Source organism: Pseudomonas sp. H3(2019) (assembly GCF_007713465.1).
GTDB lineage: Bacteria > Pseudomonadota > Gammaproteobacteria > Pseudomonadales > Pseudomonadaceae > Aquipseudomonas.
In genome coordinates, this window is sequence record NZ_VMSG01000003.1 from 172,403 (window position 1) to 287,745 (window position 115,343).

General features: G+C 59.4%; 102 protein-coding genes and 1 pseudogene (2 of these 103 running past the window's edge). 50 read left to right on the forward strand and 53 right to left on the reverse strand.

The features are described from left to right. Nucleotides 1–1,049, reverse strand: partial view of an amino acid permease gene (locus FPT12_RS04925; protein ID WP_103315581.1) — the 5' portion only. It extends 373 nt beyond the left edge of the window; the window shows 1,049 of its 1,422 coding nt (coding positions 1–1,049); its start codon is at nucleotides 1,047–1,049; the stop codon falls past the left edge of the window. A gap of 950 nt (nucleotides 1,050–1,999) precedes the next feature. On the opposite strand from FPT12_RS04925, the gene FPT12_RS27595 reads away from it, so the two are divergent. Together FPT12_RS27595 and FPT12_RS04930 are read left to right on the forward strand one after the other, a co-directional pair. Beyond that, nucleotides 2,000–2,137 (forward strand): hypothetical protein, encoded by a 138-nt coding sequence (locus tag FPT12_RS27595; protein WP_054596264.1) that lies wholly within the window; start codon nucleotides 2,000–2,002, stop codon nucleotides 2,135–2,137. A gap of 67 nt (nucleotides 2,138–2,204) precedes the next feature. Then, nucleotides 2,205–3,167, forward strand: coding sequence for a leucyl aminopeptidase (locus FPT12_RS04930; RefSeq protein ID WP_145014904.1), 963 nt, complete (start codon nucleotides 2,205–2,207; stop codon nucleotides 3,165–3,167). Nucleotides 3,168–3,257: 90 nt separating this feature from the next. On the opposite strand, the gene rluB is transcribed toward FPT12_RS04930, so the two are convergent. From rluB to FPT12_RS04955, 5 genes are all read right to left on the reverse strand, one after another. Continuing rightward, the gene (gene rluB, locus FPT12_RS04935) at nucleotides 3,258–4,541 is read right to left on the reverse strand and encodes a 23S rRNA pseudouridine(2605) synthase RluB (protein ID WP_054596262.1); all 1,284 of its coding nucleotides are present in this window, start codon (nucleotides 4,539–4,541) and stop codon (nucleotides 3,258–3,260) included. Between the two features lie 223 nt (nucleotides 4,542–4,764). Continuing rightward, entirely contained in the window at nucleotides 4,765–5,757 is a 993-nt protein-coding gene (gene scpB / locus FPT12_RS04940; protein ID WP_145014905.1) for an SMC-Scp complex subunit ScpB, read from the reverse strand. Between the two features lie 12 nt (nucleotides 5,758–5,769). Then, on the reverse strand, nucleotides 5,770–6,468 hold the full coding sequence (locus tag FPT12_RS04945) for a ScpA family protein (protein WP_178098621.1): 699 nt from the start codon (nucleotides 6,466–6,468) through the stop codon (nucleotides 5,770–5,772). A gap of 120 nt (nucleotides 6,469–6,588) precedes the next feature. Next, complete coding sequence (locus FPT12_RS04950; RefSeq protein WP_054598268.1) at nucleotides 6,589–7,218, reverse strand: L-threonylcarbamoyladenylate synthase; 630 nt, start codon at nucleotides 7,216–7,218, stop codon at nucleotides 6,589–6,591. A 13-nt stretch (nucleotides 7,219–7,231) separates the two neighbouring features. Beyond that, entirely contained in the window at nucleotides 7,232–8,095 is an 864-nt protein-coding gene (locus FPT12_RS04955) for a PHP domain-containing protein (protein WP_145014907.1), read from the reverse strand. Between the two features lie 87 nt (nucleotides 8,096–8,182). Here FPT12_RS04955 and FPT12_RS04960 point away from each other — a divergent pair, with 87 nt between their 5' ends. From FPT12_RS04960 to FPT12_RS04985, 6 genes are all read left to right on the forward strand, one after another. Next, nucleotides 8,183–8,779, forward strand: a complete 597-nt coding sequence (locus FPT12_RS04960; RefSeq protein WP_145014908.1) for a septation protein A — start codon at nucleotides 8,183–8,185, stop codon at nucleotides 8,777–8,779. Between the two features lies 1 nt (nucleotide 8,780). Beyond that, nucleotides 8,781–9,080, forward strand: a complete 300-nt coding sequence (locus FPT12_RS04965; protein WP_054596257.1) for a YciI family protein — start codon at nucleotides 8,781–8,783, stop codon at nucleotides 9,078–9,080. Nucleotides 9,081–9,188: 108 nt separating this feature from the next. Then, the gene (locus FPT12_RS04970; protein ID WP_145014909.1) at nucleotides 9,189–9,599 is read left to right on the forward strand and encodes a translation initiation factor 2; all 411 of its coding nucleotides are present in this window, start codon (nucleotides 9,189–9,191) and stop codon (nucleotides 9,597–9,599) included. Nucleotides 9,600–9,606: 7 nt separating this feature from the next. Beyond that, the gene (locus tag FPT12_RS04975; RefSeq protein WP_145014910.1) at nucleotides 9,607–10,284 is read left to right on the forward strand and encodes a response regulator transcription factor; all 678 of its coding nucleotides are present in this window, start codon (nucleotides 9,607–9,609) and stop codon (nucleotides 10,282–10,284) included. Between the two features lie 104 nt (nucleotides 10,285–10,388). Next, nucleotides 10,389–10,829: a Spy/CpxP family protein refolding chaperone gene (locus FPT12_RS04980; RefSeq protein WP_145014911.1), complete on the forward strand. Its 441-nt coding sequence runs from the start codon at nucleotides 10,389–10,391 to the stop codon at nucleotides 10,827–10,829. A 67-nt stretch (nucleotides 10,830–10,896) separates the two neighbouring features. Beyond that, the gene (locus FPT12_RS04985) at nucleotides 10,897–12,243 is read left to right on the forward strand and encodes a HAMP domain-containing sensor histidine kinase (RefSeq protein ID WP_145014912.1); all 1,347 of its coding nucleotides are present in this window, start codon (nucleotides 10,897–10,899) and stop codon (nucleotides 12,241–12,243) included. A 42-nt stretch (nucleotides 12,244–12,285) separates the two neighbouring features. On the opposite strand, the gene FPT12_RS04990 is transcribed toward FPT12_RS04985, so the two are convergent. Continuing rightward, complete coding sequence (locus FPT12_RS04990; protein ID WP_145014913.1) at nucleotides 12,286–12,852, reverse strand: nitroreductase family protein; 567 nt, start codon at nucleotides 12,850–12,852, stop codon at nucleotides 12,286–12,288. Between the two features lie 120 nt (nucleotides 12,853–12,972). Between FPT12_RS04990 and FPT12_RS04995 the strand changes: the two genes are divergently transcribed. Then, entirely contained in the window at nucleotides 12,973–14,427 is a 1,455-nt protein-coding gene (locus FPT12_RS04995) for a TrkH family potassium uptake protein (RefSeq protein ID WP_145014914.1), read from the forward strand. Here FPT12_RS04995 and FPT12_RS05000 read toward each other — a convergent pair. Continuing rightward, nucleotides 14,384–15,445 carry an AraC family transcriptional regulator gene (locus FPT12_RS05000; RefSeq protein ID WP_145014915.1) on the reverse strand — a complete coding sequence of 354 codons (1,062 nt, stop codon included), beginning with the start codon at nucleotides 15,443–15,445 and terminating at the stop codon, nucleotides 14,384–14,386. The two genes, FPT12_RS04995 and FPT12_RS05000, sit on opposite strands and share 44 nt — an antisense overlap. A 160-nt stretch (nucleotides 15,446–15,605) precedes the next feature. Between FPT12_RS05000 and FPT12_RS05005 the strand changes: the two genes are divergently transcribed. Next, complete coding sequence (locus FPT12_RS05005; protein ID WP_145014916.1) at nucleotides 15,606–15,917, forward strand: DUF962 domain-containing protein; 312 nt, start codon at nucleotides 15,606–15,608, stop codon at nucleotides 15,915–15,917. 99 nt (nucleotides 15,918–16,016) lie between these two features. Beyond that, nucleotides 16,017–16,607 (forward strand): HD domain-containing protein, encoded by a 591-nt coding sequence (locus tag FPT12_RS05010; protein ID WP_145014917.1) that lies wholly within the window; start codon nucleotides 16,017–16,019, stop codon nucleotides 16,605–16,607. Between the two features lie 33 nt (nucleotides 16,608–16,640). On the opposite strand, the gene FPT12_RS05015 is transcribed toward FPT12_RS05010, so the two are convergent. Further along, nucleotides 16,641–17,462, reverse strand: coding sequence for a UDP-2,3-diacylglucosamine diphosphatase (locus tag FPT12_RS05015; protein WP_145014918.1), 822 nt, complete (start codon nucleotides 17,460–17,462; stop codon nucleotides 16,641–16,643). Between the two features lie 134 nt (nucleotides 17,463–17,596). Between FPT12_RS05015 and FPT12_RS05020 the strand changes: the two genes are divergently transcribed. After that, on the forward strand, nucleotides 17,597–18,355 hold the full coding sequence (locus FPT12_RS05020; protein ID WP_145014919.1) for an AraC family transcriptional regulator: 759 nt from the start codon (nucleotides 17,597–17,599) through the stop codon (nucleotides 18,353–18,355). A 91-nt stretch (nucleotides 18,356–18,446) separates the two neighbouring features. Continuing rightward, complete coding sequence (locus FPT12_RS05025) at nucleotides 18,447–19,340, forward strand: DMT family transporter (protein ID WP_145014920.1); 894 nt, start codon at nucleotides 18,447–18,449, stop codon at nucleotides 19,338–19,340. Here the strand turns inward: FPT12_RS05025 and FPT12_RS05030 are convergent. From FPT12_RS05030 to recQ, 4 genes are all read right to left on the reverse strand, one after another. Continuing rightward, nucleotides 19,334–19,621 carry a SelT/SelW/SelH family protein gene (locus tag FPT12_RS05030; RefSeq protein WP_103315567.1) on the reverse strand — a complete coding sequence of 96 codons (288 nt, stop codon included), beginning with the start codon at nucleotides 19,619–19,621 and terminating at the stop codon, nucleotides 19,334–19,336. The genes FPT12_RS05025 and FPT12_RS05030 overlap by 7 nt on opposite strands. 133 nt (nucleotides 19,622–19,754) lie before the next feature. Continuing rightward, nucleotides 19,755–21,410 carry a FimV/HubP family polar landmark protein gene (locus FPT12_RS05035; protein WP_145014921.1) on the reverse strand — a complete coding sequence of 552 codons (1,656 nt, stop codon included), beginning with the start codon at nucleotides 21,408–21,410 and terminating at the stop codon, nucleotides 19,755–19,757. Nucleotides 21,411–21,801: 391 nt separating this feature from the next. Next, on the reverse strand, nucleotides 21,802–22,236 hold the full coding sequence (locus tag FPT12_RS05040) for a MarR family transcriptional regulator (RefSeq protein WP_054596242.1): 435 nt from the start codon (nucleotides 22,234–22,236) through the stop codon (nucleotides 21,802–21,804). Nucleotides 22,237–22,354: 118 nt separating this feature from the next. Then, nucleotides 22,355–24,484, reverse strand: coding sequence for a DNA helicase RecQ (gene recQ / locus FPT12_RS05045; protein ID WP_054596241.1), 2,130 nt, complete (start codon nucleotides 24,482–24,484; stop codon nucleotides 22,355–22,357). Between the two features lie 248 nt (nucleotides 24,485–24,732). On the opposite strand from recQ, the gene FPT12_RS05050 reads away from it, so the two are divergent. The 3 genes from FPT12_RS05050 (at nucleotide 24,733) to lapD (ending at nucleotide 27,816) form a co-directional block, all read left to right on the forward strand. Next, nucleotides 24,733–25,320 (forward strand): YecA family protein, encoded by a 588-nt coding sequence (locus FPT12_RS05050; protein WP_145014922.1) that lies wholly within the window; start codon nucleotides 24,733–24,735, stop codon nucleotides 25,318–25,320. Between the two features lie 10 nt (nucleotides 25,321–25,330). Then, a complete protein-coding gene (locus FPT12_RS05055; RefSeq protein WP_145014923.1) occupies nucleotides 25,331–25,726 on the forward strand; it encodes a YbaN family protein in 396 nt (131 codons plus the stop codon). A gap of 149 nt (nucleotides 25,727–25,875) precedes the next feature. Then, nucleotides 25,876–27,816 carry a cyclic di-GMP receptor LapD gene (gene lapD / locus FPT12_RS05060; RefSeq protein WP_145014924.1) on the forward strand — a complete coding sequence of 647 codons (1,941 nt, stop codon included), beginning with the start codon at nucleotides 25,876–25,878 and terminating at the stop codon, nucleotides 27,814–27,816. Nucleotides 27,817–27,846: 30 nt separating this feature from the next. Here the strand turns inward: lapD and FPT12_RS05065 are convergent, their stop codons facing one another. Together FPT12_RS05065 and FPT12_RS05070 are read right to left on the reverse strand one after the other, a co-directional pair. Next, nucleotides 27,847–28,440, reverse strand: a complete 594-nt coding sequence (locus FPT12_RS05065; RefSeq protein ID WP_145014925.1) for a tRNA-uridine aminocarboxypropyltransferase — start codon at nucleotides 28,438–28,440, stop codon at nucleotides 27,847–27,849. 14 nt (nucleotides 28,441–28,454) lie between these two features. Next, on the reverse strand, nucleotides 28,455–29,348 hold the full coding sequence (locus FPT12_RS05070; RefSeq protein ID WP_103315561.1) for a LysR family transcriptional regulator: 894 nt from the start codon (nucleotides 29,346–29,348) through the stop codon (nucleotides 28,455–28,457). Nucleotides 29,349–29,600: 252 nt separating this feature from the next. On the opposite strand from FPT12_RS05070, the gene speB reads away from it, so the two are divergent. Together speB and FPT12_RS05080 are read left to right on the forward strand one after the other, a co-directional pair. Continuing rightward, nucleotides 29,601–30,551 (forward strand): agmatinase, encoded by a 951-nt coding sequence (gene speB / locus FPT12_RS05075; protein ID WP_054596236.1) that lies wholly within the window; start codon nucleotides 29,601–29,603, stop codon nucleotides 30,549–30,551. A 177-nt stretch (nucleotides 30,552–30,728) separates the two neighbouring features. Beyond that, nucleotides 30,729–32,108: a sodium:solute symporter gene (locus FPT12_RS05080; protein ID WP_145014926.1), complete on the forward strand. Its 1,380-nt coding sequence runs from the start codon at nucleotides 30,729–30,731 to the stop codon at nucleotides 32,106–32,108. A gap of 169 nt (nucleotides 32,109–32,277) precedes the next feature. Here FPT12_RS05080 and FPT12_RS28200 read toward each other — a convergent pair whose 3' ends face one another. Both FPT12_RS28200 and FPT12_RS05085 read right to left on the reverse strand, forming a co-directional pair. After that, a complete protein-coding gene (locus FPT12_RS28200; RefSeq protein WP_259740122.1) occupies nucleotides 32,278–32,406 on the reverse strand; it encodes a PA1414 family protein in 129 nt (42 codons plus the stop codon). Nucleotides 32,407–32,478: 72 nt separating this feature from the next. Then, complete coding sequence (locus FPT12_RS05085; protein ID WP_256676608.1) at nucleotides 32,479–33,414, reverse strand: LysR family transcriptional regulator; 936 nt, start codon at nucleotides 33,412–33,414, stop codon at nucleotides 32,479–32,481. Between the two features lie 103 nt (nucleotides 33,415–33,517). On the opposite strand from FPT12_RS05085, the gene FPT12_RS05090 reads away from it, so the two are divergent. After that, complete coding sequence (locus FPT12_RS05090; protein WP_145014927.1) at nucleotides 33,518–34,696, forward strand: MFS transporter; 1,179 nt, start codon at nucleotides 33,518–33,520, stop codon at nucleotides 34,694–34,696. Here FPT12_RS05090 and FPT12_RS05095 read toward each other — a convergent pair. Together FPT12_RS05095 and FPT12_RS05100 are read right to left on the reverse strand one after the other, a co-directional pair. Then, nucleotides 34,644–35,573 carry a DMT family transporter gene (locus FPT12_RS05095; RefSeq protein ID WP_145014928.1) on the reverse strand — a complete coding sequence of 310 codons (930 nt, stop codon included), beginning with the start codon at nucleotides 35,571–35,573 and terminating at the stop codon, nucleotides 34,644–34,646. The genes FPT12_RS05090 and FPT12_RS05095 overlap by 53 nt on opposite strands. 97 nt (nucleotides 35,574–35,670) lie before the next feature. Further along, nucleotides 35,671–36,507 carry a S1 RNA-binding domain-containing protein gene (locus FPT12_RS05100; RefSeq protein WP_145014929.1) on the reverse strand — a complete coding sequence of 279 codons (837 nt, stop codon included), beginning with the start codon at nucleotides 36,505–36,507 and terminating at the stop codon, nucleotides 35,671–35,673. A 351-nt stretch (nucleotides 36,508–36,858) separates the two neighbouring features. Here FPT12_RS05100 and FPT12_RS05105 point away from each other — a divergent pair, with 351 nt between their 5' ends. Continuing rightward, on the forward strand, nucleotides 36,859–37,047 hold the full coding sequence (locus tag FPT12_RS05105) for a hypothetical protein (RefSeq protein WP_017337097.1): 189 nt from the start codon (nucleotides 36,859–36,861) through the stop codon (nucleotides 37,045–37,047). A 176-nt stretch (nucleotides 37,048–37,223) separates the two neighbouring features. Beyond that, on the forward strand, nucleotides 37,224–38,093 hold the full coding sequence (locus FPT12_RS05110; protein ID WP_145014930.1) for a DUF6279 family lipoprotein: 870 nt from the start codon (nucleotides 37,224–37,226) through the stop codon (nucleotides 38,091–38,093). Here FPT12_RS05110 and FPT12_RS05115 read toward each other — a convergent pair. Continuing rightward, on the reverse strand, nucleotides 38,090–38,482 hold the full coding sequence (locus FPT12_RS05115; RefSeq protein WP_145014931.1) for a transcriptional regulator: 393 nt from the start codon (nucleotides 38,480–38,482) through the stop codon (nucleotides 38,090–38,092). The two genes, FPT12_RS05110 and FPT12_RS05115, sit on opposite strands and share 4 nt — an antisense overlap. A 191-nt stretch (nucleotides 38,483–38,673) precedes the next feature. On the opposite strand from FPT12_RS05115, the gene FPT12_RS05120 reads away from it, so the two are divergent. After that, nucleotides 38,674–39,408, forward strand: a complete 735-nt coding sequence (locus tag FPT12_RS05120; RefSeq protein WP_145014932.1) for a thioredoxin family protein — start codon at nucleotides 38,674–38,676, stop codon at nucleotides 39,406–39,408. 82 nt (nucleotides 39,409–39,490) lie between these two features. Continuing rightward, nucleotides 39,491–39,961, forward strand: a complete 471-nt coding sequence (locus FPT12_RS05125) for a GyrI-like domain-containing protein (protein WP_145014933.1) — start codon at nucleotides 39,491–39,493, stop codon at nucleotides 39,959–39,961. Between the two features lie 182 nt (nucleotides 39,962–40,143). Here FPT12_RS05125 and FPT12_RS05130 read toward each other — a convergent pair whose 3' ends face one another. From FPT12_RS05130 to FPT12_RS28285, 4 genes and pseudogenes are all read right to left on the reverse strand, one after another. Beyond that, nucleotides 40,144–40,587, reverse strand: a complete 444-nt coding sequence (locus tag FPT12_RS05130) for an RDD family protein (RefSeq protein WP_145014934.1) — start codon at nucleotides 40,585–40,587, stop codon at nucleotides 40,144–40,146. A 175-nt stretch (nucleotides 40,588–40,762) separates the two neighbouring features. Further along, nucleotides 40,763–41,008, reverse strand: a complete 246-nt coding sequence (locus FPT12_RS05135) for a hypothetical protein (RefSeq protein ID WP_145014935.1) — start codon at nucleotides 41,006–41,008, stop codon at nucleotides 40,763–40,765. A gap of 103 nt (nucleotides 41,009–41,111) precedes the next feature. Continuing rightward, nucleotides 41,112–41,795, reverse strand: coding sequence for a hypothetical protein (locus FPT12_RS05140; protein WP_256676609.1), 684 nt, complete (start codon nucleotides 41,793–41,795; stop codon nucleotides 41,112–41,114). A gap of 218 nt (nucleotides 41,796–42,013) precedes the next feature. Next, nucleotides 42,014–42,097, reverse strand: a pseudogene (locus tag FPT12_RS28285) (hypothetical protein); the annotation flags it as partial. A gap of 549 nt (nucleotides 42,098–42,646) precedes the next feature. Here FPT12_RS28285 and FPT12_RS05150 point away from each other — a divergent pair. Beyond that, a complete protein-coding gene (locus FPT12_RS05150; RefSeq protein ID WP_145014936.1) occupies nucleotides 42,647–42,931 on the forward strand; it encodes a DUF3077 domain-containing protein in 285 nt (94 codons plus the stop codon). Next, nucleotides 42,928–43,194, forward strand: coding sequence for a short-chain dehydrogenase (locus FPT12_RS05155; RefSeq protein WP_145014937.1), 267 nt, complete (start codon nucleotides 42,928–42,930; stop codon nucleotides 43,192–43,194). Before FPT12_RS05150 ends, FPT12_RS05155 begins: the two co-directional genes overlap by 4 nt. Nucleotides 43,195–43,352: 158 nt before the next feature. Here the strand turns inward: FPT12_RS05155 and FPT12_RS05160 are convergent, their stop codons facing one another. Continuing rightward, complete coding sequence (locus FPT12_RS05160; RefSeq protein WP_145014938.1) at nucleotides 43,353–43,976, reverse strand: glutathione S-transferase family protein; 624 nt, start codon at nucleotides 43,974–43,976, stop codon at nucleotides 43,353–43,355. A 269-nt stretch (nucleotides 43,977–44,245) separates the two neighbouring features. Between FPT12_RS05160 and FPT12_RS05165 the strand changes: the two genes are divergently transcribed. Next, nucleotides 44,246–44,959 carry a YafY family protein gene (locus FPT12_RS05165; RefSeq protein WP_145014939.1) on the forward strand — a complete coding sequence of 238 codons (714 nt, stop codon included), beginning with the start codon at nucleotides 44,246–44,248 and terminating at the stop codon, nucleotides 44,957–44,959. A gap of 85 nt (nucleotides 44,960–45,044) precedes the next feature. On the opposite strand, the gene FPT12_RS05170 is transcribed toward FPT12_RS05165, so the two are convergent. From FPT12_RS05170 to FPT12_RS05190, 5 genes are all read right to left on the reverse strand, one after another. Beyond that, nucleotides 45,045–45,626 carry a hypothetical protein gene (locus tag FPT12_RS05170; RefSeq protein ID WP_145014940.1) on the reverse strand — a complete coding sequence of 194 codons (582 nt, stop codon included), beginning with the start codon at nucleotides 45,624–45,626 and terminating at the stop codon, nucleotides 45,045–45,047. Between the two features lie 292 nt (nucleotides 45,627–45,918). Further along, entirely contained in the window at nucleotides 45,919–46,152 is a 234-nt protein-coding gene (locus tag FPT12_RS05175) for a hypothetical protein (protein ID WP_145014941.1), read from the reverse strand. Then, nucleotides 46,149–61,823, reverse strand: a complete 15,675-nt coding sequence (locus FPT12_RS05180) for a hemagglutinin repeat-containing protein (protein ID WP_145014942.1) — start codon at nucleotides 61,821–61,823, stop codon at nucleotides 46,149–46,151. The genes FPT12_RS05175 and FPT12_RS05180 overlap by 4 nt, the downstream gene beginning before the upstream one ends. A gap of 25 nt (nucleotides 61,824–61,848) precedes the next feature. Then, entirely contained in the window at nucleotides 61,849–63,567 is a 1,719-nt protein-coding gene (locus FPT12_RS05185) for a ShlB/FhaC/HecB family hemolysin secretion/activation protein (RefSeq protein ID WP_145014943.1), read from the reverse strand. A gap of 264 nt (nucleotides 63,568–63,831) precedes the next feature. Further along, nucleotides 63,832–65,178, reverse strand: coding sequence for a DEAD/DEAH box helicase (locus tag FPT12_RS05190; protein WP_145014944.1), 1,347 nt, complete (start codon nucleotides 65,176–65,178; stop codon nucleotides 63,832–63,834). A gap of 193 nt (nucleotides 65,179–65,371) precedes the next feature. Here FPT12_RS05190 and FPT12_RS05195 point away from each other — a divergent pair, with 193 nt between their 5' ends. Further along, nucleotides 65,372–66,670 (forward strand): mechanosensitive ion channel family protein, encoded by a 1,299-nt coding sequence (locus FPT12_RS05195; RefSeq protein WP_145014945.1) that lies wholly within the window; start codon nucleotides 65,372–65,374, stop codon nucleotides 66,668–66,670. A gap of 108 nt (nucleotides 66,671–66,778) precedes the next feature. Here FPT12_RS05195 and FPT12_RS05205 read toward each other — a convergent pair whose 3' ends face one another. From FPT12_RS05205 to FPT12_RS05215, 3 genes are all read right to left on the reverse strand, one after another. Continuing rightward, nucleotides 66,779–67,645: a carboxylate/amino acid/amine transporter gene (locus FPT12_RS05205; protein WP_145014946.1), complete on the reverse strand. Its 867-nt coding sequence runs from the start codon at nucleotides 67,643–67,645 to the stop codon at nucleotides 66,779–66,781. A 230-nt stretch (nucleotides 67,646–67,875) separates the two neighbouring features. Further along, nucleotides 67,876–68,475 (reverse strand): FMN-dependent NADH-azoreductase, encoded by a 600-nt coding sequence (locus tag FPT12_RS05210; protein ID WP_145014947.1) that lies wholly within the window; start codon nucleotides 68,473–68,475, stop codon nucleotides 67,876–67,878. Nucleotides 68,476–68,624: 149 nt separating this feature from the next. Then, nucleotides 68,625–68,939 carry a 3-phosphoglycerate kinase gene (locus FPT12_RS05215; protein WP_145014948.1) on the reverse strand — a complete coding sequence of 105 codons (315 nt, stop codon included), beginning with the start codon at nucleotides 68,937–68,939 and terminating at the stop codon, nucleotides 68,625–68,627. A 49-nt stretch (nucleotides 68,940–68,988) separates the two neighbouring features. Here FPT12_RS05215 and FPT12_RS05220 point away from each other — a divergent pair, with 49 nt between their 5' ends. From FPT12_RS05220 to FPT12_RS05235, 4 genes are all read left to right on the forward strand, one after another. Then, nucleotides 68,989–69,912: a LysR family transcriptional regulator gene (locus FPT12_RS05220; protein ID WP_145014949.1), complete on the forward strand. Its 924-nt coding sequence runs from the start codon at nucleotides 68,989–68,991 to the stop codon at nucleotides 69,910–69,912. 14 nt (nucleotides 69,913–69,926) lie between these two features. Beyond that, nucleotides 69,927–70,730, forward strand: coding sequence for an alpha/beta fold hydrolase (locus tag FPT12_RS05225; protein ID WP_145014950.1), 804 nt, complete (start codon nucleotides 69,927–69,929; stop codon nucleotides 70,728–70,730). Between the two features lie 3 nt (nucleotides 70,731–70,733). Beyond that, entirely contained in the window at nucleotides 70,734–71,288 is a 555-nt protein-coding gene (locus FPT12_RS05230; protein ID WP_145014951.1) for a peptidylprolyl isomerase, read from the forward strand. Between the two features lie 87 nt (nucleotides 71,289–71,375). Next, on the forward strand, nucleotides 71,376–73,208 hold the full coding sequence (locus FPT12_RS05235; RefSeq protein ID WP_145014952.1) for an ABC transporter ATP-binding protein: 1,833 nt from the start codon (nucleotides 71,376–71,378) through the stop codon (nucleotides 73,206–73,208). A gap of 18 nt (nucleotides 73,209–73,226) precedes the next feature. Here FPT12_RS05235 and FPT12_RS05240 read toward each other — a convergent pair whose 3' ends face one another. The 6 genes from FPT12_RS05240 to aceK all read right to left on the reverse strand — a co-directional run bounded on the left by FPT12_RS05240 (nucleotide 73,227) and on the right by aceK (nucleotide 82,503). Continuing rightward, nucleotides 73,227–74,351 (reverse strand): GNAT family N-acetyltransferase, encoded by a 1,125-nt coding sequence (locus FPT12_RS05240; RefSeq protein ID WP_145014953.1) that lies wholly within the window; start codon nucleotides 74,349–74,351, stop codon nucleotides 73,227–73,229. 122 nt (nucleotides 74,352–74,473) lie between these two features. After that, entirely contained in the window at nucleotides 74,474–74,710 is a 237-nt protein-coding gene (locus FPT12_RS05245) for an anti-sigma factor (protein ID WP_145014954.1), read from the reverse strand. Continuing rightward, the gene (locus tag FPT12_RS05250) at nucleotides 74,704–75,318 is read right to left on the reverse strand and encodes an RNA polymerase sigma factor (RefSeq protein WP_145014955.1); all 615 of its coding nucleotides are present in this window, start codon (nucleotides 75,316–75,318) and stop codon (nucleotides 74,704–74,706) included. Before FPT12_RS05250 ends, FPT12_RS05245 begins: the two co-directional genes overlap by 7 nt. Before the next feature lie 26 nt (nucleotides 75,319–75,344). Next, the gene (locus FPT12_RS05255) at nucleotides 75,345–76,466 is read right to left on the reverse strand and encodes a beta-ketoacyl-ACP synthase III (protein ID WP_145014956.1); all 1,122 of its coding nucleotides are present in this window, start codon (nucleotides 76,464–76,466) and stop codon (nucleotides 75,345–75,347) included. A 217-nt stretch (nucleotides 76,467–76,683) separates the two neighbouring features. Further along, nucleotides 76,684–80,595 (reverse strand): ATP-dependent RNA helicase HrpA, encoded by a 3,912-nt coding sequence (gene hrpA / locus FPT12_RS05260; protein WP_145014957.1) that lies wholly within the window; start codon nucleotides 80,593–80,595, stop codon nucleotides 76,684–76,686. Between the two features lie 186 nt (nucleotides 80,596–80,781). Beyond that, nucleotides 80,782–82,503: a bifunctional isocitrate dehydrogenase kinase/phosphatase gene (gene aceK / locus FPT12_RS05265; protein ID WP_145014958.1), complete on the reverse strand. Its 1,722-nt coding sequence runs from the start codon at nucleotides 82,501–82,503 to the stop codon at nucleotides 80,782–80,784. 130 nt (nucleotides 82,504–82,633) lie between these two features. Here aceK and FPT12_RS05270 point away from each other — a divergent pair, with 130 nt between their 5' ends. Continuing rightward, entirely contained in the window at nucleotides 82,634–83,542 is a 909-nt protein-coding gene (locus FPT12_RS05270) for a DMT family transporter (RefSeq protein ID WP_145014959.1), read from the forward strand. On the opposite strand, the gene FPT12_RS05275 is transcribed toward FPT12_RS05270, so the two are convergent. Both FPT12_RS05275 and FPT12_RS27605 read right to left on the reverse strand, forming a co-directional pair. Further along, entirely contained in the window at nucleotides 83,539–84,402 is an 864-nt protein-coding gene (locus FPT12_RS05275) for a DMT family transporter (RefSeq protein ID WP_145014960.1), read from the reverse strand. The two genes, FPT12_RS05270 and FPT12_RS05275, sit on opposite strands and share 4 nt — an antisense overlap. A gap of 96 nt (nucleotides 84,403–84,498) precedes the next feature. Next, nucleotides 84,499–84,663 carry a hypothetical protein gene (locus FPT12_RS27605; protein WP_178098613.1) on the reverse strand — a complete coding sequence of 55 codons (165 nt, stop codon included), beginning with the start codon at nucleotides 84,661–84,663 and terminating at the stop codon, nucleotides 84,499–84,501. An 88-nt stretch (nucleotides 84,664–84,751) separates the two neighbouring features. Here FPT12_RS27605 and FPT12_RS05280 point away from each other — a divergent pair, with 88 nt between their 5' ends. Beyond that, nucleotides 84,752–85,390, forward strand: a complete 639-nt coding sequence (locus tag FPT12_RS05280; protein WP_306108832.1) for a hypothetical protein — start codon at nucleotides 84,752–84,754, stop codon at nucleotides 85,388–85,390. A 43-nt stretch (nucleotides 85,391–85,433) separates the two neighbouring features. Continuing rightward, nucleotides 85,434–85,592: a hypothetical protein gene (locus FPT12_RS27610; RefSeq protein ID WP_178098615.1), complete on the forward strand. Its 159-nt coding sequence runs from the start codon at nucleotides 85,434–85,436 to the stop codon at nucleotides 85,590–85,592. A 56-nt stretch (nucleotides 85,593–85,648) separates the two neighbouring features. Here FPT12_RS27610 and FPT12_RS05285 read toward each other — a convergent pair whose 3' ends face one another. Both FPT12_RS05285 and cysK read right to left on the reverse strand, forming a co-directional pair. Further along, on the reverse strand, nucleotides 85,649–86,587 hold the full coding sequence (locus FPT12_RS05285; RefSeq protein ID WP_145014961.1) for an aspartyl/asparaginyl beta-hydroxylase domain-containing protein: 939 nt from the start codon (nucleotides 86,585–86,587) through the stop codon (nucleotides 85,649–85,651). A 260-nt stretch (nucleotides 86,588–86,847) separates the two neighbouring features. Further along, complete coding sequence (gene cysK / locus FPT12_RS05290; protein ID WP_145014962.1) at nucleotides 86,848–87,822, reverse strand: cysteine synthase A; 975 nt, start codon at nucleotides 87,820–87,822, stop codon at nucleotides 86,848–86,850. Nucleotides 87,823–88,077: 255 nt separating this feature from the next. On the opposite strand from cysK, the gene FPT12_RS05295 reads away from it, so the two are divergent. Together FPT12_RS05295 and FPT12_RS05300 are read left to right on the forward strand one after the other, a co-directional pair. Further along, the gene (locus tag FPT12_RS05295; RefSeq protein ID WP_123427952.1) at nucleotides 88,078–88,923 is read left to right on the forward strand and encodes a MoxR family ATPase; all 846 of its coding nucleotides are present in this window, start codon (nucleotides 88,078–88,080) and stop codon (nucleotides 88,921–88,923) included. 31 nt (nucleotides 88,924–88,954) lie between these two features. Continuing rightward, entirely contained in the window at nucleotides 88,955–90,133 is a 1,179-nt protein-coding gene (locus FPT12_RS05300; protein WP_145014963.1) for a VWA domain-containing protein, read from the forward strand. 72 nt (nucleotides 90,134–90,205) lie between these two features. Here the strand turns inward: FPT12_RS05300 and FPT12_RS05305 are convergent, their stop codons facing one another. From FPT12_RS05305 to FPT12_RS05315, 3 genes are read right to left on the reverse strand one after another with little or no spacing between them, the layout of a single operon-like run. Further along, on the reverse strand, nucleotides 90,206–91,123 hold the full coding sequence (locus FPT12_RS05305) for a biotin-dependent carboxyltransferase family protein (protein ID WP_145014964.1): 918 nt from the start codon (nucleotides 91,121–91,123) through the stop codon (nucleotides 90,206–90,208). Then, a complete protein-coding gene (locus FPT12_RS05310; protein ID WP_145014965.1) occupies nucleotides 91,120–91,824 on the reverse strand; it encodes an allophanate hydrolase subunit 1 in 705 nt (234 codons plus the stop codon). Before FPT12_RS05310 ends, FPT12_RS05305 begins: the two co-directional genes overlap by 4 nt. Further along, entirely contained in the window at nucleotides 91,821–92,573 is a 753-nt protein-coding gene (locus FPT12_RS05315) for a 5-oxoprolinase subunit PxpA (RefSeq protein WP_145014966.1), read from the reverse strand. Before FPT12_RS05315 ends, FPT12_RS05310 begins: the two co-directional genes overlap by 4 nt. Before the next feature lie 255 nt (nucleotides 92,574–92,828). Between FPT12_RS05315 and FPT12_RS05320 the strand changes: the two genes are divergently transcribed. Genes FPT12_RS05320 through FPT12_RS05330 form a run of 3 tightly spaced genes read left to right on the forward strand, consistent with a single transcriptional unit; the run spans nucleotide 92,829 to nucleotide 98,078 of the window. Next, nucleotides 92,829–94,751, forward strand: coding sequence for an IucA/IucC family siderophore biosynthesis protein (locus FPT12_RS05320; protein ID WP_145014967.1), 1,923 nt, complete (start codon nucleotides 92,829–92,831; stop codon nucleotides 94,749–94,751). Next, nucleotides 94,741–95,952 carry an MFS transporter gene (locus FPT12_RS05325; protein WP_145014968.1) on the forward strand — a complete coding sequence of 404 codons (1,212 nt, stop codon included), beginning with the start codon at nucleotides 94,741–94,743 and terminating at the stop codon, nucleotides 95,950–95,952. The genes FPT12_RS05320 and FPT12_RS05325 overlap by 11 nt, the downstream gene beginning before the upstream one ends. A gap of 14 nt (nucleotides 95,953–95,966) precedes the next feature. After that, on the forward strand, nucleotides 95,967–98,078 hold the full coding sequence (locus FPT12_RS05330) for a TonB-dependent receptor (RefSeq protein WP_145014969.1): 2,112 nt from the start codon (nucleotides 95,967–95,969) through the stop codon (nucleotides 98,076–98,078). A gap of 45 nt (nucleotides 98,079–98,123) precedes the next feature. Here FPT12_RS05330 and FPT12_RS05335 read toward each other — a convergent pair whose 3' ends face one another. Genes FPT12_RS05335 through FPT12_RS05345 form a run of 3 tightly spaced genes read right to left on the reverse strand, consistent with a single transcriptional unit; the run spans nucleotide 98,124 to nucleotide 99,986 of the window. Further along, nucleotides 98,124–98,666, reverse strand: a complete 543-nt coding sequence (locus FPT12_RS05335; protein WP_019692484.1) for a DUF2937 family protein — start codon at nucleotides 98,664–98,666, stop codon at nucleotides 98,124–98,126. Nucleotides 98,667–98,679: 13 nt separating this feature from the next. After that, nucleotides 98,680–99,456, reverse strand: coding sequence for a class II glutamine amidotransferase (locus FPT12_RS05340; protein ID WP_145014970.1), 777 nt, complete (start codon nucleotides 99,454–99,456; stop codon nucleotides 98,680–98,682). A gap of 32 nt (nucleotides 99,457–99,488) precedes the next feature. Further along, nucleotides 99,489–99,986 (reverse strand): MFS transporter, encoded by a 498-nt coding sequence (locus tag FPT12_RS05345; RefSeq protein WP_145015007.1) that lies wholly within the window; start codon nucleotides 99,984–99,986, stop codon nucleotides 99,489–99,491. 100 nt (nucleotides 99,987–100,086) lie between these two features. Between FPT12_RS05345 and FPT12_RS05350 the strand changes: the two genes are divergently transcribed. Next, on the forward strand, nucleotides 100,087–102,141 hold the full coding sequence (locus FPT12_RS05350) for a S9 family peptidase (protein ID WP_145014971.1): 2,055 nt from the start codon (nucleotides 100,087–100,089) through the stop codon (nucleotides 102,139–102,141). A gap of 86 nt (nucleotides 102,142–102,227) precedes the next feature. Beyond that, nucleotides 102,228–102,701, forward strand: a complete 474-nt coding sequence (locus FPT12_RS05355) for a cyclic nucleotide-binding domain-containing protein (protein ID WP_054598263.1) — start codon at nucleotides 102,228–102,230, stop codon at nucleotides 102,699–102,701. On the opposite strand, the gene FPT12_RS05360 is transcribed toward FPT12_RS05355, so the two are convergent. Next, nucleotides 102,698–102,988, reverse strand: a complete 291-nt coding sequence (locus FPT12_RS05360) for a hypothetical protein (RefSeq protein WP_145014972.1) — start codon at nucleotides 102,986–102,988, stop codon at nucleotides 102,698–102,700. The genes FPT12_RS05355 and FPT12_RS05360 overlap by 4 nt on opposite strands. A gap of 117 nt (nucleotides 102,989–103,105) precedes the next feature. On the opposite strand from FPT12_RS05360, the gene FPT12_RS05365 reads away from it, so the two are divergent. From FPT12_RS05365 to FPT12_RS05380, 4 genes are all read left to right on the forward strand, one after another. Further along, nucleotides 103,106–103,792, forward strand: coding sequence for a spermidine synthase (locus tag FPT12_RS05365; protein WP_145014973.1), 687 nt, complete (start codon nucleotides 103,106–103,108; stop codon nucleotides 103,790–103,792). A 49-nt stretch (nucleotides 103,793–103,841) separates the two neighbouring features. Then, nucleotides 103,842–104,216, forward strand: a complete 375-nt coding sequence (locus FPT12_RS05370; RefSeq protein WP_054596159.1) for a YajD family HNH nuclease — start codon at nucleotides 103,842–103,844, stop codon at nucleotides 104,214–104,216. A 151-nt stretch (nucleotides 104,217–104,367) separates the two neighbouring features. Next, entirely contained in the window at nucleotides 104,368–105,051 is a 684-nt protein-coding gene (locus tag FPT12_RS05375; RefSeq protein WP_123582215.1) for a response regulator transcription factor, read from the forward strand. Beyond that, entirely contained in the window at nucleotides 105,029–106,399 is a 1,371-nt protein-coding gene (locus FPT12_RS05380) for a HAMP domain-containing sensor histidine kinase (RefSeq protein WP_145014974.1), read from the forward strand. Before FPT12_RS05375 ends, FPT12_RS05380 begins: the two co-directional genes overlap by 23 nt. An 82-nt stretch (nucleotides 106,400–106,481) precedes the next feature. On the opposite strand, the gene FPT12_RS05385 is transcribed toward FPT12_RS05380, so the two are convergent. Together FPT12_RS05385 and FPT12_RS05390 are read right to left on the reverse strand one after the other, a co-directional pair. Continuing rightward, nucleotides 106,482–106,892, reverse strand: a complete 411-nt coding sequence (locus tag FPT12_RS05385) for a hypothetical protein (protein WP_054596156.1) — start codon at nucleotides 106,890–106,892, stop codon at nucleotides 106,482–106,484. A 77-nt stretch (nucleotides 106,893–106,969) separates the two neighbouring features. After that, nucleotides 106,970–107,374: a hypothetical protein gene (locus FPT12_RS05390; protein ID WP_145014975.1), complete on the reverse strand. Its 405-nt coding sequence runs from the start codon at nucleotides 107,372–107,374 to the stop codon at nucleotides 106,970–106,972. A gap of 225 nt (nucleotides 107,375–107,599) precedes the next feature. Between FPT12_RS05390 and FPT12_RS05395 the strand changes: the two genes are divergently transcribed. From FPT12_RS05395 to FPT12_RS05415, 5 genes are all read left to right on the forward strand, one after another. After that, on the forward strand, nucleotides 107,600–110,833 hold the full coding sequence (locus FPT12_RS05395) for an efflux RND transporter permease subunit (protein ID WP_145014976.1): 3,234 nt from the start codon (nucleotides 107,600–107,602) through the stop codon (nucleotides 110,831–110,833). Further along, entirely contained in the window at nucleotides 110,823–111,989 is a 1,167-nt protein-coding gene (locus FPT12_RS05400; RefSeq protein ID WP_145014977.1) for an efflux RND transporter periplasmic adaptor subunit, read from the forward strand. The genes FPT12_RS05395 and FPT12_RS05400 overlap by 11 nt, the downstream gene beginning before the upstream one ends. After that, nucleotides 111,973–113,397, forward strand: coding sequence for an efflux transporter outer membrane subunit (locus tag FPT12_RS05405; protein ID WP_145014978.1), 1,425 nt, complete (start codon nucleotides 111,973–111,975; stop codon nucleotides 113,395–113,397). The genes FPT12_RS05400 and FPT12_RS05405 overlap by 17 nt, the downstream gene beginning before the upstream one ends. A 146-nt stretch (nucleotides 113,398–113,543) precedes the next feature. Further along, entirely contained in the window at nucleotides 113,544–114,014 is a 471-nt protein-coding gene (locus FPT12_RS05410; protein WP_019692493.1) for an RNA methyltransferase, read from the forward strand. A gap of 77 nt (nucleotides 114,015–114,091) precedes the next feature. After that, entirely contained in the window at nucleotides 114,092–114,400 is a 309-nt protein-coding gene (locus FPT12_RS05415) for a DUF2892 domain-containing protein (RefSeq protein WP_145014979.1), read from the forward strand. Between the two features lie 49 nt (nucleotides 114,401–114,449). Here FPT12_RS05415 and FPT12_RS05420 read toward each other — a convergent pair whose 3' ends face one another. Continuing rightward, nucleotides 114,450–115,343 carry the 3' portion of a hypothetical protein gene (locus tag FPT12_RS05420; protein WP_145014980.1) on the reverse strand. 336 nt of this gene lie beyond the right edge of the window, so only the last 894 of its 1,230 coding nucleotides appear in the window; its start codon lies beyond the right edge, outside the window; the stop codon is at nucleotides 114,450–114,452.

The window sequence follows — 115,343 nt, forward strand, 5'->3', positions numbered from 1 at the left end:
GCCGAGGCCAGGATCGAACGCACCGGCACGCCGCGCTTGTCGATCTTCGCCAGACCTTTCGGGGCATCGCCCTGTTCAGCCATGCCCAGCAACATGCGGCTGTTGCAGTAGGTGCCGCTGTTGTACACCGACAGCGCAGCAGTGAGCACCACGAAGTTGAGGATGTGCGCCGCGGTCTTGCTGCCCAGCATCGAGAACACCTGAACGAACGGGCTGCCACTATAGGCATCGCCGGAGGCATTCAGGCTCACCAGCAAGCTGTCCCACGGAGTCAGCGACAGCAGAACCACCAGTGCGCCGATGTAGAAAATCAGGATCCGGTAGATCACCTGATTAATGGCTTTCGGGATCACGGTTTTCGGCTTGTCGGCTTCCGCTGCGGTGAAACCGAGCATCTCCAGGCCGCCGAAGGAAAACATGATGATCGCCATGGCCATCACCAGACCGCTGACGCCATTCGGGAAGAACCCACCGTGTTCCCACAGGTTGCTCACCGAGGCTTGCGGGCCGCCATGGCCGCTGACCAGCAGGTAGCTGCCCAGGGCAATCATGCCGACGATCGCCACGACCTTGATGATCGCGAACCAGAACTCTGCTTCGCCAAAGACTTTGACGTTAGCCAGGTTGATCGCATTGATCATCACGAAGAACACTGCAGCCGAGGCCCAGGTCGGGACATCCGGCCACCAGTAGTGCACGTATTTGCCGACTGCAGTCAGCTCCGACATGCCCACCAGAATGTACAGAATCCAGCAGTTCCAGCCCGACAGGAAACCGGCGAAACCGCCCCAGTACTTATGCGCAAAGTGGCTGAACGAGCCGGCCACCGGCTCTTCAACGATCATTTCGCCCAGTTGGCGCATGATCATGAAAGCGATGAAGCCACAGATTGCGTAACCGAGAATCATCGACGGGCCGGCCGATTTCAGCACACCGGCAGAGCCCAGGAACAATCCGGTACCAATCGCGCCACCGAGGGCGATCAGTTGAATATGGCGATTTTTCAGGCCGCGTTTAAGCTCGCCTGAATGCGAGTTTTGTCCACTCATTAAAAGGGTCTCACGCAAGGTTTGATAATGTTCGTTAAGACGTTGCCGCTCGGATCAGGATCAAGCAGCGCGGATCAAACCCCAGCGCAGGCACCAGGAGTTCAGCGTTTTTTTACCGGTCATGCGTCACCTGTTTGTTTTTATCTGTGACGAAATCGAACCCGACACGCTTGTGGCGCGGCGGAGTTAACAAAGCGGATAGCCTTGAGTTTGCGCAGTTGCGCAGGGAGGTCACAGTTAAAACGCGGCGCATTGTACACCTGTAACCCCCTGCTGCCAGACACCGCTTAATCAGCGCGTCGTTTGCCGGGATTGCCTGTGTCCACCTCGAGTGGCTCGGGCGGCTGCAAAAAAAAGCTCAGACCTTTGCGGGTCGTTGACGGGGGCGATGGAAAAACCGCCCCTCGAAGAGAAATGGAGATGACTCACGGCGTTCATTGCGCCTCCTTATTGTTATGCACCTGCACGACAGGCATGAGCGCATCTCACCGCTGAAACCGTCTTGAAACAAGCGGACCAGAGCCCTGCAAACCACACTACCAAGCGCCAATCGGAAGCTTTTCCTTACAACTCTCACATCAACCCGAATCCATGGCGCAGAACGCGGCTTTTCGTAAAACCTCCTTTACAAGGCGTAACGTATTTTTTCCACAACAGATCTTTCTGAAGGTCGCCTGAAAATTGACGACAGCCCCATTCCCACGGATGAGACTGCGTTAGCGTTTTGTTTTTAATTGGAAAAACAGACACCAAAAAACGGAATAAAAATTTCACATATGCTGAATTTAAATTTTAAATTGTATTTTAAAAAGTACTGGACTAGGTTTCCAACCACTTGCCAGACCGTGAAGATCTGCAAGTAAGCGGCAACTTTTTTCAGTCGCAATGATTTATTCCCGCACTGAAAACAGCACCGCCATTCAACCTTAAAGCCATCTGGGAGATTCACTATGCAAGCAATGAATAAAGACTTGGAAACCGAACTGCAACTGGACGAGTGGTTTGAAGCGCCGACTCATGACGCTGCTGTTGAAATGATGCAAGCCGACGCGGTCGTTCCGTTCGGCACCGCGATGTGGCCTTTGTAAGACATTCAGGCAGGTACGAGCCGGCCGGTCGTACTTGCCACTATTCGCTGACTGTCAGGGAGGATTCATGGATAGACTCCGCGCCATTTCGCATTTCCTTTACTACCTCGAACACCACCCTGCCCTCGTTGGCGTACGCCCGGCCAAGGTCTTGCTTGGGCATACGCAACCTTACGAGGCGTTGACCGGCGCGATCATCGAGCAAGCGCCCAACGAGCCACTTCACTTCAGCGCCATGCGCCTGGACCTCGAATCGACCCAAACCCTGAGACAGGCGATTGCCGACTGCGATCTGTACATTTTCTTCTATGACTCGTCGACCCTGCCCAACCCGCGTCCGGACGGCCCCGACTTTGTTCGCGCCCTGCAAAGCGTCATGACCGAGCACTGGAAGAAGTCGCTGCTGTTCAAGGATTACGGCGATTACTTCTACGACACCTTCAGCGTCACACCGCAACGTATCGCCGGGCTCAACAGCCATCTGATCCAGCGCATGTCCCAGGCCACCACCCTGAGCTTCAGTGATCAGCACGGCTCTTACTTCGAAACGCCGCTGAGCAGCATCAAGAAGTGGACCAATATCAACGGCGTCGGCAACTTCGACCTCGCGCCCGGCGAGATCGCCACCCACAGCGAAGCCATCAATGGCCAGGTAAAGTTCGTCGGCACCTTCCTCGGCACCATTCCCTTCGCCCGCAAATATGGCGTGCTCGAATCGCCGCTGGAGTTGTGGATCGAGAACTCGACCATCAGCCGAATCGCCACACAAGTGCCGGGGCTGGAACATGACTTCAACAAATACCTGGATGCCAACCCGTCCAACCGACGCATCGAAGAGTTGGGGATCGGCACCAATGAGGGCGTCAAGGACCTGTATGCGCGCAACGCCGGCTTCGAAGAGCGTCATTGCGGCCTCCATCTGGGTTTAGGCGGTGGCGCCAAGGGCAGCCATCACCTGGACCTGATCTTCGCCAGCGGCGTGTTGGCGCTGGATGACAAGCCGGTGTTTGATGGGCGGTTTGTCTTTTAGTTGATCGTTCCCACGCGGAGCGTGGGAATGCTCTGAGGCAAAAAAAACGCCAACCCCTAGGGTTGGCGTTTTTTATGGAGCGCTTACCGATTATTCCGGCTTGCGACGACCAAAGCCAGGACGCTGACCAGAACCGGCCGGTGCGCCACGACGCTTGCCCGATGGCGCATCACGGTCGACCAGGACGATGCCCGGACGCTTTTTCGGCGCAGGCTTGGCCGGGCGCTTGGTGTCGGACGGACGGTCTGCCACTGGCGTACCGCGACCCGACTCACCACGACCTGCCGGCGCACCGCGATCGCTGCGACCACCGGACGGAGCACCGCGGCCTTCGCCACGTTCAGTCCGACCGTTGGCCGGACGCGGAGTGCGTGGACCGCGCTCACCGTCCTGACGTGGTGCCGGCTTGCGAGCCGGACGCTCGCCTTCGATCTGCGGCTCGCGCGCTGGACGCGGGCCAGCAGCCGCTGGAGCACCAGTCGCTGGACGCAGGGTCCGCACGCGCTCGCTCTTGCCGACCGGGCGCGACGACTTGCGCTGCATACGCTCCAGCTTGTCTTTGCTCTTGGCGTTCATTTGCGGCATGGCCACCGGGGTCAAACCGACTTCAGCGCTCAGTACGTCGACTTCGTACTGGCTCATTTCGCGCCAGCGGCCCATCGGCAGGTCAGAGTTGAGGAACACCGGACCGAAACGCACGCGCTTCAGACGGCTGACCACCAGCCCCTGGGATTCCCACAGACGTCGAACTTCACGGTTACGACCTTCCATCACCACGCAGTGGTACCAGTGGTTGAAACCTTCGCCACCTGGAGCCTGTTTGATGTCGGTGAACTTCGCCGGGCCGTCTTCGAGAACGACGCCAGCCTTCAGGCGCTCGATCATTTCGTCGTCGACTTCACCACGCACACGTACCGCGTACTCGCGGTCCATTTCGTAGGATGGGTGCATCAGCCGGTTGGCCAGTTCACCGTCGGTGGTGAACATCAGCAAACCGGTGGTGTTGATGTCCAGACGACCGATGTTGATCCAGCGGCCTTCTTTTGGTTTCGGCATTTTGTCGAACACGGTCGGACGGCCTTCAGGGTCGTCACGGGTGCAGATTTCGCCGTCGGGTTTGTTGTACATGATCACGCGGCGGACCGATTCGGCCGCTTCTTCACGCTTGATCACCTTGCCATCGATGGTGATGGCGTCGTGCAGGTCGACTCGCAGGCCAAGGGTGGCATCTTTGCCGTTGACCTTGATCCGGCCATGACTGATCCAGGCTTCTACGTCGCGGCGCGAGCCGACGCCGATACGGGCGAGGACTTTCTGCAGTTTTTCGCCTGCTGGGCCGATTTCCTGGTCGTCTTTCTGGTCGTTGATACTCATCTGGGCACCTCCCGGTGTGGTCTGTTCAGGCCTGGCCTGAAGAGTTGAAATCTGGTCTTTGGGCGAAAGGATCGCCGAAGGGTCGCGAATCATACGCGCATGACGCCGCTCGCGCATCAGAGACTAGCGGATAAACGGTCAGTTAGTTGTTTTTCCGCCGACCGGTGTAGACACAGCCCTGTGGTTCCTCGTTCCCACGCTCTGCGTGGGAACGATCACTGCGTCAGTCGTCAAACTGGCGGCGTTCGTTCTCGATCGCTTCGGCGAGGGCCAGGGCTTCGGCTTCTTCATCGCTCAGCTCGGGTTCTGGTTTGGGTTGTTCCAGAGCAGCGACGGCGGCGAGCAGTTTCTCGCGAGCTTCGGCAACGCCGAGGATGTCATCTTCAGCCTCCTCCTCAACTTCTTCAGTTTCGGCCTCGGCTTCGACTTGAAGCCCGGTTTCTACCGCCACCTCGACGGGCGCATCAACGGGCGACGGAGGCTTGCTGTCGCTGTCCGCGCCATCCCGCAGCAAGTCGTCGAAGTCGGTCTTGATCCCCTCTTCCATCGAGTCCAGTTCGAGCAACAAGGTATGGAAACTGGTCTCGTCTTTCGGTTCTTCCGGCTCGGCGCTGGCATCGGCCAGTTCTTGCAGGCTCTGCGGCACCGGCGCGTCGTCGAACTCGAGCATCGGCTCGGGCTCCAGTTCGCGCAGTTCGGCCAGCGGTGGCAGGTCGTCGAGGTTCTTCAGGTTGAAATGATCGAGAAACGCCTTGGTGGTGGCGAACATCGCCGGCTTGCCCGGTACGTCGCGATAACCGACGATCCTGATCCACTCACGCTCCAGCAGGGTCTTGACGATGTGGCTGTTGACCGCCACACCGCGCACATCCTCGATCTCGCCACGGGTGATCGGCTGACGATAGGCGATCAACGCCATGGTCTCCAGCATCGCTCGGGAATAGCGTTGCGGACGTTCTTCCCACAGACGTCCGACCCAGGGCGCAAACTTCTCGCGAATTTGCAGACGGTAGCCCGAGGCGACTTCCTTCAGCTCAAAAGCCCGACCGTCGCAGGATTTCGCGAGAATCGCCAAGGCCTTCTTGAAGACTGGCGGCTCCGGGCGCTCGCCCTCCTCGAAGAGTTCGAACAGGCGCTCCATCGACTGCGGCTTTCCCGAGGCCAACAGAAAGGCTTCAAGCAGTGGCGCCAGCTCGCGGGGTTCACTCAGATTCATTGATTTTGCTCGTTATTCGGCTCGCGCCCGCACATGGATAGCCGCAAACGGCTCATTCTGCACCAGCTCGACCAAGGATTCCTTGACCAGTTCGAGGATCGCCATAAAGGTCACGACTACACCCAAGCGTCCTTCTTCGGCGGTGAACAGCTCGACAAAAGGCACAAAACCGCCACCCTTGAGCCGTTCCAGCACATCGCTCATGCGCTCGCGCGTCGACAACGCCTCGCGGCTGACCTGATGGCTTTCGAACATATCGCCACGGCGCAGCACCTCGGCCATGGACATCAGCAATTCATCCAGACTCACGTCCGGCAGCAACTTGCGCGCACGCGCCTCCGGGGCATCGAGCTTGGGCACCACCACATCGCGGCCGACCCGGCTCAGACCGTCGATGCCTTCGGCGGCCGCCTTGAAGCGTTCGTACTCCTGCAAGCGACGGATCAGCTCGGCACGCGGATCGTCTTCTTCCTCTTCGATCTCGGCCGAACGCGGCAACAGCATCCGCGACTTGATCTCGGCGAGCATCGCTGCCATCACCAGGTACTCGGCGGCCAGTTCCAGGCGCACCGACTGCATCAACTCGACATAGCCCATGTACTGCCGGGTAATTTCCGCCACCGGAATGTCGAGGATATTGATGTTCTGCTTGCGGATCAGGTACAGCAGCAAGTCGAGCGGGCCTTCGAAGGCCTCAAGGAAGACTTCCAGCGCGTCCGGCGGAATGTACAGGTCCAGCGGCATTTCCATGACCGCCTGGCCATAGACCATGGCGAACGGCAGCTCTTGCTGTGCCCCGGCCTGGCTATCGACGGGCTCTACTGCGGACATCTAGGCCTCAACCGTAAACGGCGCGGGGTCACCGCAACCGACGCGAATCACTTCTGGCTCGCCATCCGCCAGGTTGATCACCGTAGAAGCTTTGATACCACCAAAACCGCCGTCGATGATCAGGTCGACCTGATGCTCAAGCAACTGACGCATTTCATACGGATCACTCAACGGGTCGGTGTCGCCGGGCATGATCAGGGTCACGCTCATCAGCGGCTCGCCCAGCTCTTCGAGCAACGCCAGGGCAATCGGATGGCTCGGCACCCGCAGTCCGATGGTGCGCTTCTTCGGGTGCAGCAGCAGACGCGGCACTTCGCGGGTGGCGTTGAGAATAAACGTGTACGGCCCCGGCAAGTGGGCCTTGAGCAAGCGGAAGGTGCCGGTGTCGATCTTGGCGAACAGCCCCAGCTGTGACAGGTCGCTGCAAATCAGCGCGAAATTGTGCTTTTCATCCAGCTGACGTAGCCGACGTACGCGCTCCACGGCATTCTTGTCACCGATCTGGCAACCAATGGCGTAGGACGAGTCAGTGGGATAAATCACCACCCCGCCATTGCGGATGATCTCGACAGCCTGTTTGATCAGGCGCGCTTGCGGGTTTTCCGGATGAATCTGGAAAAATTGACTCACATTGTCTACCTGTTCAGACGGCAATAACGGCTGGGTCATGTTTGAACCGACACCAAAGGGGTGGCAGGTCCTCCGGGAGTGGGCGGTACTCGCCGATCTCGGACCAGCCTCCGGGTCCATGGAAATCACTGCCGGCACTGACCAGCAGACCGAACTCACGCGCAAGAATAGCCAGGCTGCCAACCTGCTCGGCCGGCTGATGGCCATTGACCACCTCGATTGCGTGGCCGCCTGCTTGAATATAGTCGGCAATCAGACGACGGCGTTTGCTGCGGGTGAAATCATAGTGCCAAGGATGCGCCAGGCTCACCCATGCCCCTGCAGCGCGCAGGGTTTCGACGGTTTCTTCCAGGGTCGGCCAGTGCTGCTTGACGTCCCCCAGCTTGCCGGCGCCCAGCCACTTGCGGAAGGCTTCGGCACGGTCCTTGACGAAGCCTGCACGGACCAGATAATCGGCAAAGTGCGGTCGGGCCGGCGCATTGCCGCTGTCACCGAGCTCCTGCTGGATCGCCCGCGCGCCTTCCAGCGCGCCCGGCATGCCCTTGAGTTCGAGCTTGCGGCTGATTTCTTCGGACCTCAGCCAGCGCCCGTCACGCAATTTGGCAATCGCCTCGACCAGTGCCGGGGCATTGACGTCGAACCCGTAACCGAGCACATGAATGGTCGCGCCCCCCCAGGTGCAGGACAATTCGACGCCGTTGACCAGTTGCATCCCCAGCGCAACCGCAGCGCTGCGGGCCTCGTCGAGGCCTTCAAGGGTGTCGTGATCGGTCAAGGCCAGGACTCGCACGCCTTTCTCGAACGCACGCGCAACCAGTACCGCAGGCGCCAGGGCGCCATCGGAGGCCGTGCTATGGCAGTGCAAATCAACATTCACAGGACTGTGTAACCTCAAATCAGCTGGCGCTTTCGCGACTCAATATGTTTGTTATTATGCCGCCACATCCTGCTTCTGGCTGCCACTGTGAAACAATTCATCGACTTCATCCCGCTTCTGCTGTTTTTCATCGTCTTCAAAATCGATCCACGGGTCGTCGACATCGCCGGTCATCCACTGACGGTAGGCGGCATTTACAGCGCCACTGCGATGCTGATCACCAGCTCCCTGGTGGTCTACGGCACGCTGTTCATCAAGCAGCGCAAGCTGGAAAAGAGCCAGTGGCTGACCCTGATCGCCTGCCTGGTCTTCGGTAGCCTGACCCTGGCGTTCCACAGCGAAACCTTCCTTAAATGGAAAGCGCCGGTGGTCAACTGGCTGTTCGCCCTGGCCTTTATCGGCAGCCACTTCATCGGCGAGCAGTTGCTGATCAAACGCATCATGGGCCACGCGCTGACCCTGCCGGACACGGTCTGGACCCGTTTGAACATCGCCTGGATCGGCTTTTTCCTGTTTTGTGGCGCGGCCAACCTGTTCGTTGCGTTCACCTTCCAGGACTATTGGGTCGATTTCAAAGTCTTCGGCAGCCTGGGCATGACCCTGCTGTTCCTGGTCGGCCAGGGCATTTACCTGTCCCGCCACCTGCACGACGCCGACACTTCTACGCCAAAAACCGAGGACTGACATGCTTTACGCAATCATTGCTACAGACGTCGCCAACTCCCTGGAAAACCGCCTGGCTGCGCGCCCTGCCCACATCGAGCGGCTGCAACAGCTCAAGGCCGAGGGCCGCGTGGTTCTGGCAGGCCCGCACCCTGCCATCGATAGCAATGATCCGGGCGCAGCAGGTTTCACCGGCAGCCTGATCGTTGCCGAGTTCGCCTCCCTCGAAGCCGCCAAGGCCTGGGCCGATGCGGATCCGTATATCGCCGCAGGCGTCTACGCCAACGTTCTGGTCAAACCGTTCAAGCAAGTCCTGCCATAACCCGGCCTCTGCGCGATGAACCTTCGGTTCATCGCGTGTTCAATGGCTCATTATTCTCGTTCCACGGCCGACAACCTGCCCAACACTCGATTGGAATCAGGAGTTTCGATGCGCCAAGGTCCGCTGTGTCTGCTGTTGGTCATGTTATCGATCGGGGCCTTCGCCCATGCCGAAGAGCACTCGGACTCAGGCTATTCAACGCCTCTGTCGTTAAGCGCCGGAAGCCAGATCACCGAATTGCAGCAGCGCTTGAAAGAGAGCGAGCGGCAACGAGAAGAGCTGAACAAACAACTGCAAAATGCCGATAACGAACGCGAAAGCGCCTTGCTGGGCCGGTTACGCCAAGAGAATCAGCGCCTCAAGCTGCAACTCAAGGAAGCCCAGGCAAACCCGCTGCCGCGCCTGCTGACCGATCAACAGCAGTGGTTCGTCACTGGCGCCGGAGTAGCGCTATTGGCCCTGCTCTGCGGTATCTTCGCCAGTGGTGGACGTAGAACACGTCGGCAATGGCTAAATTGAGTGAGTCATGAGCGAGCTGTTACTAATTGATGATGACCAGGAGCTGTGTGAGCTCCTGAGCAGTTGGCTGAGCCAGGAAGGTTTTGTCGTGCGCGCTTGCCACGACGGTCTGAGTGCGCGCCGCGCCTTGGCCGAGTCTGCGCCGGCAGCAGTGGTGCTGGATGTGATGCTGCCCGACGGCAGCGGTCTGGAGCTGCTCAAGCAGTTGCGCAACGACCACCCGGACCTGCCGGTGGTGATGCTCTCGGCCCGTGGCGAGCCGCTGGACAGGATCCTCGGGCTGGAACTGGGTGCCGACGATTACCTGGCCAAGCCTTGTGACCCCCGTGAGCTGACCGCGCGCCTGCGTGCGGTGCTGCGGCGCAGTCATCCGGCGGCGGTGTCCAGCCAGATGGAATTCGGCGACCTGTGCTTCAGCCCGGTCCGTGGCGTGGTCAGCATCGACGAACAGGAATTCACCCTGACCGTCTCTGAAAGTCGCCTGCTCGAAGCCCTGCTCAAGCAACCCGGCCAACCGCTGGACAAGCAGGAACTGGCGCAGATCGCCCTTGGACGCAAGCTGACCCTGTACGACCGAAGCCTGGACATGCACGTCAGCAACCTGCGCAAAAAGATCGGCCCACACCCCGACGGCCGCCCGCGCATCGTTGCCCTGCGCAGCCGTGGTTATTACTACAGCCTCTGAACCGTCTTTACCCAAGCTTTACGCTCTGCTGACCGCCGCTGACCTTGATCTCCGTATTCTGTACTCATCCGGAACACACCGGGAACGAGACAAGGAGACACACCATGCGCAAGACCCTTATCGCTTTGATGTTCGCCGCTGCACTGCCAACCATTGCCATGGCTGCACCAGAAGGCCAAGGCCCGATGGGCCCAATGGAAGGCCACGGATACAGCGAGCACATGCACGGCGGCAAAGGCATGTACAGAGAGTTGAACCTCAGCCACGAACAACGCGAGCAGATTCGCAAATTGATCGGTGAGCAGATGCATGCACGCAAAGAGTTGGTCGAGCAGTACCTGCAAAAACTCTCGCCAGCCGATCAGCAGGCCATGAAAGACCAAATGGCGGCCGGCCGCCAGAAAACCGAGAAGGACATTCGTGCCCTTCTCAAGCCGGACCAACAGCAGAAGTTCGATGCGATCCAAAAGAAGCAGGCCGAACGCAAAGCCGAATGGGAGCAGTTCCAGGCCTGGAAAGCTCAACAACCGCAAAAAACGCAATAATGCTCTAGCGTTTCTCCCCAGCCCAATGGTCAATCGCCATTGGGCTTTCTTTGTTTGAGGACTTACCGTGCGTTCATTGTTCTGGCGCATCCTTGCCAGTTTCTGGCTGGCCATCGCTCTGGTTGCAGGGCTGTCGATCCTGCTCGGGCACATGTTGAACCAGGACGCCTGGATTCTCAGTCGCCACCCGGGCCTCAATACCCTGGCGCAAGAGTGGACGCAGCTCTACGAAGAAAAAGGCGAGGACGCGGCGCAAGCCTTGCTCGAACAACGCAAACGGCGTTACCACATCGATGTTCAGGTACTGAACGAAGGTGGTGACCCGGTGGTGCGCGGGACCTTTCCTCGCCGTGCGGCAGCCCTGGAAGCACGGCAGAACGACAACCCCGACGACAGCGGCCGCCACCTGCCCTGGCGGCGTCTGACCGTTGAGTACACCAGCCCGAAAACCGCTGAAACCTACTTGCTGATCTACCGTATTCCGCATCCAGAGCTCAACGCCTGGCACCGCAACAGCCTGCTTTGGCCCTTCAGTGCGCTGGCGATTGCCTTGGTGGTGCTGACACTGTTCAGCCTGCTGGTGACGCTGTCCATCACCCGCCCGCTGAGCCGTTTGCGCGGTGCGGTGCACGATCTCGGTCAGACGACCTATCAGCAAAACAGCCTGGCGCGGCTGGCCAACCGGCGTGACGAATTTGGCGTGCTGGCCAACGACTTCAACCGCATGGGCGCACGCCTGCAAAGCCTGATCGGCAGCCAGCGGCAACTGCTGCGCGACGTGTCTCACGAACTGCGTTCGCCGTTGGCCCGGTTGCGTATCGCTCTGGCACTTGCGGAACGGGCCGGCCCCGAAGAACGCGAAAAACTCTGGCCACGATTGACCCGCGAATGTGATCGTCTGGAAGCACTGATCAGTGAAATCCTGGTGCTGGCACGGGTCGACGCCGACAACGCAAGTGCCGAAGAAGTCGACCTCAATGCGCTACTCAATACTGTGCAAAAAGACGCTCAGCTTGGCGCGCCAGAGCAAAGCATCCGTATCGACGCCGAACGGCAATTAAGCCTCAAGGGCTGGCCGACCATGATCGAGCGGGCGCTGGACAACCTGTTGCGCAACGCCCAGCGCTTCAATCCGGCAGGACAACCGATAGAAGTGCTGGCATTGCGTCAGGGCGATCGGATTGTCATCAGCGTGCGCGACCACGGACCCGGTGTAGAGGCCGAGCATTTGAAGCAATTGGGCGAGCCATTTTTTCGGGCACCCGGGCAGACGACCGCCGGACATGGCCTGGGACTGGCCATCGCCCGACGTGCGGCGGAGCGCCACGGCGGCAGTCTGATTCTGGCCAATCACCCGGAAGGTGGATTCATTGCCAGCCTGGAGTTGCCATTAGAGCCCGGTATCGCAACCTGACCTGAAGATCGTTCCCACGCTCCCGCGTGGGAACGATCATGTTCAGGGTTTGGCAGGCCAGGCACTGACAAACTCGGTAAGATCGACTTTCCCGGCCACCCGCGGTTCGTTCTGCGGTGTACCCAGGTAAAGGAACGCAATCACTTCTTCACCTTCCGCCAGGCCCAACCCCTGGGCCACATGCGCCGAATAGACCAGCTCGCCTGTGCGCCATACCGCGCCAATACCCTGAGCGTAAGCCGCCAGCAAAATACCGTGGGCCGCACAACCTGCCGCCAGCAACTGCTCGGACTTCGGCACTTTGACGTGGTCTTGCAGACGTGCGACCACAACGACGACCAATGGCGCGCGCAATGGGCCGTTCCGCGCCTTGTCCACCAGGGCCTGAGGCACATCGGCGTCTTGCAGGCGTGCAGCCTCAGCCAGTATCTCGCCCAATTGCTCGCGCGCCGCGCCTTCGACCGTCAGGAAACGCCACGGCTGCAAATGCCCGTGATCCGGTGCGCGCATGGCCGCGGAAAACAACACTTCCCGTTGTGCAGCGGTGGGCGCCGGGTCGAGCAAACGCGGAACGGATACACGGTTGAGCAAAGCGTCGAGAGCCTGCATCGGCCACCTCCTGAAAAAAATGTCTGGCTATTCTAGCGGCAACTGCCGCCGGGGTGCCGGTTTACATGCCCTGCCTCGCAGGTAGAATGGCGCCCTTCCCTATCAGCCCGAGCGGACTTCATGGCGTTGCCGACCTTACGGATCATTGGTTTCATCATCGGCATCTTCCTGATTACCTTGGCCATCAGCATGGTCGTGCCGATGGCAACCCTGCTGATTTACGACCGCACCAGCGACCTGCCATCGTTCCTCTGGGCCAGCATGATTACCTTTCTCGCCGGTCTGGCGCTGGTCATCCCCGGGCGACCGGAGCATATACACCTGCGCCCGCGGGACATGTACCTGCTCACCGTGTCGAGCTGGGTGGTGGTCTGCATCTTCGCGGCATTGCCGTTCCTGCTGACCCAGCGCATCAGTTACACCGACTCGTTTTTCGAAAGCATGTCGGGCATCACCGCCACCGGCTCTACAGTGCTCAGTGGCCTGGACAACATGTCTCCGGGCATCCTGATGTGGCGTTCGTTGCTGCACTGGCTGGGCGGGATCGGCTTTATCGGCATGGCGGTCGCGATTCTGCCACTGCTGCGCATCGGCGGCATGCGGCTGTTTCAGACCGAGTCGTCGGACCGTTCCGAAAAAGTCATGCCGCGTTCGCACATGGTGGCCAGACTGATCGTCGCCGCCTACGTCAGCATCACCATTCTCGGCAGCCTGGCGTTCTGGTGGGCGGGCATGAGCCCGTTCGATGCAGTCAACCATGCGATGTCGGCAATATCCACCGGCGGCTTCTCCACCTCCGACCAGTCCCTGGCCAAGTGGACGCAACCGGCCGTGCACTGGGTCGCGGTGGTGATCATGATTCTCGGCAGCCTGCCATTTACCTTGTACGTGGCGACCATGCGCGGCAATCGGCGGGCGCTGATCAAGGATCAGCAAGTGCAAGGATTGCTCGGCATGCTGCTGGTGACCTGGCTGGTACTCGGCACCTGGTACTGGTGGACCACCGACCTGCATTGGCTGGATGCACTGCGCCATGTCGCGCTGAACGTCACCTCGGTGGTCACCACCACCGGTTTCGCGCTGGGGGACTACAGCTTGTGGGGCACCTTCTCATTGATGCTGTTTTTCTACCTGGGCTTTGTCGGTGGTTGCTCGGGGTCGACCGCTGGCGGGATCAAGATCTTCCGTTTCCAGGTGGCCTTTATCCTGCTCAAGGCCAACCTTAACCAACTGATCCACCCCCGTGCGGTGATCAAGCAGAAGTACAACGGTCATCGTCTCGACGAAGAAATTGTGCGTTCGATCCTGACGTTTTCGTTCTTCTTTGCGATCACCATTTGCGCCATCGCCCTGGCGCTGTCGCTGCTGGGCGTGGACTGGATGACCGCCTTGACCGGCGCCGCCAGTACGGTTTCCGGAGTGGGTCCGGGACTGGGTGAAACCATCGGACCGTCTGGTAACTTCGCCAGCCTGCCCGACGCCGCCAAGTGGATTCTGTCTCTCGGCATGCTGCTCGGGCGACTGGAAATCATTACCGTGTTTGTGCTGTGTATCCCGGCGTTCTGGCGTCACTGAGTTCTTTGGGCGCGTCCATCAACCGCGTCCGGTATTCGCCGGGCGTGGTATCGAACCAGCGCCGAAAAGCCCGAAAAAAATTGCTCGGGTCGGCGAACCCCAACAGGTAGGCGATTTCCAGCAGGGTCATGTTCGGTTGCGCCAGGTACTGCTCGGCCAACTCACGGCGTGTGTCGTCGAGCAGCGTCTGAAAACTCGTGCCCTCTTCCTGCAAGCGTCGCTGCAAGGTGCGCTGGGACAAGTGCAGGGTTTGCGCCACCGTATCGCGCTTGGGTTCGCCTTGCGGCAGTAGGCGACAGAGCACTTGCCGGGCCTTGTGGGTAACCTGGCTTTCAGAAAACCGAGCCAGATATTCGCCGGCAAACCGGTCATGCAACAACGCCATCGCCTCGTTGGCAGTCGGCAACGGGGCTTCCATGTCTGCCCGTTCGAAAATCAGCGCGTCATAGGGCGCGTTGAACTCCAGCGGCGCATGAAAGGCAAATTTGTAGGGTTCGAGGTCCTGGGGTTGATCCCCCTGCATCAGCACTTTGCGTGGCTGCAAGGTGCGCCCGGTCAGCCAGCCACACAGGCCCAGCGCGCAGGCGAGTGACGCTTCGGCACTTTGCCGGGTGGGCGGCAGATGGTCGCCATGCACCGTCAGAATCAGTGCATACCCTTCGGGTAACAGGCGAAAACTCAGGTCGGCGCTTTCGGCGATGATCCGCTGATAACGCACCAGGCGCTGAAAACCTTCCGCCAGGGTCTGGCTGGACATCAAGGCATAACCGACCACATGAAACGATGCCGGGCGGACCAACTTGCCCATGTTCAGACCGATCGCCGGGTTGCCGGACAGCTCTACCGCGCGCTGCCAGAGCCGCGTCATCGAATCTTGAGGAAAGCGCGCATCCGGATCATTCAGCGCCGCGTAGTCGAGCCCCAACTGTTTGAACAAGACCCGGCAATCCAGGCCGTCCATCTCGAGTGCCTTGACAATCCCCATCGCCCAGCTTGCAGAAGTCGTTCGTTCGCTCATAGCGTTTTCTTACTTGATGAGCCGCGTGTCACGGCCAATTTCAGAAGGATACTAAAGTGGCGCCCAAGGTCACTGGCTGTTGCCACTGATGACTCTAGACTTAAATAAGCTGCCCGCAGAACATCCGCTCGGCAGCACAATAACCACAGAGATCGCAGTCGTGGAAAACATCAAACGCTTCAGCAGCTTCGCCGAGTTTTACCCGTATTACCTCAGCGAACACAGCAACAGTGTCTGCCGACGCCTGCACTTTGTCGGCACCAGCCTGGTGATTTTCATCCTCGCCTTAGCTATCGGCAAAGGCGCCTGGCTGTTGTTGCTGGCCCTGCCTCTGGCCGGCTACAGCTTCGCCTGGGTCGGACACTTTTTCTTTGAAAAGAACCGGCCGGCGACATTCCAGCATCCGCTTTACAGCCTGATCGGCGACTTCGTCATGTATCGCGACATGATCCTCGGCAAAGTGCCTTTCTAGGCTCGTCGGGTCATCAAGCCGTCTCGCACAGCCAGTGCGAAATTGGATCCAAGACCTACACTCATGTCCGTTCCTTCAAGAACAATAAGAGGATAGCTGATGAATGCGCACGCCCGTTTCACCCATATGAAGGATGGTACGCAGGAAGACTGGGCGATCATCGCCGCAGACTTCAGCGCCTACGCCAAACAATTGCCGACACGGATTGTGGCGCACCTGAAACTGCTGGAGGGTGATTTTGGCGGTTTCCCGGTCGATCGGCTGACCCACTCACTGCAAACCGCCACCCGCGCCTGGCGCGACGACCGGGATGAGGAATACGTGGTGTGTGCGCTGCTCCACGACATTGGCGATACCCTTGGCTCCTACAACCACCCGGACATTGCGGCGGCGATCCTCAAGCCATTCGTCAGCCCTGAAAACCTGTGGATGGTGGAAAAGCACGGGATTTTCCAGGGCTACTACTTCTTCCATCACCTGGGCATGGACCGGCACCTGCGCGAGCAGTTTCACGAACACCCGCAGTACCGGCAAACCATCGAGTTCTGCGCCAGGTACGACGCTGCAGCCTTTGATCCGGACTACGAGACCCTGCCGCTGAGTTTCTTCGAACCGATGATGGAACGCCTGTTTGCCCGGCCGAAAAACTCGATCTACATGGCGGCGATGGAAGAACACGCACCGGCCTAAGATCAAGAGATCGCAGGCTGCGATCTTTCCCCGTCAAACCGGTTCTGCGACCTTCACCAAGTCAGCTTTAAGCTGTGCTTCACGCGCCTGCGCATCCGCCAACCGGTACAACTCGATTGTGCCGTCCAAATGCTCGATCAAGGCCGTGCACGACTCCACCCAATCTCCGCAATTGAGGTAGTCCACCTCGCCGACCTTGCGGATTTCCGCATGGTGGATGTGCCCGCAAACCACCCCGTGCAGCTCGCGTTTGACACACTCGTGGGCGATGGCCTCTTCGAAATCGCTGATAAAGCTGACCGCGGTTTTGACTTTGTGCTTGAGGTACGCCGACAACGACCAGTAACCGTAGCCGTACCGTGCACGCCAGTGATTGAGCCAGCGGTTGAGGGTCAGGGTGAACTCGTAGGCCGAGTCGCCGAGAAACGCCAGCCAGCGGTGATAACGCGTGATCACATCGAACTGATCGCCATGAATCACCAACAGGTGCCGGCCATCCGCAGTGACGTGAACCGCCTCGTCCACCAACTGAATATTGCCCAGGATCAGCTTTGAATAACGCCGCAAAAACTCGTCGTGGTTGCCGGTGACGTAAATCACCTCGGTGCCGCGTTTGCTCATGGTCAGCAAACGGCGAATGACGTTGGTGTGAGCCTGTGGCCAGTACATGCCGCTGCGCAGCTTCCAGCCATCGATGATGTCGCCGACCAGATAGATCCTGTCAGCCTGATAGCTCTTGAGAAACTGCGACAAATGCTCGGCCTGACAATCCCGGGTGCCAAGGTGCACATCGGAGATCCACAAGGTGCGCACGCGTTGTTTACGGCTGGGTTTTGCACGTTCGGCGCTGGTCATGGGCAACCTCTGCGAGATTTTTCGCAAGCTTGCACCGCAGCGATTAATAGCCCATGACACAAATACGGCAGTCTGATGACAGCCCGAACCCTGGCGTGGCCGGTGTAGACTGCGAGTCTGCCCAGGAGACTGCGATGAGACCGATCCTCACGCTACGCCAGTACACCCACGACCTGATCGTCCACAGCCATGACCACGCACAACTGGTGTTCGGTCTGTCCGGCGCGCTCGACTTCGAGGTCGGCGGTCATGGCAGCCAGGTGGTGCAGCAGAGTTTTGTGGTTGTACCGTCAGGCGCTCATCACGCCTGCGGCAGCCCGAATGGCAGCCGCTGCCTGGTGCTCGATGTGCCCAGCGATCAATGGGTTTCGCAATCACTGGGCGAGCATGCCGAGGCCAGTCGACGCTTGCTCGACAACCCCGGACGCTTGCCGCTGGACGCCGGGCAAAGCCAGCTGGTGAGCTGGCTGGCGAGCAGCCCGGTCACTGACCCGCTGATTGCCCAGCAAGGCGCCGTGTTGTTGCTTGCCAGCCTCAACAACGCCGCGCCGAGCAGCATCGCCGGGCGCCGCTTGCCTTACGCCGCGCTCAACGCGCACATCGACCAATACGCCGCCTATCCGCTGCAAGTCGCCGATCTGGCGCGTATCGCCGGGCTGTCCAGCGCGCGCCTGCATGCACGGTTTGTGGCCGAATGCGGGCAGACGCCGATGGATTACATCCGCAGTCGCCGCCTGCATATCGCGGTGAAGTTGCTGCGTGAATCCGCCCTGCCCATCGGCGAAGTCGCCAGCCGTGTCGGCTATGGCTCCCAGAGTGCCTTCGCCGCAGCGGTGATGCGCGAGTTCGGTGCCTCCCCGGGTGCGCTGCGTCGTACAGCGAGCAAGCGCTAGGCTGACGATAAAAAACGCGAGTTTGACGACAGACAGATCAGACCGTCACGCGGTTCAATGTCGTAACTGCCTCTATGGATTAAGGATTGAAATGACTCCGCGTACCGCCCTTGGCGCCCTGCATATCGGCGCCTTGATGTTTGGCCTGACGGGTGTGTTCGGCAAACTCGCCGCGGCCTCCCCTGCCATCATTGTCTTTGGCCGTGCGACATTTGCGGTGATCGCTCTGGCATTCTTTGCCCGTTTCGCCAGCAACACTGGCTGGCAGAAACTCGAAGCCGTGGACTGGCGTCGCCTGCTGCTCAGCGGCCTGTTGCTGGCCGGGCATTGGGTGAGTTTTTTCATTGCGGTGAAAGTCGCCGGTGTGGCGATTGCGACCCTGGGTTTTGCCAGTTTCCCGGCGTTCACGGTGATCCTCGAAGGCCTGATCTTCCGCGAGCGAATCCGCGCCAATGAAATTCTCCTGGTGGTGCTGGTGAGCGTCGGCCTGGTGCTGGTCACCCCGGATTTCGACCTCGCCAGTAAAGCCACCAGCGGTCTGCTCTGGGCGGTGGGTTCGGGCCTGCTGTTCGCCTTGCTGTCGCTGACCAACCGTGCCAGCTCCGGGCGTATACCCGCCGTGCAGGCTGCGCTGTGTCAGAACGTAGTGGTCGCCCTCTGTCTGTTGCCGGTGGCAGCACCGGGATTGAGTGAGGTGCGCGCCATCGACTGGCTATGGATCGGTCTGCTCGGGGTGTTCTGCACCGGCGTCGCCCACAGCCTGTTCGTTGCCAGCCTGGCGGTGATCAAGGCTCGCACCGCCGCGGTGGTGTTTGCCCTGGAGCCGGTTTACGGCATCACCGTCGCCTGGCTGCTGTTCGGTGAGAATCCGACACTGCGGATGTTGATTGGCGGTGCGCTGATCATCATCGCGATTGTGGTGTCCAGCAGTCTGTCTGGCAGCTCAAGCAAGAAAAGCGTGACGGTCGAAGCCGCCTCTCACTGAGTTCTATCGTTGTGTCCGAGATCGCGGTCGGGATCGATCTGATCCCGGACCCGCTGCTTGAGCACCTTGGCTTCCGGGAAGCCGCCATCGGCCTTGCGTTCCCAGATCTGTACCCCGTCGCAGGTAATGAAAAACACCCCGCCGGTTCCCGGCACCAGAGAAACTTTGCCCAGGTCGTCACCGAAGGTACTGAGCAGCTCCTGGGCCAGCCAGGCGGCGCGCAACAGCCACTGGCATTGCGTGCAGTAAGTGATGACGACTTCCGGTTTGTGTGTGGTCATGGCGTGCTGGACTCCTGAACTCGATGGCGCCGCTATGATAGCCGCCTTTGCCGCTCGATTTACCTGAGCCTTGGGCAGACGTACTGATCGCAGGTATTGCGAAAATTGATGGCTGCGCGAGACCTGTAGGAGCTCAGCGAATACTGGCCAACAGGCTGCGGGCGGTTTGCTTCAAGGATTCGTCACTGTCCTTGAGTAACTCGTTCAATAGCGCAATGGCGCTGTCCAGATCACCGTCGTCGATGCAGTTCTGCGCTTCTTCCAGTTTGCCGGGGTGGATCTCTTCGTGCGCAGGTACCGCGAATTCGCCCGACAACGGCTCAAGCTCCAGGGTCGGTGATGCATCGGCGAAATGCTCGAGAAAGCCATCGTCCAGCGGTTCCAGCTGATCCACGGGTTTAGCCATTGCCGCTGTTGTGTCGGACGGACAGGCCAGATCCCAGCTCGAATCCATCGACAAGTCATCCAGATTCAACTGGAACTCATCCCCTACCGAGGCAGCAGGTTCAGCCGTCGTTTCAGCCGTCGACTCAAGAGTCGCCAACGATTGTGCACTGGCCAGTTTTGGCGAACGTGCGCGAATCTGCTCCAGCACATCGGCACTGTAACCCGCTTCAAGCAAGCTGTTTTCATGGTCCGAATAAGCTGCGCTGTCGCCCTGCAGCCCCAGCACCTCCAACAGTTTCAGGTTCAAATCACTGCGCTGCGGCTCTTTGAGCAAGGCTTCGCGCAATAGACTGACCGCTTCGACGAAGCGGTCATAGGTCAGGTAGATACCGACGCCCTCAAGCACTTCTGCCCCATGAGCGGTTTCGCGGTTCGCAGGGGGAGACTGCGTCGCAGAAAGCTCAATCGATGGTTTCTGTGCACTATCGGGCGCTCCCCGACTGACCACCGGCTCATGTCGCGGCACGGGTTCTGATACAGGCTGTGCCCGCCGCCGACGGAGCGCAAACAGGCCCAGTAGCAATAGCACGCCAAGCACCAACAGGCCGCCGATCAGCCACAACGCCCAACCACTGCTTGTCTCATCCACGGCAGCGGTGGGCACCGGAATTGGCGCGACGGGAATGACGGGGGCGGATAAAGGTTTTTTGGCTTCGGCCAGCTCGGTTTGCAGATCACTGACTTGCTTGTGCTGGCTGGCGATCTGTTCATCCTGGGCTTGTAGCCGGGTGTTCAATTGATCGACCGTTTGTTTCAGTTGCTGGTTTTCCTGGACGCTGGCGGCCAGCAACTCGGAAGCGTGGTCTGTAGTTGCGGGCGCCGTGCTGGCCGGGTGGGCAGCGGGCGTTTTGACGGGTGCGCTGGCTGTGGGTTGCTGGCTGATCGCCGGAGCCGGCTCGATGTCACTCGCCGGTACGATCCCCGGTGAACCCGGTGGATCGATCAGCAACGTGTATTCGCGCAGCAGATGCCCATTGGGCTGGTTCGCCTGCACCAGAAAATTCAGGAACGGTTCATTGACCGGCTTGCTGGACACCACCCGAATCACGCTGCGATTGCCACGCAGAACGGCGGTAAAACGCAGGTCGTTGAGAAAAAACACTCGCTCGACACCGGCGCGGGCGAACTCGTCCGCCGTCGCCAGGCTGACCGAGAGTTCACCGTCGCTCAGGGCACCGGGATCGACCAAGGCGATTTCGGCATTCAACGGCTGGTTCAGGGCTGAGTGCAACGTGATGTCGCCCAACCCCAACGCAGGTGCCAATGCGGAGTAACTCAAGGCACCGGCGACCGACAACAGGCTGACGGAGCGCCGTAACACAGACTGCAAACTCTCGAGCATGAGCATTCCTTAGCTAACCAGAATCAACCTGTGCGCATTCGCACGTCCGTGTGAACACGTTATTGCCGAGGGTCTGTTGACGTTTGGTGACGGCCGCGACGGATGCCCACTTGATGCAGGGCAAGGCGCGAGGAACGCAGTTTGGTTGTTCCAAATAAGTGCCGAGCAACGCAGCCCTGCATCAAGTGGGCCCCGTCCCTTCGGGTTGCGTGCCAACGTGCGCGAGGCTGCGTTGCGGGATTTGCCAAGGGAACAACCATTGGCGGCATCCCGCGCCTTGCCTCGCACACGTTGGCCCAGCAACGCGGTTCGTCACCAAACGTCAACAGACCCTACAGTTCTTATAGTCTGCTCTGCGCCAGTTCTCAAAAGTCTGCTGTGTGGTTATGCCTCAAGATTTTTCCAGATTGGCCAAAATGTGCCCATGGACCCGCATACACACCCGCATATCTTCCTCGTTGACACCCTCGAACAGCTCATGGCGCAACTCGGCGGCAATGGTTTCAATTTGTTCGATCAAGGGACGGGCGGGCGCACACAGCACGATCTTTTTCGCCCGGCGGTCTTCCGCCACCGCCTGACGCTGCACCAGGCCTTGGGTTTCCAGGCTATCGAGCAGGCGCGCCAGTGTCGGTCCTTCAACACCGACGCTTTGTGCCAGCTCACGCTGAGTGGGGGCTTCTTCGAAACGCGCCAGGTGCAACAGCACCAGCCAGCGGGCCTGGGACAGGCCGAGGCCGGCGAGACGGCGATCCAGTTCGGCGCGCCAGCCGCGAGACATCTGCGCCAACTGCATGCCAAAACGGTGTTGATCGGTTAACGGCATAAAAAACTCATGGTTAGACTGAAATAAGCTGAAACTAATTATTAGTCAGCTAAGCATGACCCTCGACTCTAGGCAAGGCTCGGTCTGTACTGAATCGTTACATCTTGATCTTCGACACTTAAATTTCAAACTCCGACTGCAATGCCGCTCTCACACAGTACAAAACGCCCTCGGGAACACGACCGGCAAACAACGCGGAAATCTCCGACACCGGCGGCAACTCGCCCTCGCCGTCCAGGAACGCGTCCTGGACTTCGCCCATCAGGTCTTCCGGAAGGTCCAGTGCCTGCTCCAGCGACAGTTGCTGCTTGCCGATGGCCTCGGCGAGCATCGTGTACACGTTCTTTTCCGAACACTGCAACTGACCGGCAATCTGCATCGGTGTCATGCCGGCGCGCGCCAGGGTGATCAATTCGTGGCGCAAATCGGCAACCACTTTCGGCGCCTCGGCCTGGCCGCCCAGCACTTCGAGAAAGGCCTCGCCATAGCGCTCCAGCTTGCGTGCACCGACACCGCTGACCTTGGCCATTTCCGGCAACGAACTTGGCTGGCTGCGGAGCATTTCGAGCAAAGTCGAATCCGGGAAGATGACATACGGCGGCACGCCATGCTCTCCGGCGAGCTTGCGGCGCAGGGCGCGCAAGGCTTCCCACTGCTCGCGTTCTTCGCCTCGCACCAACTGGCTGGCCTGGCTGGTGCTGCTGCTTTTTGCGGTGGTTTGCGGTTTGAGGTCGCGGCGCAGCTCCAGGGTCACTTCACCCTTGAGCAGTGGCCGGCAGCTGTCACTCAAGCGCAAGCCGCCGTAGCCTTCCAGATCAATGTCCGCCAGACCGCGCGCCACCAACTGTCGGAAAAGGGAACGCCATTCACCTTCGGCCCGCGCCTTGCCGACACCGAATACCGACAGATGCTGATGGCCGAAGCTGCGGACTTTTTCGTTGTCCTTGCCCAGCAACACATCCACCAGATGCCCGACGCCATAGCGCTGGCCGGTGCGGTAGATCGCCGACAGTGCCTGACGGGCCGGTTCGGTGGCGTCCCAGGTCTGCACACCGTCGACACAGTTGTCGCAATGCCCACAAGGCTGTGGCATGTCTTCGTCGAAGTAGGCCAGAAGCGTCTGACGGCGGCAGCGGGTTTCTTCACACAGCGAGAGCATGGCGTCGAGCTTGTGTTGCTCGAGACGCTTGTGGCGCTCATCGCCTTCGGAGTTCTGCAGCATCTGCTTGAGCATCACCACGTCTTGCAGGCCGTAAGCCATCCAGGCGTCTGCCGGCAGACCATCACGGCCACCCCGACCGGTTTCCTGGTAATAGGCCTCAAGGGATTTCGGCAAGTCCAGATGCGCGACAAAGCGCACGTTGGGTTTGTCGATGCCCATGCCGAAGGCCACGGTGGCGACCATGATCAGGCCTTCCTCGTTGAGGAAGCGCTTCTGGTGGTGTGCCCGCGTATCGTTGGGCAGACCGGCGTGGTACGGCAACGCAGGGAAACCTTGCTCGCTGAGGAACACCGCTACTTCGTCGACCTTTTTGCGCGACAGGCAATAAACGATGCCGGCATCACTGCGCCGCTCCGCAAGGAACGCCAGCAATTGCTTGCGCGGCTGCTCCTTGGGCACGATGCGGTAGAAAATGTTCGGCCGATCGAAACTCGACAGAAAGCGCTCGGCGTTCTGCAGATGCAGGCGTTCGACGATTTCTTCCCGGGTGCGCTTGTCGGCCGTGGCGGTCAGGGCGATGCGCGGGACGTTGGGGAACAGTTCCGCCAACTGGCCCAGTTGCAGGTATTCCCGGCGGAAATCGTGACCCCATTGCGATACGCAGTGAGCTTCGTCGATGGCGAACAGAGCGATTTCAAGACTTTGCAGGAACGCCAGCATCCGTGGCTGAACCAGGCGCTCAGGTGCCAGGTAGAGCATTTTCACTTCGCCGCGCTTGATCCGCGCCGCCAGATCGCGTTGTTGCTCGGCGCTCAAGGTCGAATTGAGCGCCGCCGCGGCCACACCGAGTTCTTCGAGGGTCGCGACCTGATCGTCCATCAAGGCAATCAGCGGTGAAACCACCACCGCCAGGCCATCGCGCAACAGTGCCGGGACCTGGAAGCACAGCGATTTGCCGCCGCCGGTCGGCATCAGCACCAGAGCGTCACCGCCGCTGGCCACGCGCTCAATGATGGCACCCTGACGGCCACGAAAACTGTCGTAGCCGAAGATGTCCTTGAGGACGCGCTGAGCCTGTTCGAGCATGAAAAACTCCAAATGATGCTGAATATCCCTGTGTGCAGGCTGGATCAAAAAACCACGTTGTCACGGACAGATCCGTAAGCGGATTTGTCCGGGACCGTCGCGACACCTGCAGGGCTTTGCAAAACGCGCGAGTATACCCGAGCAATAGCCGCCGACACCGACAATGCAGGCAAATCCGCTGCGCGGCTGGCCGGACCGCTCAAGAACGCCTAGAATTGGGCATCGTATATTCCCAAGGTAGCCCTTCAATGTCCTTCGCTGAGCAACTAACCCGCCTGCAAGCCTTCCTCGACGCCGACGAGCTGCATGACGAGGCGCTGGACTATGTGGCCGCACACGGCTATCTGACAGCCCTGTCGATCTGTTCCGAGACGGTGCCTGATCGTGAGTGGATCGACGCGCTGTTCGCCGAAGAGCCACATTATCGCGACGACACCGAGCGTCAGGAAATCGAATCGACCCTGTTGGCCCTCAAGGCTCACATTGCTCGCCAACTGGCGTCCGATGAAGAGTTCGAGCTGCCATGCGACCTGGACCTGGGCGAAGAGCCGGATGATTCCGACCTGCGCGGCTGGTGCATCGGTTTCATGGAAGGCGTATTCCTGCGTGAAGAAGCCTGGTTCGAGACCGCCGAAGACGAAGTCAGCGAAATGCTGCTGCCGATCATGGTCGGTTCCGGTCTGTTCGACGAACAGCCCGAGTTCTCCGACATCGCGGCCGACGCCAACCTGATGGACGACATGATCGTGCAGATCCCGGAAGCCCTGACCGCGCTGTACCTGCTGTGCAACGCGCCAGACGAAAAACCGGCGATCCTCAAACCTCGTCACCACTAAGTCGTTGCCTGTGGCTGACCCCATAGGCAAACGCCCCCTGATCCTGCGCTACGTGCTGCTGGCCATCGGCTGGCTGAGCGTAGCGTTGGGGGTGATCGGGATTTTCCTGCCTGTACTGCCCACCACCCCTTTCCTGCTGTTGGCGGCCGCCTGTTTCGCCCGCAGTTCGCCGCACTTTTATCAATGGCTGGTCGAGCATCCACGACTCGGCCCATGGATTCGCGACTATCTGGACGGCAACGGCATTCCGCTCAAGGGCAAGGTCTACGCCATTGGCCTGATGTGGCTGAGCATCGGCCTGTCCTGCATCATCGTCCCACTGCCCTGGGCACGCGGCTTCATGCTGACCAGCGCAGTGCTGGTGACGGTGTATATCCTGCGGCAGAAAACCCTGATCAAACCCTGAATACGCCTCGCGACATAAGCTCATCTATCCCCCCCGCCCCCGACAATCTGTCCTGCCTCCTGCAAAACAGCGCCTAAACTCCAGGCATCTGCACGTCTGCGGCCAGACATATCCCGTCGTCCAGGAAGGTCAACGCTCCGGAGCGTCTCATGTCGCTACTCAAACAGTTGTTTTTGGCCATCTGTCTGTTCTTGCTGGTCGCCTTCAGCGGCAGTTTCTTTGTCAGCCTGGAAAGCTCGCGTGCGCAGATACTCAGCCAATTGCGCGCCCATGCCCAGGACACTGCCACCGCACTGGGGCTGTCGTTGACCCCACAGATCGACGATCTGGCGATGATTGAATTGATGGTCAGCTCGGTCTTCGACAGCGGCTATTTTTCCAGTATCCGGGTCATCAATATCGAGGACGAGCGCGTCCTGGTCGAGCGCAATGCGGTTGCCACCACCGAACGCGTACCGGGTTGGTTCGTCGATCTGGTGAACCTGCATCCGCAAGGCGGGGATGCGTTGGTGATGCGCGGTTGGGAGCAAGCCGCGCGTGTTGAAGTGGTAAGCAACCCACAGTTCGTCCTGAGCAAACTGTGGGACAGTACCCTCGGCAGTCTGATCTGGTTACTGCTGTGCGGGTTGCTCAGCGCGATGTTCGGCGGCTGGTTGCTGCGTCGGCAACTGCGCCCGCTGGACGCCATGGTCAAACAGGCCGAAGCCATCAACAAACGCGAGTTTCTCAGCCTGCCGAAGTTGCCCAGAACCCCGGAACTCAAACGCGTGGTGCTGGCGATGAACCAAATGGTCGAAAAGCTCAAAGGGCTGTTTGCCGAAGAAGCCGCGCGTAGCGAGCAACTGCGCGCCGAGTCGTTTCAGGACAGCCTCACGGGGCTGGCCAACCGACGTTTGCTCAACGAGCAACTCACCGATCAGTTGCTGGTGACCGAGCAGAGCAGCGCTGGACACCTGCTGATGCTGCGGATCAATGACCTGACCGGGCTCAACCAGCGACTGGGTGGCCAGCGCACCGACGCCCTGATCAGCGCCGTGGGTCAGTTACTCAAACGCCTGATTCAACAGCCGGATCGCCATACCTGGCTGGCTGCACGTAATCGTGGTGGTGAGTTCAGCCTGCTGACTCCAGGCCTGGACAGCAAGGACGCAGCGCGCCTGGCCGCAGAGATCAGCGCCACCCTGGAAAACCTGCGCCTGACCGGCGCCAGCGACTGCATGCCGGTGGCGCATCTGGGAATCGTCGCCTACACACCTGGCGAAGCTTCCACCGACATTCTGCTGCGCCTCGATCAGGCGCTGACTCAGGCCCAGCAGCATCCAGAACGACCGTGGGTGCATCTGCAGCAGTCCGATAACCCACCGAACCAGACGCAGCACGACTGGCGCACCTGGATCGATGACGCCCTGACTCACGGCAAAATGCAGCTGTACTTCCAACCCGTGGTGCAATGCGCCGACACCAGCCAGGTGCTGCACCACAAGGTGCTGGCGCGTCTGCTCGATCCGCAGGGCAAAGCCATTTGCGCCGGACACTTTCTACCCTGGATAGAACGGCTGGGCTGGTCGGCGCGATTCGACCTGGCAATGCTCGAACACACCCTCGACTACCTTGCCGAACACCCTTGGCCGCTGGCCCTGAGCTTGTCCGGCAGCACCCTGCGCGATGCTGCGCAACGGCGCCTGATCCTCGATATGCTCGACGGCCTGCCCAGCCTCGCACCCTTGCTGACCCTTGAGCTCGACGAACGCCAACTCCCGCCCCCCGAAGAGTTGCGTCAACTGTGCCTGAGCCTGCGCGACACCGGCTATGGGATCGGCCTGCAGCACTTCGGTGGCAGCTTCAGCCAGATCGGCAACCTCACTCAACTCGGTTTGGCCTACCTGAAAATCGACGGCAGCTATATTCGCGCCATCGACCAGCAAAGCGACAAACGCCTGTTCATCGAAGCCATTTTCCGCGCGACCAACAGCATCGATTTGCCGTTGATTGCCGAGCAGATAGAAACACAGGGGGAGCTGGAGGCAATCAAGTCGCTGGGACTGTTCGGCGTCATGGGTCGGCTGATCGGGCCACCGGAACCCATGTAGGAGCTGCCGAAGGCTGCGATCTTTTAGCTTCTAGCCGCCATGATTTTTTTGATAGGTCTCCTCCCCCATCGCCGCAATCTGCCCTTCGATCAGCGCTTCAAACGGTCGCAATAGCGGCTCGAAGGTCGTCGGCGCCTCAAGCACCTGCAATGCCTGCACGATCGCCTCCACCGTGGACAACGCCCCAGGCCCCGGTGCCTTGCGCAAGCGATAGCGCGAAACCGCGCCTTCGGCCAGCGTCACTCGGGGCAACGCTGCCAGCAATGGATTGAGGTGCAGCATCTTGCGCGCCTTGCGCCAGGTGCCGTCCGGCACCACCAGCAGCAATGGTTGATCGGCGGGCGTATAGGCCTGCAACGGTTGCGCATCATCAGCCGGGAACAACAAGCGGGCCTGATAACCCGGTTGATTCAGCAGACGCGGCAAATCCTCGAACACTTCGCCGACGACCAGCTCGGCATTGTTCAGCCCCAACGCCGCCAGCCGCGCGGTGTTCAACGCATGGTTCACCTCGCTTGGATGCTGCAACAACAGCACCCGGGTGCGACTGTCGAGGCTCGGAATCAACGGGCACAGGCAATGGGTTTGCGGGCGCAGGCAACGGGCGCACTGGATTCTGGACATACGATTCCCTCCGATCAGGCCTGGTTGAGCTGCGCTTTGAGCAAGTCGCGGAAGGTCTGGATCAACGGCTCACGGCTGCGCCCACGACGCACGATCATCGAAAACGGGGCCTGGTAGCCGAACGTGGCCGGCAGCAGTACGCGCAAATCGCCCTTGTCGGCCCAGGCTTGAGCATAGTGTTCCGGCAGGTAGCCGATGTAGGCGCCGGACAACACCAGAATCAGCTGTGCTTCCATACTCTCCACAGTCGCCGCGCTGTGTTTGAAGCCGTGGCGGGCCAGTTCGGCCTGGCTCCAGTAACCGCGACCGACCATGCGCTGTTGGGTGATGACTTGTTCGGGAATGCGCCGCTCGTTGAACAAGGGATGACGATTGCTGCAATACAGCCAATGTTGTTCACGGTAGAGCGGCATGTAGACCAGCCCGCTCATGCGCGTGGAGAACGCACCGATGGCCAGATCGAGGCGGTTGTCCTGCACGCCGAGTTGCAGCTCGTAAGGGCTCATCACCGACAAGTGCAAATGCACCGCCGGGTGCTCCTGGCTGTAGGCACCAATGGCTTCGGCGAACGGCAAGGCCTTGTCGCTGACGGTCGAGTCGATCACCCCGAGGTTGAGCGTGCCGCGCAACTCGCCCTTGAGCGCGGCGGCGTATTGCTCGAAACCTTCCAGCTCACCGAACAGGCGCAAGGTTTCCTGATGGAACAGCTCGCCCTTGCTGGTCAGGCTGAAACCGCCACGCCCACGATGGCAGAGCACCAGCCCCAACGCCGCTTCGAGCTGGCTCATGTAGGTGCTGATGGCCGATGTCGAGAGGTTGAGCTCCTGCTGCGCATTGGCAAACCCCTGATGACGCACCACGCTGACGAAGATGCGCAACAGTTTCAGGTCGGGTAAAGCGTTGGCCATGGGGTTCTCCAAACATCGTTCCCACGCTCTGCGTGGGAATGCAGCCTCGGACGCTCTGCGTCCGCTTCGCTCATGAATCCGCAAAGTCTAGCGCCCTTAGGGCCATTAGTTTAGAAAAACCTGAACTAAGTATTTGCCAGCAGCGATTCTTCTCCTGCACTACATTTCGCAGAATCGGCTCAACAGGTGCCTGTGCGATCCCTTTGCGCGGTGCAACCCCATAAATAAAACAATGATGATGAGGCCATACCCGTGGACAAGATTCTTCACCAACCACTGGGCGGCAATGAAATGCCGCGCTTCGGTGGCATCGCCACCATGATGCGACTCCCCCACTTGCAAACCGCTGCCGGCCTGGACGCTGCCTTCATTGGCATCCCGCTGGATATCGGCACCTCCCTGCGCGCTGGCACCCGTTTCGGGCCCCGGGAGATCCGTGCTGAATCGGTAATGATCCGTCCGTACAACATGGCCACCGGCGCTGCGCCGTTCGACTCGCTGTCGGTTGCCGACATTGGTGACGTCGCGATCAACACCTTCAACCTGCTGGACGCCGTCCGGATCATCGAAGAGTCTTACAACGAGATCCTCGAACACGACGTAATCCCGCTGACCCTCGGTGGCGACCACACCATCACCCTGCCGATCCTGCGTGCCATTCACAAAAAGCACGGCAAGGTCGGCCTGGTGCACATCGACGCCCACGCCGATGTGAACGATCACATGTTCGGCGAGAAGATCGCCCACGGCACCACCTTCCGTCGCGCCGTTGAAGAAGGCCTTCTGGATTGCGACCGTGTCGTGCAAATTGGTCTGCGCGCGCAGGGCTACACCGCTGAAGACTTCAACTGGAGCCGCAAACAGGGCTTCCGCGTGGTTCAGGCCGAGGAGTGCTGGCACAAATCGCTGGAGCCTCTGATGGCTGAAGTCCGCGAAAAAGTCGGCGGCGGCCCGGTGTACCTGAGTTTCGACATCGACGGCATCGATCCGGCCTGGGCACCCGGCACCGGCACCCCGGAAATCGGCGGCCTGACGACCATTCAGGCGATTGAAATCGTTCGCGGCTGCCAAGGCCTCGACCTGGTTGGCTGCGACCTGGTAGAAGTCTCGCCGCCATACGACACCACCGGCAACACCTCGCTGCTGGGCGCCAACCTGCTGTACGAAATGCTCTGCGTACTGCCAGGTGTGGCTCACCGCTGAGGCTTGACCCCAAGCGAACGTGATCAGCGCGTGAACGCCGCCACCTGACGGGTGTCGGCGTTTGTCCGCAACACTCTCCCCGGCGTGCTTCAGAGCCGATGCCTGCTTCGCTTACTACACGCAAGAACCCTCGCTCCTGCAAAGCTCTTATAAGAAAGACAATCGGAGACACGCTTCATGGCTTTGGATTTATTCGTTGTACTCATCTATGCCGCCGGCATGCTCGTGCTGGGCTATTACGGCATGCGCAAGGCCAAGACCCACGAAGACTACCTCGTGGCCGGTCGTAACCTCGGTCCAACCCTGTACATGGGCACCATGGCCGCTACCGTACTGGGCGGCGCATCGACCGTCGGTACCGTTCGCCTGGGCTACGTCCACGGTATTTCCGGTTTCTGGCTCTGCGCCGCGCTGGGTTGCGGGATCATTGCGCTGAACCTGTTCCTGGCCAAGCCGCTGCTCAAACTGAAGATCTTCACCGTTACCCAGATCCTCGAAAAGCGTTACAACCCAATGGCCCGCCAGGCCAGTGCGGTGATCATGCTGGCCTACGCGCTGATGATCGGCGTGACCTCGATCCTGGCGATCGGCACCGTGCTGCAAGTGCTGTTCGGCCTGCCCTTCTGGATTTCGGTAGTACTCGGCGGTGGCGTGGTGGTGGTGTACTCGACCATCGGCGGCATGTGGTCGCTCACCCTGACCGACATCGTTCAGTTCGTGATCAAGACCGTTGGTCTGATGTTCATCCTGTTGCCAATCTGCCTGTACCGCGTGGGCGGCTGGGATCAGTTGGTGGCGAAACTGCCAGCGTCCAGCTTCAGCTTCACCACCATTGGCTGGGACACCATCATCACCTACTTCATGATCTACTTCTTCGGCATCCTGATCGGCCAGGACATCTGGCAACGGGTATTCACCGCCAAGAACGAAAAAGTCGCTCAGTACGCAGGCACCATTTCCGGCTTCTATTGCATCCTCTACGGTCTGGCCTGTGCGCTGATCGGCATGGCTGCGCACGTGCTGATCCCGGACCTGGACAACGTCAACAACGCCTTCGCCGCGATCGTCAAACTGTCCTTGCCGGATGGTATCCGTGGTCTGGTGATCGCTGCTGCTTTGGCGGCCATGATGTCCACCGCCAGCGCCGGCCTGCTCGCCGCGTCCACCACCCTGACCGAAGACCTGCTGCCAAAACTGCGCGGTGGTAAACAGTCGAGCCTGAAAATCAACCGCCTGTTCACTATGCTGACCGGTATTGTCGTGCTGGGTATCGCGCTGGTTGTGAGTGACGTGATCAGTGCCCTGACCCTGGCCTACAACCTGTTGGTGGGCGGCATGCTGGTTCCGCTGATCGGGGCCATTTTCTGGAAACGTGCAACCACCTCCGGCGCTATCGCCAGCATGGGCCTGGGCTTCGTGACTGCTCTGGTGTTCATGTTCAAGGATGGCCTGGATGCCAACACCCCGATCTACTACAGCCTCGCGATCGGTCTGGTGAGCTTCGTCGTAGTCAGCCTGCTGTCCCCTCGCCCGGTTGCACAGGCCAGCGCTGCCTGATCGCAGACTATCAATAGAACCGCTTTCTTCGGCGGGTGTGGCGTCGGTTGCCACACCCGTTTTTTTCGTCTGGAGAAACAGAAAGATCGCAGTCTTCGACAGCCCCTACGGTTTGGCACGATGCCAGCGGGAGCGGTCGAAGACTGCGATCTTCGGCGTAGGACGGTGCTTACCGGCGGCGTTGCTGACGCCGACGTTGCTCATCGTCAGTACGGACTGGTACGGGCTGCAGAGGTGGTTCGATCAAACCAAGCGCGACACCAAGGTCATGGAGCCAGTTTTGCAGTTTCTCTTTCATGGTGCCCCCCTTCAGGGTAATGCTGAGCGACCGGGTTCTATAGACGCTTCATACAGATAGTAGTCCTAAGTCTTACGCAATGCTCGCCTCAGTACGCAAAGATCTGTTACCGGATTGATCAAGATCAGCCCTGAAAGGATGACCGCCAGGGAGCGCCGCCTGTTGCACTTCGATCCACGCATTGAGATTGGCGCCGAGCATACCCTTGCGCCACATCAACCAAGTGGTGGCACTGGCAAAAGGCTCCGCCAATGGATGCACGGCCACACTCTCGCGGCCCGGCAGACTGGCCAGCATCGACTCGGACATCAGCGCCACCCCGGAGCCGGCAATCACACACGCCAGCATCCCCTGATAGGACTCGATTTCCATCGCCCGGCCCATCGCCGCGTGATCATGGGCGAACCAGGCCTCCAGGCGCATCCGGTAGGAACAGCCCTGACGAAAGGTGAACACCGAACGTCCCTGTACATCCAGTGCGCTGCGCACCGGCGGGTGATCGGCTTCGCTGATCAGCACCAGTTTTTCGTCACACAGTGGCACACCGTCGAGCCCGGCCAGCTGCAGCGGGCCATCGACCAGCGCGGCATCAAGGCGCCCGGTGCGCAGGCCTTCGAGCAATTCGCCGCTGGGTGCCGACTGCACCTGCAGGTTCACCGCCGGATAAGCGCGGTGATAGCGCGCCAGCAAACCCGGCAGGTGAATCGCCGCGGTGCTGTACATGGTGCCCAGCACGAAATCGCCGGCCGGTTGCCCGCCTTGCACGGCTGCGTGGGCTTCGTCATGCAGGGCAAACAGCTTGGCGGTGTAGTCCAACAGCACTTTGCCTGCGGATGAAAGCTGCAAACGCTGACGCTCACGCAAGAACAGTTCTACGCCGAGCTGATCTTCAAGCTGCTTGAGCCGGGTCGACAGATTGGACGGCACCCGATGCAAGCGCTCGGCAGCGCGGGTGATGGAACCTTCCTCGGCCACAGCCTGGAAGATGCGCAATTGGCTGAATTCCACACCTTTCTCCAAACAAGAACAAGTTACTCACTATTATTCATTTTTAAAGAAAGTCAATCAGTCCTAGCCTGACGGTCATTGCTCCGTTGCAGGAACCCTGATCATGTCGCCGCTTGTACGCTTACTCGCCAGCTTCATTGCCTTGATGATGGCCATGGGCATTGGCCGCTTTGCGCTCACTCCGCAGCTGCCGCATTTGCTCAGCGAAGGTCAGATCGACCTGACTGCCGCTGGTCTGATTGCAGCGGCCAATTACCTGGGCTACTTCATCGGTGCCCTGGACGCGATGTTCGCCCGTCGCCCCGAGCAAGTCCGTCGGCGATTGCTCGGCGGTTTGTGGCTGTGCGTGCTACTGACCCTCGCGTCGTTCTGGGCCAAGGGCTTCTGGCCGCATCTGGTTTTACGCTTCGGTACCGGCGTAGCCAGCGCCTGGGTGCTGGTAATGATCACCGCATTGAGTCAGCCATTGGCGATGGCCGCCGGGCGGCCACGGCTTGGTGCACTGGTATTCGCCGGGCCGGGCCTGGGGATTTTTCTGACGGGTTTGCTCGCACTTGGCTCGAACCTGTTGGGACAAAGCTCAGCGACCTTGTGGCTGGTGTATGCCGGCGTAGGCCTGGCGATGCTGTTGGTGATTCTGCCGATCCTGCCGCAACCGACCGCGAGCGTGGCAGCGACTCCCACGGCCGGCGCTTCAAAGAGTGCCGGTATCCCGCGACTGGGTTTGATCTACGCACTGTACGGCCTGGGCTACATCATTCCGGCGACCTTCCTGTCGCAGATGGCCAGTGCCCGTTTTCACGGTCAATGGCAGGCCGATTTGTTCTGGCCGTATTTTGGTCTGGCGTCCGCCACCGGTGTGCTACTGGTGAGTTTGCGCCGGCATAACCCCAACGCCACGCGTCACTGGCTGATCGCGACGTTGTGGCTACAAGCAGCCGGGGTCTTCGCTTGCCTGCTGGGCAGCGGTCTCGGTCTGGCCTTGGGGGTAATTCTCTGTGGCACGCCGTTTCTGGCCTGCATGCAATTGGTGATGCAGCGCTCGCGAGAACTGGCGCCGCAGGCCACCCAGCGTAATGCAGGCCTGCTGACCGCGTGTTTTGCCGTGGGTCAGCTCAGCGGGCCATTGCTGGCAGCGCTGAGCAGCCACTTCAGTGGTGGTTTGCAACCGGCGTTGATGGTGGCGGGCAGCGGCCTGCTGGTAGCCGGTGGTTTATTGCTGCGCCCACTCAACGCTCCAGCGCTTTGCGCAAACGACGGCGCACCCACTGTTCTGCGCTGACAAAGGTGATGCCGAGCAACACCAGCACGGCACCGACGACGAAATTGACACTCAACGGTTCACCAAGCAGCAACACCCCGAAGGTGACACCGAACAGCGGCGTCATGAAGGAGAACACCGCGAGGTTCGACGCCAGGTAACGGCGCAACAGCCAAAACCACGTCAGGTAGCTGAAAAACGACACCACCAGCCCCTGGAACAGCACGCTGGTCACCGCCACCTGAGTCAGGTGAACGTGGGTGACCTGCCCACTTAGCGCGGCAATCAGCAGCAGACCGAGAAAGCCGACGATCAGTTGATAAAACAGGGTCAAGGTCGCCGGCGCTTCCGACAACCGTGAGGCGCGCACGACCACGGTCGTCGCGCCCCAGGCGGCCCCGGCCAGAACGCCGAACGCATCGCCGAGCAGCATCCGCCGGTCCAGATTGTCCCAGGACACGCCCCCGGCAAAGGCCACGGCAATGCCGATAAACGCCAGCAGGATCCCCAGCCATTGCAACCGTCGCAAACGCTCGCTTGGCAGCAGCCAATGCACGCCCAATGCAGTAAAGATCGGCGCGGTATAGAGGAACACCGACATGTGCGCCGCCGTGGTCAGTTTCAGGCCTTCGGCGATGAACAAAAACTCGGTGGCAAACAGACCGCCCGCCAGCAAACCGCCGCGCCAGGTGCTGCCAACCTGGTTCCAGCCGCCCTTCCAGCAGATCAGCAAACCCACCAGCAATGCGGAAATACCGGAACGTGCGGCGGCCTGCATCACCGGTGCGATGTCCGCTGCCGCCCATTTGATCATGACCTGCTGGATACCCCAGATCAGGCACAACCCGAACATCACTTGCAGGGCAAAACCATCGGCGCTGCGCCGAGTGGCAATCACCGCGAAACCTCGCGAACGGTTAACGACATGGCAGTTACTCACTAAAAACAAAATGCCCCGGTACTTGGCCGGGGCAGTCAGGTCAGGTCAGCTCGGATCAACTCAGTTCAATGCGATCCGCATGAATGACGATCTGACCGTTCTTGTAGAGCGCGCCGATGGCTTTCTTGAAGTTGCCTTTGCTGACGCCGAACAGGCTGCTGATCAGCGCCGGGTCGCTCTTGTCGCTGACGGGCAAGGTGCCGTTGTTGTCGCGCAGTTTGGCGAGAATCTTCGAGTTCAGGCTGGTGGCGGCTTCTTCACCCACTGGCTGCAGGCTCAGGCTGATCTTGCCGTCGGCACGGATCTCCTTGATGAAACCCTTCTCTTCCTTGCCGGCCCGCATGAACTTGAAGATTTCATTCTTGTGGATCAAACCCCAATGCTTGTTGTTGATGATCGCCTTGAAGCCCATGTCGGTCGCTTCGGCTACCAGCAAGTCAACTTCCTGACCCGGTTTGTAGTTGGCCGGGGTTTTGTCCAGGTAGCGATCCAGACGCGCGGTCGCGGTGATACGGCGGGTGTGCTTGTCGAGGTAGACGTGCACCACGCAGTATTCGCCAGCGGTCATTTGACGCTTTTCTTCGGAATACGGCAGCAGCAGGTCCTTGGGCAGACCCCAGTCGAGAAACACACCGATGCTGTTGACTTCAACGACTTTAAGACTGGCGAATTCACCGACCTGAACTTTCGGTTTTTCGGTAGTTGCGATGAGTTTGTCATCGCTGTCCAGATAAACAAAAACGTTCAGCCAGTCTTCATCTTCGCTGGGAATATCTTTGGGAATATAACGATTCGGCAGAAGGATTTCGCCATCCGCGCCACCGTCCAGATATAAACCAAAGTTAGTGTGTTTAACCACTTGCAAGCTGTTGTAGCGCCCGACTAAAGCCATTTCCAATACCCTCGTTGCTTGGGCGGCATTCTACCCGTTTTTGCCGGCGCCGTTGGGTGGCCGACTGGCTTGCGAAGAAAATTCCTCTGCGAGGCTCGTTTTTCCTGGATTTTGTGCCAAAGCATGGCCCGCTCGTCAGACCGTTCAGGCGTTTTTCGCCGATATCGGCAAGCCATACACGATAGTTTTCACCCCGGCGTTCTTATTTAAAACAGTGGCTTAGCCGGTTATTGCAAACAGTAACTTATGGATCATCGGCGCCTGCCCTCGGTTATTTCAGAAGGATATTTACCAAGCAATTGTCAAGTATTTCCTGTACGATGCCTGGCCAAGTTAATTTTCTACAGGTTAATGGCCGCCATGCGTGTAAAAGCATCCAACAGCAAAGCAAAGCCAGCTCCAGCCGTTGAAACCAGCGAATCGATCAACAACCAGATTGCTGCTTTCCTCAAGTCCGGCGGCGAGATCCAGCAAATTGCCAAAGGCGTCAGCGGCCAGACATTCGGCCCGTCCAAACAGATCACCCTGGGCAAAAAGTAATACCCCCCTCGCGTCACCCTGGTCCCTAAGCGCTTTGAGCTTCGAAGCGCTAGGACTGGAACCCTCCTCCCCGGCAACATCCTTCAAGACCAAACGTGCGTTCTATTTGATCAGCTGAACGACCGGGTCCATCCTGCATTCAGATACCAGAACTACGCCCTTGCAAGGATTGGCTCATGTCGCGCTGGTTGAAACACCTGGCCCTGTGCCTGACCCTGTGCCTCTCGCTACCGGCCTGCAACCGAGTGAGCCTGGCCTATCATAATCTCGACATCATCATTCCCTGGACGCTCAACGACTACCTGGACATGAACAGCGAGCAGAAAGGCTGGCTCAGCGAACGTCTCAAGGAACACCTCAGTTGGCATTGCTCCACGCAATTACCCGGCTACCTCGACTGGCTCGACCGTTTGCAGCAGATGGTCGAAACCCATCAAGTCACGGACGCTGCACTGCAAGCCCGCATCCTCGAAGCCAAGCAAGCCATTGCCCAGACCGCCCGGGAAATCACCCCGTCAGCGGTCGAGTTGTTGCAAGGCTTGAATGACCAGCAGGTCAATGAGATGAAGCAGGCCTTCGCCAAAGACCAGCGCGTGCATCAGGAGAAATACCTCAAAGCGCCGCTGGCACAGCAGATCAAACATCGCATCGAGCGGATGGATAAACGCCTGGGCGACTGGCTTGGCCCGCTCAACACTGTTCAGGCGCAGCGCGTTGTTGCCTGGGCCAACGCGCTGGGCGAACAAAATCAGCAATGGATTGCCAACCGCGCTCATTGGCAGGCACTGTTCAGCGCAGCAGTGGAACAACGCCACAGCAGCGACTTTGCGCAACGCATCGAAACCCTGCTGGTCGATCGCGAGACCCTATGGACCCCGTCGTATCGCCAGGCTTACACCCACACCGAAGCCGAGGCGCGCAGCCTGATTGTCGACCTGATGGCCGACAGTACCGCCAATCAACGCCAGCACCTGCTGAAAAAAATCGACAAGATGCGCAGCGATTTCAGCGCATTGAAGTGTTTAAAAGTAGCGGGAGCCTCTTAAGCGATCTGCGCTTTAGACGCCACCTCATCAAAGGTCGCCGGGGCCAGTGCATCCACCTGCTCGTCGAGCACCTGCCGTGGATGGTCATTGCCCGCAATGCTGCTGTCGATCATGCCCAGCAGACTCGAACCGCGCGGCGTCAGGATAAAGTTCTCGCCGTTGCCACCTTCGGCCTCGGGGCGAGGCTCGATATAGCCACGGTCCAGCAGGAGCTTTTCATACGCAGTAGCAGCCACTTTCAGCTCATCCAGATTGCCGATGGGCTCACCCTCTGCAGCCTTCGCCGCCGCATGCTGCTCGGCGTAAACGCGCGGGGCAAAGCTGTGCTCGGCGCTGTTCTGCACTTCGTGCAGCATTCTTTCAAGCAAATCCCAGTTATAAGCCGTCATCCGATATCAACCTCCAGCCGACAGTGAGAGGCCTCTCATAAGTTGTGACCGGCGCCATCAGCAGCCGTTCAGCCAGGTTGTCATGCGGGTGGATCTCGGCGACAACCGATCAGCGGCTTGTCGATTACAGCGTCGGCCAAACGACTAGGCTGTGTAGGTTACAAAACGCCAACCTCGCAGGAGGGGAAGTCATGAACAACGTGCAACAGCACAAGGTCGTGTCCCGAGAAGAATGGCTCGCGGCCCGTAAACAGCATCTGATTCACGAAAAAGCCTTTACCCGGGAACGCGACAAACTCAGCGCCGAACGTCGCGCACTGCCCTGGGTAAAAGTCGACAAGAACTATGTGTTCGAAGGCCCCGACGGGCGGCAAAACCTCGCCGATCTTTTCGGTAGCAATAGCCAGCTGATCGTCTATCACTTCATGTTTGGCAAGGGCTGGAAAGAAGGCTGTCACGGCTGCTCGTTTGTGTCGGATCACATCGACGGCGCCAACCAGCATCTGGCCCATCATGACGTCTCGCTGGTGGTGGTTTCCCACGCGCCATTGGCAGAATTCCAGGCGTTCCGCAAACGCATGGGCTGGCAATTCAAATGGGTCTCATCGGCTGGCAGCGACTTCAACGCCGACTACAAGGTGACCATCAGCGATCAGGAACTCGCGGACAGCACCGCGACCTACAACTACGAAAAAAGCACCAGCACCGAAGGTGAACTGCCGGGGCTGAGCGTGTTTTATCGCAATGACGCCGGGGAAATCTTCCACACCTATTCCACCTACGCTCGCGGCCTGGACTTGCTGGTCGGTGCCTATAACTACCTCGACCTGACGCCCAAGGGCCGCAACGAAGAGCACGGCATGAAATGGGTGCGCCATCACGATCGTTACGAGACCGCGCCAAGCGCCAAACACTGCTGCGAGTAATTCAGGCTGCCCCTCGCCCCGATGGGGTGAGGAGGCTCCCCTTCAAACGCAAGGCTCGACACTCACCATCAGGACAGCCGCAATGAACGTCACCTTGATAGAACTGCCTCCCACTCGCGTCGCCTACCTGCGCTACACCGGCCCTTACGGCCCAGGCATCGGCACCTTCTGGCGCGAGACCGTCGCCCCCTGGATGATCGAAAACGATCTGCTGAACAAAGTGCGCTATGGCATCGGCCATGACGACCCGAGCGTCACCCCGGCCGCGTATTGCCGCTACGACGCTTGCGTAGAAGTCCCGGACAGTTTTAATGCGGCTTTCCCGTTCGCCGTCACCACCCTGCCCGGCGGTCTTTACGCAGTGTCCCGCTTCAAAGGCCCGGCTTTGCAGATTGCCGCGGCATGGGGCGAACTCTGTGGTCAATGGATGCCGGCCAGTGGTCTGGACTACGACAAACGTCCCAACTTCGAACGCTATCCAGTGGATGCTTCCTACGACCAGAAGACCGACGTGATGGAAATGGATATGTGTATAGCAGTGAAAAAGCGCTGAACCATATCTGTGACGAGGGAGCTTGCTCCCTCAGCACCGACCTGCACTCCCCGAAGAAGTCTCCGCCAAACGCGGACTCCTGGCCAAGTAAGTGACCAAAATCAACGAGCGGAAAGTGTACGTTGCGTTGACTGGTTGAGCGTGCCGGCCCCTTTTCTCATAATAGCCATACAGAAATCAATTTATTTGACATTGACCACCATGGTCATGGCAAGCATATCGCCGAGACGTCGCCTAAACCCGAAAAACACAAAGACTGCGTCTAAAATACTAAACATCACTTTCGGAACGTTTCGTAAAAACGACTGAAAAATCGTGCACTTCGTGTTCACAGGAAATCCTACTACGGACATCTTCAATAGCCGTTTACCCACACTCTGGCCGTTCGGCAGAGCATCACAAAACAGAAAATAGCTGATCGCGAGAACCAGCAGAATATTATTTATCACGCTGTAAAAAAGCGCGGCGCCGTAGGAGCTGCTCGCCATGAGTATATAACCAGTCAATCCTTTCAAAAATATCAGAACAAACACAATAGACAGATCAATCAAGTATCCAGCCAAGCGTTTGCCCGGATTGGCCAAATTGTATAACGGCTTCAATGTTTCGGATTCAGTATTACCCATCAAGCTCTCCACCATCTAAAAAAACAAAACAGTAAAAAGTGGACGGATTTATTTTCGACAAAAAACTCATCAATAAATAAATCTCCCCCTTTTCCCTCGTTTTGGCCTGCCCCCGGTTATACTCTCGGATACGTCGCCTTCTGCATTGCCTACACTTTCTGCAACAACAGCTCAATCAAAAAATAATTGAGTCAAAAATAAACTGTAGCTTCACAGGGTCCGCAGCATTCCCAAAATAATATTCATTCCCTCCATCACTGACCAGCTCAGGAGGTGTCGACTTCCAATACAGTACGAAATATTTTTCGTCCAACAAATCCTCTAGTGCGCCCGCATCATCATATGTTGAAATTCTAATGAAAGGCCCATACTCCGAGTGAATAAACACCATCACTCTCTCTCCGGTTTTCGAATCAATCATAGCCCGCTTTACCACTTAATGCTGTTAAACCAGTCCAACTCCTGCTGACTAGGGCCTGTACGAAAACTCGCCGAGCGGCGATCAAGCAGGTTTCCTACAGAACCTATGGGGAGTGGTACGACCTGCGGGACGAGGGCTGCGCGCCTTTGATGGCAACGACCGGGACACGTAGTTCGGGTTGTGTTATGTCATAGACCTGCAGTTCACACCCTTCCCCCCGATCTACGAAGACAAACTCTGCCAGATAGACCTTTTGCTTCTCGGGAATAAAGGTACTTGTGATCGGCCCACAGGTGTAAGACGACGAGACGGTCGGATTGGCGGTTACCTTTTTCTCAAATTTGTTCTTCGACTGGTTGAATACATAGTCTTCGTTGTAAAGCGTCCGGTAACCCGGTGCCGGAATCTGGCTATTGATCGTCGATGACCCGCCCACTTGCAAAATCTGGCCGGGATCGGCCTGTATTTCCAGCTGGGGGAAATGCTTGGAGACCGCGCTGTTGAGACGACTGAACCATCCGCCGACTTTACTGCGAAACGGTTTGACTACTGTCCCCAGTTGATCGGGACGTGTATCCGGGTCGTTACCTCGGACGACTTCAAAATCTACTGGGTTGGCCGTATCGCCTGATGCCTGCATGATCACTTTGGCGTGTTGATCATCTACGGCGACCTTCTTCTGCTCCAGCATGATGCCATCTGTCCAGAGTGTCGGCGCAGAGCTGCGAGAGTCGGAACCGCAGCCGCACAACCCCAGAAATAGAACCATCGTGACAACTGTCTTCACTGCGCTTCCCTGCGTTGAACTGCCGATGAGCTTCCAGGTAAGTAGCTCTTCCTGAAGGCGATAACAAACGCCACTATCGCGCAGAACCACAACCAAAGGGAACCGCTGAAGCGCGGGAATTTCACCCTCGTTTATTGGAAACTCCAAAGCCTTCTTGTCAGAGCCTGCTCTTTACGCACCGAAATAGAGCGCCAGTTCCCGGAGGTGGGGAGGCCGACCAGATACAGCACCGGCACCAGCACTTGCTCGCCATTGACCGTGGCGTTTTCCATCCAGACGATGTCGTGGGTCAGGGCCGCGACCTATTCGGAGGTCAGGCTCACACCCAGTGACAGCTTGAGCTGTTAACTGCTTGAGGTCGGTGAGTGCCGGGTTGGTTTCGATCAGGTATTTCTGCGGGTTGGACGGGACGGTGCGGGCCGGTAAGCCCTGGACGCGGTTGACCATAAAAGCGGTGAAGCTGCCGGGTAATCCAGCGCCTGATGAATCTGTGCTTGAGGTTGTGGCATCGGGACGCTGGCATCAACGCCAGTCCAGGAACAAACCTACAAACAAACCACCTGCGTCAGACCTTAGGCCGATTGACTGACCTCGCCCCACTCCCTATCCTCGCGCCTGTCACGACTCATTCGTGATCGGGTTTGACGGCTCGGCAATTCCAAGATGCGCATTGTTCCTCAACTTTGCTCGTGCACTTGTGTGCCCGCTGCACAGCTTAATGGTAACTGTGTGCGGGGCACTTTCGAGTGCGCCGGGTACCTTGGACCGGTCCGTCAACCTGCGCACAGTTGCCACCCATTCGTTTGACGGCGACCCAGTGGCAGCTCTCTGACTTCCAAGGAGCTACACCCATGACCGATCCAACCACAAAATCCACCCCCTTCGCCCGCTGCGACCACGTCGACCATTACCTGTTCGCCGTCCAACCCGACATCCCGTTACTCGACGCACTCGAACACGCCTCGGTCTACCTGAGCTGCGCCGAAGCCCTCGCCCATCAAGCCCCCACCGCCACCCGCCCGGAACACATCGTCTCGTTACGCTGGGCCAGCCAGCAGATGCTCGGAACCGCCCGCTCATTGCTCCAGGCGTCGATAGACGGACTGCACGCCGCCCAACCGGGAGATGACGCATGAACCCACACATGCCGATGACCAACAACGATTGCGACATCCCGGTGCTACTGGTCGCCACCCAAGTACCGCTGGAAGTGCTGCACAGCAACGCCGCTGCGCGGTTTCTGGCGGTCACGCAAATGATGGAAAGCCTGGCCAGCCTCGACATTGCCCATGCCAAAGGTCCAGACGTGCAGCAAATCGCCCACGCAGCGGCGATGTTGCTGCGGGACGGTTGTGATGTGATGGATGTGTTGGGGCGCCAGATTCGGGCGCAGCACTGAAGTCACGCATAGGCTGTTCCCGCACGTTGCGGGGAAGAAAGAATCAATGAGCCTTTATTGAGTGTGTCAATAAAGGCTCAATAGGACTACATCCTGACGCATGTCGGACGCAATGCCTGACGCCTAGTTAAGCATTGCTCCAACCGGACGCCTTTAGCTTACAGAGCACCTGCTTGCGTCTTCTTCCAAGAATCAAGCGCCTGGACTTGCATGAACCACCGCTGGAGGTTGGGCAGATCAGTGACGGGGAATTTGGCGCTGTGCTGGTCAGCTAGTGGCGCGGCTATAGCAAAATCGGCGAGTGAAAGACCGCTGTCGCAAATCCATTCTCGATGACTAAGGTGCGCGTCAAGAACTGTCGCAGCCTCAGTCAAAAGCCGCTCTCCGCGAGCGACCTCAATGGGGTCGGGCGAACCCATTCCAGCCAAAGACTTGATCGAGTTCTCCCAGTTAAGAATGCCGACGCCCGGCATGAAATACTGCCCACACCAAAAAAGCCAGCGGTTAACGTCAGCACGGCCACGGGGTTCGATGGGATAAATAGTTTGGCCAGGGGTCATATCCGCCAAGTACTGCATGATGGCGTAAGATTCCCAAAGAACAAATCCATCATGTTCGAGAACCGGAACCCGATGATTCGGGTTAAGTTTCAGAAATTCAGGAGAGTTCTGCTCCCCCTTAAACAGATTCACCAGCACGAGATCGACTTTGATTTCGAGGTAATGTGCGGCCATCAGCACTCGGCGGCTGCAAGTTGATGCGGGATGGTAGTGAAGACGCATGGTGTTAACTCCTTGTTTAGTGATCAACGCTGCCATTGTCTTCCTGCACACTGACAGAAAATGTCAGTAGTGATGCGTGCGTGGCGCCTGCTCTCATCAGCCCACCAGGAGAGCGCTTCCTATCAGGTCGTTTCCGTTGAACATCGCTGTCAGCATGGTCCAAATGGCCTTCAGTAGCCTTCCCCAGAGGTTGATGGCAATCAGTTCTTTGACTTGCTGCCAAATGATGGCAGCATCTCGTTGAGATCACACCACCCACAAAGCCACTCATGTCTCGCACCGAAAGATTATTCGATCTGATTCAGACCCTGCGAAGCCATCGTTTTCCAGTTACTGGCAATCATCTGGCCAAAGAACTGGGGATAAGCGTTCGTACGCTTTACAGAGATATCGCAACGCTTCAGGGACAAGGTGCCAACATTGAAGGAGAGCCAGGACTTGGTTACGTTTTACGCCCCGGCTTTATGCTCCCGCCATTGATGTTTACCGAGGAGGAAATAGAAGCCCTTGTCTTGGGTTCTCGCTGGGTGTCCGAGCGTGCCGACCTTCAACTGAGTAGAGCCGCAAAAGGAGCATTGTCAAAAATAGCTTCTGTTTTACCCCAGGACCTGCGAACCGCACTTGATACCAATTCATTGGTGGTTGGCAAAGGGGATCAAACAGAATTAGAGGCCATCGATCTGTCGCAGATTCGAAGGGCCATTCGAGTCGAGCATAAGGTACTAATCAAGTATCTAGATCTGAAGGGAGCTAGTTCAGAGAGAACGATTTGGCCCGTTGCGCTGGGCTATTTTGATCGTGCTCGGATGCTTGCCGGGTGGTGCGAACTACGGCAAGAGTTCCGTCACTTTAGGACTGATCGCATATCTGCTTTGAAAGTAAAGTCCGAGCGCTATCCTCGTCGGAGGCAAGTCTTACTTAAAGAATGGCGCGAGGTGGACATTCTTCAGCGACATCAGCGGCCGCCGCAGCATTTGTCTTAGCGCCGCAAAAAAGGGGACCAAAAAAGGGGACACCCATTAGCCTTGACTTGAGACCGGCTAATGGGTGCCCCCCTTTTCGCAGCAACTAGCGCGAAGGAATATCCCTGATGTCGGACACGATAAATGTCGGCAAGGTACGGATATAGAAAGGCTCCACGTCAGAATTATCCTTGTGAGTCAGCGCCGCCGCCATCGTCTTCATATTGCGAAGCTGACCAAATGCACCGGCAGGCTGCAGCCCCTCACGCTCGTTGGAAAAATGCAGAACTTCGACACCGGCCTTTTTAACCTTGACCTGATAACTGAAATCAACACTGGCGAGGATCGTATTGTCGTCGACAATGACCGACACCAATCCGCCATTGGAGTTACCGATCCGACGCTTGTAGACGGTGTTCACATCCAGCAGGTAATCGGCGCTTTCCTTGCTCGTCGCATAGCGATTAGCGCTCGACAATTGATTGATCAGCTCAACACTGAGCTGCTCGCGCAACGTGTCTTGCGGCATAAACCGCTCATTCTTGCCGACCAGTTCAACGTCGAAGGTATCGATCCAGTAGGTAGCGGTCGCCGGGATCTGGACCGGCGTGGGGGAGATGTAGTAAGCAGGTTTCGAGGCGCAGCCCGATAAAAATGAGATTGCCAAGAGTAGAGCCAACACACGCATGTAAATTCGTCCTTGAGGAGGGTTACGTTAAATTAAGAGCGGTATTTTACAAATACAGAAGGGACTGCTTTGTTTACGGCGACAAAATTCGGCATCCATAAATAAATCTTTTCCTTCTAGAAGCTTGAACTTGCGCTGCGTTAGGAAGTGCATCAATAGGTGCAGTATTGGAGTAGGTTTGTGGGAGTCCCTCAGAATTCGCCCCCTTCTCCCTGATTGGAATACAGGGGCCACCCATTACCCAGTCTCAACTCTAGGCTAATGGGTATCCCCTATTACGCATTGGCAGAATCTAAATGGACTTAATCTCAGAAATAAACCTGTTAAATTCAGATTCACTCATTTCAAATTCCGGCCCCTCATCCATTGCCATTAGAGTCAGCAATATACGATCCATACTCCCCACTAACTCCAAACCATGATCTTGGTAAATCTTAAACGCTGACCTTGAAATTTTATGGGCGTCATAACCACCAACGGCTGCCTTCTCAAGTTCTAGAACCATGTCTCGGATTGAATACGTCATTTCCAACTCTCCAGTTCTACTCCCGTTGGAGGGTAGTGTTGAGCATCTACTGGCTGGCCATTTATACTTTTCGGATGAACGCGGATCACATTCCCAGACTTGTCATAGCTTTCCATCCACTGCCTAGTTTGACCAGTTTGAGGATTGTTTTCTGTTACAAATGACGCGCCACGTGTAGCGCCCTCAGTTCGCGCAGGTACCTCCTGCGTATAATAGCGGACACGTCCATCTGGTAAAACCTTTGTAATAGCTGCATTTTGCTGAGCTTTTTCCAAACCCGAGAGCTTTGCTCGTAGAGCAGCTTTGGCATTAATGCTGGCCCCGACGCCATTACCGTTTGTACCTACTTCCTTTGGACCGTTCAGGCCATCAAGTTTTACCCTATCATTTCCTTCGAAGCTAATTTTTCTACCCGCACTGACAGCCTTGGCCCCACCCGCTACAGACGCCCCAATCAGCAGGGTAGCCATGAGCTTGCCGCCTCCGACAACCCAGGCGTCGTCTGCCTTGTTCAGGTCATGCTCTTTCCCATCCAGACTGTCGGCTATCAGCTTCCCAACTTTCTCCGTTGCTGCATGTTCATACTCAGCAATAGCCTGGCCTGCGGAAGTAGCACCTAGCGCTTTTTGGGCCGCTAGCAAAATCAACCCCTTGGGGCCTTGAGCTGCGGCTAGAACGTACTCAACAGCCTCTGCTTTATCGGGATTATTCTGGATGTATTCGCTGATAGTCGCAGCGCCATACACAATGCGCTGATCCAAGGTAAAGGCCTTGCCCTTAACCACGATATTTTTTTCACCAGTGATCGGTTCAAGAGCAGCTTTTGCATCAGCAATCGAGCCAGGATCCTGCCCCACCAACGAGCTCAACTGCAACAGCACCTTGCTCTGGAAATCCTTATCTGCCAGTAGTGCGCGTGCGTCTTCACGATCAATACCAGCGTCAAGAAGCCCGGACAGTGCTTGCGCTGCGATCTCGGCACCACCAGCCTCGATCGCTTCAGCGCCCGCGCCTGGATGCTCAAGAGCGTCTAGTTGATTCCCAATGATTTGACCCGCCAGTTCAAAGTTGGCAAATGCAGTTTTGTCATAATTGACAAGACCTGTAGCCCACTCTTTGGCTGTCTTGATCGGTTCAGAAGCCGCTTTTAAAGACGTATCACTGACATACAACTCCGTCCGATGCTCATCATCCCGAGTGATCTCATAGGCCTTATCCAGATCCCGGTTCAGGCCAACGGTCGAGTCCTTGCCCGTGACCTTGTCGTCACGCACGACGATGTCACCCGCACCCACAGTGGCGCGGACAATCTGCTCGCGGTCCTTGTTGTAGTTGTAACCTTCGACAGCCCAACTGCTCTTGTCCTTGCCTTCCATGCCCTTGTTCGGCTTGTCAGTCTGCGCGCCGCCAGAAGAGCCATAACTGCCACTGACACTGAGGTAGTAACCGTGCTCTTTGTCTTTGCCGATGATGTCGCGCGTACCGAGCGTGTCGGTGTCAAGTTTCAGGTTGCCGCTGTCGGAAGACAGCACGGCACCGTCCAGTTGGGTGTGTTTGTCAGTGCGGATATCGAGTTTGTCTTTAGCGCTAACGACTGTCTGATTTTCGACCCAGTTGGTCTTGCCGTTGGTTTGCCCATAACCGACTGAGCCAGTGACCGTCACACCGTAGCTGACAGCAACAGTAAGGTTTGCATCGAACTCCTTGCCGTCGGCCTTCCCAGTGTTGGGTACGGAAGACACTGTCAGGTTGCGACCGACATCACCGATCACCTCATCGCCACGCAACTTGGCACCGGCAATAGTGGTGTCGCGGCCACTTTCGAAGCCCAGGCGATTGCCGGCATAGAGGTACGCTTCCTGTTGCTTGACTGCCTCACGCTCAAGCTTGCCCAAACCGATGTTGGCACTACCATAGAAGCCAAAGCCATCCTGACCGGCGATGATCCCACCTTCGGCTCCCCAGCTACGTCGACTGCTTTCGCTGTTTGAAGCGTTTTCCGCTGCGCGGATGTTCAGGTCGTTGCCGGCCTTGAGGTCGATATTGCGCTCGGCATTGGCCTGAGTACCGATGAGGTTCAGGTTGTCCTTGGCATCCAGGTTGATATCGCGCCCGGCATTGAGTTGCGCAGGCGTCGACGTGCCCTGATTCGACTCGTCCTTGCCCCCGGCATTACTGATGCCCACGCCCAGTTTGAAGCCTCCAGTGGTTCCGCCCTTGAGGCCACCTTTGCTCTGAGTGTTATGACCGTCAGTGGTATCAGCACCACGCGCCACATCAAAAGTGATGTCCTTACCCGCGACGTTGATATCACGTCCGGCATTGAACTGACTGCCGCGCACATTCACGTCATTGCCAGCGACCAGGCTGATGTCGTTGCCAGCTGAAAGACTCGAAGGACGATTACTTTCGGAGGTATTTGTCTGAGTCTGGCTAACGCTGGAAGCGCCCCAATGCCCATCGAACGTCGGACCACTGAAAAACTGGCCCAATGCGTCGACGCTCTTCAGGACACTGGAGCCCTTGCTGACGCCATCGTCGCCTTTACCGGAACCGCTGAGCGTGTCCATCGTCTTGCCCAGGTTGTAGGCGACGGTGGTAGTGGTGCCATTGCGCTTCACGCTTTCGCTGTGGGTGTCGACGGTCTTCTCACCAGCGGCATCGATGTTGATATCGCGACCGGCCTGCAGCGTAATGTTGCGCTCGGCCTGCAGGTCGGAGCCTTGCTGATTGACGTCGCGACCGGCCTTGACCTTGATGTCCTGCCCGGCGTCGATCTGACTCGCGGCGGCGGTTTGCGTGATTCTGTCGTTGCGCTCCTTGCGGGTCTCGTTTCCGACAAAGGTGGTGAAGCCGTTGTTGTCGATGTTCTGCTTGATACCGTAGCTTTTGTTGGTTTCCCAACTGTTGTTTTGCTGCTGGCTGGAACCGGCGACCACATTTACGTCACGACCGGCGCCCAAGGTAACGGTACGCCCGGCGCTGACGCCGCTGCCGAGGATGTTGATATCGCGTTCGGCATTCAGGGTCGCGTCTCGATCAGCGCTGACCTGGCTGCCGACACTGGTGGAGCTGATGGCTTCGTTTCCAGCTTTTTTCGCCGCGTTCAAGGTGATGTCCGCGCCAAACCCCGGGGTTCCGGCGAACAAACCGACCGTGTCCTTAAACGACAACCCGGCCTTTTTCTTGTACTCGGTGGTCAGGCTATAGGCGCTGTCGTTGGCCGAGACAAGGTTGATATCACCGGTTTCCTTGATCAGACCGGCACGCAACTCGGCGTCGTTTTTGGCGGTGACTTCACTGGCGCGCAGGCGTACATCATTACCGGCGACAACCACTGCATCATTGCCGGCACTCAGCTCGCTGCCAACCTGAGTCGCAGTAGTCTTGAGCTGGCTTTTGCCACTCTTCGACAACCCAAGGAATCCAGACTTGGTGGTCTTGCTGTAAGAACCGTGCTCTTCAACACCCGACAGCACCGCGACGTCGTTGGTGGCGCCTAGGATCAGGTCGTTACCGGCCTTGAGCTGGCTGCCGATGATGCTGACATCACGTCCGCCATCCAGGCTGACGCCACCCTGTGCGTCTTTGCTGGTGTTCACCGTGAGGTCATGGCCGGCATCGATCACCGAGGCAACGTTGGTGCTGTCGTAACTTTCTTGTTGCTTGCTACTGCTGCGACCGAAGGAGCCTTTACTCTTTTTCGTGTAGTAGTACGAACTCTCGTCTTTGTCAGAGGCAATGGTGATGTCCTGACCGGCATCCAGACTGATATCCGCACCGCCCTTGATCCGGCTGGCAATAATCGCGAGATCCTTGCCCGCATCAATGGAAATGTCGCGTCCGGCGTTCACCTCGGTGGATTGCTGGGTCACGCGATGGGTTTCAAGGGTGGTTTTCTTGCTGCGCGACGCATACGTGCTTTCATCGGCAGCCGAAGCCAGGGTGATGTCCCCTTCCGATTGAAGGGCGATATCGCGCTTGGCGTCCAGGCGGCTGGCAATTGCACTGATGTCGCGACCGGCACTGATTGACAGGTCGCGGCCAGCGGTGACTTCTGCGCCGTGCTGGGTAATTTGCTGATTGAGGAATGAGCTGCCACGAGCATCCGTGGTGCGCTCTTGAATCGAGTTGATGCTCACGTCCCGACCGGCACTCATCTCCATATCTCGGCCGCTTTGCAGTACGCCTCCGGTATTTTTAATGTCGCGACCGGCTACGATACTGAGGTCATTCGAGGCCTCGATGCGAGCGGCGTTGTCGAGGTAATCGCGGTGCTGACGAGTACCGCCAATAGTGGAGTCCAAGCCTGTGACATCGCGCTGATTGATCACATCACCGTTGACCGCTGTGAGGCTGACGTCACGCCCAGCGATGATGCCGCCTGACTTGTTGACGATGTTGTTACCGGCCAGCAGATCCAGACGATTGCCGGCCTCGATCAACCCTGTATTGATGAGGTCGTTTCCGGCCTTGGCCGACAGGTTGTGACTGGCACGCAAGGTACCGGCGTTGTTCAGATCGTTGCCGGCGATCAGCGTTACGTCGCTACCCTGAATCAATGCGCCGTTGGCGGCCAGACGGTTGTTGGCGTTGGCCAGGTACAGCACCGGCACCAACACTTGCTCGCCGTTCACCTCGGCGTTTTCCATCCAGACGATGTCGTGGGTCAGGGCCGCGACCTGTTCGGAAGTCAGGCTCACGCCCAGTGACAGGTTGAGTTGCTGCTTGCTGGTGACGGCGTTGTTCATCAGGTACTTGAACAGCGCGGCGTCCGAGGTCTGGCCATCGATAAAGCGCTGGCCGGTACGGGCGATCACCGCTTGTTGAATCAGCTTTTGCTCGTATAGGCCATCGCCCAGACGTTTGGCGCTTTTGTCCGGGTCGTAGCCGAGGTTCGCCAACAGGTAGTCGGAACTCATGAACTGTTTGAGGTCGGTGAGTACCGGGTTGGTTTCGATCAGGTATTTCTGCGGGTTGGACTTGAACGAGGTATCCGGCAGGCCCTGAACGCGGGCCACGGTCTGACTGGCCGCGGGGGTAGCTATCAGCGGAGTGCTGACGGTCGGTGCAGTCACCGCACCAGAGACGGTAGTTGGAGCACCGGGTTGAGTATTCACGGGCGGCACAAGAGGCACGGCCACGGGAGAGGTCACGGTGGCCAATGGGTCACGTGGGTTGAGCGGCAGTGTTGGCACGCTCAGGTCCGGGCCGGTAGCGAGCGCGCTATGGCTGGCGCCATCGACATGCACGGCACCTACCTGGGTGATCGCTCCAACACTACTGTCATGGCCGGGCAACAGCAGGGTGCCGCCAGTGTCGGCGGGAGCACTGACATTGATCGTGCTGGCACCCGCGTTGCTGTCGGTGACCTGACGGGTGATCCGGGTCAATTGCCGGTCGCTGGAGGCGACTTGGGCGATATCACCGATCTGGACGCTGCGCGCCTGAATATCCGGCAGACTTTGTTGGCGCTGAGCGGTGCTGATCGAGGCGCTGCCCATGGTCCAGCTTTGCGGGCCGATGTTGGCCTGGGTCGCCTGCTGAACCGCCCCGCCTTGCCCGCTCAAGCGAAACAGACCGTTTTGCCCAGTGGGCAGGCTGAAGCCTGGTAGCGCGAGGGGGTTGACCTGCTGCTGGGCCAGGTTCGGTGGCAGTTGGGCATTGATCCGGACCACGACCGGCGCGCCCGCTCCGGCTACCTGAGTGCCCTGGACTTTGTTGGCGCCAGCGCTGAACCCGTAATCCTGATGAATAACGCTATTGGTCAGGTCCTGGGTCGCGGAGATCGAGACATTGCCACCGGCCTGGATAACGGCACTGCGGCTTAAGCCACTGCCGTCCTTGACAACTTCGACGTCGCTGGCCAAAGCCAAGGATTGCAGTCGACTTGGCAGTGCCATCAGATTGTTGCGGTCATACTGGGATTGCGGGATTTGTTGGTACTGATAACTAAAATCAATGCCGGTCACTTCTTGGCCAGTGACGGTATCCTTGAACCGAACCTCCTCAACTCTGCCACCGTCATGCCCACCCTCACGATGGGCATAGCTCTCTGGAGTCGCCGTGCTTAGGCCGCCAGAGCCATTGACGTAGATGACGTTCGGAAAATCGGGATTGTTTCTCTGATTGTAAGCAACCACCTCATTGAAGAATGACAATGTGGAACCGCGCCAGAGCTCCGTTGCCTGATAGATACGCGTGCGCTCAATGGTGCCGCTGACTGCCCCGACGTTTTTCAGGTTGTCAGCCTGGATGGCAATATTGCCACCGGCACTGATGGTGCTTTTGCTATTGAGAAAGTTGCCACCGTGAAAGACAAAGTCGCCCCCCGCCGTGAGCGATGCGGCGGCACTGGTGTCGTTGTCCTGCCCTTCGTAGGTCTCACGAACGACAGTACTGAAAATATAATCGTGCCCCCAGCACTTGTCGCAGTTGTAGCCGATGGCGCCCGAGACCAACGTGCGCCCCAGGCTGTAACCCTCCGTGCGGTTCTCGAAGTTGGCGGCATTGATGCTGAACTTGCCGGTGCTTTCCAGCGACCCGGAGATATTGCTGACCTGGGCCGCCTGGGCCGCGCCACCATAGCCGTCGATGCTGACGGCACCCAGGCTGTAAAGCTGGGCCGAATGGTTGGTGAAGCTGTTGACCTGCAACGCCGTGTCACCACCGCTGAAGATCAGGCCGTTCTCGTTCAACAGGCTGGGCGTGCTCAACCTCAGATTGCCACTGCTACCCATGGTCCCGTAGTTGTTGATTGACCCGGCATTGACTGTCATCCCGGTGGCAGACGTCATCCGACCATAGTTGTTGAGTTGGCCGCCGATATTGATCGTGGCGTCCCCGCCGCTGGCAATACTGCCCGCACTGCCCAGAGTCATCGAGGCGGCTGTCAATCCCAGATTGCCCAGGCTGCTGATCCTGCCATTGCCGCTATAGTTGCCGCCCAGCGCCAGGCTCATGCTGCCATCACTGGCAATCAAACCATCGTTGTTCCAGTTCCCCCCGTTACCCACCAGACTGGTGGAGGCCAGCAATTGCCCGCTGCCGGTCTGGTTCAGGTTGTTGACGTTGACGGTCAGGCGTCCGGCCTGGATCACGCTGCTGTTGGTCAATGAGTCGGCGTTGAGCGTCAGCCCACCACGGGTCACGATGGAGCCACCGGCCCCGGTGACGTTGGCCGTGGAGATATCGAACGTGCCGGTGCCGACGTGCAACAAGCTACCGCCCTGGTTCAGGAAACTCGCCGCGTTGAGCGTCAAATCAGTGTTGGCGGTTTCCAGTGTGCCGTTGCGGTTATCAAACAAACCGCCGATCTGGAAGTCGGTCTTGCCGCTGGTGCCCAAGGCACGCAGTTGGCCGGTCTGGTTGTCGAGGCTGGCGGCGCGCACGCTCAGGGTGCTGTCGCTCTCGATGATACCCAGACGGTTGTTCAGGGCGCCGGTGAGGTTCAGGTCGATCCCGTTGCCGGCGATCTGGCCATCGTTGTCGCCGCTGTTGTCGAAGTTGTTGCCAGTGACGCTGACCCGGCCTTTGGCATAGAGGCCGCCATTGCGGTTGTCGAAGTCGCGGGTGGCGACGATTGCATCGCCGCTTTGCGCCGAGATGCGACCGCCGTAGTTATCGATGCCGCCCAATGCGCTGAGGTTCAGACGCTGTGCCTGAACGATGCCGCCCTGACGGTTATTGGTCAGGTCGTAACCGTTTTTCAGCACGCCGACGATGCGCGCTTCAAGGGCGCCCTTGACGCTGGCGAGGGTGCCGCCGCGGTTGTCCAGGTTAGTGGCGCTGACGCTAAGGTCACCGTTCTGGGCCAGGAGTCGGCCGCTCTGGTTGTCGATATCGCCCGCTACAGACAGGGTCATCGCGCCCTGGCTTTGCACGGTGCCTTTGGCGTTGGCCAGGCTCGCGGCGGTGAGTTGCAGGTTGCCGTTCTGGCTGTAGATCAGGCCGTCGGCGCTGTTCTGGACGGCGCCGGAGGTGTTGATGACGAGGTTGTTGTTGCTCGCGACGGTGCCGCGATTGCGGTTGTCGAGGCCACCGGTGAGCAGGGTCATCAGGCCTTGGCTGGCCAGTTGACCACCCTGGTTGTTGATCTGGCTGCTGCGCTGGATCACCAGCGGGCCGGCGCTGGCGAGTTTGCCGTTGGTGTTGGTCAATGCGCCGAGCAGGTCGAGGGTGAGCGCACCGTTGCTGACCAGGCTGCCGGCGCTGTTATCCAGCGTGCTGCCGGTGAAGCTCAGGTTCTGTTGCGCGTTGATCACGCCCGCTGCGTTGCCGAGGGTCATGGCTTGTACGGTGAGCGCCGCGCCGCTGTCGATCAGGCCGTTCTGGCCGTTGTTCAGCAGGCCACTGACCGTCAGGGACTGGCCAGCGCCGCTGGACAGAATACCGCCGCTGTTATCGAGGCTCGCCGCGTTGACGGTGAGCGCCTTCTGGCTGACCAGCGCGCCGGCACCGCCGTTGAGCAAGGCGCCGCTCAAGGTCACGCCGAGGTTGCCGCTGCGGCTGGAGAGTGTGCCGTTGTTGCGGTTGTCGAGGCTGGCGCTGTTGACGTCGAGGCCCTGCCAACCGGAGATCAGGCCGTTCTGGTTGAGCAGATTGCCGGCGTTGAGGCTCAGCAGGTTGTTGCTGATCAGTTTGCCGCCGCTGTTATCGAAGGTGCGTCCGGCCAGAGTGAAGCTCTGGCTGCTGGAGACTTCGCCACTCTGGTTATTCAGGTCGCGCAGGCGGCTGATGGTCAGCGGACCTTTGGCGTTGATCAAGCCGCTCTGGTTGTTCAGATCGCTACCGCTCAGGTCAAGCGTGATCCCCGCATCGCTCAGCAAACGCCCGCCGTTTTGGCTCAGCGCTCCCAGGGTCAGTGCGATGTCACCTTTGGCCGAGACTTCGCCGCCATTGCTGGAGTTCAGGCTGTTGGCGGTCAGGCTCAAACCGCCCTGGCTGTTGATCAGGCCGTTGGCGCTGTTGTTCAGCGCCATCGCATTGAGGGTCACGGCACTGCCACCGAGCAGGGTGCCGCCCTGGTTGTTCAGGTCGGCGCTGGTCAGCGTCAGGTTCTGTGCCGCGTTGATCAGGCCTTTATTCTGGTTGTTCAGCAAACCCGCGACATTCAGGGTCAGGTCGCTGCGACTGTTCAGGGTGCCGTCAGTGTTATCGAGGCTGGCGGCGCGGACGTCGAGGGCCGCGGCGCCAATCTGGCCCTTGAGGTTGGTCAAGGCCTGATTGATCCGCAGGGTCACGGCCTGGTTGCTGAGGAGCTTGCCGTTGCTGTTGTCGAGGCTGTCAGCGGCGAGGCTAAAGGCCTGGGCGCTGGAAATTTCACCGCCCTGGTTGTTTACGCCCTTGAGGTTATTGAGCACCAGCGACGGGGCATTGATCAGGCCGTTCTGGTTATTCAGCTGACCTTGGTGCAGATCCAGGACGAGGCTGGTGTTGCTGAAGAGTTTGCCGCCCATCTGGTCGAGGCCGGTGACGCTGGCCGTCAGTGCCTTGGCGCTGCCGATGCTGCCACCGTTCTGGTTGGTGACCTGGCCGGCCGTGAGGCTCAGGCTGTCGCCACTGTTCAGGCGACCGTTCTGGCTGTTGTCGAAGGCGCCAGTGGTCACGCCCACCGGGCCCTTGCCGCTGATCACACCTTGTTGACGGTTATCGAGGCTGGCGCTGGTCAGGTCGACGCTGCGGTCACTCACCAGTTGCCCGCCCTGGTTGCCGAGCGCACCGCTGGCATTGACCTTCAACGCACCGGCACTCGACAGGCTGCCACCGGTGTTGCTCAGGTTGGCGCTGTTGACGGTGAGTTGGCCTTCGCTGCTGATCTGGCCCTGATTGTTCGTCAGGTCGCTGCTCAGGCCCAGCCGGGCATCTTGCCCGCTGAGCAAGTGGCCAGCGCTGTTGTCCAGGGTCTGGCCATCCAGGGTTAACCCGGCCTTGCCGTTGATCAGGCCCTGATTGCGGTTGAGCACCTGGCCGAGCGTCATGGTCAAGCCCATGGCGGCGATGATCTGACCGCTGTCGCTGTTGTCCAGGCGATTGCCGGTCAGGCTGATGTCGGCGCTGCTGGAGAGTTCGCCGCCACGGTTGTCGATATCACCGACATTGAGTTTCAGCGCTTTTGTAGCGCCTACCAAACCGTTCTGGCGGTTGTCGAGCGTGCTACCGGTCAGGCTCAAGGCACCACTGGCGATCAGTTGACCGTTCTGGTTGTTGAGGCTAGTGATAGTTGCCGACACATCGGCCTTGCCGGCGACCGAGCCGTTGCTGTTGTCGAGGCTGTTGGCCGCCAACAGCACCGCACCGTCGCCGATCAGGGTGCCGCTCTGATTGGTGAAGGACCCGGTCACGCCCAGATCAACGTCGCCACCGCTGCTGATCAGGCCATGGCTGTTGTCCAGGCTGGCACTTCGGCTGTTGAGGGACGCAGCCGAAATCAGCCCGTTAAGGTTATTCAGGGTCTGAGCGATACGCAGGGTCAGGCCCTGGTTGCTGAGTAGCTTGCCAGCGCTGTTGTCGAGGTTTTGCGCCGCGACGGTGAACGCTTGGGCGCTGGAGATTTCGCCGTTCTGGTTGTTAACGTCCTTGAGGTTGTTGAGCACCAGCACAGGCCCATTGATCAGGCCATTTTGGTTGTTCAATTGGCCGTTGTTCAGGTTCAGGTCGAGACGGGTTTTGCTGAAGAGTTCGCCGCCTTGTTGATCCAGGCCGGTGATGCTTGCCGTCAGGTTTTTTTCGCTGGCAATGCGACCGGTGCTGCCGTTGCTGACCTGGGTTGCGGTCAGGTCCAGCGTGTCGTCGCTGGTGAGATGGCCGCCCTGGCTGTTGTTCAAAATACCGGTGGTGACACGGGTGGCCCCCTTGCCGTTGATCAGGCCTTTCTGGCTGTTATCGAGGCTGGAGCTGGCCAGGGTCAAACCCTGGTCGGTGATGATCGAACCACCTTGGTTGAGCAACGCCCCCAGACTGGTGACCGACAGGGCGCCGGCGCTGCTGAGCTTGCCTGCGGTGTTATCCAGCGTGGCGGCGTTGAGGGTGAATCCGCCTTCGCCACTGAGCAACCCGGCGTTATTGAGCAGCGCTCCATCAAGACGAATATCCAGGCCCTTGAGGCCGGAGAAACTACCGCTGCTGTTGTCGAGCGTGCTGCCGGCCAGACGAGCGCTGCCCTTGGCGAACAGCTTGCCCGTGTTCTGGTTGATCAGTTGCGCCACCGTCAACTGCAGGTCGGTCGCGGACAGCAGTTTGCCGCCGTCGCTGTTGTCCAGACGCTGGCCGGTGAGGTTCACGCTGTTGTCGGTGCTGGAGATTTCCCCGGCGCGGTTGTCAATCTGATCGACCTTGACGGTCAGCGCGTTGGTGCTGCCCACCAGACCGCCGTTGCGGTTGTCGAGGGTCTTGCCGGTCAGCAGCAAACTGCCTTGGGCGACCAACTCCCCTCCCTGTTGGTTCAAGGTGTCGAGGGTAGCGCTAAGGTCAGTCTGACTGGCGATCCGGCCTTTGGTGTTGGTGATGTCCTGGGCCTTGAGCGTCACGGGACCGACCGCACTGAGCAGGCCACCGCTGTTATCCAGGCGCGAGCCTTCGTAGTTGATCGCGGCCTTGCTGGTCAGCGCGCCCTTGTCGCGATTATCCAGTTGCCCGACCAGCAGACTCAGGTCCTTGTCAGCTTCGATCAGCCCACCGCGGTTATCCGCCGAATCGCTGTGCACGGTCAGCCGGTCCTTGCCGGCCAGACTGCCGCCACGGTTATCAAGGCTGCCGGTAGTCAGGTCGATGCTGCCGGTGGCTCTTAGTTTTCCCAGCTCCCGATTATCGAACGCTCCTGCAATTTTCGCCGTCAGGCTGCCATCGACGGCCAGCAACATTCCCGCCGCGCGGTTGTCGAGGCTGTCGACAGTCAGGCTCAGTGCCTTGCCGGAACCGAGCTTGCCGCCCTGGTTATTCAGAGCGCCGCTCAGGTCGATGCTCAGCCCGAGGTCGCCCGTCAGATTACCTTTGGTATTATCCAGACTCGCGGCCTTGAGGGTCGATAACCCGGCACTGGATACGAAGCCATTGAGGTTGGTCACCCCGCCCTCGGCATTCAAGGTCAGGTCCGAATCGCTGCCAATCTTGCCAGCGCTGTTGTCGACGCTAGCGGCGCGGACATCCAGCCCATTGGCTGATACCAGCCCCCTGAGGTTGTTCAGGGTCCGGTCGACGCGCAGGATCAGCGCCTGATGACTGCCAACCGTGCCATGGGTGTTGTCGAGCGTTTGCGCAGCCAACGTGAATCCCTGATCGCTGGATATCTCGCCACCCTGGTTCGCTACGCCCTTGAGGTTTTTCAGCAATAACTGGCCTGGGGCATTGATCAGACCGCCCTGGTTATTGAGCTGGCCGTTATTCAGATCGAGACTCAGGCCGGTGCTGCTGAACAGTTTTCCGTTTTGCTGATCAAGGCCACTGACGCTTGCGGTCAGGGCTTTGGTGCTGGAAATACTGCCTTGGGCGCCGTTGTTGAGCTGGCCGCTGATGAGGTCGAGCGTATCGCCGCTGATCAGCGTGCCGCCGAGGTTGCTGACGGTGCCGAGGCTGGTGAGTTTCAGGTCCTTGACGCTGGAGAGGTTGCCGCCGTCGTTGTTCAGGCTGCCGACGCTGAGCAGAATCGCGCCATCGCCCTTGAGCGTGCCTTGGGCGTTCAGCAACTGCTCGCCCAGTGTCAGGTCCAGATTGCCTTTGGCGTAGAGATTGCCCCCCTGACCGTTGTTCAGTTGCGCAGCCTTGAGGCGTAATCCGGCCTGACCGGACAGCAGACCGTCAAGCTGGTTATTGAACTGGGCGAGGGTCAGATTGATGTCGCCATTGGCAAGCACCCGGCCGCCATGGCTGTTGTCCAGCGTCGTGCCTGTCAGGTTCAAATCGCGTTGACTGGAGAGGTTGCCGCCCTGATTGTCGAGGCTGTCGATGTTCAGGTTCAGGCTCTGGCCAGCACTCAGCGAACCCGCCTGACGGTTGTCCACTTGGTTGGCATTGAGCGTCAGAGCGCCACCGGCGCTGAGGTTGCCGCTACGGTTATCCAGCAACCCCGCAGTGTTCAGGTTGAGATCGGCCTTGCTGACGACCCGCCCCTTGAGCTGGTTGTCGAGACTGGCACTGCCCAAGGTCAGCAGACCGTTCGAGGACAGCAACCCGGCCTGGTTCAGCAGCTGTCCGGCAATCTTCGCCGTCAGGCTCGAACTGCCTGTCAGTGTGCCTTGGGTGTTGTCGAGGCTAGCGCCTTGAACCTTCAACAATTGGCCGGCGGTCATCGACCCCGTGGCGTTGTTGATCGCGCCCTGACTGCCCAGCGTCAGACTGTTATCGCTGGTCAGATGGCCCTGACGGTTATCCAGATCAGCCACCTGCAAGGTGATGTCCCGGGCGCTCAGTTTGCCACCCTGATTGTTCAGGCTGCCGGCGAGCAGCAGGTTCAATCCTGTGCCAGCGTTCATCGTGCCGAGCTGGTTGTTCAGGCTGTCGGCCTGCAGATCGATGGCCGAGGCAGAAATCAGCGCCCCGGTGTTGTCCAGGGCTCGGGCGATCCGCAGCACCAGAGCCTGCTCGCTGAGGACTTTGCCGCCGTTGTTGTCGAGACTGGTAGCGGCCAACGTGAAGCCTTGTTGGCTGGAGATTTCACCGCTCTGGTTGGCCACCGTATTCAGGTTCTTCAGCAGCAGCGCGCCGGGTGTGGTGATCAGGGCATTCTGGTTATTGAGCAGGCCGTTGTTCAGGTCCAGGGTCAGGCCTGTGGCGCCACTCAATTGGCCCTGATTGTGCTGGTCCAGTCCGCTGACACTGGCGGTCAGGGCCATGGCGCTGGCGATGCGTCCGCCTTCGCTGTTGTCTACCTGGCCAGTGGTCAGGTTCAAAGCGTTGCTGCTGGTCAGCACGCCTGCTTGATGGTTATCCAGACTGCCGCTGTTGATCACTGCACTGCCGGTGCTCTGGATCGTGCCTGCTTGATGGTTGTCCAGTGCACCAGAAGCCGTCAGGCCCAAGGTTCCCTGGCTGATGATCGAGCCTTGCTGGCTGTTATCCAGGGATGCCGCCATAACTTGCACGCGCTGCTGGGCAGCCAGGCGACCGCGCTGATTGTTGAGGGCACCGCTGGCGTTGATATTCAGGGAGCTGCCGGCCGACACCAGTCCTGCGACGTTATCCAGAGACCCGACATTCAAGGTAACCCCGGAAAGGCTGGAGATTTCAGCCGCGCCGTTACTCAGCGCTCCCACGTTGGCAAGCAGTGCACCGTTGCTGGTCACCAGTCCGCCCTGGGCATTGAGCAACTGATTGGCGTTGAGGTTCAGGCTACGGGTGCTCAGCACCCGCCCCTTGTTCTGGTTATCCAGCGTCCCGGCGTTGATGTTTGCGCCTTGCTTCGCACTTAAAGTGCCGCCCTGATTGTTCAGGGTTTGCGCCGTGTTGACCGCCAGGTTGCGGCTGGCGACGACACTTTTGCCGCTGTTGTTGAAGTTCTGTGCGCTGAGGTTGACGTCGCCGCTGGCGTTGCGGCTGCTGTCGGCATTGACCCCGGCTTCAATGATGCCGTTGTTGGTCAACTGGCCGCCGGCACTCAGGTTGATGCTGTCGCGAGCGGCGAGGGTTTGCTGGTTGCTCAGGTCGCCCTGGGTTTGCACATTGAGGGCGGTGCCGGCGTAGACGGGTGCACGGGCGTCGAGGCTGTTGGCTTTGATGTTCACCGCGCCATTGACCGCCGAGGTCTCGGCCAAGCTCAGCTGGCCGTTGGCATCGAGCTGGATATCGCCGCCGCTGGCGATCAGTTTGCCGTCGAGTTTCACCCCGACGCCGGCTTCGGTGCCGACCAGTTTGATCGCGCCGGCGTACATGCCGCCAAGCGCCGAGGAGTCGATCGCCAGTTCCGGCTTGGTGCTGCCGTCATTGGCCCGGGCCGTAGCGTTGAGAGTGTCGGCGTTGACGTCGTTACGACCGGCAACGATGGTCAGGTTATTCGCCTGCAGCTGGGCGTTGATTTTCGCGCTGCGGGTGATGATTTCGAAACGGTCGACGTTGCTCGCGTTGATCCCGGCGCCGTCGATGGAGACGCTGCCCTGATCGACCTGGAAGTGGTCCAGACGACCGTTGTCGAGCACCGGTTTGCCGGTGGTCAGGGTCACCCGTGGGGTGTTGATAAACCCGCAGCCGTTGCAGCTGATGCCATATGGGTTGGCGACGATCACCCGCGCCGACTGCCCCGCCACTTCGGTGTAGCCGTTCAACTGGCTCGGGCTGCCGCCGTTGACTTCGTTGAGGATGGTTTGCGCCGAGCCGCTGTTTTTCAGGTTCGGGTTGCCGACGATGTACCCACCCAGCTGGGTGGCCGAGGTCTGGGTTGAACCGTTGTTGAGGATCAAGCCCTGCAGAGTGACGTTGTAGTCGTGGAACTGATTGTGCGAGAGACCTGTGGCATTGGGCGTGGCGATGTTGACGATCGGCACGCCATTGCCGGCGCGATCCAGGCCAGTGCCCGGTGCGCTGACCACGATGCCATCCGCCTGCGCCCACATCGGTTGCCAGAACATGACGTTGGCCAACAGGAACGCCAGACCGCGCTTGGGCATGCCCATGAAACGTTCACGGGGAATCACGGCAGCAGAAGGCTGGCCGGCCAGAAAGGCCAGTTGGCGAACGTCCATATTCAGGTCTCGATAAAGCGAAATATTAGAGGGAGAAATCCACGCGGAAATAGATCGGTGCTTCGCGCTCGGTCAACGCATCCGGCCGCTCCAGAGAGTGGGCGAAGGTCATGCTGGCAGACACATGCTGCCCTTTGGCAAACAGCTCGATCGAGTTGCTGGACATCCGCCCATGTTGATCGCCGTTGTAGCGGTCATGACTGATCACGCCCTGGTCGTAACCCAGGCTGGTGCCGTACTCGGCGAACACCGGGCGCAGCCACGCCCAATTCACCGGACGACTCCAACGCAGGTCGTTGCGCCAGTAGCCGCCGCTGTCACCGGACAACGATTGGTCCTTGTAACCACGGATCGACGACAATCCGCCCAGGCTGGTGCGTTGCGGGCTGAACAGCACGTCCTCGCTGCGCTGGCCGGTCATCAAACTGCTGAAGCTCAATGACTCGCCCCAGAGTTTGAACGGCTGCAAGTAGCTCAGGGTGCCGGTGTATTTGCGGTACCGCGCATCCGCGTCCCCAGGGCCCGGGTGGCCGTTGCTCTGGGCATCAAAGGCGCCGATACCTTTCTGCATGCCCAGGTCGAGGTTGACGAAGGCCGAGCCGACACGCCGCCCATGGTTGATCCCGAACTGCGCTTCGCTCAGATGGTTGCTGCTCAGGGCCAGCTTGCTGCCTTCGATGAAGTTGTTAATCCGCATGTGAGACACACCGGCGCTCAAGGACGTCTTGCTCACGGCATCGCGATAGATCACGCGCTCGGCCTTGAACTGGTGAGTCGTGCTGTCGCCGGTCTGCTTGAAGTCGTAACCATTGGCGGCAATCAGCGAGCGGTAATCGCTCTGGTTGTAGCTGTAGTTGAAGTTCCACCAACCCCACGGCAGGTTGTAATCGAGCATGGCGTTGCTTGAGGTGTGGTTATGATCGCTCACCGCATCGTGACCACCGCGCAACATCAACTGATCCGCCAGCCCCAGCGGGCTGTCCCAGTCAAAGGTCGTGCCCCACTGCTGCTCGCCGGTGCTGCGCTGGCCTTCGTTAGTGCGCGACAAACCGGCGCGCCAGGGCTTTTGCGGAGTGTTCTTGACCAGCACTTCGCTGCCACCCACGGCTTTACCGGGTGCCAACTCCATCTGCGCCTGATTCGACGGCAAACGGTTCAACTGATCGACCAGTTGTTCGATCTCGCGCAGGTTGACCAGGTCACCGGTCTTGCCTGGGAAAGCCATGGACAGTTCACGGTCCGACAGCTTGCTGCCCTCCGCGCCTTTGATCCCTTCGAGCTTGCCCTCGACCACCAGCACCTTCAAATGACCGGCAGACAAATCCTGCTGCGGCAAGTAGGCACGACTGGTCACCAGGCCTTTCTCAAGGTAGTCATCGGTGATGACTTTCAGCAGCTCGTTGAGCTGAGTGACGCCCAGGCACTGGCCGATGTAAGGCTTGAGCAAACGCTCGCGCTCACGGGCCGAAAGGTTGTCGGCCCCCTTGAGCTCGATGCCTTTGATCGGGAAGCAGCGGGTATCGGCAGGGGCTGTCGGGGCCGTCGGTTTGGCCGCTTTGCCGGGCAGTTCCTTGAGCTCTTCGAGACGCCGGCGCTGCTCTTCGAGCAGGCGATCCTGACGTTCGCGGATCAGGTCGGTTTCACCGGGAGTGGGTGCGGCGTGGGCAAGGTTTACGCTGGTGAAACACAGCAATAGACACGGCAAAGCCGCACACAACCTCTTCCCGAGGGGGTGCAGGTACATGTTCGATCCCTCGAGACGACAAGTGATATCAATATGATGGCGCAATGTTAAGTTGCCATCATTCTGACGTCAATAAGCCGGGTACGAATTTGTTGCTAAATATGTCTTTATTGACACACACCTTCACTGCTCGAATTTTATGGTCTCAAAAGCCTGTGGAGCTTCTGACTGCGTTAGTGCGAGGTTCGACCTCAAGATCGCCATAGGCCAAAAATGAAAAAACCCGGACACTGTCCGGGTTTTTTGGTGAATCACCGTGGCGCGTTATTCAGCGGCCGGTGCTTGCGGCTTGCGGCGCTTGAGCGGCGCCATGCCGTCCTTGCTGACCAGCGACAGGGCGTCGGTCTTCGGGCGGTTGGCGATCTTGCGTTTGGTCGGGGCCTTGGCGCCGGCCTTTTTCTTGTCGCCTTTGGCGTCGACTTTTTTCTTCTTCACGCCAACGGCTTTGCCCGAGGCCTTGACCTTTTTCGGTCCGCCGTAGGTGCCTTTGACTTCCTTGATGGTGCGGCGCTCGAAGCTCTGCTTGAGGTAGCGCTCGATGCTCGACATCAGGTTCCAGTCGCCGTGGCAGATCAGCGAGATGGCCAGGCCATCGTTGCCGGCACGACCGGTACGACCGATACGGTGAACGTATTCGTCACCGCTGCGCGGCATGTCGAAGTTGATCACCAGGTCCAGGCCTTCCACGTCCAGGCCGCGAGCGGCAACGTCGGTGGCGACGAGGATCTTGACCCCGCCCTGCTTCAGACGGTCGATCGCCAGTTTGCGATCCTTCTGGTCTTTCTCACCGTGCAGGACGAACGCCTTGTACTCCTGCGCCACCAGGCGGCCGTAGATGCGGTCGGCCATGGCCCGGGTGTTGGTGAAGACGATGGCCTTCTGGTAGGTCTCGTTGGCCAGCAACCAGTTAACGATCTGTTCTTTGTGCTGGTTGTGGTCAGCGGTGATGATTTGCTGACGGGTGGTGTCGTTCAACTGGCTGACGGCATTGAGCTGCAAGTGCTCAGGGTTGTTCAGGACCTTGGCGATCATCTCGCGCAGGCCCGAACCGCCGGTGGTCGCGGAGAACAGCATGGTCTGCTGACGGTTGGTGCACTCGTCGACCAGACGCTGTACGTCTTCGGCAAAACCCATGTCGAGCATGCGGTCGGCTTCGTCGAGCACCAGCACTTCAACTTCTTTCAAGTCGAGGTTGCCGGCGTTCAGTTGCTCGATCATCCGGCCCGGGGTGCCGATCAGGATGTCCGGCACCTTGCGCAGCATGGCTGCCTGGACCTTGAAGTCTTCACCGCCAGTGATCAGGCCGGACTTGATGAAGGTGAACTGCGCGAAGCGTTCCACTTCCTTGATGGTCTGCTGGGCCAGCTCGCGGGTTGGCAGCAGGATCAGGGTCTTGATGCTGACGCGGACTTTGGCCGGGCCGATCAAACGGTTGAGGATCGGCAATACGAATGCAGCGGTTTTGCCGCTACCGGTTTGCGCAGTCACCCGCAGGTCACGCCCTTGGAGCGCGAGCGGGATAGCCGCTGCTTGCACTGGCGTTGGCTCGACAAATTTAAGCTCGGCCACGGCTTTGAGCAGGCGTTCGTGCAGGGCGAATTGGGAAAACACGGGTGCTACCTCGAAGAAATACAAAAAATCAGCTGCATAGGGTAACGGTTTCGAGCGCGAAGGCCGAGTTTCTTTATGCAATCGGACGCAAACAATGGCGATTTTGTTAGCGGATTTGTCCCTGAACGTAACTCGATGCGTCTTAAATGCTCTAATCGCCCCCTCTCGTCCTACAGAAGAATCGTTTTAACCCATGGATCTCAAACAGCTCTGGCTCAATACCCAAGACCTCTGGGGTGCTCTCGACCAGCACCCGCTTCTGCATTCCAGCCTGGCGCTGATGGTGTTGTTGGTGATCGCCTTGCTGCTCGGACGAGTGGCGCGTTATGTGGTGCTGCACACCGTCAAATTGCTTGGCCGGCAACCGGCGATGCAGTGGTTCAACGACTTGTTCCAAAACAAGGTGTTCCATCGCCTGGCGCAAATGACTCCGTCGCTGGTGATCCAGTTCGGTTTGAACCTGGTGCCGGAACTGAGCAAAACCATTCAGAACTTTCTCGGCAACGTCGCCCTATCCTTCACCATTCTGTTTTTGGTGCTGGCCCTGAGCGCTCTGCTCAACGCTCTGCTGGACATCTACGCACGCACCGAACACGCCCGCACCCGCTCGATCAAAGGCTATGTGCAACTGGCGAAGATGGTGCTGTTCGTATTCGGCGCGATCATCATCGTCGCGACCCTGATCGACCGTTCGCCGCTGTTGCTGTTGTCGGGTCTGGGTGCCATGTCAGCAGTGATTCTGTTGGTCTACAAGGACACCCTGCTGTCGTTCGTCGCCAGTGTGCAACTGACCAGCAACGACATGCTGCGGGTTGGCGACTGGATCGAAATGCCGCAAGTGGGCGCCGACGGCGACGTGGTGGACATCACCCTGCACACGGTCAAAGTGCAGAACTTCGACAAGACCATCGTCTCGATTCCAACCTGGCGCTTGATGTCCGAATCGTTCAAGAACTGGCGCGGCATGCAGCAGTCAGGCGGCCGACGGATCAAGCGCAGCCTGTTCATCGACGCCAGTGGCGTGCGCTTCATCCATGACGACGAAGAACAGAAGCTGACCCAGGTGCGCTTGCTCACCGATTACATCAGCCGCAAGCAGGCCGAACTCAAGAACTGGAACGAGGCCCAGGGCAACGTTTCGGCGATGTCGGCCAACCGTCGGCGGATGACCAACATTGGAACCTTTCGCGCCTATGCACTGGCGTACTTGAAGAGTCATCCGGAGATTCAACCGAACATGACCTGCATGGTCCGCCAGATGCAAACCACGGCCCAGGGCATTCCGCTGGAGATCTACTGCTTCACCCGCACCACGGCGTGGGCCGATTACGAGCGGATTCAGGGGGATATTTTCGATTACCTGCTGGCAGTGCTGCCGGAGTTTGGGCTGAGTTTGTATCAGCAGCCGAGCGGTAATGATTTGCGCGCGGGGTTGTTGCCGGCATTGTTAGGCGCCAGCCATATTCCCGAGCCTGAAAAACGCATGATGTAACACCGCGTCCCCCTGTGGGAGCGGGCTTGCTCGCGAAAGCGTTGTGACAGGCAATATTGATGTCGACTGACGCACCCTCTTCGCGAGCAAGCCCGCTCCCACAGGGGTTCAGTGAGCTGCCACCCGTTTTAGTACACCCAACCGGCTGATCCACACCGCCGCCAGAATCACCATCCCGCCAAACATCAGCCGCCCCAGTTCTTCATGTTGATTCCAGATCAGCAAGTTGATCAACAGCCCCACCGGCACGTGCAGGTTGTTCATCACCGCCAGTGTCCCGCCATTGACCAGACACGCGCCCTTGTTCCACCAGTACAGGCCCAACGCGGTGGACACCAGTCCGAGGAACACCAGCACGCCCCACTGCAGCGGCGCTTCCGGCAGGAAGTTCTGTTTACCGAACAGCAGAAACGCCGGCAAGGCCACTGCCAGTGCGCCGAGGTAGAAGTATCCAAAACGCCGGTAGTGCGGCAGGTCGCTCGGATGGCGCGCCACTAGATGCTTGTATAGCACCTGGCCTGCAGCGTAGGTGAAGTTGGCCAGTTGCAGCAGCAAAAAACCCATGAAGAAATCCGGATTGATCCGGTCATAACGGATCACTGCCGCACCGAGCACCGCAACCAATGCCGCCACCAGCGCCCAGGGATTGAAGCGGCGATTCAGCGCATCTTCGATCAGGGTTACGTGCAACGGTGTGAGAATGGTGAACAGCAAGACTTCCGGCACCGTCAGCACCCGGAAGCTCAGGTACAGGCAGACGTAGGTCACGCCGAACTGCAACGCGCCGATCAACAGCATCCCGCGCATGAACGCCGGTTCCACCTGACGCCAGCGGGTCAACGGAATGAACACCAGCCCCGCCAGCAACACCCGCACCAGCACCGCGAAATAGCTGTCGACATGACCGGCCAGGTATTCACCGATCAAACTGAAGGAAAACGCCTGAATCAGCGTGACAAAAAGTAGATAGCCCATGCTCGCCTCGTTTCGAATGGCGGCGACGATAGCGGGTTTTGTCCGTTATCGCGAACAGTCAGCCACTACACAAAACCGCAGGCAAAAAAAAGCCCGATCTCGCTAAAGCGTTCAATCGGGCTAGAGCACTCATGAGCAACAAGTGCAAAGGGAGGTTCGATGCGCGAACCGGCTTGAAGGGGTGTACGAGCGCTACTTAACCATCAAGTGATTATCTGGCGATTAACGGCTCAGGCGACCTGGGCCAGTTTGGCGTTGGCCTGGTTCAGACCCTTTTCGTGGAAATCACCGCCCAGGTTCATGCCTTCGGCGTGAATGAAGGTGACGTCGTGAACGCCGATGAATGCCATGACCTGACGCAGGTACGGTTCCTGGTGATCGGAGGTGCTACCGGCGTAGATGCCACCGCGAGCGGTCAATACATAGGCACGCTTACCGCTGAGCAGACCTTGCGGGCCGGTTTCGGTGTACTTGAAGGTCACACCGGCGCGCAGCACGTGGTCGAGCCAGGCTTTGAGGGTGCTGGGGATCGCGAAGTTGTACATCGGTGCGGCCATGACCAACACATCGGCGGCCAGCAATTCATCGGTCAACTGGTTGGAGCGCTCCAGCGACGACTGTTCGGTTTCGTTGCGTTGCTCGGCAGGCTTCATCCAGCCGCCCAGCAGGTTGGCATCCAGGTGTGGAACCGGATGGGTCGCCAGGTCACGAACGGTGATCTGGTCGGCCGGGTGTGCGGCTTTCCATTGAGCGATGAAGGTTTGGGTCAGCTGACGCGATACCGAGTCTTGCTGGCGGGCACTGCTTTCGATGATCAGAACGCGGGACATGGGATGTAGCCTCCATCGGTGAATGCTGTAAGTCGATGGAGTGGAGATTAAACAGAGTCGTATCGATGAAAAAGCACAAATAACTGCTATAAACCATCAATAAATTCGTTTATAAGCGGAGCGTATCTGCCCCGCCTGTGCAACAGCCCTTATTTGGGTTTGCAGGTCAGGGTGATGTACAGCTTGATGATTTCGCGGTTGAACTTGGCCGAAAGGTCGGCGCTTTTGTCGGCCCCCAGGCTTACACGACGAGTACGCGGCGCTTCCGGGCCGTTGCGAAACACCACTGAGCATTCGGCATCTTTATTGCCGTAATTGTTCAGCGTAATGGCGCCCATGTCGTAAGTCGTGGCGTAGGTGGCGTAGTTGATCTTCAGGCCATTGAGGTTTCTCTCCACATCAATGGGGTAGGCAAACGCAGTCAGCGGCAGCATCGCCAGCACCACACAACAGATTTTTTTCATTCGGCAGCCTCCAATGGAAGCTGCCAGCTTAGGACAAGAGGAGCTCATCATGAAAGCGCCCCGCGTGACCCTTGATCAATGGCGAACACTACAGGCCGTGGTCGACCACGGCGGTTTCGCCCAGGCCGCCGAAGCGCTGCACCGTTCGCAGTCATCCGTCAGCTATACCGTAGCGCGCATGCAAGACCAGCTCGGTGTGCCGCTGTTGCGCATCGACGGCCGTAAAGCCGTGCTGACCGAAGCCGGCGGTGTGCTGCTGCGCCGCTCGCGGCAACTGGTCAAACAGGCCAGTCAGCTTGAAGATCTGGCGCACCACATGGAGCAAGGCTGGGAGGCGGAAGTGCGGCTGGTGGTTGATGCCGCGTATCCGAACGCCCGACTGGTTCGCGCCTTGACCGCGTTCATGCCGCAAAGCCGTGGCTGCCGGGTGCGTCTGCGTGAAGAAGTGCTGTCCGGCGTCGAGGAAGTGCTGCTTGAAGGTGTCGCTGACCTGGCCATCAGCGGTTTCAATATTCCCGGTTATCTGGGCGCCGAGTTGAGTGATGTCGAGTTTGTCGCCGTCGCCCATCCCGAACACGCGCTGCACCGTTTGAACCGCGAGCTGAACTTCCAGGATCTGGAAAGCCAACTGCAAGTAGTGATCCGCGACTCCGGTCGCCAGCAACCGCGCGATGTCGGCTGGCTGGGTGCCGAACAGCGCTGGACCGTCGGCAGCCTGGCCACCGCTGCCAGTTTCGTCAGCAGCGGCCTGGGTTTTGCCTGGCTGCCACGGCACATGATCGAACGCGAACTCAAGGAAGGCCTGCTCAAGGTGCTACCGTTGGATCAGGGTGGCAGTCGGCATCCGACCTTCTTTCTCTATTCAAACAAGGACAAACCCCTGGGGCCGGCCACGCAGATTCTCGTCGAGTTGCTGCGTACCTTTGATACCGCGCCGCTGGATGCGCCGTTCGCGGCCCCGGAACAAGCCTGACAAGGAGTTGCACCATGGCCTATTTCGAACATGAAGGTTGCACCTTGCACTACGAGGAATATGGCCACGGCACACCCCTGCTGCTGGTTCACGGGCTGGGCTCGAGTACGCTGGACTGGGAAAAACAGATCCCGGAGCTCTCGACCCGTTACCGGGTGATCGTCCCGGATGTACGTGGCCACGGCCGCTCCGACAAACCCCGCGAGCGCTACAGCATTGCCGGTTTCAGCGCCGACCTGGTCGCACTGATCGAGCACCTGAAGCTCGGCCCGGCGCATCTGGTCGGTTTGTCCATGGGCGGGATGATCGGTTTTCAACTGGCGGTGGACCAACCATCGCTGCTTAAAAGCCTGTGCATCGTCAACAGTGCCCCCGAGGTCAAAGTCCGCACGACGGATGATTACTGGCAGTGGTTAAAGCGCTGGAGCCTGATGCACCTCCTCAGTCTGCGCGCCATCGGCACGGCCCTGGGCGGCAAGCTGTTCCCCAAACCCGAACAGGCAGACCTGCGGCAAAAGATGGCCGAACGCTGGGCAAAAAATGACAAACGTGCTTATCTCGCCAGCTTCAATGCCATTGTTGGCTGGGGGGTTCAGGAACGACTGGCGAAAGTCACCTGTCCAACCCTGATCGTCAGCGCCGACCGCGACTACACGCCGGTAGCGCTGAAAGAAGCCTATGTAAAACTGCTGCCCGATGCGCGGCTGGTGGTGATCGAAGATTCACGCCACGCAACGCCATTGGACCAGCCACACCGTTTCAACCAAACCCTGCTTGAGTTTCTAACCGCAGTCGACACCACTACCCAGGATCACTGACCCATGCTGAAAAAAATCGCCCTCGTCACAGGCGCAGTACTGTTCGCCGCTAATCTGATGGCCGCCCCGGCGCCGCACGTGCTGCTGGAAACGACCAACGGCCAGATTGAAATCGAACTGGACCCGGTCAAGGCGCCGATCAGTACCAAAAACTTTCTCGCTTACGTCGACAAAGGTTTCTACAACAACACCATTTTCCACCGCGTGATTCCGGGTTTCATGGCTCAGGGCGGCGGCTTCACGACGTCGATGCAACAGAAGCCGACCGATGCACCGATCAAGAACGAAGCCAGCAACGGCCTGCATAACGTGCGTGGCACCCTGTCGATGGCACGCACCTCCGACCCGGATTCGGCCACCAGCCAGTTCTTCATCAACGTCAAGGACAACGACTTCCTTGACCCGGGCCGCGATGCCGGTTACGCAGTGTTCGCCAAAGTCGTGAAAGGCATGGACGTCGTCGACATCATCGTCAACTCGCCAACCACCACCAAGCAAGGCATGCAGAATGTGCCCACCGACCCGGTGCTGATCAAGTCGGCCAAGCGCATCGACTAAACTGCATAAGGCGTCCTGAGCGGCAGCGGTGTATCACCGCGCCGCTCGCATCGAAAAAAGGAGAGCCCGTACGCGGGCGTTTATCTGATGCTCTATCGTCGTTTCGAAAAACTGATCGATATTTTCCGTGACGCCCCGACGGCGGCCCCGCCGAGCCGGGTTCTCCCCTTCTATACCTATTATTTACGTCAGGTCTGGCCGAGTTTTGCCGCGTTGTTGGTCGTCGGCTTGATCGGCGCGCTGATTGAAGTGGCGTTGTTCAGTTACCTGAGTCGAATCATCGATTTGGCCCAAGGCACGCCAAATACGGACTTCTTCAAAATCCACGGCGTCGAGCTGGCCTGGATGGCGGTGGTTGCACTTTTTCTACGACCGATATTCGTCGGCCTGCATGACCTGCTGGTGCATCAAACCCTGAGCCCCGGCATGACCAGCATGATTCGCTGGCAAAACCACAGTTACGTGCTCAAACAGAGCCTTAATTTTTTCCAGAACGATTTCGCCGGACGCATCGCCCAACGGATCATGCAGACCGGCAACTCCCTGCGCGATTCGGCGGTGCAAGCCGTCGACGCGTTATGGCATGTGCTGATCTACGCGATCAGCTCGCTGGTGCTGTTCGCCGAAGCCGACTGGCGCCTGATGATCCCGCTGCTGACCTGGATCGCCTGCTACATCGGCGCACTGTGCTACTTCGTGCCGCGGGTCAAGGAACGTTCGGTGGTGTCTTCCGACGCGCGCTCGAAACTCATGGGCCGGATCGTCGACGGCTACACCAACATCACCACGCTGAAGCTCTTCGCCCACACCAACTTCGAACAGCAATACGCCCGCGAAGCCATCGCAGAGCAGACCGAAAAATCCCAACTGGCCGGCCGCGTCGTCACCAGCATGGACGTGGTCATCACCAGCATGAACGGCCTGCTGATCGTCAGCACCACGGGCCTTGCCTTGTGGCTGTGGACCCAGTCGCTGATCTCGGTCGGTGCCATTGCCCTGGCCACCGGCCTGGTGATCCGCATTGTCAACATGTCCGGCTGGATCATGTGGGTGGTCAACGGCATCTTCGAAAACATCGGGATGGTCCAGGACGGCCTGCAAACCATCGCCCAACCGATCAGCGTCACCGACCGCGAACCGGCGCCGCGCCTGGAAGTGGGCCGTGGCGAAGTGCGTTTCGAACACGTGACGTTTCACTACGGCAAGAAAAGCGGAATCATCGACGACCTCAACCTGACCATCAAACCCGGTGAAAAAATCGGTTTGATCGGTCCTTCAGGCGCTGGCAAATCGACCCTGGTCAATCTGCTGCTGCGCCTCTACGACCTGCAGAGCGGGCAGATTCTGGTCGATGGGCAGAACATCGCCAGCGTGGCTCAGGAAAGCCTGCGCGAGCGGATCGGCATGATCACTCAGGACACCTCGCTGCTGCACCGTTCGATCCGTGACAATCTGCTTTATGGCAAACCCGACGCCACCGACGAAGAGCTCTGGGAAGCCGTCCGCAAGGCCCGCGCTGACGAGTTCATCCCGTTGCTGTCGGACGCTGAAGGCCGCACCGGCTTCGATGCTCATGTCGGTGAACGCGGGGTGAAACTCTCTGGCGGCCAACGCCAGCGGATCGCCATCGCCCGGGTGCTGCTCAAGGACGCGCCGATCCTGATCATGGACGAAGCCACTTCGGCGCTGGACTCGGAAGTCGAAGCGGCGATTCAGGAAAGCCTGGAAACCCTGATGCAGGGCAAGACCGTGATCGCCATCGCTCACCGGTTGTCGACCATCGCGCGGATGGACCGTCTGGTGGTGCTGGAAAAAGGCCGCATCGCCGAAACCGGCAGCCATGCCGAATTGCTGGCCCATGGCGGGTTGTATGCACGGCTGTGGCAGCATCAGACCGGTGGGTTTGTCGGCATCGATTGAGACGAGAGCCAATGAAAATCAGCCTTGTCGATAGGGCAAGGCGCTCTTCGCCTCTTCTGCATACCCCATGACACCCACACGCTCGCGCTCAAGGAAGTCCTTCACCGCCGACTTCAATCCCGGATGACGCAAGTAGTGCCAGGAATGGGTGATCACCGGTTCAAAACCACGAATCAGTTTGTGCTCACCCTGCGCACCGGCATCGAAACGCTGAAAACCGTTGGCGATGGCGTAGTCCATGCCTTGATAGAAACAGGTCTCGAAATGCAGGCGGTCGAATTCCGCCAGGCAACCCCAGTACCGTCCATAAAAGCTATCGCCACCGACCAGGCTGAAGGCCATGGCCACCGGCCGTGATCCTTGTTTGGCCAGGACTACCCGGATGGCTTCGGGCATGCGTTCGGCCAACAGGCTGAAAAACTCCCGCGTCAGGTACGGCGACTGCCGACGCACCGCATAGGTGTTGGCGTAGCAGGCATAGACGAAATCCCACTGTGCCTGGTCGAGTTGATGCCCCTCAAGCCATTCAAACTCGATGCCCTGCCCCGCCACTTGTTCACGCTCCTTGCGCATCTGCTTGCGCTTGCGTGAGCTCAGCGCATCGAGGAAGTCCTGAAAATCCCGATAACCGCGATTCTGCCAGTGATACTGGCAGCCAATGCGTTGCAACCAGCCCGGATGCTCGGCCAATGCTGCATCGGTAAAAGCATCGGTAAAGTTGATATGGGCGCTGGAGAGCCCTTCAATTTCAAGATAACCCGGCACGCTGTTCAGCAGTTCGAAACCATCCTGCACATTCGCCGCCAACAACCGTGGCCCGCTGACCGGACTGAACGGCACAGCCGTCAACAGTTTGGGGTAGTAATCGATCCCGGCGCGCTCGCAAGCATCTGCCCAGGCATGGTCGAACACGTATTCACCGTAGGAGTGCCATTTGCGATAGCTCGGCAATGCCGCAAGCAGCCGGCTGCCCTCGATGTGCAGCAGATGCTCCGGCTGCCAGCCAGACTGCGGGCCCAGGCAGCCACTGTCTTCCAGCGCCCCGAGAAAGGCGTGACGCAAAAACGGCTGAGTCTCGGGCACCAGCGCATCCCACTCTTGCGGTGCAATGGCGGACAGACTTTCCAAAACGTGTAACGGCATCCTGTTCCCCAGCGGTTGTTGCCTACAGACTCGCCGAGTATCGCCCATCCCCGGCCCTTGCCGAAATAAAAACCCCGCCTAAGCGGGGTCAAAACGAAGTCTGAGGGAGGTGTGGCCTGAAATTACTGTTCACCCTTTTGACGTTCGGCGGCCAGCCGCTCGGCGAGCTCGTCGACACCGGGAACCGGTTTTTCCGGCATGACGCGCAAGGTCGCCTGCATCAGGCGCATCTGCCGAATGAACCGCCGGCAATTGGGACAAAACATCAAATGATGGCGCATCATCAGCCGCTCACGAAAGCTCAACTGGCCATCGAGATAATCGCTGGACCGCGCTACTTGTTCCTTGCAGGTCAACATTCGCCGGTTTCCTCAAAATGCTCCACGGTTGCAAACACCTTCAACCGTGCCCGGTGCAGCAGCACACGAACATTGGAGAGCGAGATCTCCAGAAGATTACAAATCTCCTCCAGCTCCAGGCCCTGGCGCTCACGCAACAGCAACACGCTGCTTTGCAGTTCCGACAGGCTGAGCAAGGTATGTTCCAGGCATTCACGCAGTTCGTTTTCGGTGAGCAGCGCTTCCGGGGTGTCCTGATGCCAGCTGAACGGCGCCACCAGCCAGTGGCCATCTCCGGGGGAGAAACGATCATCATCGATGGTGCCGTGGGGCGACGGCAGGTCATCGAGCAAGACTTCCCGACGGTTTTGTTTGTATCGGCCTTTTGCCGCGTTGGCGGTGATGGTCAACAGCCAGGTCTTGAGGCTGGAGCGCCCCTCGAACCCGTTCAGGTTGCGCACCACCGACAGCCAGGCATCCTGCACCACTTCGTCGGCATGCCGGTTACCAACGATGGCATAAGCCACCGCCCGCATGGCGCTCTGGTAGGTACTGACCAACTCCTTGAAAGCCTGCTGCTCGCCCGCCAACAGGCGTTCGAGCAGTTGCGTATCGTCAGCTGCGGCCATTGATACCTCGTGTCCGGTTCGTGAACTCAGCGCTTGCGCAGAATCACGCTGCCAATCGAATAACCGGCACCAAACGAGCTCAGTACCGCCAGCGAACCGGCTGGCAAATCGTCCTGGTTCTTGTGAAAGGCAATCACGGAACCTGCAGAGCTGGTGTTGGCATACGTGTCGAGAATCACCGGGGCTTCTTCTTCGGTGGCTTCGCGGCCCAGCAGCTTCTTGACGATCAGGTGGTTCATGCTGAGGTTGGCCTGGTGCAGCCAGAAACGCTTCACGTCGCTGACGTTCAGCTTGTTCTCGTCCAGGTGGGTGGCGATCAGCTCCGCGACCATCGGGCAGACATCGCGGAACACCTTGCGACCTTCCTGGACGAAGAGTTTGTCACGGGCACCGATGCCCTCTTCCGCCGCGCGGTTAAGGAAGCCGAAGTTGTTGCGAATATTGTTGGAGAACTTGGTCAGCAACTTGGTGCTGACAATGTCGAACTGGTACTTGGACGTGGCCAGGTCGGCACGTTCAATGATTACCGCAGTGGCGGCGTCACCGAAGATGAAGTGGCTGTCGCGGTCGCGGAAGTTCAGGTGACCGGTGCAGACTTCCGGGTTGACCATCAGGATCGCCCGGGCCTGGCCCAGCTGTACGCTGTTGGTAGCGGCCTGAATGCCGAACGTCGCCGAGGAACAGGCCACGTTCATGTCGAAACCGAAACCTTCGATGCCCAGTGCTTCCTGGACTTCGATGGCAATGGCCGGGTAGGCGCGCTGCAGGTTGGAGCAGGCAACGATCACCCCGTCGATGTCCGCTGCGGTCTTGCCGGCACGTTGCAAGGCTTGTTCGGCAGCGCCAATGGCCATCTGGCAAAGCACCGACCATTCGTCGTTGGAACGTTCAGGCAAACGAGGTGCCATGCGCGCCGGATCAAGAATGCCGTCCTTGTCCATGACAAAGCGGCTTTTGATCCCCGAGGCTTTTTCGATAAAGGCGGCGCTGGATTCGGTCAACGCTTCCACTTCGCCACGCTCGATGGCGTCAGCGTTGTCAGCATTGAACTGAGTGACGTAAGCATTGAAAGACTGCACCAGCTCTTCGTTGGAAATGCTGTTGGCCGGGGTGTACAGGCCGGTGCCGCTGATGACGACATTATGCATGGTCGTTTCTCTAATCCGTTCAGGCAGAAAGTGTTGGCACCGACGTACCAACACATAAAGGGTCTATACCGTCAAAGAGCATCAACCTGGCATCGCGTTATTCCGATCCGCCCGGGTTGCGAGGCTCAAATATGCGGGGCCGGTGTTTATGACGGCGAAGTTTGCCATAAACATTGGCGTTTGGCCCCTTTTGCTGGATCAAACGCTCCCACAGGGTTTACGGTTCGACTTGCGCCCATTGCTTGCTCAAGCGTTTGTCGGAGATCGGCACCTTGGTCCCCAATTGCTGGGCGAACAGCGAAACCCGGTATTCCTCCAGCCACCAGCGATAGAGTTCAAGCTGCGGATCGCGCTTGCCTTCCTGCGCGTGCTTGTTGGCGCGGGTCTGGTATTGGCTCCAGAGACCGGACAATTCGCCGCTCCAGACCCGGTCCTTCTGCACCTGAGCGCCGAGTTTTTCGAAGCGCTGCTCGACGGCTTTCAAGTAACGCGGCAGCTCCTTGAGCCACTGCATCGGGGTTTCACGGACAAAGCCCGGATACACCAAATGACTGAGCTGCTGCTTGATGTCATTCAGGGCCACCGCTTGCGCCAGGTCGATCTTGCCTTTGAAGCGTTTCTGCAAACCGTGCCAGAGCTTGAGCGTTTCCAGCGTCAGTTTCGCCAGACGCTCGGCATGTTCGGTCCACGCACCGCGTTTGCGTTCGGCCAGCGAGGCCAAACCAGCACCATCACGCGGCAAACTTGCTTCGCCGTCGAGAATGCAGCTGTCGAGGCTCGCCAGCAGGATGTCTTCCACCAGACTGTCGATACGCCCCAGCTCGCGGTACATCAGGCCCAGCTCGGTGAGCCCCGGCAACTTGCCGCGCAAGAATTTTGCCGGCTCGGCCAGTTGCTGCATGAGCAACCGCTGCAACGCCCGACGATGCTGGAACTCGGCCTCGGCCGGGGTGGAAAAACGCCCTTCCTTAACGGTGCCCGCCTCCTCCACCAGCGCCGGGTAGACCGTCATCGACAGCCCGGCGATCTTCTGTTGGGTTTTCTCGGCCACCGCAGCAAAGACCTTGGCCTCCACCGGTTGTTGGCTTTTCGCCGTCTGCGGTACCGCCAAAGCAGCCTGGCTGGCCTCGGCGAAACGTGCGGTCAGCTCAGGCAGATCACGGCCTTCGCCGAGGAACTTGCCCTGGCCATCGACGATTTCCAGGTTCATCCGCAGATGACTTTCAACCTGCTGCGCTGCTTCCGCCCAGGCCTCGTCACTGACCCGCGCACCGGTCATGCGCAGCAATTCGCGACCCAGCGCCTGCGGCAGTGAACCGTCGGCGAAGGCGATGCGCTGCAACGCCGCTTTGACAAAGTCCGGCACCGGCACGAAGTTCTTGCGCAAGGCCTTGGGCAGGTTACGCACCAGGGCAATGCACTTGGCTTCGATCACCCCTGGCACCAGCCATTCCAGGCGTTCCGGCGGCAGCGCCGGTAACAGCGGTGCCGGCACGCGCAGGGTCACGCCGTCGCGGGGATGGTTGGGCTCGAAGTGGTAGCTCAACGGCAGGGTCAAATCGCCCAGCCGCAAGGTGTCCGGATAATGCGCGGCGGTGACTTCGCTGGCTTCGCGAGCCAGCACGTCTTCTTCACGCATGATCAGCAATTGCGGGTCTTTCTGGCTGTTGATCCGATACCAGCTGTCGAAGGTCGCGGTCTGATGGATCTCTGCCGGCAAGCGCGCGTCGTAGAAGGCAAACAGGGTTTCCTCGTCCGCCAGAATGTCGCGACGACGGGCCTTGGCCTCCAGTTCGTCGAGCTGTTCCAACAATTGCTCATTGGCCGACAGACACTTGGCTTTCGACTGAATCTCGCCCCGCACCAGCGCTTCGCGGATAAACAGTTCACGCGAGGTGACAGGATCGATCGGCCCGTAATGCACGGGCCGGCGACCGACCACGATCAACCCGAACAGGGTGATTTGCTCGTAGGCCACAACCTGTCCGCGCTTCTTCTCCCAATGCGGTTCGAAGTGGTTCTTCTTGATCAGGTGCCCGGCCAGCGGTTCGATCCAGTCCGGCTCGATCTTCGCCACCATGCGCGCATAGAGTTTGGTGGTTTCCACCAGTTCGGCAGTCATTAGCCATTGCGGACGTTTCTTGCCCAGGCCCGACGACGGGTGAATCCAGAAGCGCCGCTGACGCGCGCCCAGGTAATCGCCGTCCTCGGTTTTCTGGCCGATCTGGCTGAGCAAACCGGACAGCACGGCTTTGTGCAGTTTCGGGTAGTCCGCAGGCTCTTTGTTCAGGCTCAACTGCATGTCGCGGCAGATCAGGCTCAACTGGCGATGGGAGTCGCGCCACTCGCGCAGGCGCAGGTAATTCAGGAAATTCTTGCGACACCAGTTACGCAGCGGGCTGGCGGTCAGGGCCTGGCGTTGTTCTTCAAAGCCACGCCACAGATTGACCAGCCCGGCGAAGTCCGAGTCCACGTCTTTCCATTGTGCATGGGCCTGATCGGCGGCCTGCTGGCGCTCCGGCGGACGCTCGCGCGGGTCCTGGATCGACATGGCACTGGCGACAATCAGCACTTCCTGCAAGCTGCCGAGTTTCGCTGCTTCCAGCAGCATGCGGCCCATACGCGGGTCCACCGGCAACCGCGCCAGTTGCCGGCCCAGCGGCGTCAGCTGACTGTTGCGGTCGACTGCCGAGAGTTCTTGCAGCAGGTTGAAACCGTCGCTGATGGCCTTGCCATCCGGCGGCTCGATAAACGGGAAATCGGTGATTTCACCGAGGCGCAGATGGAGCATCTGCAAAATCACCGCCGCGAGGTTGGTACGCAGAATTTCCGGATCGGTAAATTCCGGCCGACCGATGAAATCTTCTTCGCTGTACAGACGGATGCAAATGCCCGGCTCGACCCGTCCGCAACGGCCTTTACGCTGGTTGGCGCTGGCCTGGGAAATCGCCTCGATCGGCAAGCGCTGGACCTTGGCCCGGTAGCTGTAGCGGCTGATGCGCGCCGTACCGCTGTCGATCACGTAACGAATGCCCGGCACGGTCAGCGAGGTTTCCGCGACGTTGGTCGCCAGTACCACGCGACGGCCCGGATGAGACTGGAAAATCCGCTGCTGCTCGGCCGGCGAAAGCCGTGCGTACAGCGGCAGAATTTCGGTGTGCTTGAGTTGGGCCTTGCGCAGCATGTCCGCCGCGTCACGAATCTCGCGCTCGCCAGGCAGGAACACCAATACGTCGCCGGGACTGCGGCGTTCGCTGCGTTCGTATGCGGCAATTTCATCGAGGGTGGCGAGGATCGCCTGATCCACGGTCAAGTCGTCCTCGACCCGGTTGCCCTCTTCGTCCTGCTCCAGCGTCAACGGCCGGTACCAGGTGTCCACCGGGAACGTGCGGCCCGAGACTTCGACAATCGGCGCATCGTCGAAGTGCTTGGAGAAACGCTCAAGATCGATGGTCGCCGAGGTGATGATGACTTTCAGGTCAGGGCGGCGCGGCAGCAGGGTTTTCAGGTAACCGAGCAGGAAGTCGATGTTCAGGCTGCGTTCGTGGGCTTCGTCGACGATGATCGTGTCATAGCGTTCGAGGTAGCGGTCGTTCTGGGTTTCCGCCAGCAGGATGCCGTCGGTCATCAGTTTGATCAGGGTGTTGGAATCGCTCTGATCCTCGAACCGCACCTGATAGCCGACCAAGGCACCGAGCGGCGTCGCCAGCTCTTCGGCCACCCGACTCGCGACGCTGCGCGCAGCAATTCGACGCGGCTGGGTGTGACCGATCAGACCGTGCTGGCCGCGACCGATTTCCAGGCAGATCTTCGGCAGCTGGGTGGTTTTACCCGAGCCGGTTTCGCCGGCGATGATCAGCACCTGATGCTTGAGCAGCGCCTCCTTGATTTCGTCGCGCTTGGCGGCGATCGGCAGGCTGTCGTCGTAACGAATCAGCGGCAGGCTGGCACGTCGCGCCAACACCTGGTCACAGGACGCTTGCATGCGCGTCACCCACACTGCCTGCTTGGCGTCGTCGGGTTTCTTGCGCAGCTCGAGCAACTGCCGCCGCAGCCGGTGGCGGTCGGCGAGCATGGCGTGGTCGAGGTTTTTCAGCAGTTTGTCGATGGAAGGCGATTCGTCAGTCATCAGGTACGCAAAGGTCGTCTAGTGGCGCAGGGGGCGGATTGTCGCAGATTTTACGACCGCTGCGCGGCCGATCGCGAGCAGGCTCGCTCCCACACTGGATCTATTGCGACCACAAAACCGGGGGGCACCACTGCCAACTGTGGGAGCGAGCCTGCTCGCGATCGATTGCGTAGCAATCGCTGAGTACTATTCGTTATCCAGCCCCTTGCGCCGATACGGGAACACATCAATCACCTTGCCGGCGCGTATCGCCTCTTGCAGGCCTTTCCAGTAATCGGCGTTGTACAGCTCGCCATGCAGTTGATCGAACAACTGTCGCTGCGCGGAGTCGGCGAACAGGAACGGTGGAAACTCCTCAGGGAACACATCCAGCGGCCCGATCGAATACCACGGCTCGGAGGCCATTTCGTCTTCCGGCGTGCGCGGTTGCGGGATGTGGCGGAAGTTGGCTTCGGTGAGAAAACAGATCTCGTCGTAGTCATAAAACACCACCCGCCCATGTCGGGTGACGCCAAAGTTTTTCAGCAGCATGTCGCCGGGAAAGATATTCGCTGCCGCCAGTTGCTTGATCGCCAAACCATAATCTTCCAGCGCTTCGCGCACCTGAGCGTCGTTGGCGTTTTCCAGGTAGAGGTTCAACGGCGTCATGCGCCGCTCGGTCCAGCAGTGACGGATCAACACGCTGTCGCCTTCCACTTCGACCGTTGAAGCGGCCACATCCAGCAGCTCGGCCAGGCACGCCGGATCAAACTTGCTCAACGGAAAACGGAAGTCGGCGAACTCCTGGGTATCGGCCATGCGCCCGACCCGGTCGACGCTTTTCACCAAACGGTATTTCTCGATCACCGTGGCGCGGTCGACGTTTTTCGACGGCGAGAAACGGTCCTTGATGATTTTGAACACGGTGTTGAACCCCGGCAGGGTAAACACGCTCATGACCATGCCGCGCACGCCCGGGGCCATGATGAACTGGTCGTCGGTGTTGGCCAGGTGATTGATCAGCGCCCGGTAGAACTCCGACTTGCCGTGTTTGTAGAAACCGATCGAGGTGTACAGCTCGGCGATGTGCTTGCCCGGCAGGATGCGTTTGAGAAAACCGATGAACTCCGCCGGCACCGGCACATCGACCATGAAGTACGAGCGAGTGAACGAGAAGATGATCGACACGTCTGCTTCATCGGTGATCAACGCGTCGATCTGAATCCCCCGGCCTTCGCGGTGCAGAAACGGAATCACCAGCGGCCACTGCTCGTCCGTGGTGTGGATGCGTCCCACCAGATAAGCGCCCTTGTTGCGGTAGAGCACCGAGGAAAACAGCTCGACGCTCAACTCCGGGTCTTTGCAGACCCAGTCGGGCAGGTTCTCGCGCAGTTGCGCTTCGAGCCGGCGCAGGTCGCGGTCGAGGTCAGCGTAGTCTTCGCTGAAGCGGTAATCGGCAAAAATGCTCGCGAGCATGTTCGACAACTGGCCTTGCGGTTTATAGATCTGCGTCTGCGCGGCCCGCGGCCGGCGCAGGCTGGGCCGGGTGGTGTGGATGAACATGCAGCCATCGCTGATCAGGTCGTGACTGAACAACCCGCAGAAAATCGAGTTGTACCAGGTCTCGGACAGTTCATCGTCGAAACGCAGGTCGATCAGGCTGATGTAGGCGCTTTTGACCAACGGCCAGCAGCCGACATCCATCAGCACCTCAGCTTCGAAGGCGGCATGCAGGCGCCCCACCACTTCGCTGACCTTGGCTTCGTAGAGGTTGATCCGCGCCGCCGACGCGATCTGCGTTTCCTGCCACTGCGCTCGTTCGAAGCGCGCCCGGGCGCCGTCAGTGATCTGGCGGAAATGCTCGCGGTAATCGTCGAAGCCGTCGAGGATCATCTGGGCGATTTCGGCGGCGGGCCATGGCTGCGGCATATGAAGACCTCTGCGGGATGATTCTTATCGTTGGAGGCTGAGCTTAGAGGCCAATTGTTACGCAACGCAACCATTGCCATGGACGGCTCCGACGGTGACACTTGCGCCCTGATAAATGAAGGAACGAGCCGTGAACCCCGTCGATATTCTGCGTATGTTGTCACTTGCTGCCATTTGGGGGGCGAGCTTTCTGTTCATGCGCATCATCGCCCCAGTGATTGGCACAATCCCCACTGCTTTTTTCCGCGTATCGATCGCCGCCACCGGGTTGCTGGTGATTCTGGCGCTGATGCGGATCAGTTGGGATTTCCGTGGCAAGTTCAAAACCGTGCTGTTGCTCGGGATGATCAACTCCGGTCTTCCAGCGACCCTGTACTCGGTGGCCGCTCAAGTGCTGCCGGCCGGCTACTCGGCGATTTTCAACGCCACCACCCCACTGATGGGCGTATTGATCGGCGGCCTGTTCTTCAGCGAAAAACTCACCCTCTCGAAGATTGCCGGGGTGGCCCTCGGCTTGTTTGGCGTCGCCATCCTGACCCGCGCCGGTCCCGTGGCCTTCGACATGGAACTGCTGATCGGCGCACTGGCCTGCCTGCTGGCGACCACCTGCTACGGTTTCGCCGGGTTCCTGGCGCGACGCTGGCTTGACCATCAAGGCGGCCTCGACAGCCGTCTCTCGGCACTGGGCAGCATGCTCGGCGCAACGCTGTTTGTGTTGCCGTTGTTCGGCTACAGCGTCATCACTGAGCCGCCGGTTAGCTGGGGTGGCTGGAACGTCTGGTTGTCGTTGCTGGGCTTGGGCCTGGGCTGCACGGCGTTCGCCTACATCCTGTATTTCCGCCTGCTCAGCTCGATCGGCCCGGTCAAGTCGATGACCGTGACCTTCATGATCCCGCCGTTCGGCGTGTTGTGGGGCGCGTTGTTTCTCGATGAACCACTGTCGATGGCGCATCTGTATGGCGGGATGTTGATTGCAGGGGCGTTGTGGCTGGTGTTGAAGCCTGCGGCAGTCCCGAAGGCTTCAATGGTCAGCGATTAACGGCTTTTACGAAACACAAACACCAGGCCGACGATGATCAAGAGCATGCCGAGCATGCTCAACATCGCCAGTCTGTTGCCGAAAATCAGGTAGTCCATCACCGCCGTCACCGCCGGCACCAAGTAGAACAAACTGGTGACATTCACCAGATTGCCTCGGGCGATCAGGCGATACAGCAGCAAGGTCGCCAGCAGCGATACCACCAGGCCCATCCACAACACGGGCACGATGAAACCCGTGCTGTGCTCGAAGTGGAATGGCTGGAACGGCACGAAAATTCCGCACAGCAACAGCCCCGCCAGGTATTGCACCGGCAGTGTGCCGAGGGGATTTTCGGTGATGCGCTTCTGCATGATCGAGCCTGCGGTCATGCTGACCAGCGCCAGCAAACCAAAGAGCATCCCGGCCAGCGACATGCCGGCCAGGCCGATGCCCTGATAGACCACCATGATCAACCCCGTCAGCCCCAGCATCAGGCCGAACATCCGACTCCAGGAACGCTGACGTTCAATCAGCACCACGGTGAGGATTGGTTGAACCCCCATGATCGTGGCCATGACCCCGGGCGTGACCTTCAGGTCCAGCGCCAGCAGATAGAAAATCTGATAGGCGCCCAGCAATATCAGACCGGTTGCGGCGGCATACAGCATCGGTTTGCCGCGCCGGGGCAATTTGAGCTTGAACAGCGGGATCAACAGCACCAGTCCACAGAGGGCAATGGCAAAGCGGATCAACAGAAAGGCAAAGGGTGAGGCGTGAGCCAGTCCCCATTTGGAGAAAATCGCCCCGCTACTCCAGAGCAGAACGAACAGGCTCGTAGACGCCGCCGCGAGTGCGGATTTTTTTGAAATGAGCAACATGAAAACCACCTGTCATCAGGCAAAAAGCCAACTCAGCCGAAGCTGAAATTCAGTCGTTGTGTTCAGGCGGGCACAGGGAACAGCAGAAACTGCCGATCAGCCCGAGAAGCCAACACCTGGCGGTGAAACCACCGCGCACACTGGCGTGCGACTGACAGGAGGGGGGTAATGACTGATCTGCGCAGGCTGCATGTTCCCGCACGGCACGACACCAGCGTTGACCGCTGAATCGACTACCGCGTTGATGAGGGATGCAGGCATGGGCTGATCTTTTTCGAGGGAGAAATCGCCGGGTTGGAAACGCAGCGAGCGCTGACTATAACCAGCGCTCGACACAGAATGCAATGACTTGACCAAAACGCCAGTAACGACAGGCAATGAAGCCCTGCCTACTCTTGAGATCAATAGAAACGCCCGCTATCGGGGGACACGGAATTCAAGAGATCAAATGCCAAGGGAACGGACTCATATTCGGTATCAGCTGTACAGATCAAAGGCTAGAAAATTCGCTAGCACCATCACCACTCAATTGCACGCTCAGGGGCTGATTGACGGCACAGAAGCTGATTTGTCTCGTATCCGTTTCGAAGCAATCGATGTTAAAGCACTGACGGATTACAGCTTTTGGGGGGATGACTCACACTTTTCATGGGACGAGATTGTCAATTGGAAAACAAAGGAACCCATGTCTTTCGACCTTTCCATCTGGTCCGACCTCGAGTTGTGCGGGCTATGCTTCGCCAATCCAAACCAGAGCCGGCTTCGAGTCAAAATTGTTCGGCTGGAGGGGAAACCTGGCAAAACCCACCCTCTGAAAAACCGTATTGCCCCGCTGGCCCTGATCGCTGTCGAGCATTACGCCCGGATCATTGGCAGTCGATTTATCGAAATTCAGGAACCGACCCGGGGAGCACTCCCCATCTATAAACAGCTCGGTTTCGAATTCGATGCTAAAGGCCGACTTGTGATGGCCTTAGAGAGCGACTAGCATCGTGAAATCTGTTCAATGACTGATCAAGACAGGAGGCTCCATGAGAGCTCTCGTTGAAAAAAGTACCGCCGGGCACGGATCGTCGAAGGCGAAAAAAAAACGCTCTGCTGAGCTTTCTGCCAATCAGCTGCGCTTTATCAAAGCCGCCCTGGCCGGAACCCAGACAGAAGAACCAAGCCTCCTTGCTGGGCGCCCATAGCATTCGCCGGATCAAAAAAAACCGCTTACAAGGAGCGGTTTTTTATTAAAGAGACTTCAGCCAAACAACCAGTAACCCAGCGCCGTCAGCACTACAACCGCCAATACTGGCCGCAGGACGCGGTACAGCTTCGGATTACGGCGCTTCCACTTTTTGACCACTCCGCTGAATTTGTCGCTCGAGTTCTTGCTCCAGGCGTAGACCTTGTTGATCCCGCCGACGCGCTCGTCATCGAGGTTTTGCGGGGCCGTGGCACGGCCCAGCAGACCACTGACACAACGGTTGATACGCGTCATCAAGCGGTTACTCAGCGGGCGTTCGATGTCACAGAACAGAATGACCCGGGTCGTTTCGGTTTCGTTCTTGACCCAGTGCACGTAGGTTTCATCGAACATTACGTCTTCACCGTCACGCCAGGCGTAAACCTGACCGTCGACAAAAATGCGGCAGTCGTCGGAGTTCGGTGTCGACAAGCCCAAGTGATAACGCAGGGAACCGGCAAACGGATCGCGGTGCGGGTTGAGGTGACTGCCGCCCGGCAACAAGGCAAACATCGCGCCTTTGACGTTAGGGATGCGACTGACCAGTTCGACGGTTTTCGGGCACAGAGCCTCGGCCGACGGCAGTGGCTTGTCATACCACTTGAGGTAGAAACGCTTCCAGCCCTTCTTGAAGAACGAGCCGAAACCGGCGTCGTTGTTCTTCTCGGCGGCGCGAATGTAGCCCTCGTCGAACAGGTGCATGGCCTCGTCACGAATGACTTCCCAGTTTTCCTTGAGCACATCCAGTTCCGGGAACTTGCTGCGGTCCAGATACGGTTTGGACGGCACTCCCGAGAACAGGTACATCAAGGCGTTATAAGGAGCGAACAGCGCCGAGTGGTTGACGAACTGACGCAAGACCGGCAAACGCGCCTTGCCGCGCAAATGCACGTAGAGCGTGCTGCCGATGAACAGCAGCAACAGCGACGCCTTTGCGGCAAAGGAAAAGGTCATGGGGTAACTCCTTGAAAAAAGGTCTCTCTGCGCATTGTCATTTACCCGACATGGCAGCCGGCCATGATAAACACTACCGGCCTTGGGAAAAACCCACATAACTGAACAATCAGTGTTAAAGGTTGCGCAATAAAGCACTTATTAACATAAGGCACCTGAACCTTGACTGATCAGGATCAAAGGATCGCAGGCTTCGCCAGCTCCTACATTGGGTAGGTCATTCGGCATAGGAGCTGGCGCAGCCTGCGATCTTTTGAGCGTTACTGCTGCAGCTCTTGTTCGGTGAACAAATCGCTGAACAACATGCTCGACAGGTAACGCTCGCCGGAGTCCGGCAGGATCACCACGATGGTCTTGCCCTGCATTTCCGGGGTTTCGGCCAGACGCACGGCAACTGCCATGGCCGCACCGCAGGAAATCCCGGAGAGAATCCCCTCCTCCTGCATCAGGCGCAGGGCCATGGCCTTGGATTCTTCATCGCTGACCAGCTCGACCCGGTCAACTATCGACAGATCGAGGTTTTTCGGAACAAAACCCGCGCCGATGCCCTGGATTTTGTGCGGACTTGGCTTGATTTCCTCACCGGCCATGGCCTGGGTAATCACCGGCGAGACCAGCGGTTCCACCGCCACCGAGAGAATCGGCTTGCCCTGGGTGTTCTTGATATAGCGCGAAACACCGGTGATAGTCCCACCGGTGCCGACACCTGCAACCAGCACATCAATGGCTCCGTCGGTGTCATTCCAGATTTCCGGACCGGTGGTTTTTTCGTGGATCGCCGGGTTGGCCGGGTTCTCGAACTGCTGCGGCATGTAGTAGCGGGCCGGATCACTGGCCAGAATCTCGGTAGCCTTTGCAATGGCACCGTTCATACCTTTGGCCGGCTCGGTCAGTACCAGTTCGGCGCCCAGGGCCTTGAGCACCTTGCGCCGTTCGATGCTCATCGACGCCGGCATGGTCAGCACCAGTTTGTAGCCGCGAGCCGCCGCGACGAACGCCAGGCCGATGCCGGTGTTGCCCGAGGTCGGTTCGATAATGGTCATGCCTGGCTTGAGTTTGCCGCTGCTTTCGGCATCCCAGATCATGTTCGCGCCGATCCGGCATTTGACTGAATAGCCCGGATTGCGTCCTTCAATCTTCGCCAGAATGGTCACGCCGCGAGGCGCAATACGGTTGATCTGAACCAATGGCGTATTGCCGATGGAGTGCGCGTTATCAGCAAAAATGCGGCTCATGGCTGGGTCCTTATGCAGCGTTGGAGAAGCCTTCAAGGGTATGCCTCGCACCCTTGGGCGTCCAGTCGCGGAACGGACGATACTCACACGTTGCCGACCGTCAAGCTGACCAAGTCATCATGTGACGCTCCATTCAGAGACTGAATACGCCGTCTGCGTTCACAGTCGACCGGGCCCCGCGTTATAGTCGGGCATGACTTTTATTTCGCCCGCCCTGCCCGGCGCAGATCGGCGTTACCGTTCGAGGAATTACCGATGAAGTTCGAAGGCACCAGCGCATACGTCGCCACCGATGACCTGAAGCTGGCGGTCAACGCCGCCATCACCCTGGAGCGGCCCTTGCTGGTCAAGGGCGAACCCGGCACCGGCAAGACCATGCTCGCCGAGCAACTGGCCGAATCCTTCGGTGCACGCCTGATCACCTGGCACATCAAGTCCACCACCAAGGCTCACCAGGGCCTGTACGAGTACGACGCGGTCAGCCGCCTGCGTGACTCGCAGTTGGGTGTGGACAAGGTCCATGACATCCGCAACTACCTGAAAAAGGGCAAGCTGTGGGAGGCCTTCGAGTCCGAAGAGCGGGTGATTCTGCTGATCGATGAAATCGACAAGGCCGACATCGAGTTCCCGAACGACCTGCTGCAAGAACTCGACAAGATGGAGTTCTACGTTTACGAGATCGACGAGACCATCAAGGCCAAGCAGCGTCCGATCATCATCATTACCTCCAACAACGAGAAAGAGCTGCCGGACGCCTTCCTGCGCCGTTGCTTCTTCCACTACATCGCCTTCCCGGACCGCGTCACCCTGCAAAAAATCGTCGACGTGCATTACCCGGACATCAAGAAAGACCTGGTCAGCGAAGCGCTGGACGTGTTCTTCGATGTGCGCAAGGTCCCGGGTTTGAAGAAGAAGCCATCGACGTCCGAACTGGTCGACTGGCTGAAATTGCTGATGGCCGACAACATCGGCGAAGCGGTACTGCGTGAACGCGATCCGACCAAGGCCATTCCGCCACTGGCCGGCGCTCTGGTGAAAAACGAACAGGACGTGCAGTTGCTTGAGCGTCTGGCGTTCATGAGCCGTCGCGGCACCCGCTGATACTCTTCTTACAAGATCAAGGGCGAAAGCCATGCTGCTCAACCTGTTCAATGAAATGCGTGCAGCCAAGGTGCCGGTCTCGGTGCGTGAGCTGCTGGACCTGATCAACGCGCTGAAACAGCGCGTGACCTTCGCCGACATGGACGAATTTTATTACTTGTCGCGGGCGATTCTGGTGAAGGACGAACGGCATTTCGACAAGTTCGACCGGGCGTTCGGGGCCTACTTCAATGGCCTGGAAAAACTCGACGATCACCTTCAGGCGCTGATTCCCGAAGACTGGTTGCGCAAGGAATTCGAGCGCTCGCTGACTGATGAGGAACGCGCGCAGATCCAGTCCCTCGGTGGCCTCGACAAGCTGATCGAAGAGTTCAAGAAGCGTCTCGAAGAACAGAAAGAGCGCCATGCCGGCGGCAACAAGTGGATCGGCACCGGTGGCACCAGCCCGTTCGGTTCCGGCGGTTTCAACCCGGAAGGGATTCGGGTCGGCGATGCCGGAAAGCGTCAGGGCAAAGCGGTCAAGGTCTGGGATCAGCGCGAGTACAAGAACCTCGACGATCAAGTCGAGCTAGGCACGCGCAACATCAAGGTGGCCCTGCGGCGACTGCGCAAATTCGCCCGCCAGGGTGCGGCAGATGAGCTGGACATCGACGGCACCATCGACCACACCGCCCGCGACGCGGGACTATTGAATATTCAGATGCGCCCGGAACGCCGCAACAACATCAAGCTGTTGCTGCTGTTCGACATCGGCGGCTCGATGGACGCCCATGTGAAGATCTGCGAGGAGCTGTTTTCGGCCTGCAAGACCGAGTTCAAGCACCTGGAGTACTTCTACTTCCACAACTTCATTTATGAATCGGTGTGGAAGAACAACATGCGCCGTGGCTCGGAACGCACGGCCACCATGGACCTGCTGCACAAGTATGGTGCCGACTACAAAGTGATCTTCGTCGGCGATGCCGCGATGGCGCCTTACGAAATCACCCAGGCCGGCGGCAGCGTCGAACACTGGAACGAAGAAGCCGGTTACGTGTGGATGCAGCGCTTCATGGAGAAGTACAAGAAGCTCATCTGGATCAACCCGTACCCGAAAGACACCTGGGGCTACACCTCTTCGACCAAGATCGTGCGCGATCTGATCGAAGACCAGATGTTCCCGCTGACCTTGCGCGGGCTGGAAGAAGGGATGCGGTTTTTGTCCAAATAACCCTTACTCCTGAAAAGCGGACGCAGAGCGTCCATGGCGGCATTCCCACGCAGAGCGTGGGAACGATCGGTATCAAGCAAACCTGCGCAAATACTCGACCTGCTGCCGATGCGCCGTTTCCTGCACCATCGGCGCCAACCGGATCTGCTGCCCCGGCAAACACTGCGCCAGTCGTGCCAACGCCAACGGCGTCAATGCGCCTAACCGTGGATAACCGCCAATAGTCTGCCGATCATTGAGCAGCACGATCGGCTGACCGTCCGGAGGCACCTGAACTGCGCCCAGCGGGATGCCTTCGGAGATCATCGGTTTGCCTTGATACTGCAACGCCGTCCCCAGCAAACGGATACCCATGCGATCAGCACGACTGTCGAGGGTCCAGACACGGTTGAAGGCATCGAACAGGCTTTGTCCGCTGAACTCGCCGTGTTGCGCACCGAGCACCAGATCCAGCGGCTGATTCAGCCTGAAGTCTGGTCGCTGCATACGCGGTACCTCCCGCAGAGCCTGCGCCGGCCCGGAATAACCCAATTCGGCACCGCGTGCCAGGGGCCGGCCAAAACCGTCCAGACCACCGAGTTCTTCGCGCACCACCGTCGCACAACTGCCCAACACCCGGGGCGCGTTGAAACCACCGGGCGCTGCCAAATAGGCGCGGGCACCGTGCACCGGTTGGGTAATTTGCAAACGCTGGCCTTTCTTCAGCTGGAAACTGCGCCACGGCGCCAGCGGCTGGCCGTCGAGCAGTGCACCGAGGTCCGCCCCCGCCAGCGCCAGACAACAATCGTCTTGCGCCTCCAGGGTCAAACCGCCGAGGGTGACTTCAATCACCGCGGCCTCCAGCGAGTTACCGAGCAGCCAGTTGGCCCAGGACATCGACAGCCAATCCGCCGCACCGCCCTGGGTCACGCCCAGATGCCGCACACCAAACCGGCCGGCATCCTGCAGCAAGCACAACGGCGTGCTGGCTTCGATCGTCAAACGGCTCATGCCAGCACCTCCAGCGGCGTATCGTCGCCGCCCAGATTGACGAACTCGGCATGACTGACCGCGGCAAAACGCACCGTATCGCCCGGTTGCATCAGGCTGTAGCCCTCACGCTCGCGATCAAACAGTTTGGTGGGGGTGCGGCCGATCAGGTTCCAGCCACCCGGTGAAACCACCGGATACGCCGCGGTCTGCCGCTCGGCAATCCCCACGCTGCCGGCCGCCACGCGCTTGCGCGGGGTATTCAAACGGGGCGCGGCCAGCACTTCTTCAACCAGTCCCATGAAGGCAAACCCCGGCGCAAACCCCAACGCGAACACTTGATACTCGCGCTCGCTGTGGCGACGAATCACCTCCTCTACGGCCAGCCCGCTGCGCTGCGAAAGCAAGCTCAGCTCAGGTCCGACACTGAGGTCATACCAGACCGGCAGCACATGACATTGACCACTGGCCCGGGCGTTGGGGGTCAGATCGGTCAAGGCTTCGGCGATCAGTTCCCGCGCCTGGACCGGACTCAAAGCGAGTAGATCGTAATGCACCATCAGGGTTGTATAAGACGGCACCAGATCGATCAAATGCCCGGCGAACCCTGCACGCAATCGCTCGCTGGCGGCGAGCATCCACGGCATGTTGGCTTCGGCGATTTCATCGAACAACCGCACCATCAGGCAATCGATGGCCACCACTTCAACCCGTGGTTTCATGGCGCGCTCTGCTGATTCAACGCTTGACGGATTCGCTGCACAGCCGCCACCGAACTGGCGTTATCGCCATGTACGCACAGGGTGTTGGCCTGCAAATGCAAGGCGCTGCCGTCGCTGGCGACAAGGTTGTCACCGCGAGCGATGGTCAGCGCCTGTTGAATGATTGTCTCGGGATCGTGATGCACCGCACCCGGCAACTGCCGCGAAACCAGGTGCCCGGCGCTGTCATAAGCACGATCGGCGAACGCTTCAAACCACAGCGTCACACCGTACTCCTCGCCCATCAGCTGAGCCGCGCTGTTGTCACGAGTCGCCATCAGCATCAACGGCAATTGGGGGTCATACGCTGCGACGGCCTGAATCACCGCCCGCAGTTGCGCCGGGTTAGCCATCATGTCGTTGTACATCGCACCATGGGGTTTGACGTAGCTGACGCGAGCGCCCTGCGCCCGGCAAATACCGTCCAGCGCGCCGATCTGGTAGTGCAGCAGATCCTGAAGTTCCTGCGCGGTGTAAGCCATGGAACGGCGGCCAAACCCCACCAGATCCTGATAGGCCGGATGCGCGCCAATCTGCACGCCATGGCTCAGCGCCAGGCTGACGGTCTTGCGCATGATGCTCGGGTCGCCGGCATGGAACCCGCAGGCAATGTTGGCGCAATCAATGTACGGCATCACTTCGGCATCCAGCCCCATGGTCCAGTGACCAAAGCTTTCGCCGATATCGCAGTTCAATAGCAGGCGGCTCACGGTGGACGCTCCTATAGGCTGTTGTTGTTTTAGCTGCGGGGGAGTTCTATCTGTCCCGCAGATTATCAGTTTGGTGGAACGCTATGCACAGAAGGTGGGCGAACACTCCATTGCCTTGAGCAAACCCTTGGCCAGCCTCTGGAACGGACATTTCCCACATCACAAGTAGGAATTGCTATCATTTGCATTATTATTTTAAGACGGTATTCTCAGCGCGCATTCAGCTAAACAACTGTCCAGAAGGAGTCGGACCTGATGCGCGCCTACACGCAACAACAGCAGCAACTGCTCTCACACTGGAGCGAAGCCCTCGGCACCCAGGCTTTCCAGTCCCACCGCATCACCCTCGATCATTTGAGCAATGCGCTGGAGCCCGCTGCCCAGCGCTGCTTCCAACGCCTGATTCAGGCGCTGTTTCGTGAAGGTCTGATCAACCCCGACGCCTGCGAATATGACGACAACAGCCGCTGCTGGCTGCCGCTTGGCGACGGTGCACATCTTTGCTTCGACCACCTGTCCGGCGGCAGGATGAACAGTTGGAACGTACGCGGCAGCATCGTCCTGCACACCCCCGACGCACTGCCTCACAAGATCCAGTTGCCCAGCGAACTGCTCGCCCATCTCGCCACCCAGCTGAACCCGCCCGCCTCCCCGCAGGTACTGGAACGTCTGGCCCGCGAGCTGGATGACAGCTACAGCAACGACACCCTGTGCCTGGCGTTCCACCATGGATGGACCGAACGCCTGAGAGAGCAGATCGGCACCGAGCACGACGACAACCTGCTCGCCTGGCTCAAAGCCAGCCCCGGTCACCAGAACCCGACCTCGTTGCTCGAGCAGTGGGGCACGCTCGGCCATCCATGGCATCCCAACTACAAGACCAAACTGGGCTTGAGCGCCGCTCAGGTCATTGCTTTCTCACCGGAGTTCGAAGCGAGTTTTCCGATCGTGTTGTGCGCCCTGCACCGCCAGTACGCCCACGTCGAAATGCTGGCCGGCAGCGCCGATTACTGGAGCTGGTGGCAAGGTCACTTCCCGCAGGCCGCCGAACAATTGCAGCGCCATTTGCAACAGCTGGGCCTGGAAGTAACGGACTACCTCCCGCTCCCGTCGCACCCATGGCAAGCCGATGAAGAGCTGCCGAAATCGTTCGCCAACGAAATCGCCGACAACCTGCTGATCGTCACCGACATCGTGGCCTTCACTGGCCATCCGACCATGTCGTTCCGCACAGTCGTACCGGAGGCCAGTCGCGTTGCGCCGATGGTCAAACTGCCGGTGGCCTTGCGCCTGACCAGCGTGCAGCGCACGGTGTCGCCGCGCTCGGCCCGGATGGGGCCGCGCATCAGTCAGCTGTTGCTGGATATTCTCGATCAGGAGCCGCAGATTCAGCGTCTGCTGGACATCGTGCCGGAGCGCATCGGCCTGCACTACGCGCCACAACCGGCCAATGACGAACTCTCCCGGCATGCCGCCGTGCTGTACCGCGACAACCCGCTGACCCTGCTGCAAGAAGGCGAGTTGGCGATACCGGTCGGCAGCCTGTTCGCCGTCAACGAATTCGAACAGCCGTTGCTGCGCGATTGGGTAAGACTGGCTCAGGGCCGTGACGACAGCGAGGCCATGCTGGCGTTCTTCGATGATTACCTGTCGATTGCCGTACCAAGCCTGCTGGGCATTTACCTGATGTATGGCGTGGCGTTCGAAGCGCACCAGCAAAACAGCTTCATGGTGATGGGCGCTGACGGGCAGTTGAATCGGCTATTACTGCGTGACTTCGGCGACATTCGCATCGATCGCAAAACCCTGCACGCCAAGGGTCTGGATATCCAGCTGCACGATCCGAAAATGACCCTGTACGACGAGTCCGGTTTTGTCCGCGACAAACTCCTGCACACCACGTTCATGTGTCACCTCGGCGAACTGACGTTGCTCTGTGCCCGTCACTGGAACGTATTGGAAAACCTCCTGTGGGAGCGTTTGGCAGCGCACGTTGCACAGTGCTTCGACACCCTGCGCGAACATGTCGAACCGGCACGTTGGGACAGCGAGCGCGCGGCTCTGCTGGAACAGGATTGGCCGGCCAAATCGTTCATGCGCATGCGCTTGCACGACAGCCACGCCGACATCGTCGGACGCCTGAGCAACCCACTGCGATCCAGCGCCCATGCTCGCTGACAGTCGCACATTGCGACTGCTGGTCATCATCCAGTTGGTCTCCATGGGGGCCATGGAAATGAGCGGCCCGTTCTGGCCCTTGCAGATCCGGCATCTGCTCGGGCCAGAGGGCGCCGGCTACACCGCGCTGTTATCGGCGCTGGTCTATGCCGGTCCCATGCTCGCGGCCATGCTCCTGACGCCCGTGTGGGGCCGGTTGGGTGATCGCACCGGGCACAAGCCGATGATCGTTCGGGCATTGCTGGCATTGGCGTTGTGCCAAGGGTTGGCGGCCATCACCGTCGATCCGTGGCTGCTGGTAGGCATTCGCGTGATGCAAGGCGCACTGGCCGGGTTTCTCGCCGCCGCGCAAGCCTATGCCCTGGCCTGCTGCGACAGTTCCCGGCGCGGCCACACCCTGGCCCGTCTGCAATCGGCGACCGCCGTCGGCTCGTTGATCGGTCCGGTGCTGGGCGGTTGGCTGATGGATATCTCGGGATTCGCCCTGCTCTGTTATGGCGCGACGGCGATTTGCCTGCTGTGCGCACTGGGGAGTTTTTTCCTGCCGGCCGACAAGGCCCGGGCCTCGACGAAAAAACCGCTTGCGCCGGTGGCCCTGCCCAAAGGCTGGCTCGGTGGAATCCTGCTGGTGATCGTGTTGATTCAGGCCGCGAAGATGATGCCGCAGCCGTTCTACGCGCTGTACGTCGCCGAGATTCTGCACGCACCGAGCTGGCTGATCGGCGCCACTTATGCGGCGAGCGCCGCGACCCTGGCCATTTCCGCCCCGCTGTGGGGACGCCTGTTCGACCGCTGGCAACCGGCCTACACCTTGCGCGTCATCGAAGGCGTCGCCTGGCTGTGCGCCCTGACGCTGGCGGCCACGGCACTGGCCAACGAATGGCTGGGGTTTCTCGTCAGCCGGCTGGTCTGGGGTGTCTGGCAAGGCGCCCTGCTTCCGGTCGCCTACGCACTGATCGCCAACACCGTTGCTTCAAGCCAACAGGGTTTTGCCCTCGGCCTCGGCAACAGCGCGGCCAAGGCTGGCGCCTTGCTCGGTGCCGTCCTCGGCGGGATCGGCATGGGGCTGGTCGGGCTGGCCAACAGCTTCTGGCTGGTGGCGCTGACCTACGTGCTGGCCGCCATCGGAATTCGCTGGGTGCGGTCCTTCACCTCCACACCCGGCCCCACACCCTTTTCTACCCACACTTATCAAAACTAAAAAAAGACCACGTCATGACCCGAACCAGACTTTCTCTGTTGATTCCGCTGCTTGGCACCTTCAGCGCCCAAACCTGGGCCGAGGAGACCGAGCAGCAACCCGGCACCCTGAACATGCAAGCCACCGTCGTCTCCGCGACTCGCAGCGAAGCGAGCATCGCCTCGATTCCAGGCTCGGTCCAGGTCATCGACGAACAGCAGGTCCGCGAGCAAAGCGGCGCGGGTCGCCGAGTCTCCGACATTCTCGGGCAATTGGTGCCCGGCCTTGCGCCGTCCAGCGGCGGGATGAGCAACTTCGGCCAGACCCTGCGCGGGCGCAACATGCTGGTGTTGATCGACGGCGTATCGCAGAACGCCACGCGCGACAACTTCCGCCAGCTCAATAGCATCGCGCCGGCCAGCATCGAGCGCATCGAAGTGATTTCCGGCGCCAGCAGCATCTACGGTGCCGGCGCTTCAGGCGGCATCATCAACATCATCACCAAGCGCAACCAGGGCCAGGACATTGCCTACAGCAGCAAACTGGGCCTGACCAGCGGCAACAACCTCAACAGCAAAGGCTTCGCCTACGAAGCTTTCCAGAGTGCGACCGGGCGCAAGGATGCGCTGGACTGGTACGTGTCCGCCGACCTGACCCAGCACAACGATCAGTTCGATGGCAACGGCAAGCGCATCCCTCAGGACACCTCCCAGGGCAGCAACATGGACACCGAAACCTATGACCTGCAAGGTCGTTTCGGTTACGAGCTGGATGCCGATAAAAAACTCAGCCTGTCGCTGCAGGACTACAAGGACCAGCAGGACACGGACTTCACCAAAGACCCGAAAAACCTGCAGCAAGCCGTAGCGGTCAAAGGGCTGAAACTCGACGACCAGCCCTACACTCATAACCAGGCCGTCAACCTCAACTACACCGACAAGGACTTCTACGGTCAGGGCCTGCAGCTGGAAAGCTACTGGCGCCGAGCCGACGCGTTGTTCTTCCCGGACCTGTCACGGGGCAAGGCCGGGATCGCCGACAACAACAGCGTGCAGGATGTCTATGGCTTGCGCGCGGCGATCGACACGCCGTTGCCGGCCATCGGCAGCGCTACCGGCAATCTGGTCTGGGGCGCCGACTACGATCACGAGCGCTCGCGCCAGCGGGGTGACCAGTACACCCTCAAAGGGCTGACTTACACCAAGACCGGCACCACCTACGAGATGGGCCCGGATCTCGAAACCACCACCAAGGCACTGTTCGGGCAAATGTCCTGGGACGTTGGCGACTGGACCTTGCGTGGCGGTGTGCGTCGCGAGTGGATCGAAAGTGAGGTCGCCGACAGCATCGCCTACGGTCAGATCGTCCAGACCGGCGTCCGCGCCACCCTGCCCGGCGACACCCTCAAATATGACGCCACGCTGTACAACCTGGGCGCGGTCTATCACCTGAGTGAAAATCAGGACATCTTCGCCAATTACAGCCAGGGTTTTTCGCTGCCGGATATCCAGCGCTTCTTGCGTGATGTGAACAGCACCTTCGACATCCAGAGCCTCAACGCCCAGGCCATCAAGGTCGACAGCTACGAGCTGGGCTGGCGCGGTAACTGGGACCAGTGGCAGGCCGACGTCACCGTGTATGAAAACACCTCGGACGTGACCCAGTTCTACGATGCCAATGATCGTGTCCTGCGCCTGATCAACCAGAAGGAACGGGTGCGCGGCATCGAAAACAGCCTGACCTACCGGGCGACCGATCACTGGTCGGTGGGGGGAACTTATGCGTGGGCCAAGGGCGAGACCGAGCAGAACGGCAAATGGATCGACCTGCCGGCGACACGCATCTCACCGGCCAAGACCACGCTGTTCGTCGGCTACACCGAAGATGACTACACCCTGCGTTTGCAAGGCATGCGCCTGGCCAGTTACGACGCCGCCGCCAAGGACGACAACGGGCGTGACATCAAGGGCTATACGCTGGTGGACTTGCTGGGTTCCGTGCGATTGCCGGTCGGGCGTCTCGAAGGCGGGGTGTATAACCTGACCGACCGCACATACGTCAACCTGTTCGCCCAGGCCAACGCAAAAGCGCCGTACGCCAACGCCGAAGGCCGTACGTTGAGCATGAGCTACTCGATCGACTGGTAAAAAAAAGCAGGAGCTGGCTAGCCGGCTCCTGCACTGTCGATGGTGTTACAAACCGCGCAAATCGCGCTCTTCGATCGGCCGGCTCTGGCGCAGACGCTTGCCACCCAACACCACCCAGTCGATCAGGCGGAACAGGCATTCCAGACCGAACGACAGCAACATCGCCCCGCTCAGCCCCCAGCCCATGGCTTCGGGCGTCAGCAGCAACTGGTAGCTGTAGCCATTCCAGGTTTCCTTGCGAATATCCGGGTCAGCCGCCAACACCACCTGCAAGACGCGGATGTACCACGGGCCTTGCATGGCCTGGAATTGCTTGTCCAGCGCCAATTGGCGAGTGAGCAAGGTGCTCAGGCTGTCGGCATCACTGCGAAACACCGGGTCGTCACTGGCACGGTAATGAGCGACCAGTGCTTGCAGGTCGCCCTTGAAGAACTGCTCGGCAGTGCCTTGAAAACCTCGCAAGCCGGTCTGCGCTTCGATCAGGTGCGCCTCGACCCGCTTGGCGTAATCGTTGATGAAACCCGGTACCTGCACACCCACCAACAGGCCGATCGCAAACAACACCAGCCGCAAATAACTGAGCAACATAGAAAGGTGTTCCTTATTCGGTCTTGCCCTGGCTGACGCATTCACCGCGTCGCCACAGGCTCCATTGACCCGGTTCGTAACGGGTCCAGGTTTCGTTTTCGGTCAGGGGTTCGGTAGCAATGACCGTCACCACATCGTTGGGTGTGGTTTCGGCCTGGAAGTCGACGATGACGTCTGCATCCTTCAAGCGTGCCGGACCAAACGGCGCACGTCGGGTGATCTGTGCCAATTTGCTCGAGCAATAACAGAACAGCCAGTCGCCGTCGCTCAACAGGCAGTTGAACACGCCTTTGCTACGGTATTCGGCACACGCCGCCACCAGGCTCGGTAGCAACTGCTCGACTTCAACCGGCTCCGGGAAGGCTTCACGCACGCGGTTGAGTACATCGCAGAACGCCGCTTCACTGTCGGTGTCGCCTATCGGCCGGTAAAAGCTGGCGGTTGGCTGGAAGTCGGTGAGTTGGCCGTTATGTGCGAAACACCAGTTGCGTCCCCACAATTCACGCACGAACGGGTGAGTGTTGGACAGGCAGACCTTGCCGACGTTGGCCTGGCGGATATGCCCGATCACCACTTCGCTCTTGATCGGATAGCGCTGCACCAGCAGCGCGACTTCGGAATCACAACTCGCCGCCGGGTCCTGAAACAAGCGCAGGCCGCGGCCTTCATAGAACCCGATACCCCAACCGTCCCGATGCGGGCCGGTTCGACCGCCTCGCTGCATCAGCCCGGTGAAGCTGAACACGATATCGGTCGGTACATTGGCGCTCATGCCCAATAATTCACACATGCCTGGACTCTCGCTTCAATGCCGGGGCAACGTCAAAGACGGGGTTCAACTCGCGAACGCTGGGGGTTGCTCGGAACCGGTGGACGACCATAACGATCGTCACCAGCACCGCCAAAGGGCTGGTCATCATCTGGATCGGCAGCCTTGGCAGCGGCTTTCGCGGCGGCTTCCCGTTCCTTGCGAGCATTGGCGGCGCGCTCGATGGGAAAGCGGATCAACGCGAAGATCAGGTAAATGCCGAAGGCGATCATGCTGTACATGACCAGGTCGGAAATCGCGCGCCAGATGTTGTTACCGACTTTGAACAGCAGGTCCAGGGCAGTAATGGCGATGGCCGGGGCGAATTTTTCCTTCACCGGGTCGATAATGGTCGGGCTGAACAACAGCACGACCACGAGCAGACGCAGTGGCTCGCGCAACCAGCGCCACATCCAGCGGGTCAGCCGCATCCACACCAACAGGCAGCCTAAAGCGGCAAAGGCGTAAAGGCCCCAAGCGATCAGATAGTCGTTCTCGGTCATGGTGTCCATGGCAAGGCAGGCAAAGAGGCGCTTATGATAACGGCTTTTCACCGATCAGGCTGCCCCGCTGTCTGTGAAGCCATTTTTACATTACGCCCGAGAGTCCTTCATGCCCCTATCCGCCCACGTTTGCAGCGCCCCGATTGCCCACAAGGCCGACGGCGATGACCCGTACGCCTGGCTGCAGGAGCGCGACAGCGCACAGGTGCTCGACTACCTCAAGGCTGAAAACAGCTATCAGGAAGCACAACTGGCCGACCAGGCCGAGCTGCGGGAAACCCTGTTCAACGAAATAAAAAGCCGGATTCTCGAAACCGACCTGTCGCTGCCGTCCCCGTGGGGGCCTTACCTGTATTACACCCGCACCGTCGCCGGTGACGAATATGCCCGGCATTACCGCTGCCCGCGTCCGGCCGACGACAGCCTGCTGGTCGACGAAAGCCAGGAACAGCTGCTGCTCGACCCCAATGTGCTGGCCAATGGCGGTTTTTTCTCGCTGGGTGCCTTCAGCATCAGTCCGGACCACCAGCGCCTGGCCTACAGCCTCGATACCAGCGGTGAAGAGATTTACACGCTGTTCGTCAAGGAGCTGTCCAACGGCAAGGTCAGCGAACTGGCGTTCGAGAATTGCGACGGCAGCATGACCTGGGCCAACGACAGCCTGACGCTGTTTTTCGGCGAACTGGATGACACCCATCGCCCGCACAAGCTGTTTCGTTATCGTCTCGACGGGACCGCCGCCGAAGAAGTCTTCTTTGAGCCGGACGGGCGGTTTTTCCTGCACTGCTATCGCTCCAGCTCCGAACGCCAGTTGCTGCTGTCGCTGGGCAGTAAAACCACCAGCGAAGTCTGGGTGCTCGATGCGTCGCAGCCACAGCAGGCCTTCACCTGCCTGGCACCACGGGTTGAAGATCACGAGTACGACGTCGACCACGGCAAGCTCGACGACCAATGGACCTGGCTGATTCGCAGCAACCGCGACGGCATCAACTTCGCCCTGTATCAGGCCGCCGACACAGGGATCGCGCCAACCGAAAGCGACTGGCAAAACCTGATCCCTCACAGCGACACGGTGATGCTTGACGGCATGAGCCTGAATGCTTCGGCCATGACCCTGAGCCTGCGCGAAGGCGGTTTGCCGATCATCGAGGTTCACCCGCAAGGCCTGCCCGCTTACCGCGTGCAACTGCCGGACGCGGCCTACAGCCTGCATGTGCAAAACAGCCTGGAATTTGCCAGCGACAAGATCCGTCTGCGCTATGAGGCGTTGAATCGCCCGGCGCAGATTCGCCAGCTCACCCTCGCCAGCGGCGAACAGAAAGTCCTCAAGGAAACCCAGGTGCTTGGCCCCTTCGACGCCGATGCCTACGTCAGTCAGCGCCTGTGGGCGACCGCACCCGATGGCACACAGGTGCCGATCAGCCTGGTGGTCAAACGTGAAATGCTCGGCAAACCGACGCCGCTTTACCTCTATGGCTACGGCGCCTACGGCGAAAGCCTCGACCCGTGGTTCTCCCATGCGCGCCTGAGCCTGCTCGATCGCGGCATGGCCTTCGCCATCGCCCACGTGCGCGGTGGTGGTGAACTGGGCGAAGCCTGGTATCGCGCCGGCAAGCAGGAACACAAGCAGAACACCTTCAACGACTTCATCGCCTGCGCCGAACACCTGATCGCCAACGGCCACACCACCGCCAAACAACTGGCCATCAGCGGCGGCAGTGCCGGCGGATTGCTGATCGGTGCGGTGCTCAACCAACGGCCGGAACTGTTCGCGGCGGCGATTGCCGAGGTGCCGTTCGTCGATGTGCTCAACACCATGCTCGACCCGGACCTGCCGCTGACCGTCACCGAATACGACGAGTGGGGCAATCCGGAAGAGCCGGCAGTTTATGATCGGATCAAGGCGTACGCGCCGTACGAGAACGTCAGCGCTCACGCCTATCCGGCAACCCTGGTGATCGCCGGCTACAACGACAGTCGCGTGCAGTATTGGGAAGCCGCCAAGTGGGTGGCCAAGTTGCGGGCGAGCAAATCCGACAACAATCTGCTGCTGCTCAAGACCGAACTGGGTGCCGGTCATGGCGGGATGAGCGGGCGTTATCAGGGATTACGTGACGTAGCCCTCGAATACGCATTTGTTTTCAAGGTATTGGGTATCGTCTGAGGAACTCTGCCTGCCGGCCCGGTCTTAACACTGGGCCGCTGGCCTGCATGCCCTAATGTAAAGCACAAGAAAAAGACTGTGATGACATGTCAGAACCGACCCTGTTGAACAAAGAAATTCGCGACTGGCTGATGGACTGTGGCCTGTTCGATCAGCTGCAACTGGCCGATTTCACGGCGGCTGCCGGCTACTTCAGCATCAGCACCATCGCCGAGGGCCAGGAGATCTTCCACGAAGGTGATGCCGGCAGCTTCATGTGCATCATTCACTCGGGTCAGGTGGCGGTGCAAAAAACCAATAGCGACGGCAAGCCGGTGACGATTGCAACGCTGCGCAGCGGTCGGGCATTTGGCGAAATGGCCGTCCTCGACGGCGAGCGGCGTTCGGCCAGTTGCGTGGCGGCAAGCAATTGCCAACTGCTCAACCTGGGCAAGGACTCGCTGGAAAAGATGCTCAACGACGCACCGAAAATTGCCGCGAAAATCATCCGCGCCATCGCCGTGTCGCTGTCCAAACGCCTGCGCATGGCCGACGGCCAATTGCTCTCGCAACAGATTTAACCGCCGGGGGATTTGTTTTTTTGCTGAATCTGCTCAAGCCCCGGCAAGGTCTGGTCCTTGGGCGGGTTAGGCATTTCGATCGGTGGCAACAACGGTTCACCACCGCTACCGCTGCCGACCTTGGGCACCGTGGTCGGGGTAATCTGCGGGTATGGCGTGGGGGTTGCGGTGCCGGGTGAACCGGGGGCCGCTGACGGTGTAACAGGGACCGCTTGCAACTCTTGCGCCTGCGCTGCACTTATCGAGAGCGCGGCCAATACAATGACCGTTAGAATGGTGCACTTCATCAATGGCTCCGTTGCCCTTGCTTGTGACCTTAAGGCTACTCCCAACCGCGCAAGATTGCCCTTCTCAATGCCGGTTTCTCCTCCCTGATACCAGTTTCCCTCCTTAAAGAGAGCCCCATGAAACGTTTCGTTCTGCTCGACACCACCCCGATCCCCGAAAACGGCGGTGCCCTGTGCCTGTTCGAGTACGGCGAAGATTTCGTCATCAAGATCCAGGGCGGTGACGGCGGACAATTGATGAACACCCGCATGCACGGCTCCGAAGACGCCTTGGCCGAGATTCCTTGCCGCAAGGTCGCCGGCCGGCCGAATTCACGGGTGCTGATCGGAGGCCTCGGCATGGGGTTCACCCTCGCTTCGGCGCTCAAGCACCTGGGCAAGGCCGCTGAAGTGGTGGTCGCCGAACTGGTGCCAGGGGTGGTCGAGTGGAACCGTGGGCCGCTGGGCGAAAAGTCCGGGCGACCGCTGCTCGACCCGCGCACGGTGATCCGCATGGAAGACGTGGCCAAGGTCCTGCAGGCCGAGCCGCAAGGTTTCGACGCGATCATGCTCGACGTCGACAACGGCCCCGAAGGCCTGACCCAGAAAGCCAACAGCTGGCTGTACTCGGCCGGCGGCCTGAGCGCCTGCGCCAAGGCCCTGCGCCCCAAAGGCGTGCTCGCGGTATGGTCGGCCAGCGCTGACCGGCAGTTTTCCGACAAATTGAAAAAAGCCGGCTTCAAAGCCGAAGAAGTGCAAGTCTTCGCCCACGGCAACAAAGGCACCCGGCACACGATCTGGATTGCCGAGAAGCTCAAGAGCTGAGCTAAACTTGCCTCATAACCGTCATTAGTCTTTTTACAAAGGTGAACCCATGAGTTCGTCAACGCCTCCCTCCAACACGGCCAAACTGGACCGCATCCTCGCCGACGCCCAGCGCGACCGTGAAATGGGTTACCGCGACAAGGCCCTGAAGATGTACCCGCACGTTTGCGGGCGCTGCGCCCGTGAGTTCTCCGGCAAACGCCTGAGCGAGCTGACCGTGCACCACCGCGATCACAACCACGACAACAACCCGCAAGACGGCTCCAACTGGGAGCTGCTGTGCCTGTACTGCCACGACAACGAACACTCGCGCTACACCGACCAGCAGTACTTCGGCGACGGCTCGCTGAGCACGCCGAAAATCGCCAAGGCGACGCATAACCCGTTTGCCGCGTTGGCCGGGTTGATGAAAAAAGACGACTGACGTGCAATATCCCGAACGTCATAGGAGCTTTTGAAACTCGGTACCTGCCGCAAGCTGCTTGTATTCAACATGAAACTTTCATCAGAAAGTCTGGCAACTTTTATTGGCAAAATTGGACACCCGGTAATGATCTTTTCATTAGGTAACCGAAATGTCCCGTATTTTGACGATAGAAGACGATGCCGTGACGGCCAGGGAAATTGCAACCGAGTTGCAAAGCCACGGATTTGAAGTGGATTGGGTGGACAATGGCCGTGAAGGCCTGGTGAGTGCCGTCAGTGGCAATTACGACCTGATCACGCTCGACCGCATGCTCCCCGAGCTTGATGGCCTGGCCATTGTCACCACGCTGCGAGCCATCGGCGTGGCGACGCCGATTCTGATGATCAGTGCCCTCTCCGATATTGACGAACGCGTACGCGGCTTGCGCGCAGGTGGCGACGATTACCTGTCCAAGCCGTTCGCCACCGATGAGATGGCAGCGCGTGTCGAAGTGCTGCTACGGCGTAAAAGCCCGGTCGGAAAGTTCGAAACCACCCTCAAAGTCGCCGACCTGGAGCTCAATCTGATCAGCCACGAAGCCAATCGTGCCGGTCAGCCGCTGAGTCTGCTGCCTACCGAGTACAAACTGCTGGAATTCATGATGCGCAATCCGGGACAAGTTCTCTCGCGGATGATGATTTTCGAAGAAGTATGGGGTTATCACTTCGACCCGGGAACCAACCTGATCGACGTGCATATCGGGCGCCTGCGCAAGAAGATCGATCCTCCCGGCCTGACTCCCTTGATCCGGACGATGCGAGGCTCGGGCTATGTCATTGCTGACCCCCTCTAAAGGCTGGAGCTCTTCGACCAGTCGCTTGCTGGCGCTCTACAGTACGTTGTTCGTGATCTGGAGCGGTGTCCTGATGGGCGGACTCTATTACGAAGTTTCCGGCTACATGAACCGTCTGGCCAAACACTCGTTGATGCAGCGCCAGCACCTGCTCTCGCGTTTTCAAGGCGATCAACTGATCGAAGCGCTGACCACCAGCATGCAGTTCGATATGCCGAATGTGGATGCCTTTGGGGTATTCGACCGCCAAAAAAAACCGCTGAACGGAGCAATCCGGAAAATCCCTGCACAACTGCCGCTGGACGGCCATATTCACGAATTGAACAGTTGCGTAGATTCCGACGATCCCGCGCTGCCGCAGTCCAGTTGTTATGCCATCGCGACCCACATCCAGAATGACCGCTGGCTGGTACTGGTTCGGGATAACGGTTCATTACTCGCAGTCACCCTGATCATTTGGCATGCGCTGCTCTGGGGTATTGCCTTGACCATCATTCCCGGTATCGCGGCCTGGCAACTGTTGCGCCGCCGCCCACTGCACCGGATTCGAGCGATTCAGGCCAGTGCGCAATCCATTGTCGCCGGCAAACTGACCCATCGCCTGCCGCTGTCGGATCGACGCGACGAACTGGATATGCTCGCCGCTATCGCCAACGCCATGCTTGAACGCATCGAGCGGTTGCTGAATGAAGTCAAAGGTACATGCGACAACATTGCACATGACTTGCGCACCCCCCTCACCCATATACGGACACAGCTCTACCGTATTCAACAACAGGCCAGTGAAGGTTCGCCGCAAGCCTTGCAAATGAACAAGGTCATTGCCGAAGCCGATACGTTGATGGCGCGCTTTCGCGGCCTGCTGCGCATCTCTGAACTGGAAGATCATCAGCGTCGCTCCGAGTTCATCCAGTTCGATCCAATGACGTTGTTGAAGGAGGTTCATGACTTCTATTTGCCGCTTGCCGAGGAGCGCCAACTCACCCTGCTGTTGCAGCTACCGCAATCGCTGCCATCCCTGGACGGCGACCGGGCATTGCTGTTCGAAGCGCTGGCCAACCTGCTGAGCAATTCGATCAAATTCACACCGCACGGCGGTGAGGTCATCCTCAAGGCCGTCAGTCATGAAGGCAGCACACGGATCGAAGTGTTGGACTCCGGCCCGGGAATTCCTCCCGCTGAACGAGAGGCGGTATTCCAGCGGTTCTATCGCTGCGACAGCACTCACCAGCAGAGCGGCTTCGGACTGGGGCTATCGATTGTCGCAGCGATCATCGATCTGCACGGGTTCAGACTGGAGGTCGGAACCCGTGAGCATGGAGGCGCTCGGCTGGTTCTGGATTGTTGATCTGGTTAGATCCGGTTCGGGCAAAGCCATAGTGCGCCGACCTGGCCAGTTTCAGTCGCGCGCGATAGCCCTCTGGAAGTGCTTACCCCGGCATGCATCTAAAGTCGCCAGTCTGCGCGACTTGCTGGCCGTGGGAGTCCTCCAGACGGGCACTGACTTCCTGCCCCAGGCTCGACTCCACCAGTGTGTAGTGTTCGCCCGCCTTGAATTGGTTGTAGCGGACCTCGCCTTGGCAGTCCTGCTGGTTCGAGTCACCACTCGGGATCTCGAACAGCGTCACGGCCAGATCATGAGCACCGGGGGTCACTTCGAAAAAGCGTCCGTCATCGATACGTTTGCCATCCACCCGTTCTGCCAGCATGTCATTGGGCGCCTCATCCCGAAGCCCGATCCAGGCCATGCCCGGATCAGGTTTTGGCATCGGGCCGGCACAGGCGGACAACAGACAGGCCACGCTCAGGCCAGGAATCAGCAACAGTTGTTTAAGTGTCATCGAATGACTCTCTCTCATGTAAAAAACACAGACCCCGGCATGCCTGAAGGTCAATCAGCAATCGTTGGAAAGCTGGCCTACAAACACTTGAAGCGGTCGCTTTGCGCGACTTGCTTGCCGTGAGAATCCATCAGGCGGGCGCTGGCGGACAGCCCCTCGCTCGACGTATTTATCTGGTAATGCTCACCTGCCTGAAAGTCGCTGTATTGAAGATGCCCCATGCAAGTGGGCTCAACCGAGCTGCCATCTGCCCCGGTCAGCAGCGTCATCTGCAGGCGATGAGCGCCAGGCTTGACCTCGAAATAGCGACCATCGTTGACTCGCCGGCCATCGACCCGATCCGCCAGCAAACTGCTGCTCGAGGGTTGTTGCAGACCAATCCAGGCTTCGCTCGGATCGGACTTGGGGACCGGCCCCGCACAGGCGGACAACAGGCCGACCAGACCAAGACTTGAAATCAGTAACAGGGGTTTGAATGTCATTGAAGAAAACCTCGCAAGTGACAGCCGATGTCGTCGGCAGGGTTGAAAGCAGCCCATCGGCTTGAGCGTCAGAGTGGCGAGACAGGCAGGTGCAGACAAATGAATTCAGGTGAAAGGATTTTCAGGAAATCGGTAAAAGTTTCTTCATCCCGATGAAGGCAAATTGTTAGTTTGCAACCGCAAGACTGCCGAGGATTGCAACTCAACTCCTCGGAGGTTTACGGCATGCTCGGGCTGGTAAAGACTGCACTGCTAAAGCCCTACACGTTTATCGTGCTGGCAATTTTCATCTGCATCATCGGGCCCATGGCTGCGCTGCGCACACCTACCGATGTCTTCCCCGACATTGGCATTCCGGTGATTGCAGTGGTCTGGCAATACAACGGACTGGCCCCGCAGGATATGGCCGGACGGGTGATCTATACCTATGAGCGCTCCCTGAGCACCACGGTCAACGACATCGAACATATCGAGTCGCAATCGCTGCCGGGCATGGGCATCGTCAAGATTTTCTTCCAGCCAGGCGTCGATATCCGTACCGCCAATGCCCAGGTTACGGCGGTGTCACAGACAGTCCTGAAACAGATGCCCCCGGGGATTACCCCGCCGCTGGTCCTGAACTACAGCGCCTCCACGGTGCCAATCCTGCAGATGGCGTTCTCCAGCCCGACCCTGTCGGAAGCGAAAATTCGCGACCTGGTGCAGAACAATATCCGCCTGCCACTGACGTCGGTCCCGGGCTTGGCGATCCCCACCCCCATGGGCGGCAAACAGCGCCAGATCACTCTCGACCTCGACCCTCAGGCGCTGGCCGCCAAGGGGCTCTCGGCCCAGGACGTGGGTAACGCGTTGGCGGCTCAAAACCAGATCATCCCGGTGGGTACCGCCAAGCTCGGCCCCAACGAATACACAGTGCTGCTCAACAACAGCCCGCAAGCCATCGACGAACTCAACGACCTGCCGATCAAGACGGTCGACGGCGCGCTGATCACCATCGGCCAGGTGGCCCACGTGCGTGACGGCTCACCGCCACAGACCAATATCGTACGGGTCGACGGCCGACGCGCCGTGCTGATGCCGGCCCTGAAGAACGGCAACATGTCCACCCTGTCGATCATCGACGGCATTCGCCAGATGCTGCCGCGCATCAATGAAACCCTGCCGCCATCGCTCAAGACTTCACTGCTGGGCGATGCTTCGGTGTTCGTCAAACAGTCGGTGGGCAGCGTAGCCCGGGAAGGCATCATCGCCGCCTTGCTGACCAGCGCGATGATCCTGCTGTTTCTTGGCAGCTGGCGTTCGACCCTGATCATCGCTGCCTCGATTCCGCTGGCGGTACTGTCGGCCATCGCCCTGCTGGCCGTCAGCGGCCAGACCCTGAACGTCATGACCCTTGGAGGGCTGGCGTTGGCGGTGGGGATTCTGGTGGACGATGCCACGGTGACCATCGAGAACATCAACTGGCATCTGGAACAAGGCAAGGCCGTGAAGACCGCGATCCTCGACGGTGCGAAACAGATTGTCGGTCCGGCCTTCGTGTCGTTGCTGTGTATCTGCATTGTGTTCGTGCCGATGTTCCTGCTGCAGGGCATCGCCGGATACCTGTTCCGGCCGATGGCCCTGGCGGTGATCTTCGCCATGGCCAGTTCGTTCATCCTCTCGCGGACGCTGGTGCCGACCCTGGCGATGTTCCTGCTCAAACCCCATGTGCCCGAGCAAGGTCCGGGGCATCACCCGGAAGATGAATTCATCAATCATCATGAGGGCGAACATCACCACACGCCTCGGCATCCATTGCTGCAAGCACTGCTGAATTTCCAGCAGGGGTTCGAACAACGATTTTCCAACCTGCGGGACACCTACTACGGACTGCTGGAACTGGCTCTGGAATACCGCAAGCGGTTCCTGTTGGGATTTCTGGCCTGTGTCCTGGCTTCCTTTGCGCTGCTACCGAGCCTGGGCCAGGACTTTTTCCCGGCCACCGACGCCGGTGCGCTGTCTTTGCATGTGCGCTTGCCACTGGGCACGCGGATCGAGGAAAGCGCTGCGGCCTTCGACCGGATCGAAGCACGCATTCGCGAGATCATTCCGGCCGAGCAACTGGACACGATCGTCGACAATATCGGTATCCCGCTGAGCGGCATCGACATGGCCTACAGCAACAGCGGCACCATCGGTCCACAGGATGGTGACATTCAAGTGACCCTCAAAACAGAACACAGCCCCACCGCCGACTACGTGAAGCGGCTGCGCGAGGTCTTGCCCGAAAGTTTCCCCGGCAGCCATTTCGCTTTTCTGCCGGCGGACATCAGCAGCCAGATCCTCAACTTCGGCGCACCGGCGCCGCTGGACGTGAAAATCTCCGGACCCAATAGCGATGCCAACCGGGCCTATGCGGTGGAGCTGGAGCGGCGGCTGCAACATGTAGCCGGGATTGCCGACCTGCGAATCCAGCAGTCCACCGGTTATCCGTCGCTGCAAGTCAAGGTCGATCGACTACGGGCCAACGGCTTGGGCATCACCGAGCGTGACGTGACCAACAGCATGGTCGCGTCCCTGGCCGGCAGCTCCCAGGTCGCGCCGACCTTCTGGCTCAACCCGGCCAACGGCGTGTCGTATGGAGTGGTCGCGGCCACCCCGCAATATCGCCTGGACAGCCTGCCATCGCTGGAAGCCTTGCCGGTCACCGGCAGTGACGGCCGCTCGCAGATCCTCGGCGGCCTGGCGAGTATTTCCCGGGTGCAGAGCGAGGCGGTCGTCAGCCACTACAACGTCATGCCGACCCTGGATCTGTACGCCAACGTGCAGGGCCGTGATCTCGGCGGCGTGGCCAAGGACATCCAGAAAGTTCTGGACGACACCGCTTCCTTGCGCCCCAAGGGCTCGGTGATCAGCCTGCACGGGCAGATCGACGCCCTGCATGAAGCCTTCAGTGGGCTGAGCTTCGGCTTGCTGGGTGCGGTGGTGCTGATCTATCTGCTGATCGTGGTCAACTTTCAGTCCTGGGTCGATCCGTTCGTGATCATCACCGCCCTCCCCGCGGCGCTCGCCGGGATTGTCTGGATGCTCTTTCTCAGTGGCACCTCGTTATCGGTGCCGGCACTGACCGGGGCAATCCTCTGCATGGGGGTGGCTACCGCTAACTCGATTCTGGTGGTGAGTTTCTGTCGCGAACGCCTGGCGGAACATGGCGATGCCCTCAAGGCAGCGCTGGAAGGCGGCTACACGCGCTTTCGCCCGGTGTGCATGACGGCCCTGGCGATGATTATCGGCATGCTGCCGCTGGCCCTGTCCGAAGAACAGAACGCACCACTGGGCCGCGCCGTCATCGGCGGCCTGATCCTCGCGACCACTGCCACTCTACTGTTCGTTCCGGTGGTGTTCAGCCTGGTCCACGGACGTCAATCTCGCGCTATTGCTGAAGAAAATTTTGCTGGAGAAAGCTCTCATGTCGCCTGATCAAAAACCTTCGCGCAAACGTCTGATGCTGGTCGGTGTCGGCGGCCTGACCCTGGCCGCGCTGCTGGTCGCCAACGGCCTGGCTGCCCGCACCCGCCATGAAAAAGCCGTTGCCGCCTGGACCGAAACGGCGGCCATGCCCTTGGTCAGCGTGTTCCAGCCGCAACAGAATGTGCATGGCGACAGCCTGCGTCTGCCGGCGCATCTGGAAGCCTGGAGCAAGGCACCGATTCATGCCCGGGTCAGCGGCTACCTCAAGGACTGGAAAACCGACATTGGTACTCCGGTCAAAGCCGGGCAGATCCTCGGCGAAATCGACAGCCCGGACCTCGATCAGCAGGTCGCGCAGACCCATGCACGGCTGATCCAGGAGCAGGCCAACGCACGCCTCGCCGAAACCACTGCGACCCGCTGGCAAAACCTGCTGGCGACGCATTCGGTGTCGCGTCAGGAAGCCGATGAAAAACGCTCCAACGCCACAGCGGCCAAGGCCAACGCCCAGGCCGCCGCCGCCGATTACGCCCGGCTCTCGGCGCTGGAAGACTACAAAACCATTCGCGCCCCGTTCGCCGGGACCATCACCGCTCGCAACACTGACATCGGCCAGTTGATCAAGGCTGACAGCGACAGCGATCCGGAGCTGTTCGACATCGCCGACACCCATCAGCTGCGCCTGTATGTGCCGGTGCCGCAGAACTACGCCAGCGTGATCCGTCCCGGCATGCAAGCCGAATTGATTGTGCCGGAACACCCCGGCCAGTGCTTCAGCGCCAGGCTGATCGGTGACTCCACCGCCGTCGACCGCCGCTCCGGGACCTTGCTCGCACAGTTTGTCGCCGACAATCCGGACGGGGCGTTGCTGCCCGGCGATTATGCCGAAGCCACTCTGCAGATTCCGGCCGACACTCATGGCGTGAGCATTCCCGCCAGCTCGCTGATCTTCCGCGCGCAGGGCACTCAAGTGGCAGTGCTTGACCCGGACAACCATGTGCACCTGCGCGAGATTCATATCGGTCTGGACCTGGGCGCACGGCTGGTCATTGACCAGGGCTTGAAGCCTGCCGACCGTGTCGTCGACAACCCACCGGACGCGTTGCGTGAAGGCGACTCCGTACAACTGGCCGACGCTGGAGGTTCTCATGCGCCCAAGGCTTGAACCTCTCGCCGCAGTGCTGTCCATGGCGCTGACTCTGCAGGGCTGTTCGCTGGCGCCAAGCTACAAGGCGCCGCCGATCGACTTGCCCGCGCAATACCGCGAACAGACCAGCGACGGTCCCTGGCACATGGCCAAACCCGCCGAACAGCTGTCTTCGCAATGGTGGCAGTTGTACCGGGACCCGCGTCTGGACAACCTGCAACAGCAACTGCTCAAGGCCAACCCGGACCTGGCGGCAGCCCTCGCGCACTTTGATGCAGCGCAGGCTTATGCCGGCCAACTGCATGCCGGGCTGTTCCCACAGGTCACCGCCAGTGCCCAGCCGCTGCGCCAGCGCCAGTCGGACAACCGACCATTACGCGGGGCCAGCCAACCGTCGGTGTACAACAGCAATACCGCAGGCTTTGCATTGAGCTTCGACCTCGACCTGTGGGGGCGGATTCGCAACCAGGTGGCCGCAGGCGATGCCCAGGCCCAAGCCTCTGCCGACGACCTCGCCGCCGCTCGTTTGAGCTTGCAACGTCAACTGGCAACGCTGTATGTCCAGCTCAATGGCCTCGATGCCCAGAGCAAGATCCTCGCCAGTTCTCTCGATGATTACGGCCAGGCATTGCAACTGACCCGTGACCGCTATCAGGGAGAAATCGCCTCGGAACTCGATCTGACCCGAGCCCAGAGCCAACTGGCCGAGGCCAAGGCACAACTGGACGATGTCCGCGCGCAACGCAATCTGACCGAACATGCGATCGGTGAGCTGGTTGGCCAACCGGCCAGTGATTTCCATCTGGACGCAAACAGCCAGGCCTTGAATCTGCCATCGATACCCGGCGCGCTTCCAAGCACCTTGTTGCAACGGCGCCCGGATGTCGCGGCAGCCGAGCGAAGAGTCTTTGCCGCCAACGCCGGCATTGGTGTCGCCCGAGCGGCCTGGTACCCGGACTTCAGCCTGACGGGGCTGCTTGGAGGGCAAACCGCCGGCAGCGGCAATCTGCTGGCTGCCGGCAACCGCTATTGGGCGCTTGGGCCGTTGGTCAATCTGCCGATTTTCGACGGTGGTCGCCTTGATGCCAACGAGCGTCAGGCCAAGGCCGAATTTGAAGAAGCGGCCGCCCATTACCGCAGTCAGGTGTTGCGAGCGGTACGCGAAGTCGAAGACAACCTCGCGCAAATGCGTGACCTGCAGCGTGAGGCGGAGGATGAGCAGGCAGCCGTACATGCCGCGCAAACGACTCAGACGTTGGCCATGAACAGCTATGAAGCCGGAGCCGTGAACTATCTGGACGTAGTGACCGCACAAACCTCGGCCCTGCAGGCACAACGACGTTTGCAGGATCTGCAGACCCGGCAGTTGCAGGCGAGCGTTGGATTGGTCGTGGCGTTGGGTGGCGGTTGGAGCAACGGCAGCTGACCGACAGTCGAGATTGACGCTGAATGTACCGGCCCTATCGCGAGCAAGCTCGCGAGAGCCATTGCCCACGCACCGCCAATCTCGAAACTGACCGTTCCCACCCAATCCCCGTATAATCGCGGTTTTTCTCGAAGGGCACCCCGCTCGTGGCAAACAAACGGTACAGCTGCATCGGTTTGTATAACCCCAAATCACCGGAGAACGTCGGTTCGGTGATGCGCGCCGCCGGCTGTTACGGCGTGGCGTCGGTGTTCTACACCGGCAAGCGTTATGAACGCGCCCGTGACTTTGTCACCGACACCAAGAAAATCCACCACGACATTCCGCTGATCGGCATCGACGACCTGAAGAAAATCCTCCCGCTGGGCTGCGTCCCGGTGGCGGTCGAGCTGGTCGATGGCGCCCGTTCGTTGCCCGAGTACACCCACCCGGACCGTGCGCTGTACATCTTCGGGCCGGAAGACGGTTCGCTCGATAAAGAGATTCGCGAGTGGTGCGAAGACGTGGTCTACATCCCGACCACCGGCTGCATGAATCTGGCCGCTACCGTCAACGTGGTGCTTTACGACCGCATGGCCAAGGGCAATAACACCCGTTCCGGTCCAAAATTTCGCTGATACGCTGAGCGCGGGATGGAACAAGACGGCCGACCGCACAGTCAGCTGTATAGCCATTGCCCTTGAGGAGACAGATCATGAGCGACATCAAACGCGTAGAACCCACGCGGCTCCAGACGCCACCGACGCAAAACGTCCAGGGCTGGGAACGCATCGCGAGCACGGCCGGCGGTGTGGTGATGATCGGCAAAGGCCTGCGCCGTGGTGGCGTGTTCGGGTTGATCGAGGTGGCGCTCGGCGGTGTAGCCCTGGCCCGCGGTATCACCGGTCACAGTTCGGCAAAAAGCTTCTTCGAAAAAAGTCGTCAGGACATGAACAACGTCCGCTCGAAAATCGAACGGGCCGGTGAAGAACTGAAAAACCTGAAAACCAACGAAGATAAATGATCGTTCCCACGCTCCCGCGTGGGAACGATCAACAGCGTTGATCAGGCCGTCAGCGAAGCAACTCGGTGTCCAGCACTTTCGACGGTTCCCCGATAATGCTCTCGGCCAACACCACAAACTCTTTGGTGCTCACCCGCCCGAGGTCCATGGCGCCGCGCAACATGTCGTCCAACGAACGCTTGTTACGGGTTTTCAAGCGAATTTCGCGGTCCAGCTCCTGTAGCAGCAACACCGCTTTGGCGAGCTGCGCCGCACTGAGCTGATCGCCGCGCAGGGTGCTGACATGATGGCTGGCCTTGGCCATTTTATCTTCCAGCACCTGATAACGATCATCGCTCATGCCGCCGGCACGGCGCAGCAGTTCAATCGCGTAGTACTCGGCAAAGCCTTCATTGATCCAGTCACTGCGATCACTGTCCTTGATTCGCCCCAATACCTGGGCCAACTCACGGAGCAACGGGCTGCTGCCGCTTTCGCTGACCAACGGCAAATGACTGTGCAGATAAATCGATTCGTGCCCGGCCAGGCTGCCGCGCCACATCGGGTCGGCGGCTCCCACAATCAGCAGCTTGCCGGGATGACGCGGATACAGCGCCTGCACTTGCGGCCAGACGAAGGTCAGCAGCGTCAACACGTCCATCCGGTGCATGCCCTGCCCTTGCGGCGAGGCGACCGTGACTTCGGTTTCGCCCAGGCGTGTGCGACGACTGCCCAGGTTGCCGGCGAGCATCCAGCCCGTAGGCCGGTCGAGCCGTCGAGCAACGTTGTCGATGCGAAAGCGGTTCTTGCCGACCCGCGGCCAGGAAGTCTCGACGCTTTTCCAGCCTTCCGGCAATTCGAACTCCAGCCGCGACACCAGCTCGACACCGTCCTGCTGATCCAGGCGCGCCGCCGGGACCAGGTCATCGCCACGCATCAACGCCCAATTCGGCGTCATGCGGGT

Coding starts and splice junctions, on each gene's coding strand:
- FPT12_RS27595 (WP_054596264.1), top strand. CDS start 2,000: ATGCAAGCAATGAATAAAGACTTGGAAACCGAACTGCAACTGGACGAG.
- FPT12_RS04930 (WP_145014904.1), top strand. CDS start 2,205: ATGGATAGACTCCGCGCCATTTCGCATTTCCTTTACTACCTCGAACAC.
- rluB (WP_054596262.1), bottom strand. CDS start 4,541: ATGAGTATCAACGACCAGAAAGACGACCAGGAAATCGGCCCAGCAGGC.
- scpB (WP_145014905.1), bottom strand. CDS start 5,757: ATGAATCTGAGTGAACCCCGCGAGCTGGCGCCACTGCTTGAAGCCTTT.
- FPT12_RS04965 (WP_054596257.1), top strand. CDS start 8,781: ATGCTTTACGCAATCATTGCTACAGACGTCGCCAACTCCCTGGAAAAC.
- FPT12_RS04970 (WP_145014909.1), top strand. CDS start 9,189: ATGCGCCAAGGTCCGCTGTGTCTGCTGTTGGTCATGTTATCGATCGGG.
- FPT12_RS04975 (WP_145014910.1), top strand. CDS start 9,607: ATGAGCGAGCTGTTACTAATTGATGATGACCAGGAGCTGTGTGAGCTC.
- FPT12_RS04980 (WP_145014911.1), top strand. CDS start 10,389: ATGCGCAAGACCCTTATCGCTTTGATGTTCGCCGCTGCACTGCCAACC.
- FPT12_RS04990 (WP_145014913.1), bottom strand. CDS start 12,852: ATGCAGGCTCTCGACGCTTTGCTCAACCGTGTATCCGTTCCGCGTTTG.
- FPT12_RS04995 (WP_145014914.1), top strand. CDS start 12,973: ATGGCGTTGCCGACCTTACGGATCATTGGTTTCATCATCGGCATCTTC.
- FPT12_RS05000 (WP_145014915.1), bottom strand. CDS start 15,445: ATGAGCGAACGAACGACTTCTGCAAGCTGGGCGATGGGGATTGTCAAG.
- FPT12_RS05010 (WP_145014917.1), top strand. CDS start 16,017: ATGAATGCGCACGCCCGTTTCACCCATATGAAGGATGGTACGCAGGAA.
- FPT12_RS05015 (WP_145014918.1), bottom strand. CDS start 17,462: ATGACCAGCGCCGAACGTGCAAAACCCAGCCGTAAACAACGCGTGCGC.
- FPT12_RS05020 (WP_145014919.1), top strand. CDS start 17,597: ATGAGACCGATCCTCACGCTACGCCAGTACACCCACGACCTGATCGTC.
- FPT12_RS05025 (WP_145014920.1), top strand. CDS start 18,447: ATGACTCCGCGTACCGCCCTTGGCGCCCTGCATATCGGCGCCTTGATG.
- FPT12_RS05030 (WP_103315567.1), bottom strand. CDS start 19,621: ATGACCACACACAAACCGGAAGTCGTCATCACTTACTGCACGCAATGC.
- FPT12_RS05035 (WP_145014921.1), bottom strand. CDS start 21,410: ATGCTCGAGAGTTTGCAGTCTGTGTTACGGCGCTCCGTCAGCCTGTTG.
- FPT12_RS05040 (WP_054596242.1), bottom strand. CDS start 22,236: ATGCCGTTAACCGATCAACACCGTTTTGGCATGCAGTTGGCGCAGATG.
- recQ (WP_054596241.1), bottom strand. CDS start 24,484: ATGCTCGAACAGGCTCAGCGCGTCCTCAAGGACATCTTCGGCTACGAC.
- FPT12_RS05050 (WP_145014922.1), top strand. CDS start 24,733: ATGTCCTTCGCTGAGCAACTAACCCGCCTGCAAGCCTTCCTCGACGCC.
- lapD (WP_145014924.1), top strand. CDS start 25,876: ATGTCGCTACTCAAACAGTTGTTTTTGGCCATCTGTCTGTTCTTGCTG.
- FPT12_RS05065 (WP_145014925.1), bottom strand. CDS start 28,440: ATGTCCAGAATCCAGTGCGCCCGTTGCCTGCGCCCGCAAACCCATTGC.
- FPT12_RS05070 (WP_103315561.1), bottom strand. CDS start 29,348: ATGGCCAACGCTTTACCCGACCTGAAACTGTTGCGCATCTTCGTCAGC.
- FPT12_RS05080 (WP_145014926.1), top strand. CDS start 30,729: ATGGCTTTGGATTTATTCGTTGTACTCATCTATGCCGCCGGCATGCTC.
- FPT12_RS28200 (WP_259740122.1), bottom strand. CDS start 32,406: ATGAAAGAGAAACTGCAAAACTGGCTCCATGACCTTGGTGTCGCGCTT.
- FPT12_RS05090 (WP_145014927.1), top strand. CDS start 33,518: ATGTCGCCGCTTGTACGCTTACTCGCCAGCTTCATTGCCTTGATGATG.
- FPT12_RS05100 (WP_145014929.1), bottom strand. CDS start 36,507: ATGGCTTTAGTCGGGCGCTACAACAGCTTGCAAGTGGTTAAACACACT.
- FPT12_RS05105 (WP_017337097.1), top strand. CDS start 36,859: ATGGCCGCCATGCGTGTAAAAGCATCCAACAGCAAAGCAAAGCCAGCT.
- FPT12_RS05110 (WP_145014930.1), top strand. CDS start 37,224: ATGTCGCGCTGGTTGAAACACCTGGCCCTGTGCCTGACCCTGTGCCTC.
- FPT12_RS05115 (WP_145014931.1), bottom strand. CDS start 38,482: ATGACGGCTTATAACTGGGATTTGCTTGAAAGAATGCTGCACGAAGTG.
- FPT12_RS05120 (WP_145014932.1), top strand. CDS start 38,674: ATGAACAACGTGCAACAGCACAAGGTCGTGTCCCGAGAAGAATGGCTC.
- FPT12_RS05125 (WP_145014933.1), top strand. CDS start 39,491: ATGAACGTCACCTTGATAGAACTGCCTCCCACTCGCGTCGCCTACCTG.
- FPT12_RS05130 (WP_145014934.1), bottom strand. CDS start 40,587: ATGGGTAATACTGAATCCGAAACATTGAAGCCGTTATACAATTTGGCC.
- FPT12_RS05135 (WP_145014935.1), bottom strand. CDS start 41,008: ATGATTGATTCGAAAACCGGAGAGAGAGTGATGGTGTTTATTCACTCG.
- FPT12_RS05150 (WP_145014936.1), top strand. CDS start 42,647: ATGACCGATCCAACCACAAAATCCACCCCCTTCGCCCGCTGCGACCAC.
- FPT12_RS05155 (WP_145014937.1), top strand. CDS start 42,928: ATGAACCCACACATGCCGATGACCAACAACGATTGCGACATCCCGGTG.
- FPT12_RS05160 (WP_145014938.1), bottom strand. CDS start 43,976: ATGCGTCTTCACTACCATCCCGCATCAACTTGCAGCCGCCGAGTGCTG.
- FPT12_RS05165 (WP_145014939.1), top strand. CDS start 44,246: ATGTCTCGCACCGAAAGATTATTCGATCTGATTCAGACCCTGCGAAGC.
- FPT12_RS05170 (WP_145014940.1), bottom strand. CDS start 45,626: ATGCGTGTGTTGGCTCTACTCTTGGCAATCTCATTTTTATCGGGCTGC.
- FPT12_RS05175 (WP_145014941.1), bottom strand. CDS start 46,152: ATGACGTATTCAATCCGAGACATGGTTCTAGAACTTGAGAAGGCAGCC.
- FPT12_RS05180 (WP_145014942.1), bottom strand. CDS start 61,823: ATGGACGTTCGCCAACTGGCCTTTCTGGCCGGCCAGCCTTCTGCTGCC.
- FPT12_RS05185 (WP_145014943.1), bottom strand. CDS start 63,567: ATGTACCTGCACCCCCTCGGGAAGAGGTTGTGTGCGGCTTTGCCGTGT.
- FPT12_RS05195 (WP_145014945.1), top strand. CDS start 65,372: ATGGATCTCAAACAGCTCTGGCTCAATACCCAAGACCTCTGGGGTGCT.
- FPT12_RS05205 (WP_145014946.1), bottom strand. CDS start 67,645: ATGGGCTATCTACTTTTTGTCACGCTGATTCAGGCGTTTTCCTTCAGT.
- FPT12_RS05210 (WP_145014947.1), bottom strand. CDS start 68,475: ATGTCCCGCGTTCTGATCATCGAAAGCAGTGCCCGCCAGCAAGACTCG.
- FPT12_RS05215 (WP_145014948.1), bottom strand. CDS start 68,939: ATGAAAAAAATCTGTTGTGTGGTGCTGGCGATGCTGCCGCTGACTGCG.
- FPT12_RS05220 (WP_145014949.1), top strand. CDS start 68,989: ATGAAAGCGCCCCGCGTGACCCTTGATCAATGGCGAACACTACAGGCC.
- FPT12_RS05225 (WP_145014950.1), top strand. CDS start 69,927: ATGGCCTATTTCGAACATGAAGGTTGCACCTTGCACTACGAGGAATAT.
- FPT12_RS05230 (WP_145014951.1), top strand. CDS start 70,734: ATGCTGAAAAAAATCGCCCTCGTCACAGGCGCAGTACTGTTCGCCGCT.
- FPT12_RS05235 (WP_145014952.1), top strand. CDS start 71,376: ATGCTCTATCGTCGTTTCGAAAAACTGATCGATATTTTCCGTGACGCC.
- FPT12_RS05240 (WP_145014953.1), bottom strand. CDS start 74,351: ATGCCGTTACACGTTTTGGAAAGTCTGTCCGCCATTGCACCGCAAGAG.
- FPT12_RS05245 (WP_145014954.1), bottom strand. CDS start 74,710: ATGTTGACCTGCAAGGAACAAGTAGCGCGGTCCAGCGATTATCTCGAT.
- FPT12_RS05250 (WP_145014955.1), bottom strand. CDS start 75,318: ATGGCCGCAGCTGACGATACGCAACTGCTCGAACGCCTGTTGGCGGGC.
- FPT12_RS05255 (WP_145014956.1), bottom strand. CDS start 76,466: ATGCATAATGTCGTCATCAGCGGCACCGGCCTGTACACCCCGGCCAAC.
- hrpA (WP_145014957.1), bottom strand. CDS start 80,595: ATGACTGACGAATCGCCTTCCATCGACAAACTGCTGAAAAACCTCGAC.
- aceK (WP_145014958.1), bottom strand. CDS start 82,503: ATGCCGCAGCCATGGCCCGCCGCCGAAATCGCCCAGATGATCCTCGAC.
- FPT12_RS05275 (WP_145014960.1), bottom strand. CDS start 84,402: ATGTTGCTCATTTCAAAAAAATCCGCACTCGCGGCGGCGTCTACGAGC.
- FPT12_RS27605 (WP_178098613.1), bottom strand. CDS start 84,663: ATGCCTGCATCCCTCATCAACGCGGTAGTCGATTCAGCGGTCAACGCT.
- FPT12_RS27610 (WP_178098615.1), top strand. CDS start 85,434: ATGAGAGCTCTCGTTGAAAAAAGTACCGCCGGGCACGGATCGTCGAAG.
- FPT12_RS05285 (WP_145014961.1), bottom strand. CDS start 86,587: ATGACCTTTTCCTTTGCCGCAAAGGCGTCGCTGTTGCTGCTGTTCATC.
- cysK (WP_145014962.1), bottom strand. CDS start 87,822: ATGAGCCGCATTTTTGCTGATAACGCGCACTCCATCGGCAATACGCCA.
- FPT12_RS05295 (WP_123427952.1), top strand. CDS start 88,078: ATGAAGTTCGAAGGCACCAGCGCATACGTCGCCACCGATGACCTGAAG.
- FPT12_RS05300 (WP_145014963.1), top strand. CDS start 88,955: ATGCTGCTCAACCTGTTCAATGAAATGCGTGCAGCCAAGGTGCCGGTC.
- FPT12_RS05305 (WP_145014964.1), bottom strand. CDS start 91,123: ATGAGCCGTTTGACGATCGAAGCCAGCACGCCGTTGTGCTTGCTGCAG.
- FPT12_RS05310 (WP_145014965.1), bottom strand. CDS start 91,824: ATGAAACCACGGGTTGAAGTGGTGGCCATCGATTGCCTGATGGTGCGG.
- FPT12_RS05320 (WP_145014967.1), top strand. CDS start 92,829: ATGCGCGCCTACACGCAACAACAGCAGCAACTGCTCTCACACTGGAGC.
- FPT12_RS05325 (WP_145014968.1), top strand. CDS start 94,741: ATGCTCGCTGACAGTCGCACATTGCGACTGCTGGTCATCATCCAGTTG.
- FPT12_RS05330 (WP_145014969.1), top strand. CDS start 95,967: ATGACCCGAACCAGACTTTCTCTGTTGATTCCGCTGCTTGGCACCTTC.
- FPT12_RS05335 (WP_019692484.1), bottom strand. CDS start 98,666: ATGTTGCTCAGTTATTTGCGGCTGGTGTTGTTTGCGATCGGCCTGTTG.
- FPT12_RS05340 (WP_145014970.1), bottom strand. CDS start 99,456: ATGTGTGAATTATTGGGCATGAGCGCCAATGTACCGACCGATATCGTG.
- FPT12_RS05345 (WP_145015007.1), bottom strand. CDS start 99,986: ATGGACACCATGACCGAGAACGACTATCTGATCGCTTGGGGCCTTTAC.
- FPT12_RS05350 (WP_145014971.1), top strand. CDS start 100,087: ATGCCCCTATCCGCCCACGTTTGCAGCGCCCCGATTGCCCACAAGGCC.
- FPT12_RS05355 (WP_054598263.1), top strand. CDS start 102,228: ATGTCAGAACCGACCCTGTTGAACAAAGAAATTCGCGACTGGCTGATG.
- FPT12_RS05360 (WP_145014972.1), bottom strand. CDS start 102,988: ATGAAGTGCACCATTCTAACGGTCATTGTATTGGCCGCGCTCTCGATA.
- FPT12_RS05365 (WP_145014973.1), top strand. CDS start 103,106: ATGAAACGTTTCGTTCTGCTCGACACCACCCCGATCCCCGAAAACGGC.
- FPT12_RS05370 (WP_054596159.1), top strand. CDS start 103,842: ATGAGTTCGTCAACGCCTCCCTCCAACACGGCCAAACTGGACCGCATC.
- FPT12_RS05375 (WP_123582215.1), top strand. CDS start 104,368: ATGTCCCGTATTTTGACGATAGAAGACGATGCCGTGACGGCCAGGGAA.
- FPT12_RS05380 (WP_145014974.1), top strand. CDS start 105,029: ATGTCATTGCTGACCCCCTCTAAAGGCTGGAGCTCTTCGACCAGTCGC.
- FPT12_RS05385 (WP_054596156.1), bottom strand. CDS start 106,892: ATGACACTTAAACAACTGTTGCTGATTCCTGGCCTGAGCGTGGCCTGT.
- FPT12_RS05390 (WP_145014975.1), bottom strand. CDS start 107,374: ATGACATTCAAACCCCTGTTACTGATTTCAAGTCTTGGTCTGGTCGGC.
- FPT12_RS05395 (WP_145014976.1), top strand. CDS start 107,600: ATGCTCGGGCTGGTAAAGACTGCACTGCTAAAGCCCTACACGTTTATC.
- FPT12_RS05400 (WP_145014977.1), top strand. CDS start 110,823: ATGTCGCCTGATCAAAAACCTTCGCGCAAACGTCTGATGCTGGTCGGT.
- FPT12_RS05405 (WP_145014978.1), top strand. CDS start 111,973: ATGCGCCCAAGGCTTGAACCTCTCGCCGCAGTGCTGTCCATGGCGCTG.
- FPT12_RS05415 (WP_145014979.1), top strand. CDS start 114,092: ATGAGCGACATCAAACGCGTAGAACCCACGCGGCTCCAGACGCCACCG.